At 70.9% G+C, this 112558-nt stretch carries 114 protein-coding genes and 1 pseudogene (2 of these 115 running past the window's edge); 64 read left to right on the top strand and 51 right to left on the bottom strand.

Features of this window, described 5'->3' with window-relative positions:
• Window positions 1–720 carry the 5' portion of an aldo/keto reductase gene (locus EV186_RS35790; protein ID WP_166659487.1) on the bottom strand. It extends 240 nt beyond the left edge of the window, so only the first 720 of its 960 coding nucleotides appear in the window; its start codon is at window positions 718–720; its stop codon lies beyond the left edge, outside the window.
• 137 nt (window positions 721–857) lie between these two features.
• On the opposite strand from EV186_RS35790, the gene EV186_RS35785 reads away from it, so the two are divergent.
• From EV186_RS35785 to EV186_RS39690, 5 genes are all read left to right on the top strand, one after another.
• A complete protein-coding gene (locus EV186_RS35785; protein WP_133853952.1) occupies window positions 858–1697 on the top strand; it encodes an undecaprenyl-diphosphate phosphatase in 840 nt (279 codons plus the stop codon).
• A 15-nt stretch (window positions 1698–1712) separates the two neighbouring features.
• Window positions 1713–2417 carry an MSMEG_4193 family putative phosphomutase gene (locus EV186_RS35780; protein ID WP_133853951.1) on the top strand — a complete coding sequence of 235 codons (705 nt, stop codon included), beginning with the start codon at window positions 1713–1715 and terminating at the stop codon, window positions 2415–2417.
• A gap of 54 nt (window positions 2418–2471) precedes the next feature.
• Entirely contained in the window at window positions 2472–2996 is a 525-nt protein-coding gene (locus EV186_RS35775; RefSeq protein ID WP_133853950.1) for a hypothetical protein, read from the top strand.
• A gap of 61 nt (window positions 2997–3057) precedes the next feature.
• Window positions 3058–3618: a hypothetical protein gene (locus tag EV186_RS35770; RefSeq protein WP_133853949.1), complete on the top strand. Its 561-nt coding sequence runs from the start codon at window positions 3058–3060 to the stop codon at window positions 3616–3618.
• An 89-nt stretch (window positions 3619–3707) separates the two neighbouring features.
• Entirely contained in the window at window positions 3708–4367 is a 660-nt protein-coding gene (locus tag EV186_RS39690) for a hypothetical protein (protein WP_133853948.1), read from the top strand.
• Here EV186_RS39690 and EV186_RS35760 read toward each other — a convergent pair.
• On the bottom strand, window positions 4364–7534 hold the full coding sequence (locus tag EV186_RS35760; protein WP_133853947.1) for a GH92 family glycosyl hydrolase: 3171 nt from the start codon (window positions 7532–7534) through the stop codon (window positions 4364–4366). The genes EV186_RS39690 and EV186_RS35760 overlap by 4 nt on opposite strands.
• Before the next feature lie 50 nt (window positions 7535–7584).
• On the opposite strand from EV186_RS35760, the gene EV186_RS35755 reads away from it, so the two are divergent.
• Both EV186_RS35755 and EV186_RS35750 read left to right on the top strand, forming a co-directional pair.
• The gene (locus tag EV186_RS35755; RefSeq protein WP_166659486.1) at window positions 7585–8661 is read left to right on the top strand and encodes a winged helix DNA-binding domain-containing protein; all 1077 of its coding nucleotides are present in this window, start codon (window positions 7585–7587) and stop codon (window positions 8659–8661) included.
• Between the two features lie 4 nt (window positions 8662–8665).
• On the top strand, window positions 8666–9424 hold the full coding sequence (locus tag EV186_RS35750; RefSeq protein ID WP_133853945.1) for an aminoglycoside phosphotransferase family protein: 759 nt from the start codon (window positions 8666–8668) through the stop codon (window positions 9422–9424).
• 11 nt (window positions 9425–9435) lie between these two features.
• On the opposite strand, the gene EV186_RS35745 is transcribed toward EV186_RS35750, so the two are convergent.
• Window positions 9436–10833 carry an MFS transporter gene (locus EV186_RS35745; RefSeq protein WP_133853944.1) on the bottom strand — a complete coding sequence of 466 codons (1398 nt, stop codon included), beginning with the start codon at window positions 10831–10833 and terminating at the stop codon, window positions 9436–9438.
• Between the two features lie 90 nt (window positions 10834–10923).
• On the opposite strand from EV186_RS35745, the gene EV186_RS35740 reads away from it, so the two are divergent.
• Entirely contained in the window at window positions 10924–11907 is a 984-nt protein-coding gene (locus EV186_RS35740) for an Lrp/AsnC family transcriptional regulator (protein ID WP_243754492.1), read from the top strand.
• 180 nt (window positions 11908–12087) lie between these two features.
• Complete coding sequence (locus EV186_RS35735) at window positions 12088–12540, top strand: ESX secretion-associated protein EspG (protein ID WP_166659485.1); 453 nt, start codon at window positions 12088–12090, stop codon at window positions 12538–12540.
• On the opposite strand, the gene EV186_RS35730 is transcribed toward EV186_RS35735, so the two are convergent.
• The 4 genes from EV186_RS35730 to EV186_RS35715 are packed head-to-tail and all read right to left on the bottom strand — an operon-like array spanning window position 12527 to window position 15761.
• Complete coding sequence (locus tag EV186_RS35730) at window positions 12527–13240, bottom strand: SRPBCC family protein (protein WP_133853942.1); 714 nt, start codon at window positions 13238–13240, stop codon at window positions 12527–12529. The genes EV186_RS35735 and EV186_RS35730 overlap by 14 nt on opposite strands.
• The gene (locus tag EV186_RS35725) at window positions 13237–13557 is read right to left on the bottom strand and encodes an ArsR/SmtB family transcription factor (RefSeq protein WP_133853941.1); all 321 of its coding nucleotides are present in this window, start codon (window positions 13555–13557) and stop codon (window positions 13237–13239) included. Before EV186_RS35725 ends, EV186_RS35730 begins: the two co-directional genes overlap by 4 nt.
• Window positions 13558–13600: 43 nt before the next feature.
• Window positions 13601–14941, bottom strand: a complete 1341-nt coding sequence (locus tag EV186_RS35720; protein ID WP_133853940.1) for a M20/M25/M40 family metallo-hydrolase — start codon at window positions 14939–14941, stop codon at window positions 13601–13603.
• The gene (locus tag EV186_RS35715) at window positions 14934–15761 is read right to left on the bottom strand and encodes a M55 family metallopeptidase (protein WP_208115950.1); all 828 of its coding nucleotides are present in this window, start codon (window positions 15759–15761) and stop codon (window positions 14934–14936) included. Before EV186_RS35715 ends, EV186_RS35720 begins: the two co-directional genes overlap by 8 nt.
• 186 nt (window positions 15762–15947) lie before the next feature.
• Between EV186_RS35715 and EV186_RS35710 the strand changes: the two genes are divergently transcribed.
• Genes EV186_RS35710 through EV186_RS35690 form a run of 5 tightly spaced genes read left to right on the top strand, consistent with a single transcriptional unit; the run spans window position 15948 to window position 21974 of the window.
• Entirely contained in the window at window positions 15948–17702 is a 1755-nt protein-coding gene (locus tag EV186_RS35710; RefSeq protein ID WP_341816050.1) for an ABC transporter substrate-binding protein, read from the top strand.
• 3 nt (window positions 17703–17705) lie between these two features.
• On the top strand, window positions 17706–18731 hold the full coding sequence (locus tag EV186_RS35705) for an ABC transporter permease (RefSeq protein WP_424984025.1): 1026 nt from the start codon (window positions 17706–17708) through the stop codon (window positions 18729–18731).
• A complete protein-coding gene (locus tag EV186_RS35700) occupies window positions 18728–19648 on the top strand; it encodes an ABC transporter permease (RefSeq protein WP_133853939.1) in 921 nt (306 codons plus the stop codon). The genes EV186_RS35705 and EV186_RS35700 overlap by 4 nt, the downstream gene beginning before the upstream one ends.
• Window positions 19645–21309, top strand: coding sequence for a dipeptide ABC transporter ATP-binding protein (locus EV186_RS35695; protein ID WP_243754491.1), 1665 nt, complete (start codon window positions 19645–19647; stop codon window positions 21307–21309). Before EV186_RS35700 ends, EV186_RS35695 begins: the two co-directional genes overlap by 4 nt.
• 29 nt (window positions 21310–21338) lie before the next feature.
• A complete protein-coding gene (locus EV186_RS35690; protein ID WP_243754490.1) occupies window positions 21339–21974 on the top strand; it encodes a nucleoside/nucleotide kinase family protein in 636 nt (211 codons plus the stop codon).
• Here the strand turns inward: EV186_RS35690 and EV186_RS35685 are convergent.
• Window positions 21952–22242 (bottom strand): hypothetical protein, encoded by a 291-nt coding sequence (locus EV186_RS35685; protein WP_133853936.1) that lies wholly within the window; start codon window positions 22240–22242, stop codon window positions 21952–21954. The two genes, EV186_RS35690 and EV186_RS35685, sit on opposite strands and share 23 nt — an antisense overlap.
• A 168-nt stretch (window positions 22243–22410) precedes the next feature.
• Here EV186_RS35685 and mptB point away from each other — a divergent pair, with 168 nt between their 5' ends.
• The 3 genes from mptB (at window position 22411) to nudC (ending at window position 25448) form a co-directional block, all read left to right on the top strand.
• The gene (gene mptB, locus EV186_RS35680) at window positions 22411–24024 is read left to right on the top strand and encodes a polyprenol phosphomannose-dependent alpha 1,6 mannosyltransferase MptB (RefSeq protein WP_166659484.1); all 1614 of its coding nucleotides are present in this window, start codon (window positions 22411–22413) and stop codon (window positions 24022–24024) included.
• Window positions 24025–24087: 63 nt separating this feature from the next.
• Complete coding sequence (locus EV186_RS35675; RefSeq protein WP_133853935.1) at window positions 24088–24546, top strand: Lrp/AsnC family transcriptional regulator; 459 nt, start codon at window positions 24088–24090, stop codon at window positions 24544–24546.
• A complete protein-coding gene (nudC, locus tag EV186_RS35670) occupies window positions 24543–25448 on the top strand; it encodes an NAD(+) diphosphatase (RefSeq protein WP_208115949.1) in 906 nt (301 codons plus the stop codon). The genes EV186_RS35675 and nudC overlap by 4 nt, the downstream gene beginning before the upstream one ends.
• Here the strand turns inward: nudC and EV186_RS35665 are convergent.
• On the bottom strand, window positions 25434–26339 hold the full coding sequence (locus tag EV186_RS35665) for a helix-turn-helix domain-containing protein (protein WP_243754489.1): 906 nt from the start codon (window positions 26337–26339) through the stop codon (window positions 25434–25436). The genes nudC and EV186_RS35665 overlap by 15 nt on opposite strands.
• 77 nt (window positions 26340–26416) lie before the next feature.
• Here EV186_RS35665 and EV186_RS35660 point away from each other — a divergent pair, with 77 nt between their 5' ends.
• From EV186_RS35660 to EV186_RS35650, 3 genes are read left to right on the top strand one after another with little or no spacing between them, the layout of a single operon-like run.
• Entirely contained in the window at window positions 26417–27406 is a 990-nt protein-coding gene (locus EV186_RS35660; protein ID WP_133853934.1) for an ornithine cyclodeaminase family protein, read from the top strand.
• 9 nt (window positions 27407–27415) lie between these two features.
• Window positions 27416–28243, top strand: coding sequence for a pentapeptide repeat-containing protein (locus tag EV186_RS35655; protein ID WP_133853933.1), 828 nt, complete (start codon window positions 27416–27418; stop codon window positions 28241–28243).
• Window positions 28240–28548 carry an NIPSNAP family protein gene (locus tag EV186_RS35650; RefSeq protein WP_133853932.1) on the top strand — a complete coding sequence of 103 codons (309 nt, stop codon included), beginning with the start codon at window positions 28240–28242 and terminating at the stop codon, window positions 28546–28548. The genes EV186_RS35655 and EV186_RS35650 overlap by 4 nt, the downstream gene beginning before the upstream one ends.
• A 31-nt stretch (window positions 28549–28579) precedes the next feature.
• On the opposite strand, the gene EV186_RS35645 is transcribed toward EV186_RS35650, so the two are convergent.
• Window positions 28580–29497 carry a S66 peptidase family protein gene (locus tag EV186_RS35645; protein ID WP_133853931.1) on the bottom strand — a complete coding sequence of 306 codons (918 nt, stop codon included), beginning with the start codon at window positions 29495–29497 and terminating at the stop codon, window positions 28580–28582.
• Window positions 29494–31425, bottom strand: coding sequence for an alpha/beta hydrolase family protein (locus EV186_RS35640; protein ID WP_133853930.1), 1932 nt, complete (start codon window positions 31423–31425; stop codon window positions 29494–29496). Before EV186_RS35640 ends, EV186_RS35645 begins: the two co-directional genes overlap by 4 nt.
• A gap of 75 nt (window positions 31426–31500) precedes the next feature.
• On the opposite strand from EV186_RS35640, the gene EV186_RS35635 reads away from it, so the two are divergent.
• Window positions 31501–32094 carry a DUF3090 domain-containing protein gene (locus EV186_RS35635; RefSeq protein WP_133853929.1) on the top strand — a complete coding sequence of 198 codons (594 nt, stop codon included), beginning with the start codon at window positions 31501–31503 and terminating at the stop codon, window positions 32092–32094.
• 7 nt (window positions 32095–32101) lie between these two features.
• A complete protein-coding gene (locus tag EV186_RS35630; protein ID WP_133853928.1) occupies window positions 32102–32893 on the top strand; it encodes an SCO1664 family protein in 792 nt (263 codons plus the stop codon).
• Between the two features lie 22 nt (window positions 32894–32915).
• Here the strand turns inward: EV186_RS35630 and EV186_RS35625 are convergent, their stop codons facing one another.
• Together EV186_RS35625 and EV186_RS35620 are read right to left on the bottom strand one after the other, a co-directional pair.
• On the bottom strand, window positions 32916–33815 hold the full coding sequence (locus tag EV186_RS35625) for a VOC family protein (protein WP_133853927.1): 900 nt from the start codon (window positions 33813–33815) through the stop codon (window positions 32916–32918).
• Entirely contained in the window at window positions 33812–34336 is a 525-nt protein-coding gene (locus EV186_RS35620) for an RNA polymerase sigma factor (RefSeq protein WP_243754488.1), read from the bottom strand. Before EV186_RS35620 ends, EV186_RS35625 begins: the two co-directional genes overlap by 4 nt.
• An 82-nt stretch (window positions 34337–34418) precedes the next feature.
• Between EV186_RS35620 and EV186_RS35615 the strand changes: the two genes are divergently transcribed.
• The 5 genes from EV186_RS35615 to EV186_RS35595 all read left to right on the top strand — a co-directional run bounded on the left by EV186_RS35615 (window position 34419) and on the right by EV186_RS35595 (window position 39356).
• Window positions 34419–35480, top strand: coding sequence for a winged helix DNA-binding domain-containing protein (locus EV186_RS35615; RefSeq protein ID WP_133853926.1), 1062 nt, complete (start codon window positions 34419–34421; stop codon window positions 35478–35480).
• 71 nt (window positions 35481–35551) lie between these two features.
• Window positions 35552–36361 (top strand): DUF3097 domain-containing protein, encoded by an 810-nt coding sequence (locus EV186_RS35610; protein ID WP_133853925.1) that lies wholly within the window; start codon window positions 35552–35554, stop codon window positions 36359–36361.
• 38 nt (window positions 36362–36399) lie between these two features.
• Complete coding sequence (locus EV186_RS35605) at window positions 36400–36828, top strand: NfeD family protein (RefSeq protein ID WP_133853924.1); 429 nt, start codon at window positions 36400–36402, stop codon at window positions 36826–36828.
• A 34-nt stretch (window positions 36829–36862) separates the two neighbouring features.
• Window positions 36863–38098: an SPFH domain-containing protein gene (locus EV186_RS35600; RefSeq protein WP_133853923.1), complete on the top strand. Its 1236-nt coding sequence runs from the start codon at window positions 36863–36865 to the stop codon at window positions 38096–38098.
• 205 nt (window positions 38099–38303) lie between these two features.
• Complete coding sequence (locus EV186_RS35595; protein ID WP_208115948.1) at window positions 38304–39356, top strand: methyltransferase; 1053 nt, start codon at window positions 38304–38306, stop codon at window positions 39354–39356.
• Between the two features lie 68 nt (window positions 39357–39424).
• Here the strand turns inward: EV186_RS35595 and EV186_RS35590 are convergent, their stop codons facing one another.
• Window positions 39425–40483, bottom strand: a complete 1059-nt coding sequence (locus EV186_RS35590; RefSeq protein WP_208115947.1) for an SDR family oxidoreductase — start codon at window positions 40481–40483, stop codon at window positions 39425–39427.
• Between the two features lie 91 nt (window positions 40484–40574).
• Between EV186_RS35590 and EV186_RS35585 the strand changes: the two genes are divergently transcribed.
• Entirely contained in the window at window positions 40575–40892 is a 318-nt protein-coding gene (locus EV186_RS35585) for an ArsR/SmtB family transcription factor (RefSeq protein WP_133853922.1), read from the top strand.
• Between the two features lie 202 nt (window positions 40893–41094).
• Here the strand turns inward: EV186_RS35585 and EV186_RS35580 are convergent, their stop codons facing one another.
• The 3 genes from EV186_RS35580 to EV186_RS35570 are packed head-to-tail and all read right to left on the bottom strand — an operon-like array spanning window position 41095 to window position 43808.
• Complete coding sequence (locus EV186_RS35580; protein ID WP_133853921.1) at window positions 41095–42045, bottom strand: phosphotransferase family protein; 951 nt, start codon at window positions 42043–42045, stop codon at window positions 41095–41097.
• Window positions 42046–42087: 42 nt separating this feature from the next.
• On the bottom strand, window positions 42088–42879 hold the full coding sequence (locus tag EV186_RS35575) for an ABC transporter permease (protein ID WP_133853920.1): 792 nt from the start codon (window positions 42877–42879) through the stop codon (window positions 42088–42090).
• A complete protein-coding gene (locus EV186_RS35570; RefSeq protein WP_133853919.1) occupies window positions 42876–43808 on the bottom strand; it encodes an ATP-binding cassette domain-containing protein in 933 nt (310 codons plus the stop codon). The genes EV186_RS35575 and EV186_RS35570 overlap by 4 nt, the downstream gene beginning before the upstream one ends.
• 82 nt (window positions 43809–43890) lie before the next feature.
• Between EV186_RS35570 and EV186_RS35565 the strand changes: the two genes are divergently transcribed.
• Window positions 43891–44664: a TetR/AcrR family transcriptional regulator gene (locus EV186_RS35565; RefSeq protein ID WP_166659483.1), complete on the top strand. Its 774-nt coding sequence runs from the start codon at window positions 43891–43893 to the stop codon at window positions 44662–44664.
• On the opposite strand, the gene EV186_RS35560 is transcribed toward EV186_RS35565, so the two are convergent.
• Window positions 44655–45770 carry a winged helix DNA-binding domain-containing protein gene (locus EV186_RS35560; RefSeq protein ID WP_166659482.1) on the bottom strand — a complete coding sequence of 372 codons (1116 nt, stop codon included), beginning with the start codon at window positions 45768–45770 and terminating at the stop codon, window positions 44655–44657. The two genes, EV186_RS35565 and EV186_RS35560, sit on opposite strands and share 10 nt — an antisense overlap.
• 63 nt (window positions 45771–45833) lie before the next feature.
• Here EV186_RS35560 and EV186_RS35555 point away from each other — a divergent pair, with 63 nt between their 5' ends.
• Together EV186_RS35555 and EV186_RS35550 are read left to right on the top strand one after the other, a co-directional pair.
• The gene (locus tag EV186_RS35555) at window positions 45834–46799 is read left to right on the top strand and encodes a helix-turn-helix transcriptional regulator (RefSeq protein WP_133853916.1); all 966 of its coding nucleotides are present in this window, start codon (window positions 45834–45836) and stop codon (window positions 46797–46799) included.
• 11 nt (window positions 46800–46810) lie between these two features.
• Entirely contained in the window at window positions 46811–47599 is a 789-nt protein-coding gene (locus tag EV186_RS35550; protein WP_133853915.1) for an aminotransferase class IV, read from the top strand.
• Here EV186_RS35550 and EV186_RS35545 read toward each other — a convergent pair.
• The 3 genes from EV186_RS35545 to EV186_RS35535 form a co-directional block, all read right to left on the bottom strand.
• Complete coding sequence (locus EV186_RS35545) at window positions 47596–48297, bottom strand: MBL fold metallo-hydrolase (RefSeq protein WP_243754487.1); 702 nt, start codon at window positions 48295–48297, stop codon at window positions 47596–47598. The two genes, EV186_RS35550 and EV186_RS35545, sit on opposite strands and share 4 nt — an antisense overlap.
• Window positions 48298–48334: 37 nt before the next feature.
• The gene (locus tag EV186_RS35540; RefSeq protein ID WP_208115946.1) at window positions 48335–49204 is read right to left on the bottom strand and encodes a sucrase ferredoxin; all 870 of its coding nucleotides are present in this window, start codon (window positions 49202–49204) and stop codon (window positions 48335–48337) included.
• 461 nt (window positions 49205–49665) lie between these two features.
• A complete protein-coding gene (locus EV186_RS35535) occupies window positions 49666–51195 on the bottom strand; it encodes an FAD-dependent monooxygenase (RefSeq protein ID WP_133853914.1) in 1530 nt (509 codons plus the stop codon).
• A gap of 77 nt (window positions 51196–51272) precedes the next feature.
• Between EV186_RS35535 and EV186_RS35530 the strand changes: the two genes are divergently transcribed.
• Window positions 51273–51998 (top strand): TetR/AcrR family transcriptional regulator, encoded by a 726-nt coding sequence (locus tag EV186_RS35530; protein WP_133853913.1) that lies wholly within the window; start codon window positions 51273–51275, stop codon window positions 51996–51998.
• Between the two features lie 302 nt (window positions 51999–52300).
• Here the strand turns inward: EV186_RS35530 and EV186_RS40365 are convergent.
• From EV186_RS40365 to EV186_RS35515, 3 genes and pseudogenes are all read right to left on the bottom strand, one after another.
• A pseudogene (locus tag EV186_RS40365) lies at window positions 52301–52828 on the bottom strand (sugar O-acetyltransferase); the annotation flags it as partial.
• 23 nt (window positions 52829–52851) lie between these two features.
• Window positions 52852–53439 (bottom strand): hypothetical protein, encoded by a 588-nt coding sequence (locus EV186_RS35520; RefSeq protein WP_133853912.1) that lies wholly within the window; start codon window positions 53437–53439, stop codon window positions 52852–52854.
• Between the two features lie 18 nt (window positions 53440–53457).
• Entirely contained in the window at window positions 53458–54495 is a 1038-nt protein-coding gene (locus EV186_RS35515) for a tyrosine-type recombinase/integrase (protein WP_133853911.1), read from the bottom strand.
• A 110-nt stretch (window positions 54496–54605) separates the two neighbouring features.
• Between EV186_RS35515 and EV186_RS35510 the strand changes: the two genes are divergently transcribed.
• Together EV186_RS35510 and EV186_RS35505 are read left to right on the top strand one after the other, a co-directional pair.
• Window positions 54606–55025: a YciI family protein gene (locus EV186_RS35510; protein ID WP_133853910.1), complete on the top strand. Its 420-nt coding sequence runs from the start codon at window positions 54606–54608 to the stop codon at window positions 55023–55025.
• Window positions 55026–55071: 46 nt separating this feature from the next.
• On the top strand, window positions 55072–56340 hold the full coding sequence (locus EV186_RS35505; RefSeq protein ID WP_133853909.1) for an RNA polymerase sigma factor: 1269 nt from the start codon (window positions 55072–55074) through the stop codon (window positions 56338–56340).
• 69 nt (window positions 56341–56409) lie between these two features.
• Here EV186_RS35505 and EV186_RS35500 read toward each other — a convergent pair whose 3' ends face one another.
• Together EV186_RS35500 and EV186_RS35495 are read right to left on the bottom strand one after the other, a co-directional pair.
• The gene (locus tag EV186_RS35500; RefSeq protein ID WP_133853908.1) at window positions 56410–56970 is read right to left on the bottom strand and encodes a snapalysin family zinc-dependent metalloprotease; all 561 of its coding nucleotides are present in this window, start codon (window positions 56968–56970) and stop codon (window positions 56410–56412) included.
• 201 nt (window positions 56971–57171) lie between these two features.
• The gene (locus EV186_RS35495; protein WP_133853907.1) at window positions 57172–57663 is read right to left on the bottom strand and encodes a hypothetical protein; all 492 of its coding nucleotides are present in this window, start codon (window positions 57661–57663) and stop codon (window positions 57172–57174) included.
• Window positions 57664–57857: 194 nt separating this feature from the next.
• On the opposite strand from EV186_RS35495, the gene EV186_RS35490 reads away from it, so the two are divergent.
• Window positions 57858–58919, top strand: coding sequence for a hypothetical protein (locus tag EV186_RS35490; protein ID WP_133853906.1), 1062 nt, complete (start codon window positions 57858–57860; stop codon window positions 58917–58919).
• Here EV186_RS35490 and EV186_RS35485 read toward each other — a convergent pair.
• Entirely contained in the window at window positions 58901–59545 is a 645-nt protein-coding gene (locus tag EV186_RS35485; RefSeq protein WP_133853905.1) for a TetR/AcrR family transcriptional regulator, read from the bottom strand. The genes EV186_RS35490 and EV186_RS35485 overlap by 19 nt on opposite strands.
• A gap of 94 nt (window positions 59546–59639) precedes the next feature.
• Here EV186_RS35485 and EV186_RS35480 point away from each other — a divergent pair, with 94 nt between their 5' ends.
• Window positions 59640–60587 carry a beta-ketoacyl-ACP synthase III gene (locus EV186_RS35480; RefSeq protein ID WP_133853904.1) on the top strand — a complete coding sequence of 316 codons (948 nt, stop codon included), beginning with the start codon at window positions 59640–59642 and terminating at the stop codon, window positions 60585–60587.
• A 3-nt stretch (window positions 60588–60590) separates the two neighbouring features.
• Here the strand turns inward: EV186_RS35480 and EV186_RS35475 are convergent, their stop codons facing one another.
• Entirely contained in the window at window positions 60591–61268 is a 678-nt protein-coding gene (locus EV186_RS35475; RefSeq protein ID WP_133853903.1) for an alpha/beta fold hydrolase, read from the bottom strand.
• 72 nt (window positions 61269–61340) lie between these two features.
• On the opposite strand from EV186_RS35475, the gene EV186_RS35470 reads away from it, so the two are divergent.
• The 6 genes from EV186_RS35470 (at window position 61341) to EV186_RS35445 (ending at window position 71326) form a co-directional block, all read left to right on the top strand.
• Window positions 61341–63065: an ABC transporter ATP-binding protein gene (locus tag EV186_RS35470; protein ID WP_133853902.1), complete on the top strand. Its 1725-nt coding sequence runs from the start codon at window positions 61341–61343 to the stop codon at window positions 63063–63065.
• On the top strand, window positions 63062–64819 hold the full coding sequence (locus EV186_RS35465; RefSeq protein ID WP_243754486.1) for an ABC transporter ATP-binding protein: 1758 nt from the start codon (window positions 63062–63064) through the stop codon (window positions 64817–64819). Before EV186_RS35470 ends, EV186_RS35465 begins: the two co-directional genes overlap by 4 nt.
• 222 nt (window positions 64820–65041) lie before the next feature.
• On the top strand, window positions 65042–66658 hold the full coding sequence (locus EV186_RS35460) for a sugar ABC transporter ATP-binding protein (protein ID WP_133853901.1): 1617 nt from the start codon (window positions 65042–65044) through the stop codon (window positions 66656–66658).
• Between the two features lie 68 nt (window positions 66659–66726).
• Window positions 66727–67689 (top strand): ABC transporter permease, encoded by a 963-nt coding sequence (locus EV186_RS35455; RefSeq protein ID WP_243754500.1) that lies wholly within the window; start codon window positions 66727–66729, stop codon window positions 67687–67689.
• A 20-nt stretch (window positions 67690–67709) separates the two neighbouring features.
• Window positions 67710–68714, top strand: coding sequence for a substrate-binding domain-containing protein (locus tag EV186_RS35450; RefSeq protein WP_133853899.1), 1005 nt, complete (start codon window positions 67710–67712; stop codon window positions 68712–68714).
• A 128-nt stretch (window positions 68715–68842) separates the two neighbouring features.
• Entirely contained in the window at window positions 68843–71326 is a 2484-nt protein-coding gene (locus tag EV186_RS35445; protein ID WP_243754485.1) for a glycoside hydrolase family 172 protein, read from the top strand.
• A gap of 39 nt (window positions 71327–71365) precedes the next feature.
• On the opposite strand, the gene EV186_RS35440 is transcribed toward EV186_RS35445, so the two are convergent.
• Window positions 71366–72367 carry a LacI family DNA-binding transcriptional regulator gene (locus EV186_RS35440; RefSeq protein ID WP_133853898.1) on the bottom strand — a complete coding sequence of 334 codons (1002 nt, stop codon included), beginning with the start codon at window positions 72365–72367 and terminating at the stop codon, window positions 71366–71368.
• 146 nt (window positions 72368–72513) lie between these two features.
• Here EV186_RS35440 and EV186_RS35435 point away from each other — a divergent pair, with 146 nt between their 5' ends.
• The 3 genes from EV186_RS35435 to EV186_RS35425 are packed head-to-tail and all read left to right on the top strand — an operon-like array spanning window position 72514 to window position 76315.
• Entirely contained in the window at window positions 72514–73923 is a 1410-nt protein-coding gene (locus EV186_RS35435; RefSeq protein WP_133853897.1) for an L-fucose/L-arabinose isomerase family protein, read from the top strand.
• A complete protein-coding gene (locus tag EV186_RS35430; protein ID WP_133853896.1) occupies window positions 73920–74834 on the top strand; it encodes a glycoside hydrolase family protein in 915 nt (304 codons plus the stop codon). Before EV186_RS35435 ends, EV186_RS35430 begins: the two co-directional genes overlap by 4 nt.
• Complete coding sequence (locus tag EV186_RS35425) at window positions 74831–76315, top strand: FGGY-family carbohydrate kinase (RefSeq protein ID WP_133853895.1); 1485 nt, start codon at window positions 74831–74833, stop codon at window positions 76313–76315. The genes EV186_RS35430 and EV186_RS35425 overlap by 4 nt, the downstream gene beginning before the upstream one ends.
• Here EV186_RS35425 and EV186_RS35420 read toward each other — a convergent pair.
• Genes EV186_RS35420 through EV186_RS40885 form a run of 3 tightly spaced genes read right to left on the bottom strand, consistent with a single transcriptional unit; the run spans window position 76312 to window position 78311 of the window.
• Window positions 76312–76605 (bottom strand): putative quinol monooxygenase, encoded by a 294-nt coding sequence (locus EV186_RS35420; protein ID WP_133853894.1) that lies wholly within the window; start codon window positions 76603–76605, stop codon window positions 76312–76314. The two genes, EV186_RS35425 and EV186_RS35420, sit on opposite strands and share 4 nt — an antisense overlap.
• Before the next feature lie 2 nt (window positions 76606–76607).
• On the bottom strand, window positions 76608–77372 hold the full coding sequence (locus tag EV186_RS35415) for an alpha/beta fold hydrolase (protein WP_133853893.1): 765 nt from the start codon (window positions 77370–77372) through the stop codon (window positions 76608–76610).
• Window positions 77373–77396: 24 nt separating this feature from the next.
• Entirely contained in the window at window positions 77397–78311 is a 915-nt protein-coding gene (locus tag EV186_RS40885) for a YciI family protein (protein ID WP_424984006.1), read from the bottom strand.
• Between the two features lie 106 nt (window positions 78312–78417).
• Between EV186_RS40885 and EV186_RS35400 the strand changes: the two genes are divergently transcribed.
• From EV186_RS35400 to EV186_RS35385, 4 genes are all read left to right on the top strand, one after another.
• Entirely contained in the window at window positions 78418–79074 is a 657-nt protein-coding gene (locus tag EV186_RS35400; RefSeq protein WP_133853892.1) for a hypothetical protein, read from the top strand.
• 58 nt (window positions 79075–79132) lie between these two features.
• The gene (locus tag EV186_RS35395) at window positions 79133–80311 is read left to right on the top strand and encodes an FAD-dependent monooxygenase (protein ID WP_133853891.1); all 1179 of its coding nucleotides are present in this window, start codon (window positions 79133–79135) and stop codon (window positions 80309–80311) included.
• 28 nt (window positions 80312–80339) lie between these two features.
• Window positions 80340–81203: an LLM class flavin-dependent oxidoreductase gene (locus EV186_RS35390; protein WP_133853890.1), complete on the top strand. Its 864-nt coding sequence runs from the start codon at window positions 80340–80342 to the stop codon at window positions 81201–81203.
• A gap of 127 nt (window positions 81204–81330) precedes the next feature.
• Window positions 81331–81861, top strand: coding sequence for a DUF5666 domain-containing protein (locus EV186_RS35385; RefSeq protein ID WP_133853889.1), 531 nt, complete (start codon window positions 81331–81333; stop codon window positions 81859–81861).
• Here the strand turns inward: EV186_RS35385 and EV186_RS35380 are convergent, their stop codons facing one another.
• From EV186_RS35380 to EV186_RS35355, 6 genes are all read right to left on the bottom strand, one after another.
• Window positions 81862–82242, bottom strand: coding sequence for a TIGR03618 family F420-dependent PPOX class oxidoreductase (locus tag EV186_RS35380; protein ID WP_133853888.1), 381 nt, complete (start codon window positions 82240–82242; stop codon window positions 81862–81864).
• A gap of 74 nt (window positions 82243–82316) precedes the next feature.
• Window positions 82317–82946 (bottom strand): SRPBCC family protein, encoded by a 630-nt coding sequence (locus EV186_RS35375; protein ID WP_243754484.1) that lies wholly within the window; start codon window positions 82944–82946, stop codon window positions 82317–82319.
• 5 nt (window positions 82947–82951) lie between these two features.
• Window positions 82952–83284, bottom strand: a complete 333-nt coding sequence (locus tag EV186_RS35370) for an ArsR/SmtB family transcription factor (RefSeq protein ID WP_133853887.1) — start codon at window positions 83282–83284, stop codon at window positions 82952–82954.
• Between the two features lie 33 nt (window positions 83285–83317).
• On the bottom strand, window positions 83318–83854 hold the full coding sequence (locus tag EV186_RS35365; RefSeq protein WP_133853886.1) for an MOSC domain-containing protein: 537 nt from the start codon (window positions 83852–83854) through the stop codon (window positions 83318–83320).
• Window positions 83855–83859: 5 nt separating this feature from the next.
• Window positions 83860–85557: a putative bifunctional diguanylate cyclase/phosphodiesterase gene (locus EV186_RS35360; RefSeq protein ID WP_243754483.1), complete on the bottom strand. Its 1698-nt coding sequence runs from the start codon at window positions 85555–85557 to the stop codon at window positions 83860–83862.
• Between the two features lie 58 nt (window positions 85558–85615).
• Complete coding sequence (locus EV186_RS35355; protein WP_133853885.1) at window positions 85616–85960, bottom strand: hypothetical protein; 345 nt, start codon at window positions 85958–85960, stop codon at window positions 85616–85618.
• 67 nt (window positions 85961–86027) lie between these two features.
• Between EV186_RS35355 and EV186_RS35350 the strand changes: the two genes are divergently transcribed.
• Window positions 86028–86801, top strand: a complete 774-nt coding sequence (locus EV186_RS35350) for a glycerophosphodiester phosphodiesterase family protein (protein ID WP_243754482.1) — start codon at window positions 86028–86030, stop codon at window positions 86799–86801.
• An 18-nt stretch (window positions 86802–86819) separates the two neighbouring features.
• Here the strand turns inward: EV186_RS35350 and EV186_RS35345 are convergent, their stop codons facing one another.
• Window positions 86820–87473: a transglycosylase family protein gene (locus tag EV186_RS35345; protein ID WP_133853883.1), complete on the bottom strand. Its 654-nt coding sequence runs from the start codon at window positions 87471–87473 to the stop codon at window positions 86820–86822.
• A 223-nt stretch (window positions 87474–87696) separates the two neighbouring features.
• On the opposite strand from EV186_RS35345, the gene EV186_RS35340 reads away from it, so the two are divergent.
• Window positions 87697–89079 (top strand): MFS transporter, encoded by a 1383-nt coding sequence (locus EV186_RS35340; protein ID WP_133853882.1) that lies wholly within the window; start codon window positions 87697–87699, stop codon window positions 89077–89079.
• Window positions 89080–89427: 348 nt separating this feature from the next.
• On the top strand, window positions 89428–89772 hold the full coding sequence (locus EV186_RS35335; protein WP_133853881.1) for an RNA polymerase-binding protein RbpA: 345 nt from the start codon (window positions 89428–89430) through the stop codon (window positions 89770–89772).
• 341 nt (window positions 89773–90113) lie between these two features.
• On the opposite strand, the gene EV186_RS35330 is transcribed toward EV186_RS35335, so the two are convergent.
• Together EV186_RS35330 and lnt are read right to left on the bottom strand one after the other, a co-directional pair.
• On the bottom strand, window positions 90114–90872 hold the full coding sequence (locus EV186_RS35330; protein WP_133853880.1) for a polyprenol monophosphomannose synthase: 759 nt from the start codon (window positions 90870–90872) through the stop codon (window positions 90114–90116).
• Window positions 90873–90932: 60 nt separating this feature from the next.
• A complete protein-coding gene (gene lnt / locus EV186_RS35325) occupies window positions 90933–92516 on the bottom strand; it encodes an apolipoprotein N-acyltransferase (protein WP_243754481.1) in 1584 nt (527 codons plus the stop codon).
• Window positions 92517–92565: 49 nt separating this feature from the next.
• Here lnt and EV186_RS35320 point away from each other — a divergent pair, with 49 nt between their 5' ends.
• Entirely contained in the window at window positions 92566–93018 is a 453-nt protein-coding gene (locus EV186_RS35320) for a MarR family winged helix-turn-helix transcriptional regulator (protein WP_133853879.1), read from the top strand.
• Window positions 93019–93075: 57 nt separating this feature from the next.
• On the opposite strand, the gene EV186_RS35315 is transcribed toward EV186_RS35320, so the two are convergent.
• Entirely contained in the window at window positions 93076–93450 is a 375-nt protein-coding gene (locus tag EV186_RS35315) for a VOC family protein (protein WP_133853878.1), read from the bottom strand.
• Window positions 93451–93523: 73 nt separating this feature from the next.
• On the opposite strand from EV186_RS35315, the gene EV186_RS35310 reads away from it, so the two are divergent.
• The 3 genes from EV186_RS35310 to EV186_RS35300 all read left to right on the top strand — a co-directional run bounded on the left by EV186_RS35310 (window position 93524) and on the right by EV186_RS35300 (window position 95309).
• Window positions 93524–93787 (top strand): hypothetical protein, encoded by a 264-nt coding sequence (locus EV186_RS35310; RefSeq protein ID WP_243754480.1) that lies wholly within the window; start codon window positions 93524–93526, stop codon window positions 93785–93787.
• A 54-nt stretch (window positions 93788–93841) separates the two neighbouring features.
• Window positions 93842–94411 carry a hemerythrin domain-containing protein gene (locus EV186_RS35305; protein WP_133853877.1) on the top strand — a complete coding sequence of 190 codons (570 nt, stop codon included), beginning with the start codon at window positions 93842–93844 and terminating at the stop codon, window positions 94409–94411.
• 79 nt (window positions 94412–94490) lie between these two features.
• Window positions 94491–95309, top strand: a complete 819-nt coding sequence (locus EV186_RS35300; protein ID WP_133853986.1) for a family 1 encapsulin nanocompartment shell protein — start codon at window positions 94491–94493, stop codon at window positions 95307–95309.
• On the opposite strand, the gene EV186_RS35295 is transcribed toward EV186_RS35300, so the two are convergent.
• Window positions 95299–96426 carry a cysteine desulfurase family protein gene (locus tag EV186_RS35295; protein ID WP_133853876.1) on the bottom strand — a complete coding sequence of 376 codons (1128 nt, stop codon included), beginning with the start codon at window positions 96424–96426 and terminating at the stop codon, window positions 95299–95301. The two genes, EV186_RS35300 and EV186_RS35295, sit on opposite strands and share 11 nt — an antisense overlap.
• Window positions 96427–96455: 29 nt before the next feature.
• Here EV186_RS35295 and EV186_RS35290 point away from each other — a divergent pair, with 29 nt between their 5' ends.
• From EV186_RS35290 to dinB, 3 genes are all read left to right on the top strand, one after another.
• On the top strand, window positions 96456–97100 hold the full coding sequence (locus tag EV186_RS35290) for an SDR family NAD(P)-dependent oxidoreductase (RefSeq protein WP_133853875.1): 645 nt from the start codon (window positions 96456–96458) through the stop codon (window positions 97098–97100).
• A gap of 172 nt (window positions 97101–97272) precedes the next feature.
• Window positions 97273–97470, top strand: coding sequence for a hypothetical protein (locus tag EV186_RS35285; protein WP_133853874.1), 198 nt, complete (start codon window positions 97273–97275; stop codon window positions 97468–97470).
• Between the two features lie 37 nt (window positions 97471–97507).
• The gene (gene dinB / locus EV186_RS35280; protein ID WP_133853873.1) at window positions 97508–98698 is read left to right on the top strand and encodes a DNA polymerase IV; all 1191 of its coding nucleotides are present in this window, start codon (window positions 97508–97510) and stop codon (window positions 98696–98698) included.
• A gap of 15 nt (window positions 98699–98713) precedes the next feature.
• Here the strand turns inward: dinB and EV186_RS35275 are convergent, their stop codons facing one another.
• Genes EV186_RS35275 through EV186_RS35260 form a run of 4 tightly spaced genes read right to left on the bottom strand, consistent with a single transcriptional unit; the run spans window position 98714 to window position 102424 of the window.
• Window positions 98714–99244, bottom strand: a complete 531-nt coding sequence (locus tag EV186_RS35275; protein ID WP_133853872.1) for a GNAT family N-acetyltransferase — start codon at window positions 99242–99244, stop codon at window positions 98714–98716.
• A gap of 26 nt (window positions 99245–99270) precedes the next feature.
• Window positions 99271–99780, bottom strand: coding sequence for a GNAT family N-acetyltransferase (locus EV186_RS35270; protein ID WP_208115944.1), 510 nt, complete (start codon window positions 99778–99780; stop codon window positions 99271–99273).
• A gap of 29 nt (window positions 99781–99809) precedes the next feature.
• The gene (locus EV186_RS35265) at window positions 99810–101570 is read right to left on the bottom strand and encodes a choline/carnitine O-acyltransferase (protein ID WP_133853871.1); all 1761 of its coding nucleotides are present in this window, start codon (window positions 101568–101570) and stop codon (window positions 99810–99812) included.
• An 11-nt stretch (window positions 101571–101581) separates the two neighbouring features.
• Complete coding sequence (locus EV186_RS35260) at window positions 101582–102424, bottom strand: HalD/BesD family halogenase (RefSeq protein ID WP_133853870.1); 843 nt, start codon at window positions 102422–102424, stop codon at window positions 101582–101584.
• A 78-nt stretch (window positions 102425–102502) separates the two neighbouring features.
• On the opposite strand from EV186_RS35260, the gene pepN reads away from it, so the two are divergent.
• Entirely contained in the window at window positions 102503–105034 is a 2532-nt protein-coding gene (pepN, locus tag EV186_RS35255) for an aminopeptidase N (protein WP_133853869.1), read from the top strand.
• Window positions 105031–105861: an alpha/beta fold hydrolase gene (locus EV186_RS35250; RefSeq protein ID WP_133853868.1), complete on the top strand. Its 831-nt coding sequence runs from the start codon at window positions 105031–105033 to the stop codon at window positions 105859–105861. Before pepN ends, EV186_RS35250 begins: the two co-directional genes overlap by 4 nt.
• A 7-nt stretch (window positions 105862–105868) precedes the next feature.
• Here the strand turns inward: EV186_RS35250 and EV186_RS35245 are convergent, their stop codons facing one another.
• Genes EV186_RS35245 through xylA form a run of 3 tightly spaced genes read right to left on the bottom strand, consistent with a single transcriptional unit; the run spans window position 105869 to window position 109953 of the window.
• Window positions 105869–107365 (bottom strand): ArnT family glycosyltransferase, encoded by a 1497-nt coding sequence (locus EV186_RS35245; RefSeq protein ID WP_133853867.1) that lies wholly within the window; start codon window positions 107363–107365, stop codon window positions 105869–105871.
• A gap of 39 nt (window positions 107366–107404) precedes the next feature.
• Window positions 107405–108799, bottom strand: coding sequence for a xylulokinase (xylB, locus tag EV186_RS35240; protein WP_133853866.1), 1395 nt, complete (start codon window positions 108797–108799; stop codon window positions 107405–107407).
• Window positions 108796–109953 carry a xylose isomerase gene (gene xylA, locus EV186_RS35235; protein ID WP_133853865.1) on the bottom strand — a complete coding sequence of 386 codons (1158 nt, stop codon included), beginning with the start codon at window positions 109951–109953 and terminating at the stop codon, window positions 108796–108798. The genes xylB and xylA overlap by 4 nt, the downstream gene beginning before the upstream one ends.
• A 73-nt stretch (window positions 109954–110026) precedes the next feature.
• On the opposite strand from xylA, the gene EV186_RS35230 reads away from it, so the two are divergent.
• The gene (locus tag EV186_RS35230; RefSeq protein ID WP_133853864.1) at window positions 110027–111196 is read left to right on the top strand and encodes an ROK family transcriptional regulator; all 1170 of its coding nucleotides are present in this window, start codon (window positions 110027–110029) and stop codon (window positions 111194–111196) included.
• Between the two features lie 34 nt (window positions 111197–111230).
• Here EV186_RS35230 and EV186_RS35225 read toward each other — a convergent pair whose 3' ends face one another.
• Window positions 111231–111407, bottom strand: coding sequence for a YegP family protein (locus EV186_RS35225; RefSeq protein ID WP_133853863.1), 177 nt, complete (start codon window positions 111405–111407; stop codon window positions 111231–111233).
• A gap of 126 nt (window positions 111408–111533) precedes the next feature.
• Between EV186_RS35225 and EV186_RS35220 the strand changes: the two genes are divergently transcribed.
• Window positions 111534–112157 carry a TetR/AcrR family transcriptional regulator gene (locus EV186_RS35220; RefSeq protein ID WP_243754478.1) on the top strand — a complete coding sequence of 208 codons (624 nt, stop codon included), beginning with the start codon at window positions 111534–111536 and terminating at the stop codon, window positions 112155–112157.
• Between the two features lie 17 nt (window positions 112158–112174).
• Window positions 112175–112558 carry the 5' portion of a hypothetical protein gene (locus tag EV186_RS35215; protein ID WP_243754477.1) on the top strand. 153 nt of this gene lie beyond the right edge of the window, so the window shows 384 of its 537 coding nt (coding positions 1–384); it begins with the start codon at window positions 112175–112177; its stop codon lies off the right edge, out of view.

Genomic DNA, 112558 nt, shown 5'->3' with positions numbered 1-112558 from the left:
GGCGGCCCGGTCGGTGCGGTGGTGTTCGACGTACGGCGCATAACGGGCGGACGCGCCCCGCGAGTCGGCCGGCGTGCTCGTCCGGTACTTCCCGGTCAGCACGCCACGGCCGAGCGGCGCCCACGGCAGCAGCCCGATGCCGTGGTGGGCGGCGGCGGGCACGACCTCGCGCTCGATGCCGCGCTCGAGCAGCGAGTACTCCACCTGGTTGCTGACCAGCGACGGCCGCAGCCCGGCCGCGGTGGCCAGCTGCCAGCCCGAGTAGTTCGACACGCCCGCGTACCGCACCTTGCCCGACGCGAGCGCCGAGTCGAGCGCGCCGAGCGTCTCCTCGATCGGCACGTTCGGATCCCACGCGTGCAGCTGCCACAGGTCGATGTGGTCGACGCCGAGCCGCTCGAGGGAACCGTCCAGCGCGGTGAGCAACGCGCCACGGGACGCGCCGCCGCCGAACGGGCCCTCGTCACGGCGGGCGACCGCCTTGGTGGCGAGCACGATGCGGTGGCGTGGCACCACGTCGCCGATCAGCCCGCCGAGGATGCGCTCGGCCTCGCCGTCGGCGTAGACGTCGGCGACGTCGACCAGCGTGCCGCCCGCCTCGGTGAAGACGCGCAGTTGGCTGGCCGCCTCGTCGGCATCGGTGTCCCCGCCCCAGGTCATCGTGCCCAGCGCCATCCGGGACACCCGAAGCCCGGATCGGCCCAGGTGTCGTTGCTCCACGATCGCGAAGCCTAAGTGAGCGCGGCCCGGATCACTCGGCGGCACGCTCGGGACCGGTCACCCCAGGTCCGTGCCCGAATTGTGGATGCTGGAAGATCTCGGGCGATGCCGAACCGGTGCCGGCGGAAAGGCTGCGCGTGAGTACGACGATCAGTGTCCTGGATGCGGCCATCCTGGGGGTCGTGGAAGGGCTGACCGAGTTCCTGCCGGTCTCCTCGACAGGGCACCTCAAGATCGCCGAGGGTTTCCTGAAGATCCCGGTCGACGACCAGGCGGTCGTCGGCTTCAGCGCGGTGATCCAGGTCGGCGCCATCGCGGCGGTGCTCGTCTACTTCATCCGCGACATCCTGCGCATCCTCGGCGCGTGGGGGCGGGGCCTGGTCAACAAGGAGGCCCGCGCGCACCGGGACTACGCGTTCGCCTGGTGGATCATCCTCGCCACGATCCCCATCGTCATCGTCGGGCTCGTCGCGAAGCCGCTGATCCAGGGACCGCTCGCATCGCTGTGGGTGGTGGCCGCCTCGCTGATCGTCGGCAGCGTCGTGATGTGGTACGCCGAGCGCAAGGCCACCCAGTGGCGTGGCGAGCCGAACATCACCTTGGCCGACTCGATGATCGTGGGCGGCTCGCAGATCCTGGCGCTGCTCTTCCCCGGCTTCTCCCGCTCCGGTGCGACGTTGTCGGCGGCCCTCATGCTGGGGCTGAACCGCGTGGCGGCGACCAGGCTCTCGTTCTTCCTGTCCATCCCGGCGCTGACCGGGGCCGGGATCTACGAGCTCAAGGACGCGCTCGGGGCCGGGGTCGGCGCGGCGCCGCTGGTCGTGGGCACCGTGGTGTCGTTCATCGTGGCCTACGCGTCGGTGGCCTGGCTGTTGCGCTTCGTCGCCGGGCACACCATCAACGGCTTCGCGCTCTACCGCGTGGTCGTCGGTGTGGCGCTCTTCGGGCTGCTGGGCGCGGGCGTGTTGCACAGCTGATCTACGCTGGCCGTCGTGGCCACCGTGATCCTGCTGCGGCACGCGCGTTCGAGCGCCAACGGCTCCGGCATCCTCGCCGGGCGGTCCCCGCGCGTGAGTTTGGACGCCACGGGCACCAAACAGGCCCAGGAGCTGGTCGGCCGGCTGGCCCAGGTCCCGTTGGCCGCCGTGGTGACCTCGCCGTTGCTGCGCTGCCGCCAGACCCTCGCCCCGCTGCTCGCCGAGCGCGGCATCACCGCGCGGGCCGACTCCCGTTTGTCCGAAGTGGACTATGGCGAGTGGACCGGGCGCAAGCTGGCCAGCCTCGGCAAGGAGCCGCTGTGGCGGGTCGTGCAGGCGCACCCGTCGGCCGCGGTGTTCCCTGGCGGGGAAGGACTTGCCGCCGTGCAGGCGCGTGCGGTCGCCGCGGTGCGGGCGCACGACGCGGCGGTCACGGCCGCGCACGGCGACCACGCGGTGTGGCTGCTCTGCAGCCACGGTGACGTGATCAAGTCCATCCTCGCCGACGCGCTCGGCCAGCACCTGGACTCGTTCCAGCGGATCGTGGTCGACCCGTGTTCGGTCTCGGCGGTGCGCTACACCGACACCCGGCCGTTCGTCATGCGGGTCAACGACCACGGCTCGGACATGGCCGGTCTCGTGCCACCACCGCCGAAAGCCAAGGGGCGGAAGAAGAAGGTGTCCGGCGACGCGGTGATCGGCGGCTCGACCGGCCGGTGACCGGAACGGGCCACGCCCGGTCACGGCGTGGTTCGGCCCTTTAGCGTCGTTCGCATGATGCCGGACGACCAGTGGCCGATGCGCCCGTTGCCGATGCCGCCGATGCCGGTGCACGAGAGCGGGCGGCCGCGCCGGCCGGGCGCCCTGACCGCCGCGTCGGTGCTCGGCTTCGTGCACGCCGGCCTGTCCATCGTCGGTGGTCTGGTGCTGCTCTTCGCGTTCGCCGTGGTGGACGCCGAGGACCGCGCGAGCGACGCGGGGGCCGTCCTGGTCGCGGTGCTGTTCCAGTTCGCCGTCTGCGGATTCCTCATCCACGCCTCCGTGGTCCTGCTCCGAGGGCGTTCACGGCAGCTGTTCCAGGCCTGCACGGCGTGCATGATCGCGTTGAGCGTGTTCTATTTCTTCATCTACATCGAGCGGCTCAGCCAGGTGCCGGACGACGCCTTGTACGCCGGCGGCAAGGACGAGCTCTCGGGCAGCCTGGTCGTTCCGGTGGTGTTCGCCGCGCTCGCGATCGTCGCGCTGTGCCTGGCGGGTGGGCGGGAAAGCCGGTCGTTCTGCGAGAATTCGGCGTCCTGAGCACCCTTCGCGCGATACCGTCCTCCGATACCGTTCTTGGCGGTTTCTTGGGGGTGGGGGCATGACGGAGCTCGACGGCCCGGTCAGCTATCCGGTCTACCCGCCGGTAACGCCTGCACCTGGTCGCCCGGGGATCACGACGGCGGCCGTCGTGCTCGGGTTCGTGCAGGCCGGTCTGGCGATGCTGGGTGGTCTGGTCACGTTGTTCGGCGCCCTCGGGGCGAGCGCCGAGGAACGGGACGTCCGCTATGGCCCGGATCCCTTCCGTGCCGAGGTGGCCGCCCACCTCGGGCTGGCGACCGCCCTGGCCGTGGTCGTCATGCTCGGCAGCGGTTTGCTCATCGCCGGCGCGGTCACCTTGACCAGTGGTCGTGAGCGGGTGCTTTACCTCGCAGGCATGGGATTGCAGCTGGCGTTCTGCATCGCCTATTTCGCGTTGAGCGCCGTCGCGATCCACGACGCGAACGAGGTCCGCGCGCAAACCGCGGAGAGTCCTGGCTTCGGCTTCATGGTGGCGGCGGTGTGTTTCGCCGTGCTGCCGGTGCTCGGTCTGGTCTTCGCGTCGGTCGCGTCGACGACCAAGTTCTTGCAGGTGAAAGGCCTCGAATCGAATCGGCGGTAACGATTCGGGTGTTTGTAGCGCTTCATGCACAGCGTCGGTGGACAGTACGGGACACTGCGTTGCCGCCTCCGCAAACCAAGGAGTTCTTGATGACCAACCCCTACGGCCAGCCCGGCCAGGACCCACAGCAAGCGGGTGGGTACCAGCAGTCCGGGGGCTACCCGCAGTCCGGCGGGTTCCAGCAGCCCGGTACGCCGCCTGGCGGCTACCAGCAGCCGGGAACGCCGCCCGGCGGCTACGCACAGCCCGCGTACCCGTCCGCCCCGTCGTACCCGAGCTCGGGTCAGAACCCGAACCAGCTCCTCAACACCCGGCCCGGCTCGGCCACCGCGGCCGCGGTGCTCGGGTTCGTCCAGGCGGGCATCACGCTGATCACCACGATCCTGATGCTGATCGGCCTGGCCGGCGTGGGCTCCGGTGGCGAAGGCGGTGAGCTGGCGCTCGCTTGGATCGTGACGCTGGCCCAGGCCCTCGGCGCCGCACTGCTGATCTACGGCGGCGTGCAGCTGGTCAGCGGCACCGGCCGGACGATCTTCCTCGCCGGCGTCGGCGTCGAGCTGGCGATCTGCCTCTACTACCTGATCCGGATCCTGTCGCTGGACACCTCGGGCGAGCTGCCGGGTGCCTCCGAGCTCAAGTCGAGCGCGGCGATGATCCCGATCCTGTTCGCGGTGATGCCGGTCATCGCGCTCTGCCTGGCGCTCACCGGCAACGTCGCGACCTGGGCGCAGTCCAAGCGGGCTCGCTAGCCGGTCGCCAGCAGCTCGACCTGGGCGAGCGTGCTGGGACCGCCGGTGAACCGGAGGCGGTAGTACGCGTAGCGACCCGGCCGTTCCACCGCGAACGGCCGGGTCTGCCTGCGCCAGGGGAACGTCTGGCCGGTCCGCCGGTCGAGTTCGTGCCACGTCCGCAGGTCCGTCGACCCCTCGAGCACCCACGCCGACGGGTCCTCGCCGTCGCGCCGGCCGGACGTGAGGGTGTAGCACGACACGGTTTCCGGGCGGGCCAGCGCGAATCGGATCCACGGGTCGCGGGTGCGCAGCCGGGCTTCGGTCAGTGACGTGTCGTCGGTCAACGCGGCCGGCCTGCTCGCCTCGCTGTGCGTCACCGACGCCTCCGCCGTGACGTCGCGCGGTGGCATCGGCATGCCGGAGCTGAGGGACGGGGGAGCGGCGTCCGGGCCGGAACCCCAGTCGGACGGGTGCGGCCCCATCGCGAACTCCAGCGTGGCGCCCGCGGCGATGACCTCGTGCGACAGGTACGTACGGTCGTGCGGTTCGCCGTTGACCTTCAGGCCCTGCACGTAGACGTTGGTGGCGCTGTTCTCCGGCGCCAGCACGGTGAGTGTGTTGCCGGTACCCAGCCGAACCTCCGCGCGGCGGAAGAGCGGCGACCCGATCACGTAGTACGGGCTCCCCACCTGCAACGGGTAGAAGCCGAGCGCGCTGAACAAGTACCACGCCGACATCTCGCCGTTGTCCTCGTCGCCGGGGTAGCCCTGGCCGAAGTCGCTGCCGATGTACAGGCGGGCGAGCACTTCCCGCACCTTCGCCTGGGTCTTCCACGGCTGCCCGGTGAACGCGTACATGTACAGGATGTGGTGCGAGGGCTGGTTGCTGTGCGCGTACTGGCCCATCCGCAGGTCCCGCGCCTCGCGCATCTCGTGCACGGCGCCGGCGTAGGCACCCAGCGCCCGGCCGGTTTCCGGGATGGTGAACATCGCGTCCACTTTGGCCGCCAGGGCCTCGCGGCCGCCGTGCAACGCGGCGAGCCCGGCGCCGTCGTGCGGGACGTTGAACGCGGTGTTCCACGCGTCGGTCTCCACGTAGTCGTCGCCCCACGCCAACGGGTCGTGCTCCTCGGGCGTGCGCCGCCACTCGCCGCTCTCGCGCCTGCCTTGGAAGAAGCCGATCCGGGCGTCGAAGCTGTGCGCGTAGTGCAGTGCGCGACCGCGGAAGTAGACCTCGTTGTCCTTGTCGCCCAGCGCCTTCGCCATGTTCGCGATGCCGAAGTCGTTGATGCAGCCCTCGAGCGTCCACGACAGACCCTGGTGGGTGGTCGCGGGTGTGTACCCGAGGAAGATCGAGTGGTGCAGGCCCTTGCGGCCGACCCGGGTGTTGCGCCCGGGCACGGTGGCGTTGCGCAGGGCGGCCCGGTAGGCGGACTCGACGTCGAAGTCCTTGATGCCCTTGAGGAAGACGTCGGCGAAGGCGACGTCGGAGCTGGTGCCGGTCATCAGGTTGGCGTAGCCGGGGGAGGACCACCGCGACATCCAGCCGCCGTCGCGGAAGTGCTGGACGAACCCGTCGACCAGCTCACCGGCGCGGTCGGGCGCGAACAAGGCGTAGGCGGGCCAGGCCGTGCGGTAGGTGTCCCAGAAGCCGTTGTTGACGTAGATCTTCCCGGGCGTGACGCGTTTGCTGCCGAACGGGCTCATGTAGTGCGGGCCCTCTCCCGTGTCCTCGAAACCCGAGTTCGGGTACAGGCACAGCCGGTAGAGCGAGCCGTAGACGGTGGCCAGCTGGTCATCGGTGGCGGCCGTGACGTCGAACCGGCCGAGCAGTTCGTCCCACGCCGCGTGCGCCCGCTCGCTCACCGACTCGACCGTGTCGTCCTCGGCCAGCTCCAGCGCGAGGTTGCGCCGGGCCTGCGTCATGCTGATCAAGGAGGTGGCGATCCGCATCGTGACCACGGTATCGCCGCCGGGATCGGGCTCGAACCGCGCGTACGCGGGTTGCGCCCGCCACGGCACCCGGGGGATGGGCCCGCCGTCGACCGGCTCGCGGTCGAACGTGGCGTAGAAGAACATCCGGCCGGCGCCCGCGGAGTGGCCGCTACGCACGTCGGTGTAACCGGCGAGCACCTTGCCCAAGAGCCGGACCTTCCCGCGCCGGTCGAGGTTGCTGAAGATCAGCGCGGCGTTCGGGCCGGGCATGGTGAACCGCAGCAGGGCCGCGTGGTCGGTCGGCGCGATCTCCGCGACGACGCCGTTGGCGCAGCGCACCTTGTAGTAGTAGGGGCGGGCGATCTCGTCGGCGTGGCGGAACGGGTAGCCGCGTTCCTCGGGCATCGGGTCGGGGACGCCCGGGGCCAGCGACGGCATGACGTGGAAGGTGTGCCGGTCGCCCATCCACGGGCTCGGCGCGTGGCTCAGGCCGATGGCCTGCAGCTGGGGCCGGTGGTAGGCGTAGGGGAAACCGCCGTTGCGGGCGTCGGTGACCGGGATCCAGAAGTTGAAGCCGTTCGGCACGGCGGTCGCCGGGATGTTGTTGCCCCGGGAGTAGGCGCCGCTGGTATGGGTGCCGCGGTTGGTCAGCACGTGGTCGGCCGGGCTGGTGACCTCCGGGTGGACCACCGGTCCGATGTGGAGGTCGTCGAGCCAGCCGGTGAACCGGCCCGGGCCTTCGGGGTGGTCGTAGCGGAGCAGGATCCTGGTGATCGTGCGGCCGGCCAGGTGACCCAGGCGGCACGCCTTGCGGTTCCACTGGTCGGGGTAGAGCGTGTTCGACGCGCCCTGGGCCGCGGCCGTGAGCGCGAAGCCGTGCTGGTCGAGGGGCGCGTGGTCGCTCAGGTGCGCGCCGTCGTCGAACTCGAGGTCCAGCGCGACGTGGGTCGCGCGGTACCCGGCGGTCTCCCACCCGGGCAGTTCCGGGAAGACCACATAGGACAGTTCGGTGTCCGGCTCCACCGGGACCGACACGGCGAACAGCGCCAGCACCGCACTCGCGCGGCCCTCGGCGGTGTGCACGCCGGTGTACTGCAGCGCGTGCTCGCCGGTCCAGCCGGTGCCGGTGGTCGCGCAGTAGGCGCGTTCCGGGCCGGTGCCCAGGGCGGTGCGCAGCGTCGCGCCGTCGCCGGTGGACGCGGCCGTGGGCGGCAGCGGGTCTCCGGCCTCGAACGAGGTGAAGAAGGTCACGAACCGTTCATACCGGAGTTTTGTCGGTGCCGTGCGGCACCATGCTGGGCATGGCACCGATCACCCGCCGTGGGCTCAACCGGGCGCTGCTGCACCGCCAGGGCCTGCTGACGCCCTGGACCTGCTCGCCGGCCACCGCGATCGACCGGCTGATCGGGTTGCAGGCGCAGTCGCCCAGCGCACCGTACTTCGGGTTGTGGTCGCGGCTGGAATCGTTCGAGCCCGCGCAGCTGGCGCGGCTGCTGGAGACCCGCAAGGCCGTGCGCGCCACCATGATGCGCGGCACCCTGCACCTGTTCACCGCCGCCGACTACCTGCGGGTGCGGCCGGTGCTGCAGCCGATGCTCACCGGGTTCGTGCGCGGGCTGCGCTACGGCAAGGACATCGAGCGCCTCGACCAGGACAAGCTGCTCGACGCCGGTCGGCGCTTGCTGACCGAGCAGCCGCTGTCCGCGGCCGATCTCGGCGCGGCGCTCGCTTCGTACTTCCCGGGCACCGCGTCGGATTCGCTGGCCATGGCCGTGCGGATGATGGTGCCCGCCGTGCAGCCGACGCCGCGGGGTGTGTGGGGCCGCGGCGGCAAGGCCACGTTCACGACCGCGGCCGCGTGGCTGGGTACCGACCCGGGTGCGGCCGGCTCGCCGGACGAACTCGTGCGCCGGTACCTCAAGGCGTTCGGCCCGGCGACGGTGGCCGACGTGCAGAACTGGTCGGGGCTGCGCGGCCTGCGCGAGGTGGTCGACAGGATGCGCCCGTCCCTGCGTTCGCTGCGCGACGAGGACGGCCGCGAGCTGGTCGACGTGCCCAGGGGGCCGTTGCCCGACCCCGACACCCCGGCGCCGGTCCGGCTGATCGCCGAGTACGACAACCTCACCCTGTCCCACGCCGACCGCTCCCGGGTGATCGCCGACGAACACCGCGCGGCCACGGCCACGGCGAACGGCGTGATCCCGGGCATGGTGCTGGTGGACGGCATGGTGGCCGGGACGTGGAAGCTGACCAAGACCACGGTGACGTTGCGCGAGTTGAGCCCGTGGACGCCGGCGCAGCGCGCGGAGGTGGAGGCGCTGGCGCATCGCGCGCTCGAGTTCGCCGCGCCGGGCGAACACCACCACGTGGTTGGCTGAGGCCATGGGGGAGCAGCCGCTGGCGGGCGGCGTCGACAACGTGGGCGCGGTGTTGCGCATCGGTGACACGGTGCGCAAGCCGTCCGCGAGCCCGGCGGTGCGGGCGTTCCTGACCCACCTCGCCGACGCCGGTTTCGCCGGTGCGCCGCGGTGGCTGGGCGTGGACGACCGCGGCCGGGACGTCCTCGACTTCATCCCCGGCGACGTGGCGATCCCGCCCTATCCCGCCTGGGCGGCACGGGAAGAGCTGCTGGTGAGCGTGGCGCGGTTGCAGCGCTCGTTGCACGTGGCGTCGGCCGGGTTCCGGCTGCCCGCGGGACTGACGTGGCCGGAACACCGGAACCCGGCGGGCGAGTTGGTCTGCCACACGGACCTGTGCTTGGAGAACGTGGTGGTCCGCGAGGGTCGCGCGGTTGCCTTCGTGGACTTCGACATGGCGCACCCTGTCGACCCGCTCTTCGACATCGCGATCGCCGCCCGGCACTGGGTTCCGCTGCGCGACCCGGCCGACGGGCATTGGCCGGGCGTGGACCACGTGCGGCGCTTCGCCGTGTTCGCCGAGGCGCACGAGCTGCCGGGCGCGGAACGCGATCGCCTGGTGGGCATGCTGCTGCGGTTCCTCGACCAGGCCTTGGCGAACATGCGCGCCAAGGCCGAGTCGGGTCACCCCGGCTTCGCGGCGCTGTGGGCCGATGGCTACGAGGACATGAACCGGCGCTCCCACAAGTGGTTGCAGGAGCACCGGTCCGAGTTGGCTGGTTAAGGCCCTCGCCGTCAGGCGGCCGCGCTGACGCGTTCCGGTTCGGTCGCCTCATGCGGCTTGCGGACCATCGCGGCCACCACGACGGCGCCGAGCGCGGCGACGATCCCGGTCACGAGGTAGATCCGGCCGAGCGCGCCGGTGAACGCCACCTGCGGTCCGGCCGCCGCCAACGCCGTGAGCCGGTCGCTGAACAGCGTGCCCAGCGCGGCCACGCCGAGGGCGAACCCGAGCTGGCGGAACGTGTTGGCCGTGGCTCCGGCGACCCCGGCCTGCCGCGGCGTGGCCACTGCCAGCGGCGCCGACGCCAGCACCGGCATGGCGATGCCGACGCCCAACCCGGATACCAGCAGACCCGGCAGCAGCACCGGCCAGCTCGAGCTCGCACCGATCACCGACTGCAAGGTCACGCCGAGGCCGACCAACAGCAGGCCCACGGTCACCGGGAGCTGCGGGGCCACGCCGTGCAGGTGCCGGCCGACCAGACCGGAGGTCAGGAACGCGACCACGCTCAGCGGCATGCTGCCCGCCAGCCCCGCCGCGACCGGGCCGAGGTGCAGCACGTGCTGCAGCCACAGCGAGGTGAACACCAGGTGCGAGAACGCGGCTCCCTGCAACACCAGCCCACCGGCCATCAGCCCGGCGAACGAGCGGTTCCGCAGCAGCGCCAACGGCAGCATCGGGTCGGGTCGCCGGGCCTGGAGCACGCCGAACGCCGCCAGGGCGAGCACCGCCACCACGAGCAGGCCGAGCGTGACCTGGTCGGTCCAGCCGCCGCGGATCAGCGCCCACGTCAGCGCGGCGACGCCGACCGTGAAGGTGAGCCCGCCCGCCCAGTCGACCCGACCGCCGCGGTTGCCGTGCGACTCGGTGATCAGGCGCGTCACCATCGCGTAGCCGACGACCGCGATGGGCACGTTGACCAGGAAGATCCACCGCCACGACACCGACTCGGTGATCACGCCGCCCAGCAGCGGGCCCAGCGCGGCCGCGCCGCCGTTGACCGCGCCCCACACGCCGAACGCGACGCCGCGGTCGCGGCCGTGGAACGCGTGGGTGAGCAGGGCCGCCGACGTCGCGAACATCGCGGCGCCGCCGACGCCCTGCACCACTCGCCCGGCGATCAGCAGGCCGGTCGTCGGCGCGCAGCCGCAGGCCACGGACGCGAGGGTGAACAGAACCAGGCCGGACAGGTACAGCCGGCGCCGGCCGTGCAGGTCGGCCAATGAACCGGCGGTCAGCAGCAGGGCGGCCAGCGCGACCGCGTAGCCGTCGAGCACCCATTGGACGGTGCCCAGATCGGCGTGCAACGTGTCCGCGATCCGCGGCAGCGCCACGTTCACGATCGTCACGTCGATCAGCAGGATGAAGTTGCCGAGGCAGATCGCCACCAGCGGCCACCACTTGCGCATCGCACTCTCTCCGTTCTCGAATGTCGACGCAACGATCACCTTTGCCGGTCACTGACCCCAGTCGGCGACGAAAAGTCGGTGGATGTCGACATGAGCTACCGTTTCGCGGTGGATTCCGACTACGACGACCTCGACCGGCAGCTCGTGCACGCGCTGCACGTGGCCGCGCGGGCGCCGTTCAGCCGGATCGCCGAGGTGCTCGGCGTGTCCGACCAGACGGTGGCCCGCCGCTACACCCGGCTGCGCTCCACCGGCGCGCTGCGCGTGCTGGGCGCGCCCGACCCGCGGTCGCTGGGGGAGGTGGCGTGGTTCGTGCGGCTGCACTGCACGCCGGACGCCGCCGAACCGCTGGCCGCGGCGCTGGCCAAACGCCCGGACACCAGCTGGGTGCGGCTCACCTCCGGCGGCACCGAGCTGGTGTGCGTGACCCGCGCGCCGCTGCGTGCCGACGGCGGGGAGTTGCTGCTGCGCACGCTTCCGCGCACCGCGCGGGTGGTGACCATGTCGGCGCACTGCTTGCTGCACGTGTTCTTCGGCGGCCGGCGCAGCCCGATCGACAAGGTGCCCGCGCTGTCGCAGGAGCAGGTCGCCGCGCTCGCGGAACCCGAATCGCGGCCGGAGCCGGTCACGCTGACCGTCGGCGATCGTCGGCTGCTGGCCGAGCTGGCCAAGGACGCCCGGACCCCCGTCCCGGTGCTGGCCGAGGCGACCGGCTGGTCGGCGACGACCGTGCGCCGCCGGATGGCCGAGCTGCATGCGCGCGGCGCGTTCTTCTACGACGTCGAGTTCGACCGGGACATGTTCGCCATGAACGTCTCGGCGATGTTGTGGCTCTCGGTGCACCCGGCTGAGCTGGACCGCGCGGGCCGTGAGCTGGCCGAGCACCCGGAGGTGGCCTTCGCCGCGGCGACGACCGGGCCGACGAACCTCTACGCGAGCCTGGCCACCAGCGGGGTCGAGGAGCTCTACCGGTACCTCACCGAGCGGGTCTCGGTGCTGCCCGGCGTCACCGCCGTGGAGAGCGCGCCGGTGATGCGGTCGGTCAAGGGCTCCGGTCCGTTGCCGACCGGGTGAGCTGTCGGTTGCGCTAGCGTCGGGTCATGGGCGCCGAGCTGTACCCGCCCGCCGCGATCGGGAGGGCGTGGCTGGCCGCCGGATCCGATGAGGCCGCCTTTCCCCTGGACCTCCCGCCGGGTGCGGGACGGGACCTGCCGGACGAGATCGCCGCGCTGGTGGCCGTGCTCGCGCCCGCGGGTGCGGGTCGATGCCGTGCACCAGCAGCCGGACCTGCGCGTGTTGGCCGGGTCCTCGGCGGGCGTGGCCGCGCTGGCCAGCCAGAACGGCGACGGGGTACGGGTGCGGGCCGTGCAGCCGGAGAGCATCGCGTCCGCGGTCGTCGAGACGCTGCCGCCGGTCGCGCGGGGCACGCTCGCGTCGGTGGTCGTGCCGACCGACGAGCTCGGCCCCGCCGCCACCCTCGACCAGGAGCCCCTGCGTGGCGGCACGGTGTCCGCCGCCGTGCGCACGGCGGCCGGGACGCTGCACCGGTCGCCTGAGCTCGCGTGGTTCGACCTGGACTCCGGGCGTTACCTGCGCCGCACCCGCCGGGACCACGATGGTCGCGAGTGGACGGTCATCGGCCCGGCCGACGCGGCGACGCTGCGCCAGCACCTCGCCGCGCTGATCGGTGGGCTCACCGCGCACTGAGCGCGGCCGCCACGTCGGCGAGCCGCCGGCCCCACTGCTCGAGCACCGCGTCGGGATCGTCCGGATCCTTGACCAGCAACCTGATCCGGCTGCCGCCCGGAACGTCCTCTGTGGACCAGTTGATCTCACCCTCAACTGGACCTTGAGCCCGCAGGGCGTCGGTGACGGCTTCCCTCGGCCATGGGTAGACCCGGTCGAACACCACGTTCGTGCCCTCGAGCCAACCCCGGCCCAGGCTGAACCGCTCCACATAGGACTCGTGCCGGGGCGGGTACGGCGCCGCCTCGGTGACCGCGACGCCGTCGAGCACCTGGTCGAGCGCGTCGAAGCAGCCGTCCCAGCCGGCCGCGAAGCTCGCCGCGCGGGGCCGGTCGTCGAAGACGTGGGTGAACACCAGGACGGTGGCGTCCGGGCCGTCGGCGCGCAGCTCCCAGCGCAGCGAGTCCTCACCCCAGTCGAAGCCGAACACCGTCGGCGGGTCGAACTCCGTGATCGTCCCGTTCGTCTCCGCCGGCTGCCCGGGGAAGGTGAACGTCATCCGGGCGCCCACCGCGAGCTCGGTCTCGACGCGCGCGGGGAACCAGCCGGAGAGCTCCGACGGGTCGGTGATGGCGCGCCACACCTTGCGCACGGGGTGCGGGTAGCGGCGTTCGATGCGCAGCCGGTGGCGGGCGCCGTCCGGCGTGAGGCTGTGGGTCATCGGTCGTCCAGCTCCTCCATCTGGTCCAGGTGGTGACCGAGCAGGTCGTGCGCGTCCGACCAGAGCTGCCGGTAGGGGGCGAGCCAGGCGTCCAGCTCGGCCAGTGGTGCCGGGTCCAGCTCGTACACCCGCCGCTGCGCCTGCTTGCGCACGCGGACGAGCCCGGCGTCGCGCAGCACGCGGAGGTGCTTGGACGTGCCGGGCTGGCTGAACCCGAGCCGCTCGGTCAGCTCGCCGACCGGGCGCGGCCGCTCTCGCAACAGGTCGAGGATGCGGCGGCGCGCCGGTTCGGCGAGCACGTCGAATACGGTGGACACACCTCGAACATACCGACTGAGGTATATAACCGCAAGGGTATGTTCAGCAGGTCGACAGGAACCGGTCCAGGACGTTGGTGCCGAACGCCAGAGCCGCGACCGGAACCCGCTCGTCGATGCCGTGCGCCGCCGAGCGGTAGTCGAACTCCGGCGGGATCCACAGCGGGTTGAACCCGTAGCAGGCCATGCCGAGCCGGCTGAACGCCTTGGCGTCGGTGCCCCCGCCGAGGCAGTACGGCACGACGACGGCCTCGGGGTCCTCGGCGACCAGCGCGCCGGCCATCGCGTCGAACCACTCGGTGTCCAGGGGAGCCTGCACAGCGGGCTGGTTCGCGACGAACGTGCGGTTGATCGACGGGCCGAGCAGCCGGTCCAGCTCGTCGAGCAACTGGGCCTCGGTGCCCGGCAGCACCCGGATGTCAACCTGAGCTCGAGCTGTACCGGGGATGATGTTGACCTTGAGGCCGGCGTCCAACATGGTCGGGGTCGTGCTGTTGCGGATGGTGTTCTCGACCAGCTTCGACGCCGCGCCGAACGCGGCCACCGTGGCGTCCACGGCGTCGTCGCTGGACAGGTCCACGGGCACGCCGAGCGCCGCGCCCGTGCGGACGATGCAGCGTTCCACGGTCGGGCTGAGCGTGACCGGCCACTTGTGGTCGGCAATGCGGACCAGGGCCCGCGCGAGCCGCACCACCGCGTTGTCGTCGTTGCGCCGGGAGCCGTGGCCCGCGCGGCCGGTCGCGGTCAGCAGGACGTGCGCGGTGCCGCGTTCGGCCGTGCCGATCGAGTAGATCCGCACCGGCCGGCCGTCGGCCGCTGTCGCGTGCGTGGTGTACGCGCCGGACTCGCTGATCGACGCGGCGCAGCCGGCGAACAGGTCGGCGTGGTTGTCCACGAGCCAGTGCGCGCCGTAGGTACCGGTGGTCTCCTCGTCGGCGACGAAGGCGAACACGATGTCGCGTCGCGGGGCCCGGCCCTGCTCGGCCCAGCGGTGCAGGACGCCGAGCGCCATCGCGACGAAGTCCTTCATGTCCGTCGCGCCGCGGCCGTGCACGTAGCCGTCCCGGATCTCGCCGGAGAACGGCGGGAACGTCCACTCGGCCGGGTTGGCCGGCACGACGTCGAGGTGGCCCTGCACCAGCAACGCGGGCAGCGAGGGGTCGGTCCCGGTCATCCGCGCGACCACGTTGGCCCGGCGGGGCGCGGACTCGAGCATGGTCGGGACGAGACCCGCCTTCTCCAGTTCGGCCGCCACGTACTCGGCGGCTTCACGCTCGCCGTTGGCGTCGCCCTCGCCGCGGTTGGTCGTGTCGAACCTGATCAGGTCGGCGCACAGCGCCGCGACCCGGTCGGTGTCGATCCTGCTTTCCTCCTGCTCAGCCATAGATTCCCTCCACGGCGCCCGCCGCGATGGCGGTCACCACCTTGAACGCCTTCATCGCCTCGGTCATGGACACCGCGTCGAAGCCGACCCGGCGGGTGCCCACGAGCTCCACCGTGGGCACGACCGCGGCGGCGTGCGCGAGGTGGGTCGCGTCGAACTCCACCTCGATCCGGTGCGGCGCCACGGCACCGTCCACCCGGCCCGCCTTGCCCATCCCCGCCTTGGCCGCCTGCTTGATCTCGGCCACCGTGCGCGCCGGCGGCGTGCAGATCGCCGCGTAGCGGCTCACGCACTCCTTCACGGCCACCTTGCCGGCATCCGGCGCGTAGTCGTCGGCGTCGGCACAGGTCAGGTCGTCGCCGGTGACCAGCAGGACGGGCACGCCGTGCTCCGCGGCCACGGCGGCGTTGAGCCTGCCCTCGCTGGCGTGCACGCCGTCGAGCCACACGCCGGTGATCGAGTTCTCCAGGTATGTGTGGGCCAGCACGCCGTCGACCCCGGCACCGGTGTGGTAGCCGAGGAACACCACGCCGTCCACACCGGAGTCGATGCCCTGCATCATGGACAGCGGCTTGTGTCTGCCGGTGAGCATCTTCGCCCGGTCGTCGAGGTCCTCGAGCAGCAGGTTGCGTTGCGAGGAGTGGGCCTCGTTGACCAGGACGTCGGTCGCGCCGCCCGCGACGAGACCCGCGATGGCCGCGTTGACGTCCCCGGTGAAGAGCCTCCGGAACCGTTGCCACTGCTCGGTACCCGGTATCACATCCTGGGTGTAGGTGACGCCGGTGGCGCCTTCCATGTCCGCCGAAATCATGATCCGCACGGGTCAACGTTACGTCTTGGACGAACCTTGCGGTAATCGTTGACATACAGGGTTGACCAGTGGTTACTTCTTGCCACACATCAGCGGAAGTAGGTGGTAGTCGTGCAGCCCAGGAGATGGGGAATCGGCCTCGCAGCGGGAGTGAGTGCTCTCGCGCTGGCCCTTGCCCCGGCAATGGTGCCACAGGTGGCGCCGACCGCACAGGCCCAGAACGCGCCGGCCAAGAAGGTGCTGCGGATCGGTGTGACCCAAGAGGTGGACTCGCTCAACCCGTACATCGCGATCTACCTGCTCAGCACCAACATCCTGCGCACCAACTACGACTACCTCACGGTGTTCGGCCAGAAGAACATGGCGCCGGAGGGTGCGCTGGCGGAGAGCTGGGAGACCTCGCCGGACAAGCTCACGTGGACGTTCCACATGCGCCACGGCGTGAAGTGGTCCGACGGCCAGGAGCTGACCGCGAAGGACCCGGCCTTCACGTTCAACACCATGCTCACCAACGAGACCGCCCGCACGGCCAACGGCAGCTACGTGGCGAACTTCGAGTCGGTCACCGCGACCGACCCGTACACGCTCGTCATCAAGACCAAGAAGCCGCAGGCGACGATGCTGGGCCTGGACGTGCCGATCGTCCCGGAGCACGTCTACTCGAAGATGAAGGACATCGGCGGCGAGCCCCCGATGCCCCTGGTGGGCAGCGGGCCGTTCACGGTCACCGAGTTCAAGGCCGACCAGTTCGTGAAGATGGTGGCCAACAAGTCGTACTGGCGTGGTGCGCCGAAGGTCGACGAAGTCGACTTCATCTACTACAAGAACTCCGACGCTTCGGTGCAGGCCCTGCGCAACGGCGAGGTCGACCTGGTCAACAAGCTGAGCGCGACGCAGTTCGACGTGTTGAAGAACGAACCGAACGTCACGTTGAACAACGCCAAGGACCGGCGGTTCAACGAGCTGGTGATCAACCCGGGCGCGACCACGAGCAGCGGCGAGGCCATCGGCAACGGCAACCCGGCGCTCAAGGACGTGGCCCTGCGCCGTGCGATCGCTCAGGCCATCGACACCAAGACGCTGACCCAGAAGGTCTACGGCGAGTACGCGTTGCCGGGTGACGGCAGCTACGTGCCGCCCGTGTTCAGCGACTTCCACTGGACGCCGGCGCCGGCCCAGAGCCACCAGTTCAACCCGACCGCGGCCAACGCGGCGCTCGACGCGGCCGGCTACAAGCGCGGTTCGGACGGCATCCGGCTCGACCACAGCGGCAAGCCGCTGAACCTGCGGTTGCTGACCCACAGCGAGAAGCCGCAGGAGCAGCAGGGCGCGCCCTACATCCGTGGCTGGCTGCACGACATCGGCATCAACGTCACCATCCAGCCGCTGTCCGACAACAAGATCAACGAGGCCACCACGGCCGGTCAGTTCGACCTGACCTACAGCGGGTGGAGCTCCAGCCCGGACCCGGACAACATCCTCAGCCTGCAGACGTGCTCGGCCCGTCCCAACGCCCAGGGCAAGGGCGGCACGCCGGACACGTTCATGTGCGACAAGGCCTACGACGACCTGTACGCACAGCAGCTGGCCGAGTTCGACCGGGCCAAGCGCATCGACATCGTCAAGCAGATGCAGTCGCGGCTCTACGACAACGCCGTGAACGTGATGCTCTACTACGACGACTCGCTCGAGGCCTACCGCAAGGACAAGTTCGCGAGCTTCGCCACGCAGCCCGACCCGGGCGGCACGATCACCTACCAGCAGGGTTACTGGGGCTACTACGGTGCCGTGCCCGCGGGTGAGGGTGGCGCGTCGAACGCGTCCTCGCAGGACAGCGGCTCCAACACCGGGTTGATCCTCGGCGTGATCGGCGGTGTCGTGGTGATCGCGGCGGTCGCGGGTGTCGTCGTGGCCCGGCGGCGCAAGAGCACCGCGGACGAGCGCGAGTAACGCGTGACAGATCTACTGGCTCCCGCAAGCGAGGCAGTCGCGGAGGTGCCGTCACCACGTCGTGGTGGCGGCACCGCCCGTTACCTGCTCACCAAGCTGGGCGGCGCGGTCATCAGCCTGTTCATGGTGGTCGTGCTCGGCTTCATCCTGTTCCGGGTGATGCCGGGCGACCCTGTCAAGACCATGACGCGGGGGCACCCGGTCACCAACGAGCAGCTGGCGATCCTCGAGCACCGCTACGGCCTGGACAAGCCCAAGATCGCGCAGTTCTGGGACTACCTGGTCAAGCTGCTGCACGGCGACTTCGGCGACTCCTACCAGTACTCGCGCCCGGTCGGCGACATGATCCTGGAGAAGCTGTGGCCGACGGTGCTGCTGGTCGGCACCGGCACGATCCTCGCGGTGGCGCTGGGGCTGTGGCTGGGCACCCGCGCCGCGTGGCAGCGCAACAGCGTGTTCGACAAGGCGTCCACGGGGATCGCCCTGGCGTTCTGGTCGATGCCGACGTTCTGGCTCGGCATGATCCTGCTGACCGCGGCGGGCGGGCTGTTCCCGTCCGGCGGCATGGTCTACCCGGACACGCCACCGGACTTCCTGTCGCAGGCGCTGGACATCCTGCACCACTTGGTGTTGCCAGTGATCACGTTGGTCGCGGTCGTCTACGCCCAGTACCAGCTGGTGATGCGGTCGTCGCTGCTGGAGGAGATGGACGCCGACTACCTGACCACCGCGCGGGCCAAGGGTCTGCGTGACGACCTGGTCCGGCGCCGGCACGCGGTGCCCAACGCGTTGCTGCCGACCGTGACCCTGGTGTTCCTGCACCTCGGCATGGTGGTGGCCGGCGCGATCACCGTGGAAGCGGTGTTCTCGTGGCCCGGTCTCGGCCAGATGACCTACAACGCGATCGGCGTGCCCGACCTGCCCGTGCTGCAGGGGACGTTCATCGTGCTCGCGGCCGCGGTGCTGGTGATGAACCTGATCGCGGACGTGCTGTACCGGTTCCTCGACCCCAGGGTGCGTGCCGTATGAGTGATGAGGGGGTTAGCCTCAAAACGCTGAGTCCCCGGGCGTTGGCTTGGCAGCGGCGCGGCCGGGCCGCTGCGGCCGCGTGGCGCGAGTTCTCGTCGAGCAAGTCGGGTCTCGTCGGGCTCGGCGTGCTGGTGCTCGCCGTCCTGCTCGCGTTGCTGGCGCCGGTGCTGTCCAATGAGGACGGTCTGGACGTCACGAAGGCGACCGGCGGGCGGATGCGGCCGCCGGACGGCAACTTCTGGCTCGGCACCGACGTCGACGGCCGGTCGATCCTGCTGCTGACGTGGTGGGGCACCCGGGTGTCGCTGCTGATCGGGATCTCGGCGGCCCTGCTGTCGGTGGTGATCGGCACGGTCATCGGCATCATCGCCGCGCACTACGGCCGCTGGGTGTCGGCGGTGCTGCTGCGGATCGTGGACTTCTTCCTGGTGCTGCCGTCGCTGGTGCTCGCCATCGCGCTGTCGACCGTGCTCGAACCAGGAATTGGCACCATCATCGTCGCGATCGGGTTGACGTCGTGGCCCTCCGCCGCGCGGCTCGTGCGCGCGCAGACCCTGACGGTGGAGGCACGGCCCTACATCGAGCGCTCGCGTGCGCTCGGCGGCGGCAACCTGCACATCATCGTCAAGCACGTGCTGCCCGCCGTGCTGCCGCTGGTGTTCGTCAACGCGACGCTGGCGGTCGGGAACGCGATCGTGGCCGAGTCGACGCTGGCGTTCCTCGGCCTCGGCGACCCGTTCCAGACCTCGTGGGGCGGGATCCTGCACAACGCCACGGTCGACAGTGCCGCGCTGGCCGGCGCATGGTGGTATCTGCTGCCGCCTGGCGTCGCGATCGGCGTCGTCGTGCTCGCGTTCACGCTGTGCGGTCGCGCGCTGGAGACCGTGCTCAACCCCCGACTCCGGGAGCCTCGTTGACATCCACGTCCTCGACCACAACCCCGTTGCTGGAGCTGCGCGGCCTGACCGTGCGGTACGGCGGCCGGTCGGGCCTGCTCGCGGTCGACGGGGTCGACCTGTCGTTGCGGGCGGGGGAGACCCTCGGCCTCGCGGGCGAGTCGGGCTGCGGGAAGTCGACGCTGGCCATGTCCGTGCTGCGGTTGCTGCCCAAGAGCGCGCAGATCGAGGGCGAGATCCTGCTCGACGGCGAGGACATCACGCAGATGTCCTTCGGCCGGCTGCGCACGGTGCGCTGGGCGTCGGCGTCGGTGGTGTTCCAGGGCGCCATGCACGCGCTGAACCCGGTCAAGCGCATCGGCGAGCAGATCGCCGAGCCGATCCGGCTGCACGGCACCGTCCCGGCCGGGCATGTGAAGAGCCGGGTGCGCGAACTGCTGGAGCAGGTCGAGCTCCCGGTGGCACGGGCCGACGCCTACCCGCACGAGCTCTCCGGTGGGCAGAAGCAGCGCGTCATGATCGCGATGGCGCTGGCGTGCGAGCCGCGTCTGGTGATCGCCGACGAGCCGACCACCGCGCTGGACGTGATCGTGCAGGCGCAGGTGCTCGCGCTGCTGTCGCGGCTGGTGGCCGACCACGGGATCGGGCTGATCATGATCAGCCACGACCTGTCCGTGCTCGGCGCCACCTGCGCGCGGCTCGCGGTGATGTACGCGGGCAAGCTCGTCGAGGAAGGCCCGTCGCGCCAGGTGATCGGCGAGCCGAAGCACGAGCACACCAAGGCGCTCGCGGCGGCGTTCCCGACCATCGGCGATCCGTCGTCGCGTTATGCGCCGGCGACGTCGAGTGAGCTCGGCCTGCCCGGCGCGCCGGAGCCGGTGGCCGAGGGCGTGGAACCGTTGCTGCGTACCGACAATCTCCGGGTGACGTTCACCGGCCGCGGCCAGACCACCGAGGCGGTGAAGGGCGTCGACCTCGAGGTGTACCCGGGCGAGATCGTCGCCTTGGTGGGCCAGTCCGGCTCGGGCAAGACGACGCTCGCCCGGACGATCCTGGGGCTGCAGAAGCCGACCAGCGGCCAGGTGCTGTTCGAGGGCAAGGCGTTGCCACATTCGGCCCGTGCGCTGCGGGCCTACCGGCGCAAGGTCCAGCTTGTGCTGCAGGACCCGACGAGCGCCCTCAACCCGCGGCACACGGTCTACGAGGCCATCGCCGAGGGGCTGCGGATCCACAAGCTGCCCGGCGACGAGCGCGAGCTGGTGGCGCAGGCGCTCGAGGCGGCGGAGCTGCGGCCGCCGGAGCGGTTCATGACGGTGCTGCCGCACGAACTCTCGGGTGGGCAGCGCCAGCGCGTGGTGATCGCGGGTGCGCTGGCCTTGGCGCCGACCCTGCTCGTGGCCGACGAGCCGGTGGCGTCCCTGGACGCGTCGGTGCGGGGCGAGATCCTGGCCCTGCTGCTGCGCTTGCGTGCCTCGCTCGGCTTGGCCGCTCTGGTCATCACCCACGACCTGGGGCTGGCGTGGAACATCGCCGACCGGGTCGCCGTGATGTACAAGGGCGAACTGGTCGAGGTCGGCACGGTGGCCGAGGTCCTGCGCGACCCGAAGCACGAGTACACAAAGCAGTTGCTGGCCGCGCTGCCCGACGGAACGGCGTTGCCCGCGGGCGAGGTGACCGCGTAACCGCGGGTCGGGACAGCTTGCTCGGCGCGGTGGCCGAGCGGGTCCCGGCCGCCAGGGGAGTGGACTGCGTGCTCGTCGCCGTCGACGGGGTGGACGGTGCGGGCAAGACGGTCTTCGCCGACGAACTCGCCGCGCGGCTGCGGTCCTCCGGTCGCGCGGCGATCCGCGTCTCGGTCGACGACTTCCACCACCCGAGGGCGATCCGGCACCGGCGCGGGCGGGACTCGCTGGAGGGGTTCTGGCTGGACACCTACGACTACCCGGCCCTGCGTGAGCGTGTGCTGATCCCGTTGGGGCGTGGTGGTTCGCCCCGGTTCCGCCGAGCGTCGCACGACCTGGTGACCGACGAGTACGTGCGGCCGCCGGTGGAGCAGGCGCCACCGGCGGCGGTCGTCGTGGTCGACGGGCTCTTCCTGCACCGCGACGAGCTGATCGGGTGCTGGGACCTGTCGATCTTCCTGCGGGTCCCGTTCCCCGTTTCGGTGGCCCGGATGGCGGTGCGCGACGGTACCGCGCCGGACCCGGGTCATCCGAGCGTGCGGCGTTACGTCGAAGGGCAGCAGCTCTACTTCGCCGCGTGCGTGCCGTGGGAGCGCGCGGACCTCGTGGTCGACAACACCGATCTCGCCGCGCCTGAGCTGGTCAGATCTGGTTCGGGCCGATGACCCTCGCGGCGGCCACGATGATGCTCCACAGCGGACTGCTGGTGCGCTCGTAGTACACGCGTCGGCTGCCGGTCTCGCGGTGCTCGGTGAGCATGCCGAGGTGCACGAAGCGGCGCAGCTCGGTGCCGGCCGCGCTCTGGGGGATCACCTCGTCCGGCGGTTCGGACTGGTAGAAGCGCTGGTTGCCGCGGCCGTGGATCCACAGCGCGACGCGCAACCGGCAGGGCCGGCCGAACAGCAACCGCCCGATCTCGCCGACGTCTTCCACGGTCCCAGCCTCCACGTTTAAAAATCAGCTAATTCCTATATTGATGTCCGATACTATCGCACAAGCGGCCGCTGGTCCAGCGCCGCGGTGGGAAAGCCAGGACAGGGGAGAGGTCAGGCAACCAGCCAGAAGGTCGGCCTCCGCACCCTGTGTAACCTCGATCCCGCCATGGCGACACCCACTGACCTGCCCGCACAAGCCGACGCGCAGCCCGGCGGCTCCGACGCACCGAGCACGGAGCTCCCGCCGGACGAGGTCCTGCGCGATCCGCCGGAATCCGACGCGGCGGCCGAAGCCGAGCGACGCGCGCCGTTGCCGTGGCGCACGATCGCGCTGGGCACGGCGGGCACGGTGCTGCTGATGCTGTCCGCGGTCGGCGCGGGCGGCACGCTCATCCACGACCCGCTGATCGGCACCGGGCCGCTCTCGGCGATCCGCTACGGGCACGGCAAGATGCTTGCCACCGCGACCCTCTACATCGGCTTCGCGCTGGTGGTGTGGGCGTGGGTGCGGCTGGGCCGTCACGTGCTCGCCGGCCGGGTCGCGGCGCGGCCGGTGCTGCTGGCCGCGGTCTGCTGGGCGATCCCGATGCTGTTCTCGCCGCCGGTCTTCACCCGTGACGTCTTCTCCTACCTCGCGCAGGGCGCGCAGGCGTTGCACGGTTTCGACCCGTACGCGGCGGGTCCGGTCGTGCTGAACGACTACCCGGACCTGGTGCAGAACGTGCACCCGTTCTGGCAGAACACCCCCGCGCCGTACGGGCCGCTCTTCCTGTTGATCGCCAAGGGCGTCGCGGCGGTCGTCGGCCAGCACATGATCATCGGCGTCATCCTGATGCGCCTGGTGCTGGTGCCCGGTCTCGTGCTGACCGTGTGGGCGCTGCGCGGGCTGGTGCACGAGCTCGGCGGCAAGATGTCGGTGACCATGTGGCTGGCCTTCGCGAGCCCCATGACCGTCGTGCACCTGATCGGCGGGCCGCACAACGACATGTTGATGCTGGGGTTCCTGACCAGCGGCACGCTGCTGACGTTGCGGCGCAAACACTGGGCCGGCATCGCGCTCGCGACCCTGGCGATGGCGATCAAGCCGACGGCGGCGATGGCGTTGCCGTTCCTGGTGCTGGTCTGGGCGGCGCACCTGCCCGACGAGAAGTGGGGGCGCCGTTTCCTCAAGGCGCTGGCGCCGTCGCTGGGCATCTTCGTCGGGCTCTTCGCCGCCCTCACCTGGGTCGCGCAACTGAACCTGGGCTGGATCGTGGCGTTGCGCGCGCCCGCGATGGTGGAGAACTGGCTGTCCGCGCCGACCGCGCTCGGCGAGATCGTCCACTCGCTCGTCCGGATCTTCGTGGACACCCCGATCGGCTTCTACACGATCCCGGCGCGCGTGCTGGGCGGTCTGGTCCTGGCTTACGTGGGCGTCAAGCAGTGGTTGCGTTCGCGCGACGGCGGCCCCGACGCGGTGAAGCGGATGGCGTTGATCCTCTTCCTCACCGCCGCCCTCTCGCCGGTGACGATGCCGTGGTACCTCATGTGGGGCTTCGTCATCGCGACCGCGATGGCCTGGCAACGCCGTCACCTGGCGATCATCGGGGCGCTCTCGGTGTTCCTCGTGCTGACCTACACACCCGGCGGCGAGGACCTGCTCTACGACTGGTGGTTCATGGCGTGCGCTGCCGCGCTCTCGGTGCTGGCCGGTGTTTCGCTGCTTCGCCCGGACCCGCTCGGCCTGTTCACGACGCACCACGAGGATCCGGAGGCGGACAAACCAGTTGCGACCCGTTGACGGGTAAGGTGGCACAGGTTCACACCAATGCTATGAACGTCATTCGGCCAACTGGGGGAACAGGTGGACGACATTGACCGGTCATTGCTGACGCTATTGCAAGCCGACGCAAGCCAGTCCTACGCAACGCTCGGCCAATCGGTCGGGCTCTCAACCGGCGCCGCGCACGAGCGCGTTCGCAAGCTGCGCGAACGCGGCGTCATCCGGCGCACCACCATCGAGGTCGACCACGACGCGGTCGGGCGCGGGATGCTCGCCTTCGTCCTCGTCGAGGCGAGTACCTGGATGGGCAGTGACGAAACCCGGGACGCGCTGATGGCCTTGCCTGATGTGCAAGAAGCGCACATAGTCGCGGGTTCGGCATCGCTGTTGTTGAAGATCCGCACGGCGACCACCGAGGACCTGCAAGTGGTGCTGCGCCGGATCTACGAATTGGATCAAGTGCTCACCGCGCGCAGCGTGGTGGTCTTGGAGACATTTTTCGAACGACCGCTGGAACCGGTGCAACACTCGGGTTCGTGATCGAATCGGCACTGCCTTACAGCAAGCTGGACCTGGACCGGGCGAGCGCGCGTCGTTCGGACGCCGCGTGGCTCGCCGCGCAATTGCGTGACACGGCGGCCACCGTCGTGCCGATGTGGCGTGATCAATGCCTGGTCCGGGACGGCAAGCCGGTGACGGTGCCGATGCCCGCGGCGGCCGAGCTCCTGGGCCGCGCGGGCGATCCCGTGTTGCTCGGCGTGCAGCCGGAGGGCCCGGTCTTCGCCGCGGACCTGTCCGGGCTCAGCGAGCCGGAGGCGGTGGACGTCGCCACCGCGGAGTCCGTGATGGACGTGCGCGGGCTCTTCGGTGGACTGTCCGATGCGGACGCCGCGTTGCTGGCGTGTGCCCGGGGTCTGCTGCACTGGCACCGCAACCAGCGGTTCTGCGGTGCGTGTGGCGGTACGACGGAGCCGCGCGACGGCGGGCACCACCGCGCGTGCACGGCGTGCGCGAAGCTGCTGTTCGCGCGGATCGAGCCGGCGGTCATCGTGCTGATCTCGTCACCGGACGGGGAGCGTGCCCTGCTGGCCCGCCACCAGGGCGCCGCCCCCGACCAGTTCAGCACGCTCGCCGGGTTCGTCGAGATCGGCGAGAGCCTCGAGGAGGCGGTGCGCCGCGAGGTGGCCGAGGAGTCCGGGGTCCGGCTCGCTTCCGTGCGCTACCAGGGCTCGCAGGCCTGGCCGTTCCCGGCCGGGTTGATGGTCGGGTTCCGCGCGGTCGCCGCGTCCGAGGAGATCGCGGTCGACCACGCGGAACTGCTGGAGGCGCGCTGGTTCACCCCGGAGGAGGTCGCCGAGCGGGTGGCCAACCCGCGACGGCGGGACTCGATCGGCCGCTACCTCATGCGTGCCTGGCTGGACGAGGTGTCAGCCCGCGCGTAGCGCCTGCGACATCCACTCGAAGGCGGGCACCATGCGGGGGAACGGCGGCCGGTTGTTCAGCACGCCGACCAGCTCCCAGTAGCGCTCGACCCGGGCGTCGGTGAACAGGTCGATCTGGTCGGCCAGCCGGATCCGGTCCGCCCGGCTCCTCGACGGGTCGACCAACCGGCCCAGGATTTCCTGCCCCTGCGGCGAATCCGGTGCGATACCGCGCTTCACGGCGTCGCTGCAGAGCTCCGCCATCAGCTGCCGGTCCGCGTCGGACGGCGCCTCCGTGGCCGGGTCGGCGCCGGTCACCGCCATCCGCCGGGCGCTTTCCCGGAAGGACGGGTCGGCCACCAGAGCCGCCAGTTCCAGCCACGCATCGACCTGCTCGTCGGTGGGTTCGTCCGGCAGTTCGGCGGGCATGGTCCGCATCGCCTGGGCGATCCACGCCCCCGGCGCGTCGTCCGGGATGCCGGCGAACGTCGCGTCGGCGAACTCGTCGATGATCTGCTGTCGCTGCTCGGCGGACAGCCGTGCCATGTCGTTCATGAGCCTCATCTCCTCTGTGGTGCTTCCCCGGCGCGCGATCGACCGCAGCACGGCGCGGCGCAGGCGCAGCGTCCGGATCTCGGCGTCGATGGCCTGCACATGCGTCCCGGCGACCTCGGCCACCGTGGTGGCCCGGCTGAGCACCTGGTGCACGGTGTCGAGGTCGATCCCCAGTTCCCGCAGCGTCCGGACCAGTTCGAGCCGGCCGAGCGCGGCCGCGTCGTAGAGCCGGTAGTTGCCCGCGGACCGGGTGGTCGGCGGGATCAGCTCGCTGTCGGACCAGAACCGGATCGTGCGCACCGGCAGGCCGGTGCGCCGCGACAGCTGGCCGATGGTGAACAGCTCCTGGTCGATCACGGGAATCACCTTGAACCTTCCAGCGGGTGGAGACTCAACTCGAATTATCTGTCGGTGCCCCTCGCTACGCTGCGGCCGTGCTGATCATCACTGAGGACGAGGTGGAAAACCTGCTGGCCGAGGGCGCGATGGTCGACGCCTTGATCGACGCTGTGGCGGCCGCGATGGCCGACCTCAGCGCAGGCCGGGTGTCGCTGCCACCGCGCTCGGCCGCGTTGATCGACCCGGTGACCGTGACCGGGTTGCTGGACATGCCCGCGTACGTGCCGTCGGCGAAGGCGCTGACCAGCAAGCTGGTCTCGGTGTTCCCCACCAACGCCGGAACGGCGGTGCCGGTGCGGCAGGCGGTGATCGTCGTGTTCGACCCCGAGGACGGCCGGCCCGCGGCGTTGGTCGAGAGCACGCACCTCACGGCGATGCGGACAGGCGCGTGCTCGGCGCTCTCGGCGCGGTTGCTGGCGCGGCCGGACGCGTCGACGCTCGCCGTGCTCGGCACCGGCGTGCAGGCCCGCGCGCACGCGCTGACCGTGTCGCGGGTGCGGGCGTTCCGTGAGCTGCGCCTGGCCGGGCGGTCCCAGGAGAAGGCTTCGGCGCTGGCTCGTGAGCTGGAGGGCCAGGTGCCGATGCCGATCCGGGTGTGCGGGTCGTTCGAGCAGGCGCAGGACGGCGCTGACGTGGTGGCGGCCGCGACGTACGCGACCGAGCCGGTGGTGCGCCGGGAGTGGCTGGCGCCGGGTACGCACGTCAGCTCGGTGGGCTACCACCCGCGGGGCCGCGAGCTCGACGACGCGACCGTGGCCGACGCGCTGCTGGTGGTGGAGTCGCGCGCCGCGGCGCTGAACGCTGTGCCGCCGAACCGGGACTTGGCCGATCCGCTGGCTTCCGGCGTGATCACCGAGGACCACGTGCACGCGGAGATCGGTGAGCTGGTGGCGGGCACGGCGACCGGGCGCACCGCCGCCGACCAGCTGACGCTCTACAAGTCGGTGGGCGTGGCCGTGCAGGACGCCGCCGCGGCGGCCCTCGTACTGCGGCGTGTCGGAGGTCACGTGCGGGCCGGGTCGTAGGCTCGGGCGATGCCGTTCGATCGCCGGAACCTGCTCGCCGACTGCTCGAACTGCTTCGCGTTGTGCTGTGTCGCGTTGCCGTTCGCCGCGTCGGCGGACTTCGCCGTCAGCAAGGCGGCGGGGGAGCCCTGCGGCAACCTGGCCGACGACTTCCGCTGCGGCATCCACGATTCGTTGCGGGACCGGGGCTTCCCGGGCTGCACCGTGTTCGACTGCTTCGGCGCCGGGCAGAAGGTGTCGCAGCAGACGTTCGGCGGCCGCGACTGGCGCTCGGCGCCGGGCACCGCGAAGCAGATGTTCGCGGCGTTGCCGATCATGCGCCAGCTGCACGAGCTGCTGTGGTACCTGAGCGAGGCGTTGGCGTTGCCGAAGGCCAAGTCGCTGTGGTCGCGGTTGCGTGCCTCGCTGAAGGAGACCGAGCAGCTGACCGAGCGCGGACCGGACGAGTTGATCGAGGTCAACGTCGGGGCGCACCGCGAGCGGATCGCCGAGTTGTTGCGCGAGGTGAGCGACCTCGTGCGTGCCGAGCACCACGGCGCCGATCACCGGGGCGCGGACCTGATGGGCGCGAACCTCGCCGGTGCGGACCTGCGCGGCGCCACCTTCCGCGGTGCCTACTTGATCGCCGCGAACCTGCGCGGGGCCGACCTGCGGGAGGCGGACATGATCGGCGCCGACCTGCGCGACGCCGACCTCGGCGGTGCCGACCTGACCGGCGCGATCTTCCTGACCCAGTCCCAGCTGACCGCCGCCCGCGGCGACGCGGCAACCGTGCTGCCCGAGGGCTTCCACCGTCCGACCCACTGGCCGGCCGGCGTGGTGCGGGTGGACACGTGATCACGTGTGTCGTCGAGTACGTCATCGACCCGGCCAAGACCGAGGCGTTCGAGCGCTTCGCCAAGACGTGGATGACCCTGGTCGACCGCCACGGCGGGACCCACCACGGGTACTTCCTGCCGGGTGAAGGTGCGAGCGACAAAGCGCTGGCGTTGTTCAGCTTTCCGAGCCTTGCCGCGTACGAGGAATACCGCACCCTGTTCGGCAAGGACCCCGACTTCGTTGCGGCGGACCGCATACGCGACGAGTCCGGCTGCGTCCTGCGCTACGAGCGCACCTTCATGCGCCCACTCCTGCCCGAATAGCGCAACCTCGCCCAGCGCCAGAAGGCCCGGTTCAGCTGAACGGCGACTCCAGCAGGGTCACGGTGCCGTTGGCGGCGTCCAGTTCCGCTTCGACCCCCAACGGCATCGTGAGCTGGCCGTCGCAGTGGCCGAAGCCCAGCTCCCACACCGTCGGCACGCCGAGGTTGCCCACCAGGTCGTCCAGGACGGCACGCACGTCCGCCGGTGGTCCGCAGTTGGTCCACGACCCCAGCAGGATGCCGTTCACCCCGGTGAACCAGCCCGCCCGCAACAACTGCGTCAGGATCCCGTCCAGCCGGTACGGGTCCTCCGTGATGTCCTCCAGCAGCACCAGGCAACCATCCGGCGGCGGCACCGCATCCTCCGCACCGAGCACCGCGGCCAGCAGGCTTGCGTTGCCACCACGCAGAACCCCGCGCGCGACACCGTCCACGACGGGCACCGTGGCCGGGCCGGTCAGCGAGCGCACCGACTCCGGTTCCAGCAGCGACCGGCGCAGGTGCTCGGCCGCGACCGGGTCCGACACGAAGCCGTCGGTGGCGACCATCGGGCCGAAGAACGTGGGGACCCGCAGTCGCGCGGCGATTTCCTCGTGCAGCACCGTGATGTCGCTCGAGCCTACGAACACAGGTGGCGTCGAGCGGGACGCCATCGCGTCCCAGTCCACCAGGTCCACCATGCGCAACGAACCGTAACCGCCTCGCGCGCACAGCACCGCGTCCACCGACGGGTCGCACCACGCCCGGGTCAGCTCGGCGGCCCGCACGGCGTCCTGCCCGGCCAGGTAGCCCAGCCGGGGGTGGCGGTCGGTGACGTGCTCACCGACGCGCACCTCGAGGTCCCACGACCGCAGGATCGCCACGCCCTTGTCCAGCAGGTCCTCCGGCACCGGGCCGGCGGGCGCGACGACCTCGACGGTGCTGCCCGGGCGCAACCGAGCAGGCTTCACGTCCGCAGGTCCAAGCGCGGCGTCTCCGATGGCTCGAACCCGAAAACCTGGCCGTAGAAGGACAACTCGGCGTGCAGCGCGGTCTCCATCGTCTCCGCCTTGCGGAAGCCGTGCTGCTCGCCCTCGAAGGTCAGGTACGCGTGCGGCACACCCGAACCGTCCAGGGTGGCCACGAAGCGGTTCGCCTGCACGGGCGGGCACACCTCGTCCTCCAGGCCCTGCAACAGCAGCACCGGCCCGGCCAGCTGGTCGACCTTGTTGACCGGCGACCGCTCGGCGTACCGGTCCGCGTGCTCGGGCAGCGTGCCGACCAGGCCTTCCACGTACCGGGACTCGAAGTCGTGCGTCTCGCCGCCGCCGGAGGTCCACGCGGTCAGGTCCAGGATCGGGAACATGATCGTGCCGCAGGCGAACGTCTTGACCGACGTCATCGCCGCGGCCGCCGTCCAGCCACCCGCGCTGCCGCCCCGCACCGCGAGCCGCGCGCCGTCCGCGCTGCCTTCGTCGGCCAGCGCCTGGGCCACCGCGGCGCAGTCCACCACGTCGACGATGCCCCACTGCTCCTTGAGCACCTCGCGGAACGCGCGCCCGTAGCCGACCGACCCGCCGTAGTTCACGGCGACGACGCCGATGCCGCGGCTGGTGAAGTACGCGAAGTCCAGGTTGAGCATGGAGCTGGTGCTGCCGGTCGGCCCCCCGTGCACGTGCACCATGTACGGCGGCCGCTCGCCGTCGGGACCGGCGAAGTCCGGGTTGGTCGGCGCGAATACGTAGGCCGGGATCTCGCGGCCGTCCGGCCCGCGGAACGTCCGCTTCTCCGGTTTCGGCAGGTAAGCCGGGTCGGGCAGCGGACCCTGTTCGGTGAGCTCGGTCAACTCACCGGTGGCGAGGTCGAGCTTCGCCACGGCGGGCTTGCGGTCGGTGTAGTGCGTGCTGCCGTACACGACGCCGTCGCGCACGCTCAGGCTCGACGCCCACACCGGCGCGTCGGTCTCCACATCGGTGACCGTGCCGCTGCGTTCGTCGAGGATGGCCAGCGCGCCCGCGGCCAGCACCACGTGCTTGCCGCCACCGAGCGGGGCGAACCACTGCATGCCCAGCTTCCACATGGCGCCGCCGAGTTCGCGCTCGCACGGCGCGAGGTTCACCGCGATGCCGTCCAGGCCGACGCGGTGCAGGTTCCACCAGCCGGTCGGGTCCATGAGGGCGAGCAGCGTCTCGGGGGTCTCCCACTCGACCTGGCAGATCGAGACGCCCGGACCACCGGCGAGCACCCGGTGCGGGCCGAACGTGCCGTCGTCGGCGATGTCCGCGACGCAGAGTTCGGTGCTGTCCCATGGCATGTCGGGGTGGTTCCAGCCCAGCCACGCCGCGCGCTTGCCGTCCGGGCTGAGCCGCGGCGAGGCCATGAAGTGGTGCGAGGCGGCGAGCTCGGTCACGGTCCCGTCGACCGACACCGCGACCAGGTGGCGCTCGATGTCGGTGGGCAGCTCACCGGTGACGGTCTCCCGCACGCACCAGACACCGTCGCCGACCGCGACCAGGTCGCTGTAGCGCAGCCCGTGGTGTCGGTCCGGCTCCGGGCTGATCGGTTCCGGGGTGCCACCCGGCGTGTACACGTAGAGGCGCTGATCGGCCCAGCTCGTGAACACGACCCGCCCGTCATCCAGGACGGCGTAGGCCCGGCCGCCGTACTCGTGCACGCGGTTGCGCACGTTGAACTCGGCGGGCAGCACCTCCTCGGTGCGTTCACCCGTGCGCCGCAGAAGGGCGTTGCGGCCGCCCTCGGCGGGTCTCGTCTCGATCCACCACACGTCGTCCCCGCCGGTCCGGCCGATGCTCACCCAGCCGGCGGCGCCGTCCGCGGCGGCCGCGTCGGCGGCGGAGATGGGGGACTGCCATGCCCCGTAGGGCGCGATCTTCACCACGAGCCGACCCTACCGGGCCGAACCAGGGGGTATCGGCTGCTGAGCGAGCACCGGTGGCCTAGGGTCGTAAGTGCCATGGCTCGTGTCATACATGTGTTCCGTCAGCCCGACCGGTTCATCGCCGGGACCGTCGGGCAACCGGGCGACCGCACCTTCTACCTGCAGGCCTCCGAGAACGCGCGCACGGTGAGCGTCGCGCTGGAGAAGCAGCAGGTCTCGGTGCTCGCCGAGCGGATCGGCTCGTTGCTGGACGAGATCAACCGGCGATTCGGTGCCGACGTGCCGGAGACGGTCACCGACGGCGAGGTCGACACCGACCCGTTGGACGTCCCCGTCGAGGAGGAGTTCCGCGTCGGCACGATGGGGCTGGGCTGGGACGCCGAGAGCCGGGCGGTCGTGATCGAACTGCTCGCCGTCACCGAGACCGAGGTCGACGAGGCCGTCGTGCTCGACGACACCGAGGAAGGTCCGGACGCGGTCCGGGTGTTCCTCACGCCGTCGGAGGCGCGGGCGTTCGCCGAGCGGGCCGACCGAGTCGTCAACGCCGGGCGCAAGCCGTGCCCGCTGTGCGGCGAGCCGCTCGACCCGGCCGGTCACGTGTGCCCGAGGCAGAACGGCTACCGGCGCACCGACGAGGACGGCCCCGCCGCCGCGGCCGACGACGTGTGAGCAGTTGATGCTGCCGACGGATCCCACCGCGAAGGACTTGTTGCTGGGTGGGGAGATCGGGATCGAGGGCCGGCTGGTCGACGCGTCGAACGCGACCCTCTACTGCTCCATCGAGCTCGACGGCGAGCAGGCCCACTGCGTCTACAAGCCGATCGCGGGGGAGCGGCCGCTCTGGGACTTCCCGGACGGGACGCTGGCCGGCCGCGAGGTCGCCGCGTTCCTGGTCGCCGAGGCGTCCGGGCACCAGCTGATCCCGCCGACGGTGTTGCGCGACGGGCCGTTGGGTCCCGGGATGGTGCAGCTGTGGGTCGACACCAAGGAGAACGACGACCTCGTCGACGTCCTCCCGCCCGACGAGGTGCCGGGCGGCTGGCGCCGGGTGCTGCGCGCGCACGACCGCTTTGGTGAACCCGCCGTGCTCGCCCACTCCGACCACGAGGGGGTCCGGATGCTGGCGGCGTTGGACGTCGTGCTGAACAACGCCGATCGCAAGGGCGGCCATGTCCTGCACGGCACCGACGGCAACGTCTACGGCGTCGACCACGGCATCTGCCTGCACGCGGAGAACAAGCTGCGCACCGTGCTGTGGGGCTGGTCGGGCGAACCGCTGTCGGCGGACGCGATCGCCATGCTCGAACGCCTCGACGACGCCCACCGCGGCGACCTCGGCGCGGCCCTGGACGAACACCTCACCCGTCGTGAGGTGCGGGCCGTGGGGCAGCGCATCGACCGGTTCCTGTCGACCGGCGTCTACCCGGAGCCGGTGACCGAACGCCCGATCCCCTGGCCCGCGTTCTGAGCCAGGGGATCGACGCCGCCGCTCAGTTCAGCTGCATCAGCGCGAACGGGACGCCCTGGTTGTCCACGCACTCGGCCAGCAGCCCGTAGTCCTGCCGTTGCGCCGGTCCAGCCTGGCCGCCCGCGGCACGCACGGCGGCCAGCGCGGTGTCCATGTTGGACACCCGGAAGAACGGCCGCGCACCGGGCAAGGCGTCCGGGTCGCCGGAGAGGCCGGTCATCGGCTGCATGCCCGGGATGTGCCAGTGGTTCTCGTCGCGGCCGGGGACGAAGTGCCAGCCGAGCACCGCGCCGTAGAACTCGCGGGCCATGGCGGCGTCCGGCGTGACCATGGTCAGATAACCGACGTCGCCGTCGTGGCGCATGCGGGCGTGCACGGGCGGCTGGTTGAGCACCCAACGGTGCCCGTACGGGTCCAGCAGCGCGGCGACCCGGCCGTAGCCCTGGTCGTCCGGCCGGCGCTGGATCGTGGCGCCCGCCGCCTCCGCCCGTCGCACCGTGGCGTCCACATCGGACACCTGCAGGTGCAGCGAGTGGCTCGGCAACTGCTCGCCCGGTGGTGCGACAGGAGTGTCGCCGGTGCCCTCGGCCAGCATCAGCACCGCGTCGCCGATGGCCAGCTCGGCGTGCCCGATGCTGCCGTCCTCCATGACGTAGGGCTCGCCGCGGCGCTTGGCGTCGAAGACGCGGACGTACCAGTCCAGCGCGCCCCGGCCGTCCGCGACGATCAGGTACGGCGTCAGCGATGGACCCCAGCGAAGGTCCTGCGTGGTCTCGTTCTCGGTGGTCGTCATGGTTCCTCCCGTGTCGGTCAGCAGCGCGCGCCGCAGCCGCTCCCGCAGCGCCGCCGCGAAACGTGGGTCGGGGTTCACCGGCTCGGCGATGTCCCGGCCGGTGCGGAGGGCGTCCAACGGATCAGTCATGACCGGCCCTCCTCCCGTGTGTATTCCTTGCGGAACGCGGTGCGCGCACGCACCAGCAACGCCTCCGTGGCGTGCACCGTCCGCTCCAGGTGGGCGGCGACCTCGGGCACCGGCAGCCCGTCGAGGTAGCGCAAGGTCAGCGCGAGGCGGTGGTGCGCGCCGAGCGAGGCGAGCACGTCACGAGCGACCATCACGTCCAGTTCGACGTCCCACGGGTCGACGCTCGGCTCGTGGTCGGTCTCCAGCCGGCGCTGCCTGCGTTGCTGCCGTTCCTCGCGTCGCCAGTGATCGGCCAGCTTGTGCCGCGCGACGCCGATCAGCCAGGACACCGACAGCGGCGGCGCGTCCGGTTTGCGTGCCGCGTCCACCGCGGCGAGGAACGTCTCCGCGGTGAGGTCCTCGGCGACCGCTCGGTCGGCGCATCTGGCCAGCAGGTACCCGTAGACGTGCGGCAAGGCCTCGTCGTAGAGCTCCAGCAGCCCGAACGCCGGATCAGGCCGCACGCCTGGTTGCGTGCTCACATCCGAATAGTCGTCCGGGCGCAGGCGACTCCGACGCCCCGATCGGGGATTTTCTGTCGGTGTCACCCGGTAGAACACCACTGTGGATCGAAGAGCGCTCAACCGCGCGACCCTGGCTCGCCAGTTCCTGCTGGCCCGGGCCGACCTTTCGGTGCCCACGACCGTCGAGCACCTGGTGGGGTTGCAGGGGCAGGCGCCCGACGCGCCCTACGTCGGTTTGTGGAGCCGGCTCGACGGCTTCACGCCGGACCAGCTGGCCGGTCCGTTGCAGGCGCGCGAGCTGGTGCGCACCTCGGCCATGCGCGCCACCGTGCACCTGATGACCGCGCGCGACGCCCTGCGGGTGCGTCCGCTGGTGGAGCCGGTGCTGGAGCGTGCGCTGCGCAGCGGCAGCCCGTTCGGCAAGCGGCTCGTCGCCGACGGCGTCGACCTCGCCGAGCTGGCCGAGGCGGGGGAGCGGCTGCTCGCGTCGCGGCCCCACAGCCGCCGTGAGCTCGCCGACGCGCTGGTGCGCACCTGGCCCGATGCCGATCGCGACTCGCTGAGCTACGGCGTGAGCTACCTGGTGCCGTCGGTGCAGGTGCCGCCGCGCGGTGTCTGGGGGCAAAGCGGCCCGCCGGCGTTGGTGTCATTGCGGTCCTGGCTGGGGGCACCCACACCGGGGACGGTCGACGACCTGGTGCTGCGCTACCTCGGCGCGTTCGGACCGGCCACCGTCGCCGACATCCGCACGTGGTCGGGCCTGACCGGGCTCGGCGAGGTCGTCGACCGGCTGCGCCCCAAGCTGTGGCACGACGGCACCCTGCTCGATCTGCCCGACGCGCCGCGTCCCGGTCGGGACACCCCGGCGCCGGTGCGGTTCCTGCCCGAGTACGACAACGTGCTGCTCTCGCACGCCGACCGCTCCCGGGTGAACCCGGACGGCCGGAGGGTGCCGCTGCCGCCGGGCAACGGCGCACGGCGCGGCACGGTCTTCGTCGACGGCGACTACCGCGCCGACTGGCGCATCGACAGCGGCGGCGTGCTCAGCGTCGAACCGTTCGCTCCGCTCAGCCGGGCCGAGCGCGACGACGTGACAGCCGAGGGTCTCGACCTGCTCACCTTCGTCTCGCCCGAGGCGCACCACGACGTGGTGATCGCCTGAAGCGCGGGCCACGCGCCGACGATGCCGGAGATCCGACGCCGTGAGGACCGGTTTCGCTACGGTGCTCGACCGTGCGATCCCACGAGTACGGCCGCGACATCCTCTCCGCGCGGCGAGGAAGTCGGACCATCCCTGAACTGCCGGCCGAGCCGGGGCTCGTGGTCGAGGATCCGGCCAGCGGGTTCTGCGGCGCGGTCGTGCGCATCGAGCAGGGCGCGGTGGTCCTGGAGGACAGGCACGGCAAGCACCGCGTCTTCCCGATGACGCCGGCCGGGTTCCTCGTCGACGGCAAACCGGTCACCTTGGTCAAACCGGCTCCGGCGGCGCCGAAACGGACGATGTCCGCGTCTGGATCGGTGCGGGTCCAAGGTCTCAAAGCACGCACCGCACGCGACAGCCGCCTGTGGGTGGAGGGCATCCACGATGCCGAGCTGGTGGAGCGCGTCTGGGGCCACGACTTGCGCGTCGAGGGCGTCGTCGTCGAGCCGCTGCACGGCGTGGACGAGCTGAACGACCGGATCGCCGAGTTCGGCACCGGACCGGGCCGACGCCTGGGCGTGCTGGTCGACCACCTGGTGAAGGGCAGCAAGGAATCACGCATCGTCGACGCGGTGCGCGACGAGAACGTGCTGGTCACGGGCCATCCCTTCGTCGACATCTGGCAGGCCGTGAAGCCGTCGTCGCTGGGGATCGAGGCCTGGCCGGTGGTGCCTCGCGGTCTGCCGTGGAAGGAAGGAATCTGCGCCGCGCTTGGCTGGGGCGAGCCCGCCGACGGCTGGCGCCGGGTGCTGGCCGGGGTGCGCGGGTTCCGCGACCTCGAGACGCCGTTGATCGGTGCGGTCGAGCGGCTTATCGATTTCGTGACCTCCGAAGGGGCTTAGTCCGCCCGCGGTCGCCGCGGAACTGGGAGGATGGGGGAGTGCCAGCGTGGATTTGGCTGCTCGCCGGGGTGGTGCTGATCGGAGCGGAAGTCCTCTCCGGTGACTTCGTGCTGCTGATGCTGGGCATCGGCGCGCTCGCCGCCGGTGGCGTGGCCGCGTTGAGCGGGCTGATCGTCCTGCAGGTGCTCGGGTTCATCCTGGTCGCCACCGGGCTGGTCACGCTGGCCCGCCCGCCGCTTCGCCACCGTCTGCAGGGCACGACGACGATCCGCACCAACACCGCGGCGCTGCTCGGCTCGCGCGCCACTGTTGTGGCCACTGTGGACAAAACGGGCGGCGGTCGCGTGCGGATCGGCGGCGAGATCTGGTCGGCGCGCTCGATGGACGACCGGGTGCTCGAACCCGGCACGGACGTGACCGTGGTGGAGATCTCCGGCGCGACGGCCGTCGTGCTGGAGCAAGGGTGACCGGCCGCGTCGCGGTCCGGAGTGGAGGAATCAGGTGACTACTGCTGTCATCATCATTGTGGTCGTGGCCTTCATCGTGGTCGCGACCATCATCGCCAAGGCGGTGCTGGTCGTGCCCCAGGCACAGACCGCGGTGATCGAACGGCTCGGCCGGTTCAAGCACGTGGCGGAGCCGGGGCTGAACTACCTGGTGCCGTTCATCGACCGGGTCCGGGCCAAGATCGACCTGCGTGAGCAGGTCGTCTCGTTCCCGCCGCAGCCGGTGATCACCGAGGACAACCTGACGGTCTCCATCGACACGGTGATCTACTTCCAGGTGACCGACTCGCGCGCCGCGGTCTACGAGATCGCCAACTACATCGACGCGGTCGAACAGCTGACGGTCACGACGCTGCGCAACGTCGTCGGTGGCATGAGCCTCGAGCAGACCCTGACCTCGCGCGACGAGATCAACAACCAGCTGCGTGGCGTGCTCGACCAGGAGACCGGCCGGTGGGGGATCCGGGTCGCCCGCGTGGAGCTCAAGGCGATCGACCCGCCGCCGTCCATTCAGGACTCCATGGAGAAGCAGATGCGCGCGGACCGCGAGAAGCGCGCGATCATCCTGAACGCGGAGGGCCAGCGCGAGGCGGCCATCAAGACCGCGGAAGGCCAGAAGCAGAGCCAGATCCTGTCCGCGGAGGGCGCCAAGCAGGCGACCATCATGGCCGCCGAGGCCGAGCGGCAGTCGCGGATCCTGCGGGCCCAGGGTGAGCGGGCCGCCCGCTACCTGCAGGCGCAGGGCCAGGCCAAGGCCATCGAGAAGGTGTTCGCCGCGATCAAGGCGGGCCGGCCGACGCCGGAAGTCCTTGCCTACCAGTACTTGCAGACGTTGCCGCAGCTGGCGCAGGGCGACGCGAACAAGGTGTGGATGGTGCCGAGCGACTACGGCAAGGCGCTGGAGGGCTTCGCCAGGATGCTCGGCGCCCCCGGCGACGACGGGGTGTTCCGCTACGAGCCTCCGGCCGCCGAGCCGGCCGCGTCGAACCCCGAAGAGGACGACCCGGCTGTCGCCTCGTGGTTCGACACCAGCACCGACCCGCGGATCGCCGAGGCTGTGCGTGCGGCGGAAGCCGTTGCGCGCCAGGAGGTGCCGAGCCCGCTCGACGACGCGCGGAAGGCACCGCGGGGGAGCGCGCCGGACGTCCCGCCACCGGCCGCGGTGCCCCCGGTGGCCGCTCCGACGGAGATCGAGGCCGGCACGACCGACCCCGACGAGCCGCTGACCTGAGTTCGATCAAGGCCTGACCGAAGAGGCCCAGCCGCGGCTGGGCCTCTTCTACTCCCCTAACTACACGAATTAATTAGTCACTATATAGATGTCCGATATTTTCGCCGGAGGCGGCCGCGCGGCTTCCGCCGCTCACCAAAAGACGGCAACGACGAGAGGGGCCGCCGTGTGGACCTGACTGCCTTGGGGGAGTTGGATGCCTTGCATGACGGCGACAGCAGACGACGCGGCCCGCGACCGGTCGCCGTGGGCGATCATGGCTCCGGTGATCGACTTGGTCACGCCGTTGACCGTGCGGGCAGCCGCTTCGCTGCGCGTGGCCGACCACCTGACCGACGGGCCGGTGGCGCTCGACGAGCTGGCCCGGCGCTGCGACGCCGATGCGGACGCACTGGCTCGCATGTTGCGTCACCTGATCTGCCACGGCGTGTTCGCGGAGCCGGACCACGGGATGTTCGCGTTGAACGACAAGGCGGAGTTCCTCCACTCGGATCACCCGTCGGGCATGCGGGTGTCGCTGGATCTCGACGGCTTCGGCGGCCAGATGGACCTGGCGTTCACCGGGTTGCTGCACACCGTGCACACGGGTGAGCCGGCGTGGCAGAAGGTGTTCGGGCTGCCGTTCTGGGAGTACCTGGCCGCGAACCCGAAGATGGGTGCCTCGTTCGACGCGATGATGAGCTCCGCGACGGAGTTCGTGATGGACGCCGTGTCCGCGCACGACTGGTCGACCGCGCGGCACGTGGTGGACGTCGGTGGTGGCCGGGGCGTGCTGCTGGCGGCGATCCTCGGCACGAATCCCTCGTTGCGCGGCACGCTGATCGATCTGCCCGACACGGTGGATCGCGGGCGGCAGTACCTCGCCGAGCACGGTGTCGGCGAGCGCGCCGAGGTCGTCGGGCAGAGTTTCTTCGACCCGCTGCCGACCGGTGGTGACGTCTACGTGGTGAGCAGCGTCCTGCACGACTGGAACGACGAGGCGTCGATCGCGATCCTGCACCGGTGTGCCGAGGCGGCGGGTGCAGGCGGGCGCGTGCTGGTGCTGGAGCAGCACAGCAGCGAGGGTGACCGGTCGGCGTTCGCGGAGATGGACCTGCGGATGCTCGTGCTGGCCGGTGGCCGCGAGCGCAGCGTCGAGGAGTACACCGCGCTGGTGACGGCGGCGGGCCTGACGGTGACCGGCGTGCACACAACGCCGATGGGTCAGGTCGCGATCGAGTGTTCGGTCGGGTCAGTGCCAGCCAGTGCGGACGCGTAGCCAGTCGTGGCCAGGCGGTGCGGGCCGGTACCCCTGCAGGAGCAATGGCCCGCGCTCCCGGCCGGCAATCAGCGTGGTGGGATGATCTTGCGTGCCCGCATCTCGTCGAAGATGCGCGGGAACATCTCGGTCGTGTCGACGTGGTGGTGGAAGCCGTGCCTGCGGGCCTTGGATCCGTCAGCGATGAGGTCGTAGTCCCAGGAGAACACGGCGTCACCGAACGGCCAGGAGGACACGTCCTGGTACGGAGTGGGCGCCAGGTCGTGCTTGGCGACGATCTCCCGCCACGCCGGTTCCTTGTCGGCCATGACGGTGGTGAGGCTGATCGGCAGGCCGGGCGCGATCGGGAGGTCGAAGTAGTCGGCGATCTTGGGCCACATCTCCTCCCAGCGGAACAGATCGCCGTTGTTGATGTTGTAAGCCTGGTTGGCGGCAGCCGGGTCGGTCGCCGCCCACACCATGGCTTGCGCGAGCAGTCCGGCGTCCGTCATCTCGATCAACGAGTGGTAGGCACCGGGTTTGCCAGGAAAGCGCAGCGGAACGCCGAGGTGTTTGGAGATGGTGGCGTAGACGGCGATGACCATCGCCAGGTTCATCGGGATGCCGAGCGCGAAGCCGCACACCACCGACGGCCGCAGCGCTGACCAGCTCCAGTCCTTGCCCTGCTGCAGCTGCTCGACGAACGCCTGCTGCTCGATGTTGAACTCAGGCGGCATGTGCGGCGGGTCATCCTCACGTGCCGGGGTCTTGAACGGCCCCAGGTGCGCCCCGTAGACCTTGTAGCCCTGCATCAACTGCACATGCCGTAACCCCGCGGCCGCTGGCTCGATCGCCTCCAGCACGTTGACGAGCATCCGCTGGTTCGGCTCAACCAGACCCGCGAACGTCGGAGCATCCTGGTAGGCGGCGTAGAACACATGGGTTACGTCCGCCAAGCCGGCGAGCTTCGTTCGTGTGTCGGCGGCGTCGAGGAGATCAACGCTGACATGTCTCACCCGCTCTGACGGCTCGCCTCCACGCCGGGACAGGCCGATCACCTGCCAGTCGCCCAGCTCCTTCAGATGGTGGACAAGGTTTCCGCCGATCACTCCACGGGCTCCCACAACCAACGCCACGTTGTCCGACAAGACCGATCTCCAATCGCTATATCGGAATGTTCCGATGCCTCAAGCTAGCACGGTCCATCGAGGAATGCCGATATCCCTATACACTAGGGCCATGAGCAACGCTGAGTTGCACGATCTGCTGGAGGTGTGCAAAGCGCTGGCCAACCCCACGCGCTTGCAGATCATGGGCTGGCTGCGCGACCCATCCGACCACTTCGCACCGCAAGCCGACCCGATGGAGGAGGTCGGGGTGTGCGTGAAGCAGATCCAGGAGAAGGCCGGGATCTCCCAGTCCACCGCATCGCAGTTCATGTCCGTGCTTCAGCGCGCCGGACTGGTCGAGAGCACTCGTATCGGGCAGTGGACCTACTACCGCCGCAACCAAGAACGCATCGCCGCGCTGCCCGGACTCCTCAGCGCCAGCCTCTGAGCGAGCAGGAGCCGGAGGAGAAGCCGCCGGGTTGGGTGGTGGCCTCGACGACGGGTGCCGCGCCACCGGATTGGTGGTTCGGCCGTTGGTAGCGGCGGACGGCCAGCGGGAAGAAGACTGCCAGCAGGACCAGTGACCACACCCCGTGAGCAGTGTCCTGCCCGACTGGAACGACGAGGTCGGGATCGAGTGCTTGGTCGGGTCAGCGCCAGCCAGTGCGGACGCGTAGCCAGTCGAGGGCGACCCGCCCCTGGGCGAGCTGGAACTCGCGGATCATGGGCAGGCCCGGGGGTGGCGGCAGGATGCCGTTGCCGATGAAGAACCCGGCAGCCGCGGCGAGCACTGCCGTGACGGCTTCTGGTGGTGCGGCGGCACTGAGTGGATGCGTGCCGAACACCGTCTCCGGGTCGGGTCCGCCGTGCATGGCGACGCTGGGCAGCATGCCCAGCAGGTCCAGCCAGGGCGCGCCGGTGCACGCCCACGGCCAGTCGACGAACACGACGCGGTCGTCGGTGAGCAGGATGTTGTCGGCGCGCAGGTCGGCGTGCAGCAGGGTGGTGCCCGCGGACAGGGGTTCCCAGGTGGCTTCCAACTCGGCGAGCGTGTCGAGGTGGCGGCGGGACCAGTCGTCGATGCGGTCGGCGAGCGCACCGTCGGCGACGATCGTGCGCCAGCCGGTGAACGCGGCCGCGTGCCGGTCGGCGTACGTCGGCACGTCCACAGTGGACGGCGTGAGCGACTCGGCGAGGTCGGTCATCGCGGCGAGCACGAGGTCGAGTTCGTGGGCCCGCCACGGCTGGGCAGGCAAGTGGCCGTCGATGTCCTCGAAGGTCAGGGCCACCCAGCCGTCGACGCCGTAGCTGGCGAGCAGACGCGGCACCGGAGCATCCGCGGGTAGCAGCCTGGCGATGCGTGCTTCGCTGCGGTGGAGGTCCGGCGAGTCCGGATTCGGGGTCGGGCCAACGGCTTTGACGAACGCGCGGCGGCCGTCGGCGAGCAGGAGCCGGGCGGCCACGCCGGGGGAGAAGCCGCCGGGTTGGGTGACCGCCTCGGCGACGGGTGCGCCGAGGTCGGCCTCGATCCGCCGGCGCAACCCGCCCGGTATCTCGGTCCAGTGCCGGCGTACGCCGCCGATCATGGGCGCGTCGGTCATGACCGTGATGATCGCGATACCGGGCGGGTCGTGCCAACCGGTTTAGCGGTTCAGCCGCTGGTAGCGGCGCACGGCCAGCGGGAAGAAAATCGCCAGCAGCACCAGCGGCCACACCACGGCCAGCAGCGTGGCGTTCTCGGCGAACCACGAGGTGCCGGGCCAGCCGGGGTTGCCGCAGAGTTCGCGCACGGCGGCGACGGTGGCCGACACCGGGTTCGCGTCGGCGATGGTGCCGAGCCAGCCGGGCATCGTGGCCGGTGAGGTGAACACGTTGGACAGGAAACCGAAGGGCCACACCAGGATCTGCATGGCGACCACCGCCTGCGGGTCGGCGGCGAGCAGGCCGAGGAAGATCCCGACGGCGAGCAACGCGATCCGCAGCAGGATCAGCATGGCGAGTGCGCCGAGCGCGGGGCCGAGGCCGTTGTGCCAGCGCCAGCCGACGAGCAGCCCGGCGCCGATCAGCACCGCGATGGTGGCCAGGGATTGCAGCAGATCGGCGCCCGCGCGACCGAGCACCACGGCCGAGGGGGACATGGGCAGCGAGCGGAACCGGTCGGTGATGCCGCGGGTGGCGTCGGTGGCCACGCTGGTGAACGTGGTCTCCAGCCCGAAGAGCATGACCATGGCGGCCATCCCGGGGACGAGGAACTCGCGGTAGTCGCCGCCGTCGGGCACGGCCATCCCGCCACCGAGCAGGTAGCTGAACATGAGCAGCAGGAGGACCGGGAAGAGCAGGGTGATCACGGCGATGCTGGGTGCGCGCCGCCAGTGCAGCAGGTCGCGGCGGGTGATGGTCCAGCCGTCGGTGACGGCGAAGCGCAGCGCGGTCATGCGGGGACCTCCGTGGCGGTCAGGTGCAGGAACACCTCGTCGAGGGTGGGCCGGCGGATGGCGATGTCCTGGGCGGGGATGGCGGCGTCGGCCAGCGTGCGGATGACGCCGCTGAGGGTGTCGACGCGGTCGGTGGCCGGGATGCTGACCTTGGCGGCGTCGCGGTCGACCTCGAGACCGGGCACGGCGAGCAGGTGCGCGGCTTCGTCCACATCGGACTGGTCGACGAGCAGGACCTCGACGCGGTCGCCGCCGAGCACGGCCTTGAGTTCGTCCGAGGTGCCTTCGGCGGCGAGGCGGCCGTGGTCGAGCAGGGCGATCCGGTCGGCGAGCTGGTCGGCTTCTTCGAGGTATTGGGTGGTGAGCAGGACCGTGGTGCCGCGGCGCACGAGGTCGCGCACGGCGGACCAGATCTCCGCGCGGCTGCGTGGGTCGAGCCCGGTGGTGGGTTCGTCGAGGAAGAGCACGCGGGGTTCGGTGATCAGCCCGGCAGCGAGGTCGAGGCGTCTGCGCATGCCGCCGGAGTAGTGGCGGACGGATTTCGTGGCGGCGTCGGTGAGCCCGAACGCCGCGAGCAGTTCGTCGGCGCGGCGGGTGGCGGTGCGGGCGCCGAGGTGGTGGAGCCGGCCGAAGAGTTGCAGGTTCTCCCGGCCCGACAGCACCTCGTCGACCGCGGCGTGCTGGCCGACCAGGCCGAGTGCGGCTTTGGCCTTGGCCGGGTCCTTGACCACGTCGATGCCGGCGACGGTGGCGTGCCCAGCGTCGGGTCGCAGCAGGGTGGTCAGGATGCGGACGGCGGTGGTCTTGCCTGCGCCGTTCGGGCCGAGCAGGCCGCAGACGGTGCCTTCGGGCACGGCCAGGTCCAGGCCGGCCAGCGCGGTGTCGGCGCCATAGCGCTTCACAAGGCCGGTGGCCTCGATCGCGGGCATGACAGCTCCTCACTGGGTAGCATGTACGCAATTTGATTCCGCGTACACCATACCCGATTTCGCGCCCTACGATGAACGCACGATGAGCAGCGACGACACGTATGCCGGAGCAGGCAACCTGCAGGCGACCCTCGACCTGTTGTGGGGCACCCAGGAACCACCGAGCCGCGGCCCGAAGCCGAGCCTGAGCGTGGAGCAGGTGGTGCGCACCGCGATCGCGCTCGCCGATGCCGACGGGCTCGACGGGCTGTCCATGCGCCGGGTCGCCGAGGAGCTGTCCGTCGGCACGATGTCGCTCTATCGCTACGTGCCGGGCAAGTCGGAGCTGGTCGACCTGATGCTGGACGCGGTGCAGGCCGAGCTGCCGACCGGCACGTCGCCCGGGTCGCCCGACACCTGGCGAGCCGGGCTCACCGAGGTCGCGCACGGCGAGTACGCCCTCTACCGGCGGCACCCGTGGGTGCTGCGCGTCTCGCAGGCGCGTCCGTTGTTCGGGCCCAACTCGATGGCCGCCTACGACGCGGCCCTGCGCACGGTCGAGGGCCTCGGGTTGTCGGCGCACGAGATGGCGTCGATGGCCGCGGCCGTGAGCTGCTACGTGCAGGGCACGGCCCGGATCACCGTCGAGTTCGACACCGCGGCCCGGCGCAGCGGCATCAGCGACGAGCAGTGGTGGGGCACGCAGCTGCCGTTCATGACCGCGGCGTTCGCCGAGGGCCGCTACCCGACGCTGGCGAAGGTGTACCAGGGCGGCGCCTACGACCCGGACGACGACTTCTTCTCGTTCGGGTTCGGCCTGGAACGCGTCCTGGACGGCATCGAGTCCTACGTGCGGACCCGCAAAGCTCAGCCGTAGCTGACGTCGGCGCCCTCGATCCCGCGGGCGACGGCGACCCGGTCGGCTTCTTGCTCGATCTTCTTCTTCACCGTGCGGGGCAGTGGGACGAACTCCTCGACGGTGACCGCGAGCCGTTTGCGGGCGAGCTTCGCCTTCCACGCGCCGAGCACGTCGCCGTCGACGACGATCGCGCCGGGGTTCCCGATCATCCGCCACAGGTTCTTGCGCTGCGCTTCGTCGGGGACGATCAGTTCGCGTTCGCGGGGTTGCAGCAGCGGGTCGAAGGGCGGGAGCAGCCGGACGAGGTCGGGCTCCGGAGGCTTGCGCACGGCGTCCACATCGGACTCGAGGACGTAGGCCTTGCGGCCGTCGGCGCGGACCTCGACGGCGTCGTCGGGCAGCATCGTGCGGGCGAGCTTCTGGGTGGTGCCGAGGAACGCGGCGATCTCGTTCATGGTGGCCGGTCCGAGTACGTGCAGGTAGGGGCGCACTGCGCGGTCTGGCCGGTCCGGTCCCTTGGGCACGGCCCAGCGTTTGGGCACGGGAGCCAGCGTGGTGGGGCTGCCGGAGCGCACCTGCACGCCGGCGCCGAGGGCGACGGCCTGGAAGAGGCTGCCGTAGATGTGCGTGGCTTTGCAGGACCGGCAGGCGTAGCCGTAGCCGTCGGGCAGCGCCTTGGTGATCGCGGTGCTGACGTCACCCTTCACCATCTCGTTCTTGACGATCTTGCGCATGGCGGTGGCCGCGGTGCGCCAGGCGTCCAGGCCAGCGATGCCGGTCTTGCGGAACATGATCCCGGCGCCGGCGAGCCGGGCGATGGCGTCGTCTTCGCTGACCGGCCAGAGGTCGCGGGCCAGCGCCGGCAGGTCGGCGGTGCGCATGAGGTGCGCGGCGCCCCGGTAGGTCCACGCGACGGTGAAGTCCGGGTCGTCGTTGGCGGCGACCGCGTCCGTGGCGGCCGGCAGCCGGGCGGCGAGCGAGGTCGCGACGGAGCCGGGGACGGTCTGTTGCACGCCGATGTCGAGTACGGCCAGGTCGGCCGCCTTGCCCTGGTCGCGGTGCAGGCCGGTGGCCGCGATCCGGTAGGCCATGACCTGGGCGCGGTCGACGTCGAGGGTGCTCATGGGTCTCATCTTGCCTCGGATCACTGACATCTTGTGTCAGGGTCTTGCGGCACACTCGGGGTCATGCGTGCCGGTCGACTGCTCTCGTTGCTGCTGCTCCTGCAGAGCCGCGGCCGGATGTCGGCGCCCGAGCTCGCCGCCGAGCTGGAGGTCTCGGTGCGCACGGTCTACCGCGACATCGAGTCGCTGAGCGCGTCCGGCGTTCCGGTGTACGCCGATCGCGGGCCGTCCGGCGGCTACCAGCTGATGGAGGGGTACCGGACCCGGTTGACCGGGCTCACCCAGGCCGAGGCCGGGTCGCTGGCGCTGGCGGGGTTGCCGCAGCAGGCGGCCGAGCTGGGTCTCGGGTCGATCCTCGCGGCGGCGGAGTTGAAGCTGATGGCCGCGATGCCCGACCCGTTGCGTGCGGAGGCGGCCCGGATGCGGGAGCGGTTCCACCTGGACGCGCCCGGCTGGTTCGCCGAGGGCGAGGACCTGCCGTTCCTGGCGGAGCTGGCCGCGGCGGTCTGGTCGCAGCAGGTGGTGGCCGTGCGCTACCTGCGCTGGGGTCCGTCCGAAGTGGAGCGGACGCTGCGCCCGCTCGGCCTGGTGTTGAAGGCGGGCACCTGGTACCTGGTCGCGGCGGGGCTCGACGACGACAAGCCGCGGACCTACCGGGTGTCGCGGATGCGGGCGGTGGTCGTGACCGACGATCCGTTCACCCGGCCCGCCGGGTTCGACCTCGCCGGGTTCTGGGCGGGCACGGCCGCGCACCTGAAGGAACGGCTGTACCACCGCAGCGCGGTGGTGCGGTTGTCACCGAGCGGGCGGAAGCTGTTGTTCCTGCTCGGTCCGGTGGTGCGCCGCGACGCCGAGGAGCTGGCGACCGATGCCGAGGGCTGGTGCACGATGCGCATCCCGATGGAGACGCTGCAGCACGGGGTGCACGCGATCCTGCAGCTCGGCGCGGAGGCGGAGGTGCTCGAGCCGCCGGAGCTGCGTGCCAAGATCGCGACGGAGGTCAGGAAGCTGGCCGCGCGGTACGAGTGACTGGGGGATCGATGCGGTACCTGGAGCTGAACGGCGAGGCGCTGCCGGACGACGCGTCGCGGCTGATCCCGTTGACGTACGGGCATTTCACGGCGATGCAGGTGCGTGGCGGTGCGGTCGCCGGGTGGCCGTTGCACCTGGCGCGGCTGGCCGCATCGTCGCGGGAGATGTTCGGGGCCGCGGTGCCCGACGAGCAGGTGCACGCCTTGGCGGCGCGGGCGTTGGCGGCGTCCGGGCTGGCGGACGCGTCGATGCGGATCATGATGGTGCCGCCCGCCGGCGGGTTGTCCGCCGACGCGGTCCCGCCGGACGTCGTGGTGGTGGTCGCGGACCCGGTCGACGAGGCACCGGGACCGGCGCTGCGGGTGTGCTCGCAGGTTTACGAGCGCGAGCTGCCGCACGTGAAGCACCTCGCCACCATGGGACTCACGCGTGCGCACCGGCTCGCCGTCGCCGCCGGCTTCGACGACGCGCTGTTCGTCGACCGGGACGGCCTGGTGCTCGAAGGTTCGATCTACAACGTCGCGTTCTGGGACGGCGAGGCCGTGGTGTGGCCGCAGGCGCCGATGCTCACCGGGATCATGATGCAGCTCGTGCAGGGCGCGTTGACGTCACTCGGGGTGCCGCAGCGGACCACGCCGATTCGGTTGGCGGACGTGTCGTCGTTCCGGGCGGCGTTCTTCACCAACTCCCAGTGCGCGCGGCAGCCGATCGCCTCCCTCGACGACGTCGTGTTCCCCGGCGACGACCGGCTGTGGTCGCTGCTGGCCTCGATGACGTTCGCGTCGACGCGTCTCTAGAACGGGTCGCGTTCGGCGTCCCTGATGCGGGCCGCCGTGTTCTCAAGGGCCGGGTCGCCGTGCCCGAAGCACGCGATCCGCGGCTCCAGGGCGGCGATGCGTTGCACCGACTGGTAGGTCTGCTCGTCGTCGAGGTTGAACGGGCCGACCACGAGCCGGTTCGGGCCCGCGCCGACGGTGTCGCCGGTGAACACGACGCCCGCGTCCGGCAGGTGCACGGCGATGCTGCCGTCGGTGTGACCGGGCACGGACAGCACCTGAGCGCCGCCGCCGAAGTCGAGCACCTCGCCGCCGGTGAGTTCGGTGTCGACGCGGGCCGGTGGCGGCGGGGGAATGGGCGGCAAGGTCTGCATGAACGCGAGCTGGCTCTTGGTGAGGTTCGGCCTCGGCCCGGGTGTGCCGCGGACGAACGGTGCGTCGGCGCGGTGCGCGAGGACCTCGATGCCGGTGCCCTCGGTGAGTTCGGCGAGCGCGCCGACGTGGTCCTCGTGGAAGTGGGTGATCACGATGCGCCGCAGGTCGCGCGGGTTCTGGCCGAGTTCGGTGATGGCACCGGTGATGGCGCCGCCGAACCCGGCCATCCCGGTGTCGATCAGCGTCAGCTCGCCGGGATCACGCCACAGGTAGGCCTGCCCGACCGGGAACCGCAGCAAGTGCAGGTTCGGCAGGATCTCGATGATGTCGATCTTCGGTGCCATGCCGCCGACGCTATGTCGCACCGCGCCCCGGAGCGAGCTACTTCGCCGTTGGCATAACGGATTCCGCGATCAGCGATACCTGCGGCTTCGGTGCCGCGCCACAGCTCGCCGGCCGCGCGGGCCCGATGCGTTCGCCGATCGTGACGTCCCACGCCCGCCCGTCCCGGTGGGTCACGCGGGTGCCGGTGACGGTGAGCGAGTCCGGGTCGCTGTCACCGAGCCGCGCACGGACGGCGAGTTCGGCGACCTGACCTTCGGCGTCCCAGGTGGAGCGCCCGCGACAGCGTTCGACCCGTACCGCCGTGCTGCGTAACAGGTCCGCGCCGAACGCGACGTCGATGCGGCCGTAGCTGTACCCGGTGGGCAGTTGCACGGCGGTCGGCGCGAACCGGTGCCCGCCGAGGTGGCTCGACTCCCACACCTGCGTTCCGTGGTCCGCGGCCAGCTCGGCGGCGATCGGACGCCCTTCCAGCGCGCAGCACAAGTCGCGCCGGCCGTTGGTGCACACGAGCAACACCGGGTCGCTGGTCACCTCACCGAACCCTGGACGTTGCCCCCGGCCGAGGGCGGCGAGGTCGAGATCGAGCAGCTGCTTGGGTTCGTCGCACACCGTGTGCTCGAGCCACGACTGCCCCGGGGCGGTGTGGGCCAGCAGGATGGTGTGCGGTGCGGGCACGTGCCGATCGGCGTGCCGCCCCGGCCGCCGGATCATCGCGATCCGAACGCCCGTCCCCTTGACCCGCTCGGCGAGCGCGGCCCCGACCTCGGCATCGAAGTGGCTGTCTGACAGGGCATCGCGACCCCACGGCCCCGACTGCTCGATGCACAGCCACGACACCGCGACCGCCGCGGTTCCCGCCGTGGGCTCGGCGGCCGCCGCGGACAACACCGAACAACGGTCTGCCACCCGATCACCTCACCCCGCGGTCATGCTCGGCGTCAGCCTCTCATGCCCACCTCCACCCTGCGTTGCCGATCTCGGTTCTCACGTTCCTGATCCACAAGTCGACCTGACGACCGCCCACCCCGCGCCCGTTGTTCGAGCCGGACGCGCGGACGCGCCGAAGGCAGAACCCCCTTTGCCGAGCAACGGCGACAACCACGACCGGCGGCTGCGCAATGCCTCCCTCCATTTGCCAGCGACGGCCATACGCGCGTCGCTGCCGCCGGATGCGTTCCGCCATCGCCGGGTGAGCGGCCGCAAACCCAATCCCACCAACGTGTGCGGGTGGCTCTACATCGGCGATCTTGGTGAGTTGTCTGGCACGGGCATCGAACCGTCCCTTGAGCGGCGCACGGCCCAGCAACGATCAGTCGCCCACCGTCGACGATGTCTTGTCGGGCAACGGCAGCCGCTCGCGGCGCGGCTCAGGTGGCTGCGACAGGTAAGCGACCGGCGGTAGGTCGACCCAGCCACGTTGGCCACTGCTCGGGAGCCGATTCCGGGTGCTCGCTCGCCCAGCAGACGATGCCGTCGGGGCGGATGAGCAGGGACGTGCCGTCTGGCGACTGGGGGACGGTGGTGATGCGGTTCGGCCATTGGGCGGCCAAGTCGGTGAGGATCGGGTCGTTGGTGGCCAGGACGAAGCGGCCGTCGGTGGCGGCGTCGTCGGTGGCCAGGCGGGAGGGAACCAGTTTGCCGGTGAGCGGGTGGCCGCCAGGGAGGCCGTACCGCAAGGCCACGCCCGCGATCTTCTTCAGGACGTACGTGGTGCCCGCTTTGGTGTCTAGCAGGTCGGTCAGCACGGCGCGGAGCGCCTTGGTGCGTGGGTCGCGGCGGGTGATGGCGGCCTGCGCCTTGGTCCAGTCCTGCACCCACGCGCCGATCGGGTGGCGTTCTTCGGTGTAGGTGTCCAGCAGCGACTCCTCCGCCTCGCCCTTGATCACGGCGGCCAGTTTCCAGCCGAGGTTCATGGCGTCGCTGATGCCCAGGTTCAGGCCCTGGCCACCGGCAGGGGAGTGCACGTGCGCGGCGTCGCCGGCCAGCAGCACTCGGCCGGAGCGGTACGTCGCGGCCTGACGGGTGGTGTCGGCGTAGCGGGTCGCGGCGTGGATGGCGGTGATCTCCGTGTCGATCCCGCACACCCGGCGGATGCTGTCCTGCAACTCCTGTGCGGTCATCGGCGCGTCCCGGTCGCCGTCGATGCCGGTGCCCGGTTCGATCGTGGTGATCCGCGTCGGGCGCAGGCGCATCTCCCAGCCGCCGAGCAGGTAGTAGCCGCCCTCGCATTCGTGCATGCCACCGGGCAGCAACTTCTCCGGCTCGGTCATGTCCACCAAGGCGAGCCGGAACACCGACTCCGCGTCCTCGCCCGGGAACGCGATGCCGGACTGCTTGCGTACGACGCTGCGCCCGCCGTCGCAACCGACCAGCCAGCGCGCCGACACCGGCCCGTCCTCGGTCACCGCGGTCACGGCGTCGGCGGTCTGCCGGACGTCGGTGACCGTGACACCGGTGCGGATGGTGACGCCGAGCTCGCGTGCCCGGTCACCGAGGATGCGTTCGAGATCGGCCTGGGCGATCACGCCCGCGCCGTCCTCGTGACCGGCCAGGTCCGGGTCCTCGAAATCGATGCGGTCGGCACGCAACATGATCCCGGCGAAGTGCCCGGCAAAGGGCGGTGGCTCGTCGTCGGAGGGCGGTGCGGTGGGCCGGTCGTTCGGGTCCCACCACATCAGCGCCGCGTTCCGGACGTTCGGCAGCAACCCCCGGCGACGCAACGCGTGCACGGAAGGCGCGTTCAGCGAACGGGCGCCCATCTCGCCTTGCTTGATCGGCTCGGCGGCCAGGTCCGAGCGGCGTTCCAGGACCAGCACCCGCGCGCCCCCGAGCGCGAGTTCGCTTGCCAGCAGCAGGCCGACCGGGCCCGCGCCCACGACAAGGACGTCCGCATCCATGAGATCCCCCAGATAGAAACTGTGAACGGTGTCTGCGATATGCGCGACTGTACCCCACCGTGTACGGTGTTCGCAATATGACCGAGATCAGGGCGGATTTCGTGTGGTCGCGGCCCGCGCGTGGCGCGCGTGGACCGAAGCCGACCCACACCCGGGACGAGTTCGCGCAGGTCAGCGTCCAGATCGCCGACAGCGAGGGGATCGACGCCGTGTCGATCCGGCGGGTGGCCCAGGAGGTCGGCGTGGCGCCGGCCGCGCTCTACCGCTACGTGCGGCGCAAGGACGAGCTGCACGACCTGATGGTCGACCTGGTCTTCGCCGAGCAGGCGCCGCCGGAGCTGTCCGGGCACTGGCGCACGGACCTGCGCGTGGTCGCCTACGAGGCCCGGCACCGCGCGCTTCGGCACCCGTGGCTGACGACGTTGTCGACCCAGCGCATCGCGCTCGGTCCTGGCAGCCTGGCCTGGATGGAGTTCGCGTTCGGCGCCTTCGACGGCCACGAGCTGACCGCGGACGAGATCATGACCAACGTCCAGACGCTGATCGCGTTCGTGACCGGGCACGTCCTCGGCCAGATCGGCGAGGAGCAAGCGAGCGCCCGTTCCGGCATGAACCACGACGAGTGGCTGCAGGCCATGAGCGTCCACGGCGAGGAGATCATCGGCAGCGGGCGCTACCCGCGGGTGGCGCGCCTCATGGTCGAGGCGGCCGGTCCGCACGACCCGGACCACGCCGACCACTCGTTCGACCTCGGGGTCGAGCGGATCCTGGACGGCATGTCGGCCATGGTCGGGGCGCGTTAGACCTTCGGGAGCAGGCGGCGGGCCGTGTCCCGCGCGGCAACCCACACCGGGTGCGTGTCCAAGGATGCCTCGTTCCACAACGGGTCACCGGGTGGCGCCGTGAAGGCGTCGTTGAGCACCCGCAGCTCACGCAGTACACCGGGATCGAGGCCGCCGCCCTCGGGCAGGAGCTCCACGGCCGCGCTGAGGTCGAGCGCGAGCTCGTCGGTGATCACCGAACCGGCCAGGGCCTCGCGTTGCGCGTCCGCGTCCATGGCGAGCTGGGCCAGGGCATCACGCAACAAGCGCACCCAACCGGTGGAGCGGATCACCCGGCACGGGTTGCCGGCGGCGAACACGCCCGCCGGCAGGTCACGGGTGACCACGCTGCCCGCGCCGACCACGGTGTTCGCCCCCACCGTCACGCCCGGGCACACGATGACGCCGCCGCCGAACCACACGTTGTCGCCGATGGTGATCGGTTTGGCGGTTTCCCAGCGCTCTCGCCGCGCGCGGTGGTCGTCGATCGGGTGCAGCGCGGTGAGCAGTTGCGCGCGTGGACCGATGGACACGTCGTCGCCGATCACGATCGGCGCGCAGTCCATGAGGATCGCGTCGTAGTTGAGGAAGCTGTTGGCGCCCAGGGTGATCAGGGAGCCGTAGTCGCACTGGAACCGGGGCATGATCCACGAGCCTGCGCCGATGCCGCCGAGCAGCTCGCCGAGGATCTGCCCGCGCAGGTCGTCCTCGTCGGCGGTCGTGGCGTTGAACCGGTCGAGCAGCCGCTGGCAGGCTTTGCGCTCGGCGACCAGCTGCGGGTCGTTGTCCCGGTAGGGCTCGCCGGCGAGCATCCGGCGCTTCTGCTCGGACGAGGTCACGGGGCAGAGGCCAACCAGTGCTTCAGCCGCCGGGCCGCGGGCCGGTCGCCGGACTCGGCGAGCACCCGGACCTGGTCGACCCGCCCGTGCGCGAGCAGCAGGTTCAACCGCTCGGAGTGGGCGAAGTGACCGTGCTCCGGATCGGACTCCAGCAGTTCGAGTTCGACGAGCGCGGCGTCGACGTCGCCGCGGCGGACCAGGGTGTGGGCCAGCCACGCGCGGGCCGAGGCGAACACCGGCACTTCGGCACGCAGCTGCTCGACCCGGTCCTCGCGGACGAGCAGCTCCATCAACGTGGCGAACGCGCGGCCGTCGCCGTCGAGGGCCAGGGTGCGCAGGTCGGTGATGCGGTCGGCGTCGACCATCATCTCGACCAGCCGGACGAACGCGCAGGCGTTGCTGTCGTCGTAGGCGAGCTTGCGCAGGGTGCGTTCGTCGCGGGCGGCCTCGAGGCGGTCCATCAGCCGGTCGCAGGCCGCGGTCGCCTCGGGCGTGTCGTGCACGTCGTACCGATGCGCCGCGCCGTAGTACGACCAGCCCGACCACTGGTCCGCCGGCTGATCGGTGCGGTGTCGCCGGTTCAAGTCCCCTCCCTGGGCCAGTCAATCCCCTCTCGGGTAACGGTACTGGTCACGCGCCGTGTCCAGTACCGAAGCGAGCCGGGCGTGTCCCGCCGCCGACCGGTTCCGGGCGTCGTAATTGCGCCTGGTTGTCCGGGGATCGGCGTGATCGGCCAAATCCTGGGCCTCCGCGAGCATGCCGAGATCAAGCAGGGTGGTGACCGCCGTGGCGCGCAGCACGTGCGGGGTGATCCGGGTGGTGATCCCGGCCCGCTCGGCGCTCGCCCGGATCGTGTTCCACACATCCCTTCGGGTGAGCCGGACACCACCCGTTGTCACGAACAGTGCGCCCGTTGGCGGCGCGCCCTCCCGCTCGGACCGACGCCTCAGGTAGTGCCGGACCAGCTCGACCGCTTGCGGGGTGAGGTCCTTCTCACCGGACTTGCCGCCCTTGGCCGAGTAGCGCAGGCCGCTGTCGCGCAGGTCCTCGACGTCGGCGCCGAGCACGCTGGACACCCGCAACGCCGTCTCCAGCATCACCGTGATCACCGCGGCCGCCCGCCACGCCGGCTCGCTGTCCAGCTCCTGGGCGCGCCGGTGCGCGGTGGCCAGCAACGCGCCGCACTCCTGCGTGCTCAACGCGGTCGGCACGGGATCCGGTGGACGTGGCCGGCCCGCGAGCTTGGCCGGGTTGCGGTCGGTCAGGTCGTTGCCCGCGAGGTAGTCGTACCAACTGGACACCGCCGAGACCCGCAGCCGCACCGTTGAACGCCCCGGCGCCGCGCCCGTGGTGGTGGCGGTGTTCTTCCACGCGTCGACGTCCACCCGCCGGGCGGCCAGCGGGTCGAGGTCGCGCGCGGCGCACCACGCCAGCCAGCCTTGCAACGCCCCGAAGTAAGCGACTCGAGTAGCGTCGGTTTTGTCCGTCTCGAGCCAGGCGGCGGTGACCAGACGCAGGTCATAACGGTCGGCGGGGTTCAGCTCCGGTAACCCGGGCAGCATCACGACGGCACCGAGGAGGCGGTGCCGCCGGTCCTGGACGGCGTCGGTGTGCCCGGGAACGAGCTGGGTGTCGACCACGGCAGCACGGTAGCGAGCGGGCACGACAAAATTCGGCGAGGAGCCGTGTCGATCCACGGTCGGCTCGTTCGACGCACCGATGACAGACCCGAAGACCACAGGAGAGTCAGATGCGGTTCATGGTGATCGTGAAGGCCACGCCCGAGCAGGAAGCCAGCGGCGGTGCGATGCCCTCCGCCGAGGATCTCGAGCTCATGGGCAAGTTCAACGAGGAGCTGGTCCGGGCCGGTGTCATGCTCGCCGGCGAGGGCCTGCTGCCCAGCGCGAAGGGCGCGAAGGTGTCCTTCGACCACGGCAAGACGACGGTCACCGACGGCCCGTTCACCGAGGCCAAGGAGCTCATCGCCGGGTTCTGGCTGCTGCAGACCCGGTCGATGGAGGAGACCGTCGAGTGGGCCAAGCGGATCCCGTTCCAGGAGGGCGAGGTCGAGATCCGCCAGATCAGCGAGCTCGAGGACTTCGAGCCCGTGATGACCCCGGAGATCGCCGAGCGCGAGCAGCGGCTGCGCGACCAGCTCAGCGGCAACTGAGCCACCCGGTTGCCGTCACGGGCCTGCACCTGGTTGATTGGGGCCCGTGACGGGGACCGACACGCTCAAAGCCAGGAACGCGATCGAGGCCGTCTGGCGGATCGAGTCGGCGCGGGTGATCGCCGGGGTGGCGCGCATGGTGCGTGACCTCGGCCAAGCCGAGGAGCTGGCCCAGGACGCGCTGGTCGCCGCCCTGGAGCAGTGGCCGCAATCGGGCGTGCCGTCGAACCCGGGCGCCTGGCTGATGTCGACGGCCAAGCGGCGCGCGATCGACATGCTGCGCCGCAAGGAGAACCTCGACCGCAAGCACCAGGAGCTCGGGCACACCCAGTCGACCGAGACCGACGCCGCCGACGCGGGCCTCGCTCCCGACGAGGTGCGCGACGACATGCTGCGGCTGATCTTCACCACCTGCCACCCCGTGCTCTCCGCCGAGTCCAGGGTCGCGTTGACGTTGAAGCTGGTCGGCGGCCTGTCCACCGCGGAGATCGCGCGCGCCTACCTGGTGGGTGAGTCCACGCTCGCGCAGCGGATCGTGCGCGCGAAGAAGACGTTGAGCACGAGCAACGTCCCGTTCGAGGTGCCCGCGGGCGCGGAGCTGGCCGAACGGCTCGGCTCGGTGCTCGAGGTCATCTACCTGATCTTCAACGAGGGCTACTCGGCGACCGCGGGCGACGACTGGGTGCGCCCCGCGTTGTGCGAGGACGCGCTGCGCCTCGGCCGGATCATGGCGGCGCTCGCGCCGGACTTCGCCGAGGTGCACGGGCTCACCGCGTTGATGGAGATCCAGGCCTCGCGCATCCGTGCCCGCGTCGGGCCGGACGGCGCGCCGGTGCTGCTGCTCGACCAGGACCGCGGCCGCTGGGACCAGCTGCTGATCCGCCGCGGTCTCACCGAGCTCGCCATCGCCGAACGGCTCGGCCCGCGTGGCCCGTACACGTTGCAGGCGGCGCTGGCCGCGTGTCACGCGCGTGCCCGCACGCCGGAGGAGACCGACTGGGAACGCATCGCCGAGCTCTACGCCGAGCTGGCCGCGCTGACGCCGTCGCCGGTGATCGAGCTGAACCGCGCCGTCGCGCTGGGTATGGCGCGCGGACCTGCCGCCGGGCTCGAACTGGTGGACAAGCTGCTGACCGAACCCGCGTTGAAGAACTACCACCTGCTGCCCAGCGTGCGTGCCGACCTGCTGATGAAGCTCGGCCGCGGCGAGGAGGCGCGGGCGGAGTTCCTGCGGGCGGCGCAGCTGACCGCCAACGAACGCGAGCGCGCGCTGCTGCTCGAACGCGCCGAATCCTGTCTCGCGGTCCGCGCATGAGTGGAGCCCGAACGGCCTGAGGGTGAGCAGGCCGTCCGGGCTCCGGACCTTCTTCGCCGGTGCGCGGCGTCAGTGCTGGGTTTCGTAGATGCGCTGCATCGGGTGGCCGGACGGTGCGAGGCCGCCTGCCCACATCGAGTTGACCTCGGCGATCTCGTTGCTGTCCGGGTAGGAGTTCGTGCACGACGGGCCAGGGCCGCCGCCGGACATCAGTTCCGAGCAGGGACCGCTGTAGTCATCGGGCAGGCCGAGCACGTGCCCCGACTCGTGCGCGGTGATGCGCACCTGGTCGTACTCCTGGGCCTGCGTGTAGTCGATGAAGATCGTCCCGTTGCCGTGCCCGTCGGTCTGGGCGTAGGAGCCCGCCGGGTCGTTGCCCTCGGTGTAGTAGAGGGTGGCGTTGCCCGGGCTCTCCACGAACTGGACGTTCGACACCGACGCGTTCCAGTGCGACACACCCGCCAGGATCTGGTTGTAGAAGGTGGGCGCGCCGGATGCGTCGAAGTACACGGTCGCGACCTTCAGCGAAGGCGCGGCCGCGCTGTGGTTGGCCGGTGCGGCGGACGCCGGCCCGGCGACCAGCGCCAGCGCGGCGATGCCGGCGGCACCGACGGCGAATAATCTCTTCATCCCCGACTCCCAAGTGATCGGCGACCACGGCGTGATCGCTGAGCGAACATGGTTGACCACTCGAAGTTAGGTGCGGCCATTCCGGGGATGGCACCCGCCGATGGTCGCGGGACGCAGTGGGAATTTACCGATCGCCGCTTCACCTTGTGAGCGCTTGACGGCCCGATTACCCTGCTCGCCTCCGTTTCCGGGCTGGGCCGGTCAGACGCTTTCGCAGATGAGGAACGCGGCGTACTGCGCCATCACGTCGGCGGCCGGGGAGTTCGCCTGGCGCAGCTCCCGGGCCAGGTTCAACGCGCGAAGGCCACGCGTGCTGTCGCCACCGAGGTTGTCGGCGAGCGTCTGGAGCGCTTCGTCCGGGTTCGAGTAGAGATCGATGGCGTCCTTCGTGTGGCAGGCCACCGTGGCGATCTCCTTGACGTCGCTGTCGCCGGCCGCGGGTTCCAGCAGGGTTCGCACCTCGGCGTCGACGCCGGCCGAGGTGGTCGAACCGGGCAGCACATAGGTGTGGGTCGACGTGGCGATCTCGATGGCCCCGTCGGCGGACTTCGGGGCACCGCGCAGCACATCCGCCGTGTCATGGGTGGCGACTCGCGCTATGTCGCTCAGGTCGTGTCCCACCGCCGCCGGGTTGCACGCGGTCAACCCCAGCAGGCCGATGGCCGCCATTGTCACGCCGTGATGCAGCCGCATGGCCGCCTCCTCGTCTCACTGGGTGAGTCGCGGCGGGGTGCGGTGGTGTTCTGGGGCCGTTGGACCGAAACCTCTCGCCGATCTCGCCGCCCTGGCGCCTCTAAACCGTCATAACTGCGATTATGGTGGCCGATCTGTGATCGATCAGTAGAGGTTTCCGCTTACTGAAACCAGGTATCGGTTATAGTCGGCGGATGAGCGATGAGGCCTTGTGCGCGTTCCGTGGCTGTACACGGGCGGTGGCGCCGCCGGTGATCGATCCGGAAACCGGCAAGAAGAAGGGCGGCCGGCCCAGCAAGTACTGCGGTCCGGAGCACGCGCAGGCGGCCAAGCAGCAGCGCGCGGCGCTGCAGAACGCGGGTGTGACGGAGGCGGTCGGTGAACTCCGCGCGCTCGCCGACGACGCCCGTCCGGTGTTCGACGGGTTCCGCGAGACGCTGCGGGAGTTCCTCGCCCGGATGGATCGCCTCGACGAGGGCGCCGTCGCCGACGCGGCCGCGGCCCGTGCCGAGGTGGCCGAAGCCGAACTCGCCCGCGAGGAGGCCGAGGACGCGGCAGCCGCGGCGCGACGAGCGGCGGCGCAGGCCCAGCAGCAGGCCCAGCAGGACCGCGACCAACGACTGGAAGCCGAACGTGTCCTGCGCGATGGGCTACGAGACGCCGAACGCGTGCGCGCCGAAGCCGAGCAGCGCGTCGCGGCCGCGGAACGGGCCCGCGGTCAGGCCGAGAACGCGCACCAGGTCGCCGAGGCGGCGCGGGCGCGGCTGGAGCAGGAGCTGGCCCGGGTGGTCGACCGGCTGACCGAGGTGGAGGCGGACCGCGCGCAGCTGGCGGCGGAGTTGGTGGGGGAGCGGGACCGGGCGCAGCGCGCCGACGCCGACGCGCAGCTGGCCCGCACCCAGGCTGCCGCCGCGACAGAGCAGGCACGCATCCAGTCCGAGGCCGCCGCGGAGGCGCGCCGCCGGGCCGACGAGCTCAAGGACGCGGTGCGCGCCGCCCATGAGGAACGCGACCAGGCACGGCGGGAGCTCGCCGAGGAACGGCGGCTCCGCGCCGTCGCCGACACCCGGGCGGTCGAAGCGGCGGCCTCGACGCAGGCGATGACGGTACGGGTCGAGCACCTGCAGCAGCAGCTGACCCAAGCTCACCAGCGGATCGACCAGCAGGAAGCCCGGTTCGACCGCCTCGTCCTGGCCGGCGCACCAGCGGCCAAGGCCGACAGTCCCTCAGACCACGGTCAGGGACCGTCGGCGTAGCGGGTGGGTGAGGTCAAGTCGGCTGGTGTGCCGCCGAGGAGCCGGTGCAAGGCCCGCCGGGCCCGGGTCGGCGCGGACCGGTCGCGGTGCAACTGCATGAAGTGGTTGAGCGCCAGCATGGTCCCGACCAGCTCGTAGATCAGCTGGTCGACGTCGGTGTCCGGCGGCAGGTCCCCGTCGCTGATGGCTCGCCGGAGGTGGATGCGCAAGTCGCGTTGCCACAAGGCGTTCAGCCCGGCGATCGCGTCATGCACGGGCCCGCCGCGCCCGTCGAACTCGGCCGCCGCCGCGGTGAAGAAGCAGCCGCCGGGCAGCACGTCGCGTTCCAGGTAGGACACCCATGCCTCAGCCGCCGCGCGAAGCCACGGCATACCGGAGGGCACCGTCCGGACCCGGCCGGGTACCTCCTGGGTGAACAACTCGGCCGCCGCGTCGACCACGGCGAGTTGCAGGGCCTGCTTGGTGCCGAAGTGCCCGAGCAGACCGGCCTTGCTGATGCCGAGGTCGTTGGCGAGCCGTCCGATGGTCAGCCCTTCGAGCCCGTCCACCGACGCGATGCGCAGGCTGTGGTCGAGGATGCGCCGGCGGGTGTGGCGGGTTTCGACGACGGACTTGCGCGGGCTCATGCGGGCCAGCATAACGTCTTAGCTTCCGACCGATCGGTTGCTATAGTTCCGGCGGGCAGGTGCTGCCCCTTGTCGCCCGACCGAGGAGACGCCGTTGTCCGGATCCCGCATCGCGGCCCTGGGACACCACCAGCCCGCCCGCGTGCTGACCAACGCCGACCTCGAGCGCATGGTGGACACCAACGACACGTGGATCCGGCAACGCACGGGGATCGCCACCCGCCGGATCGCCGGCCCGGACGAATCGGTGACCGACATGGTGGCCGCAGCGGCGGCGAAGGCGCTGGCCGGGTCCGGTCTGCAGCCCGGCGAGCTCGGCATGGTCGTCGTGGCCACGTGCAGCGCGATCGACCGGTGCCCCTCGATCGCCGCCCAGGTCGCCGCGCGCCTCGGGGTGCCGGACGCGGTCTGCTTCGACCTGAACAACGGCTGCGCCGGATTCTGCACCGCGCTGGCCACCGCCGATCACACGATCCAGGCCGGGGCGGCGCGGCACGCCCTGGTCATCGGCGCCGAGAAGATGTCCGACGTCACCGACTGGACCGATCGCAGCACCTGCGTGCTGCTCGGTGACGGCGCGGGCGCCGCCGTGCTCAGCACGACCGAGGCGAGCGGCGAGATCGGTCCGGTGGTCTGGGGATCCGACCCGGCCCGCAAGGACGTCGTCCGCCTCACCGACGCCTGGCAACCCCGCTTCAGCCAGGAAGGCCAAGCGGTCTTCCGGTGGGCCACCAGCGAACTGCCCGAGGCCGTCGAACTCGCCTGTCACCGCGCTGGCCTCACCACCGCGGACCTGGCCGGCGTCGTCACCCACCAAGCGAACCTGCGGATCATCGAGTCACTGACCCGCCGGCTCGACCTGCGCGCGGACGTGGTGATCGCCCGGGACGTCGTCGACTCCGGCAACACCTCCGCCGCGTCCGTCCCGATCGCACTGTCCAAACTGGTCGAACGCCACGAGCTGCCCTCCGGCGGACCGGTGCTGCTCTTCTCCTTCGGTGGCGGGCTTTCCTGGGCGGGCCAGGTCGTCACCTGTCCCTGAGGATCAGGGCGCCAGGATCGCGTCGGCGAGGTCGCCGGGACGCGACAGGAACGGGTGGTGACCGCAAGCGAGCTCCACCACCTCGGCCGCCCGTTCGGCGAACCAGCGCTGGCGCTGCGGCGGAGTCGCCCGGTCTTCGCTGCACACCACATACCGCGACGGCACGGTGCGCCACGCGGCGCTCGGCGCGGGTTGGGTCAGAGCCAGCGGGTTCTGGCGGGCCAGGCGTTCGATCGCGGCGGCGGCGAACTCCGGTGCGCAATCGGCCAGGAAGTGGTGGCGGATCTGGTCCTCGGTCAGGTCCGGGCGCATGGCCAGCAGACCGTCCGCGTCCGGCTGCACCCAGCCCGGACCGGGACCGGCCAGGCCGGCCAGTGACTCACCGGCGTCCGGGAGCATGGAGCTCACGTAGACCAATCGCGTGACCGACGGGTGCTCACCGGCCGCGGTGATCACCACGCCGCCGTACGAGTGTCCAACCAGGACGGTCGGCTCCCCAGGGTCCGCGTCGAGGACGGCACGGACCGCCCGGACGTCGGCGGCAAGATCACCCAGCGGCGCCGACGTCCCGCAGCTCGGGAGTTCCACGGCCACGGTCGGCACACCCAAGGGCGCCACCATCCGGTGCCACCACCAGGCCGCGTCCCGGACGCAAGCACCGTGCACGAAGACGACTCTCACCCGGCAAGACCACCACACCGCGAACGCCAAGGGTCGGAATTTCGCTTGGGGCGGACCAGTATCGTCGAGATCATGGGGGTCACGTCGCTGGTGTTCACCGATCCGGGAACACCCGACACCCGTGGCCCGCTGCGATATCTCTACTGGCTCGGCCGCCGCCAGCCCCGCCGCGTGCTCACCGGCACCACGCTGAGCACCGTCTGGATGGTGCTGCTCATGGTGCCGCCCTACCTGGTGTCGCGCGCCATCGACGACGGGGTCCGCGCGCGGGACACCGGCGCCCTGCTCGGGTGGGCGGGCGCGGTGCTCGGCGCGGGCGTGACGCTCGCCGTGCTCGGGACGCTGCGCCACCGCACCATGACGATGGTGCGCACCGACGGGCTCTACCGGACGGTGCGGGTGCTGACCCGCCGCGTCGTCGAGCTCGGGCCGGCGTTGCCGCGGCAGGTCGCCGCGGGTGAAGTGGTGGCGATCGGCAGCGCCGACATCATGACCATCTCGCACGTGCTCACCGTGTTCGGGCCAGGTGTCGGCGCGGTGTTCGGCTACACGGCGGTTGCCGTCGCACTGCTGGGGATCTCGCCGTTGCTGGCCGCCGTCGTGTTGCTGGGTGTGCCGCTGCTGGTGGTGTCGATCGGGCCCTTGCTGCGCCGGCTGCAACAGGCCGACGCCCGCTACCGCGGGTTGCAAGGCGAGCTGACCGCGCGTGCCGGTGACATCGTCGCCGGGCTGCGCGTGCTGTGCGGGATCGGCGGCAAGGACCTCTTCGCCGGGCGCTACCGCGACCGCTCGCGAGTGCTGCGGGCCGAGGGCTACCGGGTCGGCGCGGTGACCAGCTGGATCCAGGCACTGGCGGTCGGGATGCCGTTGGTGTTCCTCGCCGTGGTGACCTGGCTCGCCGCGCGGATGGCGGCCGCCCACACGATCACCGTCGGTGAGCTGGTCGCGGTCTACGGGTACGTCGCCGTGCTGATCACGCCGGTCTCGTTCCTGATCGAGAGCGCCGACGACCTCGGCCGCGCGCTCGTCTCGACGCGCCGAGTGCTGCGGGTGCTGACCCTGACCGAGGACATCCCCGACCACGGCACCCGGCCGGGGCCGCGCGGCCAGGCCGACCTGCACGATCCGGTCTCCGGGGTGCGGGTGCCCGCCGGGTCGATGGTGGCGCTGGTAGCCACCCGGCCCGGGGACGCGGTGGCCGTGCTCGACCGGCTGGGCCGGTTCACCGACTCCGCCGCCACCTGGGGTGGCACGCCCCTGACCGAGATCGCCCTCGACGAGGTCCGCCGCCGCATCCTCGTGGCGGACAACGACGCCTACCTCTTCGCCGGCCCGGTCCGCGCCGTGATCGGTGGCGGCGACGTGCGGCCCGCCCTGCGTATCGCCGCCGCCGAAGACGTCGTCGAGGCCCTGCCCGACGGCCTGGATTCGGTGCTCGACGACCAGGCCCGCACGGTGTCCGGCGGCCAGCGGCAACGCCTGCGCCTGGCCCGCGCCGTGCACGCGCGGCCGGACGTGCTGCTGCTGGTCGAGCCGACCTCAGCCGTGGACGCGCACACCGAATCGTTGATCGCGACCCGCCTGCACGCCGACCGCCAGGGCCGGACAACAGTGGTGGCGGCGACCTCGCCGCAACTCCTCGCGCGCGCCGACCACGTGATCTTCCTGAGCGACGGGACGGTGGCGGCGACCGGCAGCCACGCCGAACTGGTGCGCACGCAGCCCCGCTACCGCGGGCTGGTCCTGCGTGGCGACGAGGACGTCGACCAGCACCACGTGGTCGGTGATCTGAGGTGAGGTTGCCGGAGGCGGACCGCGCCGCGGTGCGGGCGGCGTCGATGCGCCTGGTGCGGGAGGATCGCGGGGCCGCGCTCGTCGTCCTGCTGCTCTACGGGCTGGCGGCCGCCGCGGGGCTGGGCCTGCCGTGGCTGGTGGGTGTGCTGGTCAACCGGGTGGAGTCCGGCGCGGGAGTGTCCGCAGTGGACAGGCTGGTGCCGGCCATGGCCGGGTTCGCGGTCGCCCAGCTGATCCTCGAACGGAGCGCGCGCTACGCCGGGCACCGGTTCGGGGAACGGGCCCTGGCGCGGTTGCGGGAGCGGTTCGTCGACCGGGTGCTCGCGTTGCCGACCGCGGTGGTCGAGCACGCGGGAACCGGCGACCTCATGACCCGCACCACCAACGACGTCGCCACCGTGGGTGTGGCGATGCGCGACGCCATCCCGGAGATCCTCATCTCGTCGGTACGGGCGTTGCTGGTGGCGGGCGCCGCCGTGCTTCTCGACCCGGTGCTCGGCCTGTGCGTCCTGTCTGGCACGCCGTTGATCGTGCTGACCGGGCGCTGGTACCTGCGACGTGCACGCACGGCTTATCTGGCCGAGGGCGCTGCCTCCTCCGAGCTGTCCGAAGGGCTGGCGGCCACGGCAACCGGGGCCCGCACGGTGTCGGCGCTGCGCCTGGGCGAGCAGCGGGTCGCGATCGGCGATCAGGCCGCGGTCACCGGCTACCACACCCGCGTGCGCACCCTGTGGCTGCGCACCGTCCTGTTCACCATGACCGACGTCGGGCGCTACCTGCCGGTCGCCGTCACCCTGGTCGTCGGTGGGCTGCGCTACCACGCCGACGCGATCCCGCTCGGCGTCGTAGTGACGGCCGCGCTCTACGCCAACCAGCTCGCCGATCCACTCGACACCGTGCTGGAACGCATGGAACGCCTGCAAACCGCGGGCGCGGCCATGTCCCGGCTCACCGGCGTGCACGGTCTGCCGCTGCCACCCGCACCCGACCCGCGCGTGCCCGAGTCGGACGTGCTGGAGGTGCGCGCGGCCCGGTTCGCCTACCGCCCCGGCCACAACGTGTTGTCCGATGTGGACCTGACGGTGCGGCCGGGGGAGCGGCTCGCGGTGGTCGGCCCGTCCGGTGCGGGCAAGACAACCTTGGCGCGGCTGCTCGCGGGAATCGACGCGCCCGACTCCGGGCAGGTCACCGTCGGCGGGGTGCCGGTCGCGACGCTGCCCGCCGAGGAGTTGCGCAGCCGGATCGTGCTCGTCACCCAGGAACACCACGTCTTCCTCGGTACGCTGCGCGACAACCTGGCCATCGCCGCGCCGGGCCCCGACGACAGGCACGGCGACAGGCACGACGACGACGCGTTCAGAAAGGCGCTGGCCACCGTGGACGCCGTCTGGGTCGCCGAGCTGCCCGACGGGCTGGACACGGTGCTCGGCGCCGGCGGGATCGCGCTCGACGCCGCGCAGGAACAACAGCTCGCGCTGGCCCGTGTCGTGCTGCTGGACCCGCACACGGTGATCCTCGACGAGGCGACCGCCCTGCTGGACCCGGCCACGGCCAGGCACGCCGAACGCGCGCTCGGCGCCGCTCTGCACGGGCGCACGGTCATCGCCATCGCCCACCGGCTGCGCACCGCACGCGACGCCGATCGGATCGTTGTCATGCGTGACGGGCGGATCACCGAGGTCGGCACGCACCCGGAACTGGTCGCCGCCAATGGCGCGTACGCCGAGCTGTGGCGGGCCCAGACCGGTACCGCGTGACCACTCACGCGAAGTAATCGTTTTCTGTGAGCGCCTCCAAGCGTGGAAGTCACCTGAAGTAGCTCTAGTTCGCCAGTTGTCGACCAAGACGCCGAGCGGCACTAATGATGACCGCCTCCGGTCGCAGCCTTGACACCGTCCGCGCGAGCGCCCTAGCGTTCGGGTAATCGATTTCTCGGGTTGGTTCTGAGGCGCTGGCGGAGCCCCGAGTCGAGGGGTGGCATGGACATCGCTGTCGACGACGCTGTCGCTGCGCTGGTCGAGATGACCGGCGTCCGCAAGTCCTATGGCGGCGCACTCGCCTGCCGGGACATCGACTTCACCTTGCGCGCGGGCGAAGTGCACGCGCTGCTCGGCGAGAACGGCGCGGGCAAGTCGACGCTGATGAAGATCCTCGCCGGCGAGATCACCGACCACGAGGGCATGGTCGCCATCGACGGAACCCCGGTCCGGTTCACCTCACCGGTCGACGCCCAGCACGCCGGCATAGCGATGATCCACCAGGAACTCGACCTCGTACCCGGCCTGTCGGTGGCGGAGAACATCTTCCTGGGCCGCGAGCCACGCACCCGCCTCGGCACCGTCGACGTGCGGCGCATGTACCGCGAGACCCGCGAGCTGCTGGCGGCCACCGGCGTCGCGCTCGACCCGCGCCGTCCGGTCGGCGAGCTGCGCACTGGCGAGCAGCAACTGGTCACCATCGCCAAGGCGCTCGGGCTCGACGCCCGCGTGCTGATCATGGATGAACCGTCCTCGGCGCTCTCGCAGGCCGAGGTGGAGCAGCTGTTCGTCGTGGTGGAGGAGCTGCGCAAGGCCGGCACCGGCATCGTCTACATCTCCCACCGCATGGAGGAGATCGGCCGGATCGCCGACCGCGCCACCGTGCTGCGCAACGGCCAGGTCGTCGCCGAGTTCGACGCCCGTGCCATGACCGCGGCGCAGGCCGCCGAGGCGATGGTCGGCCGGTCGGTGCAGACGCTGTTCCACACCGAGGGCGGCGAACCCGGCGAGATCGTGCTCGAGATCGACGACCTCGTCGTGCACGCCGGCCGGGTCCGGCCCGGGCGGCGCGAGCCCAACGGCATCACCCTCACGGTGCGCGCCGGGGAGATCGTCGGGCTGACCGGCCTGCTCGGCGCGGGGCGCACCGAACTGCTGGAGACGCTGTTCGGCGCGGGCAGCCGGGGCCGCTGGAGCGGACGGATCCTCCTCGACGGCAAGCCCATCCACCCCCGCAAGCCGCGCACGGCCCTCAAGCTGGGCATGGCCATGGTGCCCGAGGACCGGCGGATCGCCGGCCTGGCCCTCGAGCACTCCGTGCACGCCAACACCGTGCTGTCCATCGTGGACCGCCTCGCGGTCGCCGGGGTCGCCGTGCGGGCCAAGGAGACCGGCGCCGTGCGGGAGATGGTCGAGCGTCTGAAGATCAAACTGCGGTCCATCCGCGACGCCGTGGGCACGCTCTCGGGCGGCAACCAGCAGAAGGTCGTGTTCGGCCGGGCACTGCTCACCGAGCCCAAGCTGCTGCTGCTCGACGAGCCGACCCGCGGCGTGGACATCGGCGCCAAGGCCGAGATCTACCAGCTGCTCGGCACCGCGGCCGAGCAGGGCATCGCCGTGCTGCTGGCCTCCTCGGAGCTGGCCGAGCTGGTCGGCGTGTGCGACCGCGTGATCGTGCTGCGCGACGGCCGCAGCGTCGCCGAACTGGACACCCGCCAGGCCGGCGAGGCCGACCTGCTCGCCGCGTCGATGGGCGTGGCCGAGCCGGGAACGGACTCGACCATCGCCGCGGACATGGTCGAGCTGGCCGAGTCACCGGCCGGGGAAGGGACCTCATGACCGACCTGCAGACCGAGCCGAACGAACGGCTGGAGACAAAGACGAGCACCGCCACGTCGATCGTGTCGATGCTGTTCCGGTTCCAGAGCCTGTTCGGGCTGGTCGCCGTGTTCATCGTGGCGGTGCTGCTGTCCCCGGTGCGCGACGGCGCGAACATCTTCGTCAGCAGCGACAACCTGTTCAACGTCGTCCGCGCGGTCTCCGAGATCGGGATCATCGCGGTCGGGATGACCTTCGTGATCCTGATCGGCGGCATCGACCTCTCCGTCGGCGCGGTCCTCGGCCTCGCCGCCGTCGGCTCCGCGGTCCTCATGGTCAACGACGACTTCGGCATGTGGCCGGCGATCCTCATCGTGCTCGCCGCCGGGCTCGTCTTCGGGTTGCTGCAAGGCATCGCGTCCGCGGTGTTCGGCATCCAGGCGTTCATCGTCACCCTCGCCGGCCTGCAGATCGCCCGCGGCATCGCGCGCATCTGGTCCGGTGGCCAAGGCGTCGCCATCGCCTACGGCGACGGGCCCGGTGAAGCGCCGGTGTCGTTCTCGCTGCTGGGGGAGCGGACCTTCAACGGGCTCGTGCCGATCCCCGCGATCATCTTCGTGGTGATCGCGGTCCTGGCGATCCTGTTCCTGCGCACCAGCGCGTTCGCCCGCCACGTGTTCGCCATCGGCGGCAACGAGAAGGCCGCGCGCCTGTCCGGGGTGCCGGTGACCCGGGTGAAGGTCATCGTGTTCGGCCTGTGCGGATTGCTCTCCGCGCTGGCCGGGGTCATCCACGCCGGTCAGCTCAACCAGGGCGGCCCCAACGACGGCTCGGGCTACGAGCTGGACGCGATCGCCGCCGTCGTCATCGGCGGCACCTCCCTCTCGGGCGGGCGCGGCTCGGTGGTCGGCACCGTCGCGGGCGCGCTGCTGCTCGGCGTGCTCAACAACATCCTCGCGTTGCGCAACGTGGATCCCAACGTGCAGTTGCTGGTCAAGGGACTCGTGATCGTCGCCGCCGCCGGCCTGCAACGGCTGCGCCCGGCATCCTGATGCACAAGGAAGGAAGCACCATGCCCCGTCGCCTCCCCATCGCGGTCGCTCTCGCCGCGACCGCCGCGCTGGCCTTGTCGGCCTGCGGCACGACGCACGAGAACTCGGGCCAGGGCGGTTCGTCCGCGGGCCAGGCGCCCGCGAACTGCAAGGGCCCCAGCGGGCACTACCTGATCGGCATGAGCCAGGCCAACAACGCCGAGCCCTACCGCGAGCAGATGAACAAGGACATCCAGAATGCGGCCAAGGCGATCCCGCAGTTCGAGGTGAAGATCTCCGACGCCGCCGCGGACGACAGCAAGCAGGTCTCCGACGTGGAGAACTTCCTCACCCAGCAGATCGACCTGCTGATCATCAGCCCCAACGAGGCCACGCCGCTGACCGCGGTGGTGAAGAAGGCCTACGACAAGGGCATCCCCGTGCTGGTGCTCGACCGCAAGGTCGACGGCGACGCCTACACCGAGTTCATCGGCGGGGACAACGTCGACATCGGCCGCCAGGCCGGCGAGCACATGAAGAAGCTGTTCCCGAACGGCGCCAAGATCGCCGAGATCCGCGGCCTGGCCGGGTCCACCCCGGCCAAGGAACGCCAGGATGGGTTCGCCAAGGGCATCGAGGGCGGCAACATCGACATCGTCGCCACCGTCGACGGTGACTGGCTGCGCGACAAAGGCCAGGCCCAAGCCGAGGCCGTGATCCAGGCGCACCCGGAGATCCAGGCCATCTACTCCCAGAACGACCCGATGGGCGAAGGCGCGTACCTGGCGCTCAAGGCCGCGGGCAAGGAGAAGACGGTCAAGGTCACCGGCATCGACGGCCTGCCGATCCCCTCCGGTGGCATCAAGTCCGTCGAACAGGGCCGGCTCGCGGCCACGTTCGTGTACCCGACCGGCGGCAAGGAAGCCATCGCCGCGGCCAAGACGCTGCTGATCGACTGCAAGACCGTGCCGAAGACGCAGACCCTGCCGACCCAGCTGGTGACCAAGGACAACGCCGCCGACGTGTACGCCAAGGCCAACAGCTAAAGCCGCCCGCCCCACCAGAGAAGGACCCGGCGGCCGCACGGCGCCACCCACAGGTGATCCCCCGCACCTGGCGCCGTGCGGCCGGCGGTCGTGCGAGGTCCCCGCCCCACTCGAGAGGGAGATGCGCCGTGTCCCGAAGTACCCGACTGTCCCTTGTGGCCAGTGCGGCGGTGGCCGTGGCCGCCGCGGTGGTCCTGCCCCCGACCGCCGCGGCCGCACCACCGCCCAAGAACGTGTTCGCCGGTGCGCACGGCCCGGTCGGCTGGGACGTCTACCGCCAGCTCGACGGTATGTCGGCGCTGCGCCCGGGCGCCCAGGTCCGCCAGTTCTCCAGCTTCGACCGCGCCGGCGGCAACGACGACGGGTTCAACGGCACCTACTCGTGCCTGCGCACCACGTCGGCCGGCTGTGTGATCGCCGAGGCGGCGGGCGCCGGTGAGCTCGAGTCGATGTGGTTCACCCGCGACTACGGCGACATGACCGCCAACGGCAGGATCACCGTCGAACTGGACGGCACGACCGTGTTGTCCGCGCGGCTGGTCGACGTGGTGAACGGCAAGGTCGGCGCGCCGTTCGTGTGGCCGCTGGTCGGCAACGGCGACGACACCGCGGGCGGGTCGGTGATCAAGGTGCCGATGCCCTACCGGCAGTCGATGCGGGTGACCGTCGAGCACAACCCGCTCTTCTACCACGTGGACTACCGCTCCTTCGCCTCCGCCGAAGGCGTGAGCACGTTCAACCCCGGTGATCCCGCGCAGGACGTGATCGCCCGGCTGCGCGGCTTCGGCGTCTACGACCCCAAGCCGGCCGCGCCCGGCGCCACCACCAGTTCGGCCACCCACAACCTCGCCGCCGGGGCGAGCGCGCAGTTCGCGTCGCTGACCGGAGCCGGGCGGATCACCCAGCTGCGGGTGAAGGTGCCGCAGGTGGTCGCCGCGCCACGGGTCATCGACGACGGCCGCGCGTACACCGGCGGCAGCTCGTTCACCGTGAAGGTCGACCCCGCGAACCAGGGTGTGCGGCTGATCAGGCGGCTGGACGGGTTCATCGGCAACCAGCGCGCGAAGGTCACCGTCGACGGGGTGGCCGCGGGCGAATGGTCGTCCGGTCCGCCGACCCCGGCGAACACCTGGACTGACCAAACCCTCGACCTGCCGTCGAGCTTGACCTCGGGTAAAGCTCAACTGAAGGTGCAGAACACGTTCGTGGGCTCGGACCTCGACGTCAACGAGTTCCGCTACGACGTGGAGAGCAACGTCGGCGGCGTGTGGACCCGCACCGATGTGCTCGACGTCGGCCCCGGGCATCCAGGGGAGGAGCAGGCGCACGGGTACGCCATCACCGGGCAGAACTGGTCGGGCTTCCGCACCTTCCGCTACCCGACCCCGGCCGCCGACGTCACCGCCTCGGACGCCGTGCTCACCGGCGCCCACCTGAAGATCACCTTCGACGGTGAGACCACAGTGGACGCACCGCTCGGCGAGTTCTTCGGCGCGGGCCTCGGTGAGTACGACACCCGCACGCTGTTCAGCTCGATCGACTCGCACGCCGACGGCTGGTACACCGCGTGGTGGCCGATGCCGTACGCCGCCGGCGCCAAGGTGGAACTGGTCAACGGCAGCAACCAGGCGATCAGCGGCGCGGTCGTCGAGGTCACCTCGGCGCCCGATCCCGCACTGCACGGGCTGATCCGGGCCGCGCAGGTCGGCCACTTCCACGCCACGCACCACGCGGGCGACACCGTGAACGGCGCCGACTGGTCCATTCTGGACACCCAGGGCCAGGGCGTGTTCTACGGCGAGACGCAGACGATGCAAGGGCAGATCGCCGCGGGCAACCGGCGTGAATACCTCGAGGGCGACGAACGCGTCTACGTCGACGGGGTGGCGAGCCCCGCGTGGCACGGCACCGGCACCGAGGACTTCTTCGAGTCCGGCTGGTACTTCCGCGACGGCACCACCTATGCGATGCCGCTGGCCGGCAACCCGGCGTACGAGACCGACGGCGACGGCTGCCAGTACGACTGCACCGGCGCGGTCCGGTTGATGGCCGGCGACGCGGTCCCGTTCGCGTCGGAGCTGACCTTCGGCATCGAACACGGCCCCGGCGATGACAAACCGGCGCACTACAGCACGACCGCCTACTGGTACGGCTCGGCGCAGCCGGGCATGACGGAGACCGACGTGGTCGACGTCGCCGACCAGGCAAGCCGCGCCGCGCACCAGTACACCGCCACCGGGGAGACCACGGCGACGCTGACCTCGACCTTCGAGGGCGTGCACAACACCCAGCAGGTCAGCCACGGCGTCGCCGCAACGACCGCTCCGGTCACCTTCACGGTGGCGGTCGCCGGCGACAACACGGGCGTGCGGTTGGTGCGCATGTCCGACCAGGGCGTGGGTTACCAGCAGGCGGCGGTGTTCGTGGACGGCCAGCAGGTGGGCACCTGGCTGCAGCCGCTGGCCAACACGCACTCGCGGTGGCTGGAGGACCGGTTCGATCTGCCGCCGTCGGCCACTGCAGGCAAGACGTCGGTGACGATCAAGCTGGTCCCTGTCGATGGTGGGCCTGCTTGGTCGGCGGCCCGCTACCGGGTCGAGTCACTGGGCTGAACCGAGGGCTGGGGTGACGCCGCGCGTCACCCCAGCCCTTCAGCCGACGGGACCCGCTGAACTTCCGCGGGCGATCAGCCGTGCTCCCAGCACGGTCGTCGTCGGCGCCCGATCGGTGTCCTCGATGCGGGACAACAACAACCGGGCCGCCGCCTGGCCAACCTCGTACGCGGGCTGCGCCACCACCGACAACGGCGGATCGACCAGCGCCGCCCACGGGGTCTCGTCGAACGCCACCACGCCGACGTCCGCGCCCGGGCGCAGACCCAGTTCCTTCAACGCCGCCAGCACACCGACGGCCATCGCGCTGTTGGCGACCAGCACGGCGTCCGGCGGCTCGGCCTGGTCGAACAGATCCAGCATGGCGCGGCGGGCACCGGCCTCGCGGTACTCGGTCCGGCGCACCAGCCGGGCCGAGGACGGGTGCTTGGCCGCACGCAGTGCCTCCCGGTAGCCGGCGAGGCGGTCGTCGGCCGTGCGCACGCCGCTCGGGCCGGTGATGCAGCCGATCCGGCGGTAGCCGTGGGCCATCAGGTGCGCGGTCGCCTCGCGCGCGGATTCCAAGGTGGCGACGAGGACCGTGTCGCTGGTGCGGTCGGTCAGCGGGCGGTCCACGGTCACCATCGGGGTGCCCCGGGCCAGCAACGGATCCACCGTCGTCGACTCGCCGGTGGGGGAGAGGATCACGCCCGCGACCCGCTCCTGGATCGCCACGTCGATGTAGCGGCGCTCCTTCTCGGCATTCTCATCCGAGTTGCACAGCACCACCGAGTAGCCGACCTCGTGCGCCACATCCTCGACACCACGGGCGATCGACGTGAAGAACGGGTTCTCCACATCGGAGATGATCAGCGCGAGCACCGCCGCCTCCTGCCTGCGCAGGTTGCGGGCCGGCCCGTTGGGCTGGTAGCTCAGCTGGCGGGCCGCGGTCATCACCCGCGCGGCCAGCTCGGGATCCACTGTGGACTTCCCGTTGAGCGCCCGCGACGCCGTCGCGGTGGAGACGCCGGCCATCCGGGCCACGTCGCTGATGGTTGCCACGGGTGCCTCGCGCCTCGACGGGGCCGGCCGCACGGCCGGCCTATTGACAGCTGTACCGACCCAACAATAGCGTCTGAGAAAACGATTACTCGACAGGTGACGCCCACGCGTACCCGATGGGTGTTGTCGTTTCCGGGGAGGCCCGAGTGGCGCGTATCGGTGTGATCAACATTTCGGACGGCCGGGACTACGTCCACGACGGCATCGCCCAGTTCATCCTCGACAACGAGGACAAGCTGGTCGCGGCGCTGACGGTGGCCGGGCACGAGGTGGTCCGCGGTCGCGCACCGGTGTCCACGAACACGCTGGCCACGTCCGTGGCCCGCGAGGTCGCCGCCCAGGACGTCGACCTGACGATCCTGCACTACTGCGTGTGGGCGTTCCCGCACTTCACCATGCTCGCCGCCGGTGCGACCACGAGCCCGCTCGTGCTGCTGGCCAACACCGACCCCGTGCAGCCCGGCATGGTCGGCATGCTCGCCGGTGGCGGCGCCCTCGACCAGATCGGGCGGCGGCACAACCGGCTCTGGGGCGACCCGGACAGCGCCGAGGTCATCGCGCAGATCGGCACCCTGGCCAAGGCGGCCGGAGCGGTCAGCGCGTTGCGCGGCTCGACGTTCGGCCGGATCGGCGGGCGGCCCATGGGCATGAACACCGCGGTGGCCAACACCGACCAGTGGCAGCGGATCTTCGGCGTCGACGTCGAGGAGATCGACCAGTGGGAGATCGTGCGCCGCGCCGAGCTCGCCGACGCGGGGGAGAAGGCCAAGGGCCGCGAGTGGTTCGAGCGGCACGCCACCGTCCACTACGACGGCAAGAATCTCACCCCGGAGAAGCTCGAGCTGCAGATCGGCTCGTACCTGGCGATGCGTGAGCTGATCGACGAGTGGAACCTCGACTTCACCGGCATCAAGGGCCAGCCCGAGCTGACCCAGTACTTCGCCACCATGGACATCGCCGAGGCGCTGCTCAACGACCCGTACGACTGGAACGGCCCCAAGGAACCGATGGTCTGCGCCACCGAGGCCGACATGGACGGCGCGCTGACCATGCAGATCATGAAGCACCTGTCCGGCACGCCGGTGCTCTTCGCCGACGTCCGCCACTACCACGGCGACCGCGACATCTGGGACCTGTGCAACTCCGGCCAGCACGCCACCTGGTACGCCGCCCGCAGCGACGACCCGGCCGAGAACCTGGCCAAGGTCAACCTCTACCCGGAGGTGTTCTTCTTCCCGGCCGGCGGCGCGTCCGTGCAGCACATCGCCGCGCCCGGGCAGATGACCCTGGGCCGGCTGACCCGCAACGACGGCAAGTACCGGCTGCAGCTGATGCTCGGCGAGTTCGAGACCTACGACGACGAGACCACCCAGGCGCTGATGAAGATGTCCACCCCGGAGTGGCCGCACGCCTGGGCTCGCCTCGACGCACCGGGTGAGCTGTTCCTGTCGAAGTTCGGCGCCAACCACATCCACGCCATCCCCGGCGATCACCGCGCGGAACTGCGGGCGGTGTGCGAACTGCTGGACATCACCCTCGACGAGTTCGCCCGATGAAGCGCCTCGTCCTGCTGGTGGTCCTCGCGCTGGTGGCGCTGGCGTCGCCCGCCGACGCGGTCAAGGCCGACGATGTGTGGGCGGGCGAGTTCGTCCGCATCTACGACCCCAGCGTCGGTGAAGCCGAGGCCTGGTACCTCAACGACCACACCTTCGTACAAGGCCCGCACGGCACCTGGCACATGTTCGGCATCACCCACGCCGAACCCGCCGACCCCGTCAACGAGGTCGTGTTCGCCCACGCCACCGCGCCCAGCCTGCACGGGCCGTGGACCAAGCAGCCGTTCGCGCTCACGGTCGACCCCGCCTACGGCGAGACGCACCTGTGGGCCCCGCACGTCGTCGAGCAGGACGGCGTCTACTACATGTTCTACTGCGGTGGCGCACTCGACCTGACCCAGTACGAGATCAACGTGGCCACCTCGACCGACCTGTTCCACTGGACCCGCAGCCCGCACGGTCCGCTCTTCCGCGACGGCTACGAGGCCCGCGACCCGTACGTCACCCGCATCGACGACCAGTGGGTCATGTACTACACGGCCACGAGCACACCGGCCGGCGGCAACCACACGATCATGTACCGCACCAGCCAGGACCTGCTGCACTGGAGCGAGCGGCGCACCGTGTTCACCGACCCGGAGGTCGGCACCGGCGGTGGCGGCACCGAGTCGCCGTTCGTCGTGCGGCACAACGGGTTCTGGTACCTGTTCACCGGTCCGCGCGGCGGCTACGTCGGCACCGACGTGTTCCGCAGCGACAACCCCTACAACTTCGACAACAAGGTCCTCGTCGGGCACATCGCCTCGCACGCCGCCGAGGTGATCGATGACGGTGGTGAGTGGTGGGTCTCGCACGCCGGCTGGGGCCAGGGCGGGCTCTACCTCGCGCCGCTGACCTGGGCGAACCCGTGACGGGACTGCTGCTGGGCATCGACATCGGCACGTCGTCGTCCAAAGGGGTGCTGACCGACGCGTCCGGGCACGTCCTGGCGACGGCGACCCGGCCCCACGAGACGTCCACGCCGCACCCCGGCTGGTTCGAACACGACGCCGACACCGTGTGGTGGGCCGACTTCCTGGCCATCGCCCGCGAACTCGTCGACGCCGCCGACGGCCGCGCACTCGCCGGGCTCGCGGTCAGCGGCATCGGCCCGGTCCTGCTCCCTGCCGACGCGACCGGGAAGCCGCTGCGGCCGGGGATCCTCTACGGCATCGACACCCGCTCCGGCCCGCAGATCACCTCGATCACGTCAGAACTCGGCGCCGAGGCCATCCTCGAACGCGGCGGCACACCGCTGTCCAGCCAGGCCGTCGGCCCCAAGATCCGCTGGCTCGCCGAGAACGACCCCGGCGTCTACGAGCGCACCGAGTTCCTGTTCATGGCCAGCTCGTACCTGGTGCACCACCTCACCGGCCGCTACGTGCTCGACCACCACTCGGCCAGCCAATGCGACCCGCTCTACGACCTGCGTGAAGCCGACTGGGCCCACGACTGGGCGGCACGAGTGGCGCCCGGGTGGACGCTGCCGGAGCTGGCCTGGCCGACCGAGGTCATCGGCACCGTGACCGCCGCTGCCGCCGCCGAAACCGGCCTGCCGCAAGGACTTCCCGTCACCGCGGGCACGGTCGACGCGTGGGCCGAGGCCACCAGCGTCGGTGTCACCGGGCCCGGTGACACCATGGTCATGTACGGCACCACGATGTTCCTCATCCAGGTGCTCGCCGACCCCAAGCCCCACCCGGGCCTGTGGACGACCCGCGGCGCGTTCCCCGGCACCTACAACCTGGCCGCCGGCATGGCGACCTCCGGGGCGATCACCGACTGGCTGCGCAAGCTCGTCGGCGGCGACTTCGCGACCCTCGTCGGCGAGGCCGCGCAAGTGCCCGCCGGGAGCCGGGGCCTGCTGCTGCTGCCGTACTTCGCGGGGGAGCGGACCCCGATCTTCGACGCCGACGCCCGCGGCGTGATCGCCGGGCTGACACTGGGCCACGGCCGTGGGGAGCTGTACCGGGCCGCGCTGGAAGGCGTGGCGTACGGCGTGCGGCACAACTTGGAGGTCATGCGCGAGTCCGGCGGTGCTGCCCGGCGGCTGGTGGCCGTTGGCGGCGGCACCCAGGGCGACCTGTGGACCCAGATCGCCACCGACGTCACCGGCACGGCCCAGCAGGTGCCCACCCACACCGTCGGCGCCGCTCTCGGCGACGCGGTCCTCGCCGCCACCGCGATCGGGCTGGACGTCGACATGTCGGCCTGGAACCCGCCGAGCCACGAGGTCACCGTCGACGACGAGGCCGCCGCCCGCTACGACCAGTTCTACCGCCACTACCGCGACCTCTACCCGGCCACCATGGACACCGCCCACTTCCTGGCCGAGCAGCAGCGCAACGCCTAACGGGCGAACACCGGCCGTTCCTCGGCGATGACGTACAACCGCACGTCGCCGTCCTTGATCCGGGGGACCAAGCGTGGCGCGTGCGCGACCTTGCGCCACGCGTCCAGGTCGGCCTGCGACTCCCAGCGCTCCACGTTGTTGACCCGCGCCGGGTCCACGGGGTCGGCGCTGATCGCGAGGTCCAGGCAACCCGGCGCCGCCCGCGCCCGCTGGACCAGCTCGGTGTGCGCGGCGACGTAGGCGTCCCGCTCGGCCGGGTCGACCGTGACGCGCCCGGTGATGATCAGCATGGTCAGACCGCCCCGAAGAACTCGCGCAGCCGCGGGACGATCACGTCCGGGACGATGTCGTGGGTCTGGCCGTCGAGCACCTGCACGGTCGCGTCCGGGATGGCGTTGCTCAGCCGTGCCGCCGCGTCGGTCATGATCGGGCCGGAACCGGCCCCGGCCATCAGCAGCGTCGGCACGGTGATCGCCGGTGCGTCCTTGGTCAGCACTTCGGGGTCGGCGGTGATCGACGTTTCGTAGACCAGCGTGTGCGCCATGGCCTCCAGGCCGGGCCGGAACGGCGCGTTCCGCAGCTGCGCCACCACCTCTTCCGGAATCCCGATCGACAACTGGAACAGCTCCACGGCGCCACCACGGTCGCCCCGCTCAATCAGCTCGGCCAGCCGCTTCGGCAACTCCTGGTCCGGCTGCTCGGTCAGCGGCGTGTCGTAGAGGGCAAGACGGCCGATCCGCAGCGCGGCGGCCGCTTTCAGCGCGAGCACCGCACCGGAGGAGTACCCGAACAGCAGGGGCTCGCCACCGGCGTGCTCGGCCAGCGCCGCGATGTCCTCGACCTCCCGCTCCACCGACCACGGCAGCGTGTCGCCGCTCTCGCCGCGCCCGCGCCGGTCGTAGTGGTACACCGTGAAGTGCTCGGCGAGCGCCTGCGCGAACTCCATGTGCGAGGCACGCGAGTTGAACGCGCCCAGCACCACGATCAGCGGTGGGCCCGCACCGAGCCGGTCGAACGCGATCTTCGTGCCGTCGGCCGAGGTCAAGCTCTGCATCATGTCCTCCTGTGGTTGGTTGTCGCCCTACCGACGAACAAGACCAGCCTCGTTCGACGTGTTGCCGGTCCACAGCGGACGGATCTCGATCTGCCCGGCCTTCGCGAACGGGTGCTTGGCGGCGACCTCGACCGCCTCGTCCAGATCCGCGCACTCGATCACGGCGATCCCGCCGATCAGGTCCTTCGTCTCCGCGAACGGGCCGTCCCCCAGCACCACCTGGCCTTCACGGACCCGCACGGTGTTGCCTTTGGCCTCGGGGTCCAGTCCCAGCGCGCCGCGCCAGATCCCGGCCGCCTGCATGTCCTCCGACCAGGTGCCGCAGCCGGTGTTCATGTCGGAATCACCGTCGCTGAACAAGATCAAGGCGTAGAGGCGCTTGCCCGGACGAGGTTCCGGCGTGCCCGCGCGTTCGGCCACGACGCGTATGGCGTCGAGCAGGTCCTTGCCGGACGGCATGCTGTCCGGGTCGGCCGCCGCGAGTGCGGCGAGACCGACCAGCATCGCCTGGTAGAGCACACCCGCCTGCGCGAACCCCGCCGAACCGAACAGTTCGAGCAACCCACGCCGAGCGGCCTCGTTGGTGTCGCCGAACGTCTTGCGCAGCTCCGGATCGCGGCGCAGCAGCGCCATCAGCTCGAACTGCACCGCCCACAACGGCCCGCTCTCGGCGAACGACTCGATGAGCGAGTCCCAGGTGGATGTGAACTGCTCGGCCACCGGTCGGTGCTCGTCGGACTTGGGGTGCTCCTGCTCGCCCCACGCCTTGATCTCACGCTGCAACGCCTCGGTGAGCAGCGCTTCCTTGCTGCCGAAGTGGTAGCCGATCGCGGCCAAGCTCACCCCGGCGGCGCCGGCGATGTCCCGGGCGGTCGTGCGGGCGTAGCCCTTCTCGTAGAGGCAGTCGCGCGCGGCGGCGATGAGGTCCTCACGGTTGCTCATCGCCGAAGTGTCTCATACAAACGTCTCACACGGCCGTATCAAGGTGATGCGCCCGGAACTTCTGCCAACCAAATCCCGGCGGCGCGCATCCTAACCATTGAAAGCCGTGCGCGACCGCGCACGAAACAACAGGGGGAGCCTCATGTACGAGCGCATGCTGACAGTCATCGGTCTCACGGTGCTGGCCATCGGGTCGGTCACGGCCTGCAGCCCGGCCATCAGAAGCGTGCCCAACCCCGCCAGTCCGATGACACCGCCGGTTACTTCCACCAACGGCACTGCAACCACCAATGCCACGACCACCGGTGCCACGAGCGGAAATGCCCTGAACACGGGCTATGTCACCTACCGCAACGAGCGGTTCGGATTCTCCGTAGCTGTGCCGTCCTCTTTCGCCGCAGGCACGCCACCGCAGAACGGGGACGGCATGTCCTTCTCGCCGAAGGACCGCCGGGTCACCCTCAGCGTGTACGGCTCGAACAACGTTCTCGGCGACACGCCTGCGAGTGCCGCGGCGTCGTACGTGGCACAGCAGAAGAGCAAGGGCAGCCGCGTGACGTTGAACAGCGTCCACGGTGACCACTTCACCGCGTCCGGCTACGACTCGACCGGCACCACCATCTGGTACGAGCACAAGATCGTGTTCTCCAACGTCGAGTACGGGATCGACTGGGAGTACCCGGCGTCGCTGGCATCGCAGATCGATCCTCAGGTGACGGCGACCGTCCGCAGCTACGTTCCCGGGCCGAATCGGGCCGGCTGACCGAGGACTTACACAAACGTATTGCACAAGCGTCTGACACGTACGTACTATCAGCGCCATGACGAAGACAGTGCTCATCTCCGGTGCCGGCATCGCGGGCCTCACCACCGCCTACTGGCTGCACCGCCACGGCTTCACGCCCACCGTCGTCGAGCGCGCCGCGGACGTGCGCGACGGCGGCTACAAGATCGACATCAGGGGAGCGGCACTGACCGTGCTCGAGCGCATGGGCGTGCTCGACGCGATCCGCGCCCGCAAGACCGACATCCGCTCCGGCTCCGTGGTCGACGCGCGGGGGAGACGTGTGGCGGCCATGGATGGCGACACCTTCGGCGGCCGCGTCCACGGCGACGCCGAGATCCTGCGCGGCGACCTCGCCCGCATCCTCTACGACCTGACCAAGGACGAGGTCGAGTACCGCTTCGAGGACTCGATCGCCGACCTGACCGACGCCGACGACGGCGTCAAGGTCACCTTCGCCGGCGGCGCGGTGCAGAGCTTCGACCTCGTGATCGGCGCCGACGGCCTCCACTCGGCCACGCGCACCCTGACCTTCGGCCCCGGATTCGAACACGACCTCGGGTACCGCGTCGCCGTCTACAGCACACCCAACACGCTGGACCTGGACCGCGAGGAACTCACTTACGTCGGCCCTGGCCGCACCGCGCTGACCTACAACACCACCGGCGACGACGAGGCCAAGGCGATGTTCCTGTTCGCCTCCACCGCCGACACCCGTGATCCCGGTGCGGCACAACGAGTTCTCGCCGAAGCCTACGCAGGGGAGGGCTGGGCGGTACCGCAGCTGCTCGCGGCCATGCCCGAAGCGCCGGACTTCTACTGCGACTCACTCAGCCAGGTCCACCTGGACACGTGGTCACGCGGGCGCGTGTGCCTGGTCGGCGATGCGGCCCACGCGGCGTCGGCGGCGTCCGGGCAGGGCACGAGCCTCGCACTGGTCGGCGCCTACGTGCTCGCAGGCGAACTGGCCACGGCGAACGGTGACGTGTCGGGATTCCATGCCTACGAACACGAACTGCGGGAGTTCGTCGCCCAGAACCAGAAGCTGGGACCAGCCAACGTCAAGCGCATGGTGCTGCGCAGCCAAGCCCAGGTCCGGATGTCGATGGCCATGCTCGGGCTGCTGAACCGCTTGCCGGGCAAGGACAAGCTCATGGCGAAGGTCGTGGAATCCATCCACCGCGCCGCCACGGCCATCGACCTGAAGACCTACTGAACCACGTTCGACCTGGCAGGATGTGCGGGTGCGCTTCTCCATCAACATCCCCAACTTCGGGGACTTCGCCGACGCCAGGACCGTGGCCGCCGTGGCCGAAGCCGCCGAACAGGCGGGGTGGGACGCGCTGTTCGTCTGGGACCACGTGGTGCACGACAAGCACACACGCCAGGGCACACCCTTCGGCGACCCGTGGATGCTGTTGACCGCGGCCGCGCTGGCGACCTCCCGTCTCCGCCTAGGCACCCTGGTCACCCCGGTGGCCCGGCGACGGCCGGAACAACTCGCCCGCCAGGTCGCCACGCTGGACTCGCTCAGTGGCGGACGCGTCATCTTCGGCACTGGTCTCGGTGGGCCTATCGAGGACGAGTACGGCAGCTTCGGCGAACCGACCGACCCGGTCGTGCTGGCCCAACGCCTCGACGAGGGCTTGGAGTTGCTGAATCGCTACTGGTCGGGAGAGCCGGTGACCCACAACGGGCGGCACTACCGGGTCGACGACGTCACCCTGCTGCCCGCTTCGGTACAACGACCGCGGCCGCCGGTGTGGGTCGGCGGGTTCTGGCCGAAGCGGCGTCCGATGCGCCGGGCGGCGCGCTGGGATGGAGTCGTACCTCTGTTCGAGAACGCCCGGCACGGTGTCGTGCCGGCGCTCGAGGATGTGCGGGAGCTGGTGGCGTTCGTGCGTTCGGAACGGCAGTCCAGTGAACCGTTCGAGATCGTCCTCGGCGGCGTCACGCCGGACGACCCGGCCAAGGCACGTGACGTGATCGGCCCACTGGCCGACGCAGGAGCGACTTGGTGGGACGAACGACAACTGCAGCGAGGGCCGAACCTCGACCGTCTCGAACCAGTGCTGCGCCGGATAGAGGCGGGGCCACCGACGCTATAGAACGTCTACTTGACATAATGTAGATTATCGGCGTTATTGAGACCTGGGGTTATCGTCCAGCCACCCTCGGTCCTAACGTCACGGTGACGAAAGCATCCTTACCTGACTCGTACGTTCACCTGATCCGATGCTGACCGACGTCGCCCACCATGGCCTCATGACCGAACCGCCGTTTCAGTACCCGCACGACGAAGGCCAGTTGCCGCCGGAGACGCACCAGCAAGAGACGGCTCAGTTCGCGGTGCCGTCGCCGCAGCCGTCGTTCTGGCAACGCTATAAAGCGGCGCTTCTCGCCGGTGCCCTCGTGCTCGTCCTGGTCATCGCCGGCGCGGTGTGGGCGGTGGCGGCGTCCTCCACTTCGGAAGCCACGCCGTCGGCCTCATCGAGCCCTGCGCCAACCAGTGGTGCCGCCAAGGACAAGGGCAAGGACCGGCCTGTCATACGGGGCACGGTCACCGCCGAGGACGGCGACACCTGGACGGTGAAGACCGACAAGGGCGACACCGTCCAGGTGACCATCAGCGACGCGACCAAGTTCGGCACCGCCAAGGCACCCGCCGACAAGACCAAGATCACCGTGAACAGCAAGGTGATCGTCACCGGCAAGAACACCGACGGCAAGGTCGAGGCCCGCCGGATCCGGCTCCCCCAAAGTTGATCAACGAACGCCGACGGTCTGGTGGTCCAGTTCGACGACGGCGACGATCCGCTCCGCGTCCCGCCCGTACGGCTTCCCGGTGTACTTGATCTGGATCGGGTCGATGATCCCCCAGGCGTCATCGCCCTCGATCCAGTCGATGACGCGGCCGCGGACGACCACGGGCGAGAACGGGTTGTCCACGGGCGTGATCGAGATGGCGACCCGCGGGTCGTTGCGCAGGTTGCGGGCCTTGCGGGTGTTCGGGCCGGTGAAGAAGACGAGCTGGTCGCCGCGGGTGCCGACGAACACCGGGGTGCTGTGCGGTGCTCCGTCCGGGCCGACGGTGGCGAGGTGGGCGATCGAGGTGCCGTCGAGGACCTGGCGGACGTCGTTGTTCATGGTGTTCTCCCCAGTCGAAGTTCGTCGTTGTGGGAGAACCGTAGCACGTAGAGTTCCTTAAGGGAACTCCAGACTCACCCTCCGGTGTAGGCCGCGACGGTGCGCTCGGCCATGCTCCGGGCCGTGTCGCTGCTCTCACCAGCGGCGATGTGGGCCTCACCCCACAGGTCGGCGGCCAGCCGGAAGAACTCCTTGCCCTGCTCGGAGGCCATCCAGGCCATCCCAGCCTGCGGGTCCTGGGCCTCCCCCGTCGCGATGTGCAGGCCCAGCGCCATGAGCCCGGCCTCCCAGCCCAGCCCGACCGCGCCGGGGCCGAACTGGCGCCAGTGGTCGTCCTCGACACCGGTGATGTGGGTGAGCTCGAACCGGGTGCCACCGTCCACTTCGGTCAGGCGGAGCTCGATCCAGCTCATCCCACCGGCGAACTCCCAGGTGGCGTCGAAGCCATGCGGCGGGTCGCAGCGCTCGATCGTGCCGCCGGCGTTGCCTTCCAGTTGGTAGTGGCCGCCGACCTCGAGGTCGCCGGTGACGGGCAGGAACCAGCGTGGGATGCGTTCGGGGTTGGTGCAGGCGTCCCAGAGGTCGGCGAGGTCGGTGTCGTAGACGCGGGTGAGGACCACGGTGTTGGCCTCCCCCGCGTCGAGGGTGCGCGAGCCGACCGCGCGGGTGGTGCTGTTGATCTCGTGCTTGACATCCACGTCCACTGTGGTCAGTCCTCCTTGCGGCGGCGTTTGCCGCGAGCGATCTCGGTGGCCAGCGCGTCCAGCGGCTGGGTCCAGAAGTGGCGGTACCGGTCGAGCCAATCGTCGATGTCCTGCAGCGGGGTCGGGTCGACCGAGTAGAGGCGTCGGGTGCCATCGGCGCGCACGGTGGTGAAACCGTTGTCCCGCAACACCTTCAGGTGCTGCGAGACGGCCGGCTGGGAGATGCCGAACTCGGCGCGCACGATCGCCGTGACGTCGCCGGCGGCCCGCTCCCCCTCGGCGAGGAGGTCGAGGATCCGCCGGCGTACGGGGTCTCCGAGAACATCGAACGCGTGCACGACGCAGAAGCTATCAGCGGTGCCTTATATAAGTCAAACCTTCTCAAGTGGGCGGTGCTCGCCATCGGGTAACTCGACCTCGATAGGATCGCCGGGCCGGACCACCCCGCCGGTCAGCACCACGCCCATGACACCGGCCTTGCGGATCAGAGACCCGTCTGGGGCCCGGTCGAGGACGGCCTTCATCAGGCCCTTCTGGAAGTGGTCGAGCTGCAGGCACGGGTTGCGCAGCCCGGTGATCCGCACGCTCGCCGACTCCCCCAGCCGCAGCACGGCACCGGTCGGCAGGGCGAGCAGGTCCACTCCCCTGGTCGAGACGTTCTCGCCGATCGAGCCCGGCACGACGCGGAAACCACGGGCCTGCAACTCATCCAGTAGTTCGTGGTGGACGAGGTGCACTTGCCGGAGGTTGGGCTGGGTGGGATCGCGGCGCACGCGTGAGCGGTGTTTCACCGTCGTGCCGCAGTGGGCGTCACCCTCGACGCCCAGCCCGGCGAGCAGGGTGATCGAGTCGGTGGGCGGTTTGGTGAAGGTGTGCGTGGTGGCGCGGGCGACCGCAGCGACGTTCATGACGTTCACGCCGTCTCCGACGGCTGGCTCTCGCCGTCGATCTCCTCCATCAGCTGCGGACGCCGGGAGAACTGGCCCATCGGGCGGGACAGCAGTTCGGTCAGCGGCGCCGGGCGTCCTAAGTGGAATCCCTGGGCCACGCGAACACCGAGGCGGGACAAGGCGTCGACCTGAGTGGGCCGCTCGACCCATTCGGCCACGACCGACAGGCCGAGACCGCGGGCGATGTCGACCAGGCCCTGCACGAGCACGGTGTCGCGGCTGCCGTAGTCGATGCCCTTGACGAACTCGCCATCGATCTTCAGGCCGGTGATCGGCAGCTGCTTGAGGTGCACGAACGAGCCGAAGCCGGAGCCGAAGTCGTCCAACGTGATGCGGCAGCCGTTCGCACGCAGCTTCTGCGAGAGGCTGCGGGCGGCGTCGAGGTTGGTGACGGCCGCGGTCTCGGTGATCTCGAAACCGAGCCGGCCCGGGGCGACCCCGGCCGCGGCGAGCCGGTCCAGCACGAAGTCGCCGAAGTCCTCGTCCTCCAGCGTCCGGCCGGAGACGTTGACGTTGAACCGCAGCCCCGGGTACGGGTGCTGCACCAGCGCGTCGATGGCGGTGCCCGCGACCCAGCGGTCGATGTCGAACACCAGATCGCTGCGCTCGACGGCGGGCAGGAACTCGCCAGGCCCGAGGTAGGGCTTGCGGCCGTCCTCGAGGCGCAGCAGCAGTTCGTGGCCGACGACGCGGCCGCCGATAAGCTTGACCATCGGCATGGCGTGCAGGGCCAGGTGCCCGTCGACGAGGGCGGCGCGCACGCGGTCGAGCACGGTGACGCGCATGGCCGTGTTCATGTAGTGGCCGCGCTCGTACACGGTGACGCGGTTGCGTCCGGCCGACTTGGACGCGTAGAGCGCGAGGTCGGCGTTGGCGAGCACCGCCTGCCAGCTCTCGCCCGACTGGAAGCACGCGACGCCCGCGCTGATCGTCGTGCGGGTCGCGCCGTAGCCGCCGACCAACGGGACCGCGGCCACGGCGGTGCGCAGCCGGTCGGCGACGGCGACGGCGTCCTGTTCGTTGGAGCCGCCGAGCACCACGGCGAACTCGTCGCCGCCGAGGCGCCCGATGGTGCTGCCGCCGCCGAGGCGGTCGCGCAGCAGGCGGGCCAGCGTGCACATGACCCGGTCGCCGGTCGGGTGGCCGTGCAGGTCGTTGATGTCCTTGAAGTTGTCGAGGTCGAGCAGCAGCAGGGCGCCGCCCTTGCCGGTGGCGAGCTGGTGTTCGAGCGCGCGGGTCAGCGCGCGGCGGTTGGGCAGGCCGGTGAGCGGGTCCTCCTCGACCATGCGCAGCAGGTCTTCCTTGCGGATGCCGAGGTTGGCCGCGGAGAGTTCGCGGTCGCGCCAGCGGGTCACGTCGGTGATCCGGTAGAGCAGGTGGTCGGGGTCGAGCTCGGTGCAGCGCACGTCGAGCCAGAGGTGCTGGCCGCCGGACGCGTCGGGGCAGTAGACGACGACGCTGTCCTGCGGGCCTTCGGGCGCGCCGGGGAGCAGCGCGGTGAGCGAACGGCCGACGGCCTGCTCGGCGTCGAGGTCGAGCAGTGTGCCCGCCGCCGGGTTGATCCAGGTCAGCGCGTTGCGCGCGTCGGTGATCGCGTACGCGATGTCGCTCATCGCGAGCACGCCCTCGGCGTCCGCACCGCCTCCCGCGGGCTCGCTCACGTGATCCCCTTGCCCCGTCACATGGTTTGTCCGGCCCAGCCTAGCTGGCTACGGAAGGTCAACGCAGGCGTTCCAGGCCTTGTGCGGTGTCCGCCAGTTGCCGGGCGAGGGTGCGCAGTTCGGCCAGGTCGGCGCCGTCGTCGGCCGCGGTGGCCACGTCCTCGGCCGCGCACCGCAGCTGGAACAGGCGATCTTGCAGGTCAGCGAGTTCGGCGTTGGACAGGACGACGGCGTCCTCGGGCAGACCCCCGCGTTGCACGGCGGTGCGGCGCTCGTAGGCGCGCTGGCGGCAGGCCTGCCCGCAGTAGCGGCGTGGCCTGCCCACTTTCCCGTCCTCGGGCAGCGTGCGGCCGCACCACCCGCAGTGTCGGGTCTGTTGCCTGCTGAGTGTTCCGACCGGCATGGTGGCAGAACCTATCCGGTCACCCACCGTGCACCGGACAGCCACGCCGCTGGGGCACACTCACCCCGTGGCTTCGCACCCGTACCTGGACGGTCCGTACCCGCGTGCGTTCGCGCACCGCGGCTGGCACGCGGACGAGCTGACCGGCATGGAGAACTCGATGGCGGCGTTCCGGCGCGCGGTCGCCGAGGGCTACCGGTACCTGGAGACCGACGTGCACGCCACGAGCGACGGCGTGGTCGTGATCCACCACGACGCGGTGCTGGACCGCACGACCGACGGGATCGGGGCGCTGGCCACGCAGCCGTGGTCGGTGGTCGGCAAGGCGCTGGTCGGCGGGCGTGAGCCGGTGTGCCGGTTGACCGATGTGCTGGAGGAACTGCCGGACGCGTTGTTCAACATCGACGTGAAGGCGGCCTCGGCGGTGGCGCCGCTGGTGCGGACGCTGCAGCGGGCGAACGCGCTGGACCGGGTGTGCGTCGCGTCGTTCTCCCACGCGCGGCTGGTCCGGGTGCGCAAGCTCGGCGGGCCGCGGCTGCTGACGTCGATGGCACCGCCGGCCGTGGGTGCGTTGTGGGCGGCGAGCCGGCTGCCGGTGCTGCCGCTGGGATGGGCGATCCAGGGTGTGGCGGCGCAGATCCCGGTGCGGCAGGGGCGGATGACGCTGGTGACGCCCGCGGTGCTGCGCCTGGCGCACCGGCGTGGCGCGGAGGTGCACGTGTGGACCGTGGACGAGGAGGCCGAGATGCACCGGCTGCTCGACCTCGGCGTCGACGGCCTGGTGACCGATCAGCCCGCTCTGCTGCGGGACGTGCTGAAGGAGCGCGGCGTGTGGGTCTGAGCGCGCACCAGGTAGCGATCAGCGCCGGGGCGCCTTGCCCTTCCACGCGGCTGTCCACGTCTTCGGGCCCAGGCGCCCGGAGGCCTTGATGCCGTTGGCGCGCTGCAGGTCCACCACCGCCTCGCGAGTCTTGGCGTAGTAGCAGCCGGTGCCGTCGAAGCCGTAGCCGTAGGCGTTCATGCGCAACTGGAACTCGCGCAACGCGGGTGCGCAGTCGCCGTAGGCGTAGACCACGCCGGGCCACTTCGGCATGGCGCCGGGTTTGGGTTTGCCGCCGATGTAGGACGAGTCGGCGTAGGTGGGTTTCTGCTTGCTGCGGGCGTCGGAGTCGTTGCGCAGGCCGAGCTTGCCCGCGCACTCCCAGGGCTGCCAGCCGCGCATCCGGTACAGGTACAGCGCCCGGTAGTCCTGCTCGCCGGGCGGGACCAGGTGCGGCATGCTCGTGCCGCCCACGCTGCGCCACGTCGGCAGGTCGAACTGGTAGGCGCCGTAGTAGCCGTTGCCGGTGTTGGTCGTGTAGCGGTTGCTCGACTCGCAGCCGCGCAGCCTCGACCAGTCACCCGCCGAGGGATCCGCGCTCGCCGTGCCCGCGCCGAACAGTTGCACCGTCGCGGCCGCCACCAACGTCAGCAGCAGCGTCGCGATCCCGCGAAACACCCGTCTACCAGCCATGACAACGGACGGTAAGCCAAAGTCACAGCGACCACAAGTGCAACAAGGAACCCATCAGCCTCACACATCACCCGCCCGGGTGGGTGGACCGACACGCCGGGAGTTCCGGCCGACATGAATGTTCGGCATCGACCTGCGATTGCCGTCCCAGCAGGCCACCGGTGACCAGTAATCTCCCCTCGCCCGGCGCGAAAACCGCCGAGGACGTCGCGAGAGGCCCTAGATGAACCCCGATGTTGCACCGGACCGCGACCAGGCCCGGCTGAAAACCCAGCGGACCGGCTGGTACGGCTACGGCTGGGCGAGCCACACGTTCGAGGCGACGGTCGTCGCCGTGTTCGCCGGCCGGTACCTGAGCGCGGTGGCCGACAACGCCGCGGGCACCGACGACGGGACGGGCCGGCTGCACGTGCTGGGCCTGCCGATCGCGTCGGGGTCGCTCTACAGCTACACGATCGGGCTCGGCAGCCTGCTGCTGTTCGTGCTGCTGCCCATCGTCGGGGCGATCGCCGACCGCACCGGGCGCAAGCGCGAGATGCTGCTCGGCTTCGGTTACACCTCCGCGGTGCTGTGCGCGTTGATGATCTTCATCGGCGAGACCAGCTGGGTGCTCGGCGCGCTGCTGCTCCTCGGCGCGTACCTGACCTACAGCGCGGCGAAGATCGTCTACAACTCGATCCTGCCGGACATCGCCGGGCCCGACGAACGGGACAAGGTGTCGTCGGTCGGCTGGGCCATCGGGTACATGGGCGGCGGTGTGCTGCTCGCCATCAACTTCGTGTGGTCGTTCTTCATCGACGACAAGGCGTTGCTCGCGCGGCTGTCGCTGTCGAGCGCGGGTGTCTGGTGGATGCTCTTCGCGATCATCGCCGTGGTGAAGCTGCGGCACCTGCCCAAGCCGGCCGAGTCGCTCACCCCGGTCACCGGCAGCGTGTTCACCGCCGGGTTCCGCGAGCTGCGCAAGACCCTGCGCGAGGCCCGGGGGTACCCGCTGACGCTGATGTTCCTGATCGCGTACCTGATCTACTTCGACGGCATCTCCACGGTCACCTCCATGGCCGCCGTGTACGCGGACAAGGAACTGCACCTGGAGGAGACGTTCCTGCTGACCACGATCCTCGTGGTGCAGTTCGTCGCGTTCGGCGGCGCGCTGCTGCTGGGCCGGCTCGCCGAACGCTGGGGCGCCAAGCGGACGATCATGGGCGGTCTGATCATCTGGATCGCCGTCGTCGTGATCGCCTACTTCGTGCAGGAGCACGCGCAGTGGCAGTTCTTCTCGCTGGCCATCGTGCTCGCGCTGGTGCTCGGCGGCACGCAGGCGCTGTCCCGGTCGGCGTTCTCGGGCATGATCCCGAAGGGCAAGGAAGCCGAGTACTTCAGCCTCTACGAGGTCTCGAGCTCCGGCACCAGCTTCCTCGGCCCGGTGCTCTTCGGCCTCACGCTGCAGTTCACCGACAGCTACCGGTACGCGATCCTGGCCATGATCTTGTTCTTCGTGGTCGGCCTGGCCGTGCTGAGCCGGATCAACGTCCGCAAGGCGATCGTCGACGCGGGCAACACCCCACCGGCGAGCCTGAAAGAGTCGTCACACAAAGTGACCGTGTAGGTGAATTCGGTACGACTACGTATCGTGACGGCCGGGTGAACCCTGGGCACGCGCAGCTCCGGGTTCTCCGGCTGGAACCAGCCGCGATAGGTCAACTCAGGCCGCCATGACCGGCGCCGACGCGCCAAGATCCCCCAACAGGGTGATATCGCCGGGTCGATCCGACGTTTACGCGTCACAATTCAGCGCCGGGGGCATCTTCCTAGAGGAAGCTGTTGTTGACGGGTGAAACATGTCACGGTGCGCGACGACCATCAGGGCAAAGGGAATGTTCCGGCTAGGCCATTCGTTGCACACCGTGAGCGCCACCCAGGCTCCGCCTTGTGAGCCGAGCGAAAGGACACCGCCATGGCCGACCGAGTTCTGCGGGGTAGCCGGCTAGGGGCCGTCAGCTACGAAACCGATCGCAACCACGATCTTGCCCCACGCCGGACGGTCCGATACGCGTGCCCGAAGGACCACGACTTCGAGGTGCCCTTCTCCGATGACGCCGAGGTCCCGCCGATCTGGGAATGCCGCCTCCACGGCCTCGAATCCAAGATGATCGACGGCTCGGACCCCGAGCCGAAGAAGAGCAAGCCACCGCGCACCCACTGGGACATGCTGCTCGAGCGCCGCACGATCCCCGAACTGGAAGATCTCCTCACCGAACGGCTGGCCGAGCTCCGTGGCCGCCGCAGCCGCAGCGCCTGAGACACCCCCAAGACCGAGAACCCCCTGGCCAACCCCCAGCCAGGGGGTTCTTGCTGTGTATATGGCGCTCTCTTCGTTCGCGCGCATGGCCGCCCTTCAAGGGCTTGCCTCGCTCCGGCGCCGGGGCGAGTCCACGAGACAAGCCCGGTCAGCCATGGTCGTGGTCGCCAGAAAGAGCCTCCGGGCACACAGCCCGACAACCCCATGCATTTGGGGTTCCATGGCAGACCAAGCCCACCCCGAAGCCAGACCTCCCCCTCAACCTCGTCCGCCCGGACGAGGTTGAGCATCCGGGCCCTGAACTGGCCAGGCGCCGAAGGTTGGGATGGTGGCCAGAAGCGTCAGCGACGAACGAGGTTGCGCAGCTGAGTCCCCCGCCGCCGCAACCCCCACTTCGTCACTCGCAGCAGCGCCTCGCGCACGATCGACCCGCTCATCTTCGAGTCGCCGACCTGCCGCTCGGTGAACGTGATCGGCACCTCGACCACGGTGAACCCGGCCTCGATCGTCCGCCAGGCCAGGTCGATCTGGAAGCAGTACCCGGCCGAAGCCACGTTCCCGAGGTTGATCTTCTCCAGGACCTGCCGCCGGTAGGCCCGGAACCCGGCCGTGATGTCCTTGACCTTCGCGCCCAGCGCCATCCGCGAGTAGAAGTTCCCGCCCCAGGAGATGAGCTTGCGACTGGCCGGCCAGTTCACCGTGTGCCCGCCAGGCACGTAGCGCGAGCCGATCACGAGATCGGCGTCCTCGAGCGCCGCCAGCATCCGCGGCAGGTCCTCCGGGGCGTGCGAGCCGTCGGCGTCCATCTCCACGATCACCGCGTAGTCGCGTTCCAGCGCCCAGTCGAAGCCGGCGACGTAGGCCGCGCCCAGGCCGGCCTTCGACGTGCGGTGCATGACGTGCACCAGCTCGTCCTTCGCGGCCAGCTCGTCGGCCAGCTCACCCGTGCCGTCGGGGCTGCCGTCGTCCACCACGAGCACATGCGCCTTCGGCAGTGCGTCGCGCAAACGCCGTGTGATCGGTCCCAGGTTCTCCCGCTCGTTGTACGTCGGGATCACCACCAGCACCGGTTCCACTGCGGTGCTCGGCTGCTCTGCCATGCGTAGGTCTCTCCTCCTCACCGGCGCCTGCCCGCGCCGGCCCCCGACCAAGGGGATCGTTCACTCCTGCGGTGAGGCGCTCCTGCGGCGCCCCAACGCGACCGCGGCGGCGAGCGCGAGGAGCCCGGCGGCATCCATCACCCACTCCGGCGTCGCACCGAGTCGATCCGACAGCGTAGTCGCCGTCCGTAGCGGCAGCCGCTCGACCAGCGCTGCCGGGGTGAACAGCTCCGTCTGCTCGATCACCGAACCGTCCGGGCGCACCAACGCGGACACGCCGCTGGTGGCCGCGACGACCACGGCGCGCCCGTGCTCGACCGCACGCACGCGGTCCATCGCGAGCTGCTGGTATGTCATCTCCGTGCGGCCGAAGGTGGCGTTGTTCGTGGGCACGGCGAGGATGGTCGAGCCCGCGATGGAATCGCGCACCACGCCGTCGAAGGCCACCTCGTAACACGTGTCCAACGCCACCCGGGCGTTGCCCATGGTGAACACCACGGGCTTGTCGCCGGCCACGAAGTTGCCCGCCCGGTCCACCGCCGAGGTGAACAGGCGGAAGAACGAGCGCATCGGCATCGTCTCGCCGAAGGGCTGCAGCTGGCGCTTGGTGTACCGGTCGACCGGGCCCTTGCCCGGCTCCCACAGCAGCACCGTGTTGCGCGGGTTGCCGTCGTCACCGACCAGCACGGCCCCGACCGCGATGGGCGCGCCGACGTCGATCGCGGCCTGGTTGATCTCGCTGTAGGCGTCGGGGTTGCGCAGCGGGTCGATGTCGGAGGAGTTCTCCGGCCAGATCACGATGTCGGGCTTGGGCACCCGCCCGGCCTTCACGTCCGCGGCCAGCTGCTCGGTGCGGCGCACGTGGTTGTCCAGCACGGCCCGGCGCTGGGCGTTGAAGTCGAGACCCGCGCGCGGCACGTTGCCCTGCACCGCGGCCACGGTCACCGTGCCGGCCTGGGCGTCGGTGCCGACCAGCGGCGCCGAGGCGAACGCGGCGGCGACCGGGATCATCACGGCCAGCGCCCGGGCCACCAGCATGCCCACGGTCCGTTCACCGTCGGCGAGACCGCGCACGAACGCGGCCAGCCCGAACCCGGTCAGCGTCACCGCGAACGCGATCAACGGCGTGCCGCCGACCGCGGCCAGCGGCAGGTAGATCCCCTCGGGCTGCCCGAACGCCAGCTTCGGCCACGGGAACCCGCCGAACGGGAACACCGCGCGGAACGTCTCCCCCGCCACCCACAGCAACGCCGCCCACAGCGGCCACGCCGGCAGCTTGCTCACCACCGAGATCGCCGCGCACGCCAGGGCCAGCAACAACGCACACACCGCGGAGAGCGGCAGCCACGCCACCGGTCCGACGAACACACCGGTCCACGCCAGCAGCGGCACCAGGTAGCCGAGCCCGAACAGGAAGCCGTAGCCGAACCCGGCCTTCGCGCGCCGCCCGCGCAACACCCAGCCGAGCAACGCCAGGCCGATCGGCGCGAGCCACCAGACGGTGCGTGGCGGTTCGGCCAGGTAGGCCAGCACGCCACCGAGCACCGAGAGCAGTGCCGGGACCAGCATCGGGCGCAGCCGGTCTCGCCTGCGTGGCGCGGGAACGTCCGCCGGTTCGGCGTCCGCTTCGGTGGGGGCGATCACGTCAGCAGCGTAGCCGGGCGCTGTGTGCGCACGGTTAGCATCTCGGGTCATGGAGACGGCCGCGTTCCTGCTGTCCCAGCTCGGCGCGCACGCCAGCTCGCAGTTCCTCGCCCGCGCCGCTGAACTGGACCTCACCGGCCCGCACGTCGGCGTGCTGCGGGCGATCGCGGACGACCCCGGCACCAGCCAGCAGGCCCTCGCGCAGCGGCTGGACATCCTGCCGAGCCGGGTGGTCGCCTTCGTCGACGACCTCGAGGACCGCGGCCTGGTCCGCCGCGAGCGCCACCCCAGTGACCGGCGCTCGCACGCGCTGCGGCTGACGCCGACCGGCGAGCAGGTCCGCGAGCAGCTGCGTGTGCTGGGCGCCGAGCACAACGACCGGCTGCTGGCCCCGCTGAGCGAGCGGGAACGCGTGACGTTGACGGAGCTGCTGGCCAAGGTCGCGGCCGCGCAGGGACTGCGCCCAGGCGTTCACCCGGGGTTCCGCCACCTGGGCCGCTAGGCACTGTCCTGCGGATCCGTGGTCGCGGTCTTCGCGCCGAGATCCACAGGACAGCGCCTAGTCCAGGCGGGTGCGCAGCAGGCAGAACTCGTTGCCTTCTGGGTCGGCGAGGCAGTGCCAGGACTCCTCGCCGGTCTGGCCGACGTCGGCCGGGCGCGCCCCGAGCGCCAGCAGCCGCCTCAGTTCGGCCTCCTGGTCGCGGTCGGTGGCGTTGACGTCGATGTGCAGCGGCAGCTTGCCTGCCTTGGGGTCGGCCGTCGGGCTCAGGACCAGCGTCGGCTGCAGGCCGCCGGCCCCTTCGGGCGGCCCGATCTCGATCGAGCCGTCGTCCTCGGTGCCGAGCACGACGAACCCCAGCACCTCGCACCAGAACTCCGCGAGCCGCTGCGGGTCCCGGCAGTCGAGCACCAGCTCGGAAATGCGGCAGGCCATGATCACGACCCTACGGCCCGGCCGCGACGTGCGCCCGGGGGTTTCGTCTCGGGCCGGGCGTTAGGCTCGGTTCGTGCCCGACGACCGCGACAACGACGACAGCACCGACCCGGAACGCGACGAACTCGACGAGCTGGGTGGCCTCGACGACGACGAGACCGAGGTCGAGGTGCCCGAGGAGATCCACACCGTCTGTCACCTGTGCGGGGGCGCCGGGATGGTCGCCGACCCCAAGTTCGCCGTGGTGGGCGGGGTGGCGCGCACCGTCGACAACGGCAGGCAGTGCCCGGAGTGCGAGAGCGTCGGGCACTTCCCGGGCATCGTGCCGCCGCTGTAGGACCGGTCGGCCCCGCGGCTGCGCCGGGCCGGGCGAGGCCTTAGCGTTCGTGCCATGCCGGACATCACCAAGCTCATCCTCGACGACCACGAGTGGTTCCGGCGCCAGTTCGCCGCGATGGACGACACGACCGATCCCGCCGAGCTGGCCCGGATCTGGGCGCCGCTCGCCGCGTTGCTCGACGTCCACGCCGTGGCCGAGGAAGAGATCTTCTACCCGGCGCTGATCCGCCGCGGTGATGACGCCGAGGCCGAGACGCTCGATGCCATCGGCGATCACAACGACATCCGCGATGGCGTGCACGAGGCGGCGCTGCACCCGGTGGGCAGCACCGCGTGGCACGCCGCCGTGCGCAAGACCAGGGTCGCCAACAGCGAGCACATGGCCGAGGAGGAGGACGACGGGCTCGCGGACTTCCGCAGGCACGCCGACCCCGGCCTGCGTGACGAGCTGGGCGAGCGGTTCCTGGCGTTCAAGCGGGACCACGAAGGGGCGCGTGATCTCGACGTGTCGGACAAGGATCCGCAAGAGTACGTCGACGAAGTCGAAGCAGAGGCCGGCGTGGCGCCCGAGCGTGGCCCGGACCCGTCACTGGGCATCGGCAGCCTGAAGGAGCAGCAGTGAGCGAGCTTGCGAGCGAACCATGGACACAGCGAGCCGGCTCACGCCGGCCCGGAGCGTCAGCGAGGGGGTGGGCGTGAGCATGAACCACCTGATGCGCGAGCTCGCCCCGATCACCGGGGCGGCCTGGGAGCAGATCGACGACGAGGCCCGGTCCCGGCTCGCGCCCAACCTCGCTGCCCGCCGGCTCGTGGACGTCTCCGGTCCGCACGGCTGGGACTTCTCGTCGGTGAACCTCGGCCGGGTGCGCCCGCTCGACCAGACCACCGCGGGTGAGACCGGTGAGGGCGTGCGGCTGCGGTTGCGGCACGTGCTGGCGCTGGCCGAGGTCCGGGTGCCGTTCACGGTGTCCCGGGTCGAGCTGGAGAACGCCGAGCGCGGCGCGGACGACCTCGACCTCGACGACCTCGGCCGGGCCGCCCGTGAGCTGGCGCTGCTGGAGAACCGCGCGGTCTTCCACGGGTGGGCGGGGGCCGACATCACCGGCCTCGTCGACAGCTCCACCCACCGGGGCCTGCCGCTGGGCGCGGACCCGACGGAGTACCCGCAGGTGGCGGCCAAGGCCGTCGACACGCTGCGCAACGCGGGCATCGGTGGCCCGTACGCGCTGGCCATCGGGCCCGCCGGGTACGAGCGGATCGTGGAGAGCACCGAGCACGGCGGGCTGCTGGTGCTCGACCACCTGCGCCGCATCCTCGGCGGCGGCAAGGTCGTGCGCTCCCCCGGGCTGACCGGCGCGCTCGTGGTGAGCCTCGACGAGGGGCACTTCCAGCTGCACCTGGGCCAGGACATCTCCGTGGGCTACAGCCACTGCGACGCCGACACCGCGCACCTCTACCTCGAGGAGAGCTTCACCTTCCGGGTCGTCGAGCCCGACGCCGTCGTCGCGCTCACCGAGTAGCGGACCTGAGCAACGCCACGGCGGCCGCGTCCACGTCGGCCGCCGTGGTGGTCCGGCCCACGGTCAGCCGCAGCGCCGCCTTCGCCCGCTCGACCGGCAACCCCATCGCGGCCAGCACAGGTGAAGGCTCGTCCACGCCTTCGTGGCACGCCGACCCGGTGGCCGCGGCGACCTCGGGGGCGCCGGCGAGGACGTCGGCGCCGACCGTGCCCGTCAAGCTGACGTTGAGGGTGTTGGGCAGTCGCTCGATGGGGTGACCGTTGAGCTCCGCGGGAACGGCCTCGCTCAGCCGTGTCCAGAGCCGGTCCCGCAGGGCGCGCAGCCGCTCGGTTTCCCTCGGCAGGGCCGCCGCGCACAACCGCGCCGCTTCGCCGAGTCCGGCGATCAGCGCCACGTTCTCCGTGCCGCCACGCAGGCCGCGTTCCTGCCCGCCGCCGTGCACGAGCGGTTCGAGCGTGACTCCCGAGCGCACGTAGAGCGCGCCGACCCCTTTGGGTGCGTAGGCCTTGTGCCCGGCGACGGTCAGCAGGTCGACGTCGAGGTCAGCGACGTCCACGACGATCTTGCCGATGCTCTGCGCGGCGTCGGTGTGGAACAGCGCGCCACGGGCGTGGGCCAGCGCGGCGAGGCGGCGGATGGGCTGGATGGTCCCGGTCTCGTTGTTCGCGTGCATGATCGTGACCAGCGCCGTGCGGTCGGAGATGGCCGCCTCCGCCTCGGTCGGGTCGACCAGACCGTGCTCGTCCACGGGCAGCACGGTGATCTCGAAACCGTGCAGGCGGCGCAGGGCGTCGCACGCGGCGAGCACCGCCGGGTGTTCGGTCGCCTGCGTGATCACCTGCCGACGGCCATCGCCCCGGCCGAGCGCCGCGCCGCGGATGGCGAGGACGTCGCTTTCCGAGCCGCCCGAGGTGAACACGACCTCGTCGTCGCCGCAGCCGAGCAGCGCGGCGACCTGCTCGCGAGCCCGGGCCACGGCGGTGCGGGCCGGTTCGCCGTAGGCGTGGGTGCTCGACGGGTTGCCGAAGTGTCCGGTCAGGAACGGCAAGATCGCTTCGGCCACCCGGGCATCGACCGGCGTCGTCGCGTTGTTGTCGAGGTAGATCGGGCCGCTCATGCGGTGAACGTAGCGGGAACGGAGCAGGGATGTCCGGGGCTGTGGTCGTCGGGGCGGGACCAGGGATCGGGCGGGCGGTGGCCGCGCGCTTCGCCCGCGAGGGGTTGCCGGTCGCGGTGATCGCGCGACGCGCGCGGACCGTGCGGGACACGGCGGCCACGCTGCGGGAGTTCGCCGTGCCGGTGGTGGAACTCGTCGCGGACAGCACGGACGAGGCCGGGCTGCGGGCCGCGCTCGACAAGGCCGCCGCCGAACTCGGCCCGCCGGACGTGCTGGTCTACAACGCGGCGGTCATCCAGGCCGACGGTGTCGGTGACCTGACCGCCCGAGGCCACCTGGACGCCTACGCGGTCAACGTCGTCGGCGCGCACACCGCGGCCGCGCACGTCGCGCCGTGGATGGCCGAGCGCGGGCACGGCACGATCATCGTCACCGGCGGGATGCCCGCGCCGGTGCCCGGCTACGTGAGCCTCTCGATCGGCAAGGCCGCCGTGCGGACCCTGCTTCGCTTGGTGGCTGAGCAGTTCGGGCCGTCCGGCGTGCACGTCGCGACCGTCACCGTCCGCGGCGCGGTCGCGCCCGGCACCGACTACGACCCCGACGACATCGCCGAGCACTACTGGCGCCTGCACGCCCAGCCGGCCGGCGCGTGGGAATTCGAGGTCGTGCACTGAAGTATCGATGCAGCCACCGGATGCGCGGGCCCGCCGGCGCCTCCCGGGGCAAGGTGCACTAGGCCAGTTGCCGGGGACCGGCGGGCCAGGCGGCTCACTCTTCCTGATGAACATGATCGTTCCGACACGCCGCGGATAGGTGTTGTCCGTGCCCATTGGTAGCGTCACCTACATGAACGCACCGGCAGGCACGACACGGCATGAGTTGCCGCGGGCCAGATCCGCCGACGCCGCCGACTCCGCTCAGCCCGAACCGATCGATCCGAAGATGGCCGAGGCCGCCGAACTGCTCGCCTCGACCGAGCGTGCCACCGCATACGCGACCGCGGCCGCGACCCTGCTCGCGAAGGCCGAACGCGCCGCTCGCTGAGCCCTCTTTTGTCACCCCGGTATGCGAACATGTGTTCGTGTACGCGGAGGGTCCGATCCTGCACGCCGACCTCGACTCGTTCTACGCGTCGGTCGAGCAGCGTGACGACCCCACCCTGCGCTCCCGCCCGGTGATCGTCGGCGGCGGTGTGGTCCTCGCGGCGAGCTACGAGGCCAAGGCCTGTGGCGTGCGCACGGCCATGGGCGGGCGGCAGGCGCTGCGGCTGTGCCCGGGCGCGATCGTCGTGCCGCCGCGGATGAAGGCGTACAGCGAAGCGAGCAAGGCCGTCTTCAAGGTGTTCGAGCAGACCACGCCGTTGGTCGAAGGCTTGTCCATCGACGAGGCGTTCCTCGACGTGGGCGGCCTGGCGAAGATCGCCGGATCGCCGTCGACGATCGCGGCGCGGCTGCGGGCGCAGGTCGCACGCGAGGTCGGGTTGCCCATCACCGTCGGCGTGGCGCGCACCAAGTTCCTCGCGAAGGTGGCCAGCCGGGTCGCCAAACCCGACGGCCTGCTGGTCGTGCCGCACGACGGTGAACTGGAGTTCCTGCACCCGTTGCCGGTCGGGCACCTGTGGGGCGTCGGCAAGGTCACCGAGGAGAAACTGCGCGAACGCGGGATCACCACCGTGCGGCAGGTGGCCGAACTCGGCGAGTCCTACCTGGTCTCGGTGCTGGGCCGCGGTGTGGGCCGGCACCTGTTCGCGCTCGCGCACAACCGCGACCCGCGCCCGGTCCAGGTAGGCAGGCGACGCCGGTCGATGGGAGCGCAGCGCGCGCTGGGCAGCCGACCCCGCCAGCCGGCCGAACTGGACGACATCCTGACCGGGCTGATCGACAAGCTGGCCCGCCGCCTGCGCGGCGCCAACCGCGTGTGCCGCACGGTGACGCTGCGGCTGCGCTTCCACGACTTCACCCGGGCCACCCGCTCGCACACCATGCCCGCCCCGACGGCCGGTACGGCGATGATCCTGCCGGTGGCACGCCTGCTGCTGGCCGCGGCACTGCCGATGATCGCCGAGCGGGGCATCACGCTGATCGGCGCGTCGTTGTCGAACCTGGACAACGCCGAACCCCTGCAACTCGTGCTGCCCTTCGACGACATGTCGCCGCCCGTGCTCGATACCACCCTGGACGCCGTCCGCGACAAGTTCGGCGGCGCGTCGATCACCCGGGCCGGGCTGCTCGGCCAGGACCCGGGCATCGAGATGCCCATGCTCCCGGATTAGGCAGCAGGCCCGGCTTCACCCGGCGACGCTGATCCAGTAGCGGAACTTGCCTTCGCGCTCGCCCTCGAACACACCGCCGTTGGCTTCGATGACCCGCTGTGAGCCGACGTTGTCCGGGTCGCACGTCAACAGCAGTTCGTCGATGCCCCGCTCGCGTGCGTGCGGCAGCACCGCCGCCAGCATCGCCGTCGCGTGGCCTTGCCTGCGGGCGCTCGGCCGGACGTCGTAGCCGATGTGCCCGCCGACGGTGCGCAGCTGCTCGGTCAGCTCGTGCCGCAACGCGATCCGGCCGAGGTAGGTCGAGCCCTCGCACCACCACCAGGTCGTGCACGTCACCCAGCCCGCCCGCGGTGGCCGCACCTCGTCCTCGTGCAGCATCGCGACGAACTCCGCGAAGCCCTCGGCGCTGCGCCACCGCCCGTCGCGCAGCTCGGCACCGACCATGGTGTCGTCGTCGGGCGCGCCGCGGCCCTCGGCGAGGAACTCCGCCATGGCGGCGACGAAGGAGGCGTGGCTGTCGAGGGAAGGCAGGCGCAGGCGCGGCATGCGACCGAGTACAGCAGGCGCCCGGCTCACCCACACCTGGATTTCAGCGTGATCCAGTAGCGGCACCGGTTGCCGCGCTCGGCCTCCAGTTCGCCGCCGTTGGCCTCGATCACCCGGCGCGAGGCCAGGTTGCCGGCGTTGCAGGTGAGCAGCACCGCATCGATGCCCATCGCGCGCGCATGCGGCAGCACCGCCGCCACCATCGCGGTCGCGTCACCCCGGCAGCGAGCCGAGGGCCGCACGTCGTAGCCGATGTGGCCGCCCTCGGTCCGCAGTGCTTCGGTCAGCCCGTGCCGCAGGTCGATGCGGCCGAGGTAGGTCGAGCCCGCGCACCACCACCAGGTCGTTTGCGTCATCCACCCGGCCTGCCGTGGCCGCACCGCATCGGCCCGCACCGACGCGACGTAGTCGGCGAACCCCTCAGGTGTCCGCCACCGGTCGTCGACCAGCTCGTTGCCGACCATCGTGGTGCGCTCGGGGTCGCCGCCGCACTCGGCGAGGAACTCCGCCATCGCTTCCACGAACGACGCGTGCACGTCGACCGAGGGCAGGCGCAACGAAGGCGCTACGACAGCAGCTCCCGCAACTGGGCGACCGCGACCCGCAGCTGCTCGGCGAACTCCGTCATCTGGTCGGCCACCGAGCGGGGCGTGGCCAGGTACAGGTGGAACCGCTCCGGCAGCAGCACGTACGCCACCCCGATGCACTTCGCGCTGGTCGAGCCGAACCCGAAGTACTGGATGTGCTGCGACGGCGCCGAACTCGTGCTCAGGTAGTCGTCGCGCATGATCGTCCAGCCGGGCGAGGAGTACAGCGCGGGCTCCTGCGAACCCCGGCGCCGCGCGATCAGCTGCAGCTCCCACAGGTGCTGCTCCGGCGCGGCACCGATCTGGCACTCCTTGGCCCGCGCGACGTGCTTCGCCGCCGCGGCAAGGAAAGCGGCCTTGCGTTCGTCGGCGGACGCATCGGAGGTCATCGCGTCGACGAAGGCCACGACCTCCGGCGTCACCACGCGCATCGCCTCGGTGCGGCCGTTCTGGTACTGCCGGGTCGCGATCGACTCGTACGTCGCGCCCGTGATGCCCTTGGCCCGCCGGTGCGCGAGCTGGTACGCCAGTTGCACGAACGCGTCCGGCGACACCTTCAGGCCCTTCGCCGTGTTCGCGCCGAAGTCGTCGAAGGAGACGATCATCGTCGCGTTGTCCTCGGCGTACTGGGTGAACGCGGTGCCGGCGGCCTCGATGTCCTTCACCAGCTCGTCGTCGAGTACGAAGTCCACCGGCGCGAAGGACGGCGTGCCTTGCGCGACCGCACCCGACGCGGCGGACTGCTGCTCGGCGGGGGTCTCCAGCAGCGCGTCCACGAACGCGAGGATGGTCGTGCCGTCCAGCAGGCAGTGCTCGACGTTGATGCCCGCGCGCCCGTCCGGGAACACGATCAACGACACCGCCTTGTCGAACCAGCGGTTCGCGCTGTCGCCGTGCAGCATCCGGTCGCAGGCCTGCTGGACGTCGGCGGCGGGTTCGTCCTCCAGGCACACGCAGAACAGGGCACGCTCCACGGTGTCGAGAGCACCCTCGTTGGCGCCGTTGGTGAGCAGCAAGGCGTCCCGGCTGGCCGCCCACTCGGCACGCGCCTTCGTGGTGAGCCGGCCGACGCCACTGCCCTCGCCCTCGGTCGCGATGATCGCGCGCAGTGCGTCCGCGAGCTCGGGCAGCGTGTGCGGCTTGCCCTCGGGGCCGAGGACGTCGAGGCGGAAGATGCGGCCGCGGTGCAGCACCGCGATGTGGCGTTCCCGCGACGGGCCCGGCCACTTCTCGGTGTAGGGCGTGCGGGCGGTGTCGATCTCGGCGCCCGGGATGCGGGTCGCGGAGAACAGGTACTTGTGCTGCAGCATCGACTGCGGCACGCCACGCAGCTCGACGGCCGGGATCGACTCCTCGTCCAGCTGCCGCTTGTAGTTCAGCGCCGACGCGATCAGCCCGGCCGCGCGCGTGACCTGGTCGGCCTCGGCGTCCTGGAACAAGAAGAAGAAGTTGGCGTTGAGCGCGATCCGGTCCCGGCGGCCCAGGTAGCGGTAGGGCCAGAACGTGTCGAGCCAGCTCCGCACGCCCGGGGTGTCGTTGTAGGCCGCGAGCGCCGCCTGCAGTTCGTGGGCCGGGCTGCCCTCGGCGAGGAAGTCCCGCACGGCCGCCTCGGTCGCGGCCAGCTCGTCCGCGTCCAGCAGCGGGGTGCACCACTCCAGGAACCGCGCGCAGCTCTCCTCGAGGCTCGGCAACGGCACCTTGGGCAGCAGGTCTTCTCCTGCGAACGTGCTCACGCTCACCCTTTCGAAAGTCAGTCCAACAGCTCGTCGACCCGCACCCGTCGTGCGGCCTCTTCGTGGGCCGGGGTGACCCGGCCGAACAGCTGCCGGGTGCGGGCCACGCTGCCGATCACGCCGGGCCGCTCGCTGAACGCGAAGATCGCCGAGTGCCGAGGAGTATCCCCGAGCACGGTGGTGACCCGGTGGAGGGCATACCGGCCACGGAAGAGTTGCAGGTCGCCCGGTCGCAGCCGAAGCCGCCGCACCAGGTGCTCGCCGCGGCCGTCGAGCACCGCGCGCACTTCGTCGAAGTTCTCCGCGCCGGCCGAGCGGATGTTCGGGCAGTACTCGAAGACGCCGCCGTCGTCCGGTGCCTGGGTGAGCATGCTGACCGCGAACTCGTTGGTGTCGAAGTGCCACGGGTGCGAGCGCCCGGGCGTGACGACGTTGAGCGTGAGCCCGGCGAGCGGGTCCGCGAGCTCGTGCACCTCGGGCAGCCTGAAGCAGTGCCCGACGAACCGGCGGAACGGCGCGCTCGTGTAGAGCTGGTGGATGATCAGGTCGGTGCCGATCCGGTCGCGCGGCACGAAGGCGTTGCCGCGCTCCATGGTCAGCCGGGCCGGGTGGTCGGCGGGGAGGCTGTCGTCGGGCTCGGTGTTGTAGACGTTGACGGTCTCGACGTCGTAGTAGGCCTGTGGCGCGATCTGGCCGCCCTGGGCACGCAACGCCTCGACGAGCTCGGGGCGGACGAAGTCCCGCAGGACCGTGCACCCGTCACCGGCGAGGTCCTGGCGAGCGGCATCGACCACCTGGCGCCACAACGGGCCGCCGGGGTCGTCGAGCGGATACCGCTCGGTGTCCACGATCTGCTGCATGTTCACCGATCGAACACGCGGCGGCAGATCCTGAGCAAGTGGAGATTTCCCACATCGGCCTTCCGTAGGGTGTGCCGGGTGGCAGGCAACCTGACGCGCGACGAGGCGCGAGCACGCAGCCGATCGATCACCGTGGACACCGTGTCGGTCACCCTCGACCTCACTACTGGCCCGACCAGGTTCGCCAGCACCACGGAGTTGCGGTTCCGTTGCACCGAGCCGGGAACCGGCACGTTCGTCGATCTGGCCGGCGCGGTGGTGCACGAGGTGACGCTGAACGGCGTCACCCTCGACCCGGGTGCGTACGACCAAGCGCGCGGGCGCTTTGCGCTGTCCGGGCTAGCGGCCGAGAACGAGCTGCGGGTCGTCGCCGACTGCGCGTACTCGCGCACCGGCCAAGGGCTGCACCGGTTCGTCGACCCGGAGGACGGCAAGGTCTACCTCCACACCCAGATGGCCACCGCCGACGCGCACCGCGTGTTCGCCTGCTTCGACCAGCCCGACCTCAAGTCCCCCTTCGAGTTCACCGTCACCGCGCCCGCCGACTGGATCGTGGTCTCCAACAGCGCAGAGGATTCCTGCGTGCCGGTCGGCGACGCCCGGCGCTGGCACTTCCCGCCGACACCGCCGATCTCCACCTACCTCACCGCTGCCGTGGCCGGGCACTACCACGCCGCCCTCGACGAGTACCGCGGCAAGGACGGTCAGGTCATCCCGCTGGGCGTGTTCTGCCGGGCCTCGCTGGCCGAGCACCTCGACGCCGAGGAGATCTTCGACGTCACCAAGCGCGGCTTCGACTTCTTCCAGCAGGCCTTCGGCAGCGACTACCCCTTCGGCAAGTACGACCAGCCCTTCGTGCCGGAGTTCAACCTGGGCGCGATGGAGAACCCGGGCTGCGTGACGTTCAAGGACGAGTACGTCTTCCGGTCGCGGGTCACCGACGCCGATCACCAGCGCCGGGCCAGCACGATCCTGCACGAGATGGCGCACATGTGGTTCGGCGACCTGGTGACCATGCGGTGGTGGGACGACCTGTGGCTCAACGAGTCCTTCGCCACCTACGCGGCCGGCCTCGCGCAGACCTCCTGCACCCGGTGGACCGGTGCGTGGGCCGACTTCGCCCACGCGTCCAAGGCGCGGGCCGCCCGCCAGGACCAGCTGCCCACCACGCACCCGATCGCCGCGGACATCCCGGACATCCGGTCGATGGAGGTCAACTTCGACGCGATCACCTACAGCAAGGGCGCTTCGGTGCTCAAGCAGCTGGTCGCCGCGATCGGACTCGAGGAGTTCCTCGCCGGGCTGCGCCGCTACTTCGCCAAGCACGCGTGGGGCAACACGACCCTCGACGACCTGCTCACCGCGCTGGCCGAGGAGACCGGCCGGGACCTGCGGTCGTGGTCGGACCAGTGGCTGCGCACGTCCGGGCCCAACACCCTGCGGGCGGAGTTCGCGGTCGACGACGCCGGGCGGTTCAGTTCGTTCGCCGTCGTGCAGACCGCGCCTGAGGACCACCCGACGTTACGGACGCACCGCATCGCGATCGGCCTCTACGACGAGTCCATGTCCAGGGTGCGCCGCGTGGAGCTGGACGTCGCCGGGCCGCGCACTGAGGTGGCGGAGCTGATCGGTGCCCAGCGTCCGGCACTGGTCCTGCTCAACGACGACGACCTGACCTACGCGAAGATCCGGCTGGACCCGGAGTCGTTGCGTGCCATGCGCGCGGGCATCGCACGGTTCACCGATCCGGTGGCGCAGGCCGTGTGCTGGATGATCGCGTGGGACCTGACCCGAGACGGCGAACTGCCCGCCCGGGACTACGCGGCGCTGGTGCTTGCCGGCGTCGAGTCCGTGTCCAGCCTGCTGATCGTCCGGACCCTGCTGGCGCAGGCGTGCACGGCGGTGCAGGAGTACACCTCCCCCGCCGAACGCGAGGAAGCCGCGAAGGAACTGGGCAGCGGATTGTCCGCGCTGCTCGCGGCCGCGCCGGCGGGCAGTGACACGCAACTCGCGTACGCCCAGGCGCTGGCGGCGGCCGCCCAGGCCCCGCAGCACCTGGACCAGCTGGCCGCCATCCTCGACGGCACCGACGTGCCCGACGGGCTCGTGGTCGACGCCGCGCTGCGCTGGTCGCTGCTGCGGCGCCTGGCCGTGCACGGCCGCGCCGGGGCGGCGGACATCGAGGCCGAGCTGACCCGTGACGCCACCGCCTCGGGTGGGCGCAGCGCCGTGGCCGCGCACGCGGCGATCGGCACGCCCGAGGCGAAAACCCAGGCGTGGCAACGGATGGCGTCCGGTGAGCTGACCAACGCGGAGCTGCGGTCGGCGCTCGAAGGCTTCACCGAACCGGCCCACGCACCGCTGCGCACGCCATTCACCGAACCGTACTTCCGCACCCTGGCCTCCGTCGTGGACATCTGGCCCACCGAGCTGACCCAGACCTTCGCCGCGGGCGCCTACCCGAACACCACCGACCACGAGGACACCCTGGCCCACACCGAGCGCTACCTCGCCGAGGCGGACCCGCCGGCCTGGTTGCGCCGCCTCGTGCTGGAGGGCCAGGACGAACTGCGCCGCGCGGCGCGGGCCCAGCAGGCGAGCCGGGCATGAGCATCGGGTACGACGTCACCGGCACCGGCCCGCCCGTGTTGTTGCTGCACGGTTTCCCGGAGACCCGGCTGATGTGGCGTGAGCTCGTGCCGGTGCTGGCCGATCACCACACGGTGGTCACGGCGGACCTGCCCGGCTACGGCGAGAGCACCGTCGCGCCGGGCCGCTCGTCCAAGCGCGCGATGGCGGCCGAGCTCGCCGACCTGATGGCCGGGCTCGGGTTCAGCGAGTTCGCGGTGGCCGGGCACGACCGCGGTGCCCGGGTCGCCTACCGGATGGCGCTGGACCTGCCGGACCGGGTCCGGGCGCTCGCGGTGCTCGATGTCGTGCCCGCCGCCGCGGCCTGGCAGCGGGCGGATGCCCGCCTGGCGTTGTCGTTCTGGCCGTGGTCGCTGCTGGCCCAGCCCGCGCCGCTACCCGAGGCGATGTTGGCCGGCGCGGCCGACGCCGTCGTGGCGGATGCCTTGTCGCAGTGGGGTTCGCCCGCCTCGGTGTTCCCCGACGACGTGCGCGCCGCCTACGCCGAGCAGTTGCGGGCCAACCCGGCGGGCATCTGCGAGGAGTACCGGGCCGGCGCCGGGGTCGACCGCGAGCACGACGAGGCCGACCTGGCCGCGGGCAGGCGCATCGTCTGTCCGGTGCTGGTGTTGTGGAGCAAGGGAAGCGGCCTGGACACCTGGTACGCCGACGACGGCGGCCCGATCGGGATCTGGCGTGCGTGGTGCGACTCGGTCGAGGGGGAAGCGGTGGCCGGTGGGCACTTCTTCCCGGAGGTGCACCCCGAGGAGACCGCGCGCCGCCTCCTCGCGTTCTTCCCCACTCGGTAGAACCGGCTCAGTAGAACCGGCGCAGCCCCGGCCAGATCTGCGACCAGGGCGCGGTCGTGCCCGTGCACAACCTGATCGGCATGCCTTGCTCGTCGTTGTCGATGCCCAGGCCGTTGTCGTTCGCGGTCACCTCGCGGCAGCCGACGAACTGGCTCGGCACCCCGACGCCGATCAGCAGCACCGGTCCGTTGCTGGTGTCCGGCGGCGGTCCCCAGTCCGCGTAGGACATGTGGCCGCTGTAGGGCTGCGGCAGGCCGCGCTCGGGACCGTAGTACTCGATGGCGCCGGCCTCGCCGTAGTTGGCGGTGAGGATCACCGCGCGGCCGCGGTCGGCTTCCGGGATCTGCCGCCACACCGCGGCGACGGTGTCCACGAACGTCGGCCAACCCATCTGCTCGCCGACCTCCGCGTTGAGCGCGAGCGCCGGACCGGCCGCGCGCTCGGGCAGCAGGGGCAACCCGACCACGCACGACACGACCAGTGAGATCGCCGCGCCGACCGCGGTGATCGCCCGCCAGGTGCGGCTCGCCGACCGCAGCCAGCGCACGAACGGCTCCGCGCCGATCGCCGTCAGCACCAGCAGCAACGACGCCGCGTAGTACGGCTTGCCGCCGCTGATCAGCAGGACCACGCACACGACCGGGTAGCTCATCGCCACCGCACGGGCCCAGCGCAGCTCACGCCACGTGCGCAGCATCCCGTTGAACCACACCGGGACCAGCACCGGCAGCGAGTACACCAATTCCATCGGCACGAACATGACGCGGTTCTCGACGCCGTCGTCGGCGCTGATCCCGCCGGCCACCGTGAGCAGCGGGAAGTCGTGCCGGGCCTGCCAGATCAGCACCGGCGTGAGCAAGGCCAGCGCGAGCACCACACCCGCGGCCAGCCACCAGGAGCGCAACACCGAGCGCGGCCCGAACGCCAGCACGCCGATGGCCAGCGCGAGCAGGAACAGCGGGACGAGCCACTTGTTGGCCATGCCGACGCCGACCACGGCGCCGATGGCCAGCCACCAGCGGGTGTCGCCTGTGCGCAGCAACCGCAACGCGAACAACGCCAGCGTCGTCCACACCAGAGTGTCCACTGTGGTGGTGGAGAGCATGTGGGTGGACACGAGCACGTAGGTCGACAACGCCGTCGCCGCGGCGGTCAGCCACTGCGCGGTGCGACCGCCACCGCACTCACGCGCGATCAACGCCGTGACCAGCACGGTCGCGACGCCGAGCAGAGTCGCCGACACCCGCAGGCCGACGACCGTGTCGCCGAAGACCTCGGTGAACAGCCGCGCGAGCACCGGCGTGATCGGCGGCTGGTCGACGTAACCCCACGCGAGGCGCTTGCCCGCGGCCAGGTAGTAGAACTCGTCGCGGTGCCAGCCGTACCGGCCCGACAGCGCCGTCAGCACCGCGGCCTGGACCACCACGACGGCAAGGACCGGCTTTGCCGCGAAGCTCGGCAATGCCGCTTGCTGCGTGTCTTCACGCGGTGCGACGACCGCCATGGCGCCTCCCCCAGTTGGCGCGGATGCTATCGGCAGCCGTCAGCGGCGGTCCAGCAACCGTTGCCGTGCCAGCGCGTACCGCTCACGCACCGCGGGCACCGGGTCGGCCTCGTGCACGGTGGATCCCGCGCCGGCCCACCGCGGTGGCTCGTCCCCGCCGAGCTGCACCCACGCCGCCTGTCGCGCCGCGCCACCCGCGACGTACTCGTCGGGTTCGGGCACCACGACCGGGCGACCGAACACCGTCGGTGCGATGGCCCGCACGGCCGCGGACCGCGCGCCCCCGCCGATCAGCAGCACCCGCCGGCACCGCGCGCCGTGGGCCAGGATCGCGTCGACCGCGTCGGCGAGCCCGCACAACACACCTTCCACCGCGGCCCGCGCCAGGTGCGCGGGGCTCGCGGTGCGCATCGTCATGCCGTGCAACGCGCCGGTCGCCTTGGGCAGGTCGGGCGTGCGTTCGCCGTCGAGGTACGGCACCAGCACCAGGCCGTCGCAGCCGGACGGCGCGCTCAGGGCGAGTTCGCTGAACCGCTCGTGCGACACGCCGAGCATCGCCGCGGTCGCGTCGAACACCCGGGCCGCGTTCAGCGTGCACACCAGCGGCAGGAACCGCCCGGTCGCGTCCGCGAACCCGGCCACCGACCCCGACGCGTCGGCCGTGGGCCGTGCCGCCACCGCGAAGGCCGTGCCGGAGGTGCCGATCGACACCACGACGTCGTCCGGCTGCGCACCGACGCCGAGCGCGGCCGCGGCGTTGTCGCCCGCACCAGGCCCGAGCACCGTCTTGCCGGTCTTCCCGGCCGGCTCGTGCGGGGCGAGGACGGTGGGCAGCACGGCGTCGTGGCCGAGCGCGCGCACGAACAGGTCGCGCCGGTACTCGCCCTCGGCCGCGGAGAAGTAGCCGGTCCCGCTGGCGTCGCTGCGATCGGTGGTCAGCTGGTCAATCGAGCGGCCACCGGCCAACCGCCAGGTCAGCCAGTCGTGCGGCAGGGCGACGGCCGCGGTGCGCGCGGCGTTGCGCGGTTCGTGGTTGGCCAGCCAGCGCAGCTTGGTCACGGTGAACGACGCCACCGGCACGCTGCCCACCGCCCGCACCCACGCGGCCGGCCCGTCCTCGACGACCAGTTCCGCCGCGGCCCCCGCCGAGCGGGTGTCGTTCCACAGCAACGCATCCCGCACGACGGCGCCGGACTCGTCCAGGCACACCATGCCGTGCTGCTGCGCGGCGATCGACAGCGCGGCGACGTCGTCGAGCCCGCCGACGTCGGCGATCACCGCGGTCATCGCCGACCACCAGGCCTCGGGGTCGACCTCCGTGCCGTCCGGGTGGGGCCGGGTCGCCGAACGCACCACGACGCCGCTGTGCGCGTCGCGCACCACCAGCTTGCAGGACTGGGTCGACGAGTCGATCCCGGCGACGAGCGTGCTCATCCCCGGCTGCCCAGCAGGTGCTCCAGGGCCAGCTGGGACAACACGACGAACCCGGCGCCGCGCTCGGCGGCCTTGTCCGGGTCGAACTCTTCGAAGGCCGTGCGGTCCTGCTTGAGGTCGGCGAGGGTCTCGCCGTCGCCCAGCGTCGGCTTGGCCAGTTCGTCGAGGCGGGCCACGCGCAACGCTTCCTGGACCTCCGGGTCGGCCCGGAACGCCGCCGCCCGCTCACGCAGGATCCGGTACGTGCGCATGTTCGCCGCGGCGCTGGCCCACACGCCGTCCTCGTCCTCGGTGCGCAGCGGCTTGTAGTCGAAGTGCCGCGGGCCGTCGTAGCCGCCGTTCTCCAGCAGGTCGACCAGGAAGAACGCCGACAGCAGGTCCCCGTGGCCGAAGATCAGGTCCTGGTCGTAGCGCGGGCCGCGCTGGCCGTTGAGGTCGATGTGGAAGAGCTTGCCCGACCACAGCGCCTGCCCGATGCCGTGCACGAAGTTCAGCCCGGCCATCTGCTCGTGCCCGACCTCGGGGTTCAGCCCGACGAGGTCGCGGTGCTCGAGTTCGGCGATGAACCCGAGCGCGTGCCCGATGGTGGGCAGCAGGATGTCACCGCGCGGCTCGTTGGGCTTGGGCTCCAACGCGATCCGCAGGTCGTAGCCCGAGTCCACGATGTACTGGGCGAGCAGGTCGACGCCCTCGCGGTAGCGGTCGAGCGCGGCCTTGACGTCCTTGGCCGCGTCGGTCTCCGAGCCCTCGCGCCCGCCCCACATGACGTAGGTCCTCGCGCCCAGCGACGCCGCGAGGTCCATGTTGCGCATGACCTTGCGCAGCGCGAACCGCCGCACCGAGCGGTCGTTGCTGGTCAGCCCGCCGTCCTTGAAAACGGGATGGGTGAACAGGTTCGTGGTCGCCATCGGCACCACAAGGCCGGTCTCGGCGAGGGCCTTGCGGAACCGCTCGATGTGCTTGTCGCGAGCGGTGTCGTCGCTGCCGAACGGGATCAGGTCGTCGTCGTGGAAGCTCACCCCCCACGCGCCCAGTTCGGCGAGGCGGTGCACGGCGTGCACCGGGTCCATCGGCGGGCGGGTCGCCGTGCCGAACGGGTCCACGGCCTGCCAGCCGACAGTCCAGAGCCCGAAGCTGAAATGGTCTTGAGTCACGGCGCGCCTCCACTTATTAGTTCAGTGCCTGAACGTAATGACGGGAGCTGGGCTGGTCAATAGACTCGCCCGCATGTCCGTCGAACCGGCAGGCCAGCACACCGTGCGGCGGCTCAACGCCGCCCTGGTGCTCGGCGAGATCGCGGCGACGCCCGGCGTCTCGCGGGCCGCCCTGGCCGCACGCACGGGTTTGGCGAAGGCCACGGTCTCGACGGTCGTGGACCGGCTGGTGGCGGCGCGGATCGTCGCCGAGGGCGAGCCGATGCGCCGCGCCGGGCCGGGACGGCGGGCCAGCGGGCTGGCGTTGTCACCGCTAGGCCCGCACGGTCTCGGCGTCGAGATCGGCGTGGACTACCTGGCCTGCCAGCTGGTGGACCTCGCGGGCGCCGTGCGGTTCCAGCGGATCACCGCCGGGGACAACCGCAACCGCAAGCCGTCGGTGGTGCTCACGGCGGTGGCGCGGTTGATCAAGGCGGCGACCCGGGCGGCGGCCGACGCGGGCGTGCGGGTCGGCGGCATCGGAGTGGCGGTGCCCGGCCTCGTCGAGCAGGACACCGGGTTGTTGCGCGTCGCGCCCAACCTGGGCTGGCAGGAAGTCGACATCGCGCGCGAGGTGGCCGAGCGGACCGGCCTGGAGCGCGTCGAGGTGGGCAACGAGGCGGACCTGGCCGCGGTCGCCGAGTGGCGGCGGACCGGGCTGGCCGACTTCGTGCGGGTCTCCGGCGAGATCGGCATCGGCGCGGGGATCGTGCTGGACAACGCGTTGTTCCGCGGTGTGCGGGGGTTCGCGGGCGAACTCGGGCACGTGTCGGTGGTGCCGGTGGGTGGTGACCGGTGCCGCTGCGGGGCCGACGGCTGCCTGGAAACGGTGGCGGGCCAGGAGGCGATCCTGCGGGCGGCCGGCGTGGCGTCCATCGAGGACCTGACCACCCGGCTGTCCACATCGGACGGTCCGGCGGTCGCCGCGGTGGCCGGGGCCGGGCGCGTGCTAGGCACGGCGCTGGCCGGGCTGATCAACGTGATGGACGTGCCGGCGGTGGTGCTCGGCGGTACCTACGCAGTGCTGGAACCGTGGCTGCGCGAGCCGGTGCTCGCCGCACTGGGCGAGCGGGTGGCCGAGCCCGTCGAGGTGCTGCGCTCGGCGTGGGACACCGATGCCGCCGCGCACGGGGCCGCGACCGCGGCCGTGCAGGCGATCATGGCCGACCCGGACGCGTTCGCCGAACGGGTGGCCGATCAGTGAGCACGACCACCCGTTGCGACGTGGTGGATCCGGCCTAGACCTCGTGGACCTCGGCCTCGGCGGCAGCGCGCTTGACCGCCTCGGCCCCCTTGACGGCGCCGGCCTTGCTCTCGTACGCCTCGCCCTGGGCCACGACCTCGCCGTTGCCGGCCTTCAACCGGAACCGGAACTTCCCGGCCTTGTCCTCGTAGACCTCGAACTTCGCCGCCACGATCCACTCCTTCTGAATGGGGACCGGTTCACACGTTCGGGTGAACCTCACTGCGCCGGGGAGCCTAAAGGATCAAGACATCGACCGGAAGGAATACCCGCGGCCCCGGCGGGTCACAATGGAGCCGTGCCTGACCAGCAGGAGACCCGCACCCGAACCCGCAACCGCTGGGGTGAGGGCGATCGGCTGCGGGGGGAGATCCTCGACGCGGCCAGCACGGTGCTCTCCGAACTCGGCGGCGAGGACGGGCTGACCATCCGCGGGGTCGCCCGTGCCGTCGGGATCGCGCCCGCCAGCATCTACCAGCACTTCACCGACCGGGCCGCGCTGGTCAGCGGCCTGCTGGAGCACGAGTTCGCCCGGCTGCGCACGCTGATGAACGCCGCCGCCGAGGAGACCGCCCCGGACGACCCGACCGGCGGCGTGCGGGCCCAGCTGCGTGCCTACTGCGCGTTCGCGCTGGCCAACCCCGGCATCTACCGGCTGATGCTGAGCAAGGGCTCGCACCGGCCCGCACCCGACGCCCGGCCGGTCGGCCCGATGATGGACGTCATCGGCCAGCTCGCCGAGGGTTTCCAGCAGTGCGTGGACAGCGGTCGCGCACTGCGGCTGCCGCCGGACCGGGCGGCCACCGTCGTGTTCGTCGGCGTGCACGGCCGGGTCGCGCTGATCCAGGGCGGGCGGTCCAACACGCCGATGGAGCTGGTGCACACGTTCATCGACGAACTGCTGTCGCTGGTGTTCGCCTGAACGCCCGGCGCATCGACGTGGCCGCCCTCCCCCGGGAGGTCGCGGCCCTCATCGACGCGATGGAGCCCGGCGAAGAACTGGTCATCACCCGCGACGGCGAGCCGATCGCCACCATCGAGACCCCACCCACGGTGGCCGGCCCGCGCCTGGGCGACGAAGGCGTGACGGTCGTGGCCACCGCGATGAAGCTGTCGGCTTCGGCGCGCCGGTCGTTGTCCGACGAGCTCGGCGCCGACTACATCGTGCTGGACATGTACTCGGCACCCGCGACGGCCGACGTGCTGCTGGTACCGCCGGTCAGCCCGCAGCTGATCGGCAGCCTGCGCGCGATGTTCCCGAACGCACGGGTCATCGTCGCCGAGTTCGAGGACGCCGAGCTGGGCATCAGCTACGAGGGGCCG

It is taken from the genome of Labedaea rhizosphaerae (genome assembly GCF_004362825.1).
In the GTDB taxonomy this organism is placed as follows: domain Bacteria; phylum Actinomycetota; class Actinomycetes; order Mycobacteriales; family Pseudonocardiaceae; genus Labedaea; species Labedaea rhizosphaerae.
Note: the sequence above shows the minus strand (reverse complement) of the source record. Positions and strands in the feature narration are given on the sequence as shown.

What these genes read in the sequence shown, in the direction of transcription:
- EV186_RS35775 (WP_133853950.1), top strand. Translation starts at nt 2,472, where the DNA reads ATGATGCCGGACGACCAGTGGCCGATGCGCCCGTTGCCGATGCCGCCG.
- EV186_RS35770 (WP_133853949.1), top strand. Translation starts at nt 3,058, where the DNA reads ATGACGGAGCTCGACGGCCCGGTCAGCTATCCGGTCTACCCGCCGGTA.
- EV186_RS39690 (WP_133853948.1), top strand. Translation starts at nt 3,708, where the DNA reads ATGACCAACCCCTACGGCCAGCCCGGCCAGGACCCACAGCAAGCGGGT.
- EV186_RS35755 (WP_166659486.1), top strand. Translation starts at nt 7,585, where the DNA reads ATGGCACCGATCACCCGCCGTGGGCTCAACCGGGCGCTGCTGCACCGC.
- EV186_RS35750 (WP_133853945.1), top strand. Translation starts at nt 8,666, where the DNA reads ATGGGGGAGCAGCCGCTGGCGGGCGGCGTCGACAACGTGGGCGCGGTG.
- EV186_RS35745 (WP_133853944.1), bottom strand. Translation starts at nt 10,833, where the DNA reads ATGCGCAAGTGGTGGCCGCTGGTGGCGATCTGCCTCGGCAACTTCATC.
- EV186_RS35740 (WP_243754492.1), top strand. Translation starts at nt 10,924, where the DNA reads ATGAGCTACCGTTTCGCGGTGGATTCCGACTACGACGACCTCGACCGG.
- EV186_RS35730 (WP_133853942.1), bottom strand. Translation starts at nt 13,240, where the DNA reads ATGACCCACAGCCTCACGCCGGACGGCGCCCGCCACCGGCTGCGCATC.
- EV186_RS35720 (WP_133853940.1), bottom strand. Translation starts at nt 14,941, where the DNA reads ATGGCTGAGCAGGAGGAAAGCAGGATCGACACCGACCGGGTCGCGGCG.
- EV186_RS35700 (WP_133853939.1), top strand. Translation starts at nt 18,728, where the DNA reads ATGAGTGATGAGGGGGTTAGCCTCAAAACGCTGAGTCCCCGGGCGTTG.
- mptB (WP_166659484.1), top strand. Translation starts at nt 22,411, where the DNA reads ATGGCGACACCCACTGACCTGCCCGCACAAGCCGACGCGCAGCCCGGC.
- EV186_RS35655 (WP_133853933.1), top strand. Translation starts at nt 27,416, where the DNA reads ATGCCGTTCGATCGCCGGAACCTGCTCGCCGACTGCTCGAACTGCTTC.
- EV186_RS35635 (WP_133853929.1), top strand. Translation starts at nt 31,501, where the DNA reads ATGGCTCGTGTCATACATGTGTTCCGTCAGCCCGACCGGTTCATCGCC.
- EV186_RS35630 (WP_133853928.1), top strand. Translation starts at nt 32,102, where the DNA reads ATGCTGCCGACGGATCCCACCGCGAAGGACTTGTTGCTGGGTGGGGAG.
- EV186_RS35625 (WP_133853927.1), bottom strand. Translation starts at nt 33,815, where the DNA reads ATGACTGATCCGTTGGACGCCCTCCGCACCGGCCGGGACATCGCCGAG.
- EV186_RS35595 (WP_208115948.1), top strand. Translation starts at nt 38,304, where the DNA reads ATGACGGCGACAGCAGACGACGCGGCCCGCGACCGGTCGCCGTGGGCG.
- EV186_RS35585 (WP_133853922.1), top strand. Translation starts at nt 40,575, where the DNA reads ATGAGCAACGCTGAGTTGCACGATCTGCTGGAGGTGTGCAAAGCGCTG.
- EV186_RS35580 (WP_133853921.1), bottom strand. Translation starts at nt 42,045, where the DNA reads ATGACCGACGCGCCCATGATCGGCGGCGTACGCCGGCACTGGACCGAG.
- EV186_RS35575 (WP_133853920.1), bottom strand. Translation starts at nt 42,879, where the DNA reads ATGACCGCGCTGCGCTTCGCCGTCACCGACGGCTGGACCATCACCCGC.
- EV186_RS35570 (WP_133853919.1), bottom strand. Translation starts at nt 43,808, where the DNA reads ATGCCCGCGATCGAGGCCACCGGCCTTGTGAAGCGCTATGGCGCCGAC.
- EV186_RS35565 (WP_166659483.1), top strand. Translation starts at nt 43,891, where the DNA reads ATGAGCAGCGACGACACGTATGCCGGAGCAGGCAACCTGCAGGCGACC.
- EV186_RS35560 (WP_166659482.1), bottom strand. Translation starts at nt 45,770, where the DNA reads ATGAGCACCCTCGACGTCGACCGCGCCCAGGTCATGGCCTACCGGATC.
- EV186_RS35555 (WP_133853916.1), top strand. Translation starts at nt 45,834, where the DNA reads ATGCGTGCCGGTCGACTGCTCTCGTTGCTGCTGCTCCTGCAGAGCCGC.
- EV186_RS35550 (WP_133853915.1), top strand. Translation starts at nt 46,811, where the DNA reads ATGCGGTACCTGGAGCTGAACGGCGAGGCGCTGCCGGACGACGCGTCG.
- EV186_RS35545 (WP_243754487.1), bottom strand. Translation starts at nt 48,297, where the DNA reads ATGGCACCGAAGATCGACATCATCGAGATCCTGCCGAACCTGCACTTG.
- EV186_RS35535 (WP_133853914.1), bottom strand. Translation starts at nt 51,195, where the DNA reads ATGGATGCGGACGTCCTTGTCGTGGGCGCGGGCCCGGTCGGCCTGCTG.
- EV186_RS35530 (WP_133853913.1), top strand. Translation starts at nt 51,273, where the DNA reads ATGACCGAGATCAGGGCGGATTTCGTGTGGTCGCGGCCCGCGCGTGGC.
- EV186_RS35510 (WP_133853910.1), top strand. Translation starts at nt 54,606, where the DNA reads ATGCGGTTCATGGTGATCGTGAAGGCCACGCCCGAGCAGGAAGCCAGC.
- EV186_RS35500 (WP_133853908.1), bottom strand. Translation starts at nt 56,970, where the DNA reads ATGAAGAGATTATTCGCCGTCGGTGCCGCCGGCATCGCCGCGCTGGCG.
- EV186_RS35495 (WP_133853907.1), bottom strand. Translation starts at nt 57,663, where the DNA reads ATGCGGCTGCATCACGGCGTGACAATGGCGGCCATCGGCCTGCTGGGG.
- EV186_RS35490 (WP_133853906.1), top strand. Translation starts at nt 57,858, where the DNA reads ATGAGCGATGAGGCCTTGTGCGCGTTCCGTGGCTGTACACGGGCGGTG.
- EV186_RS35485 (WP_133853905.1), bottom strand. Translation starts at nt 59,545, where the DNA reads ATGAGCCCGCGCAAGTCCGTCGTCGAAACCCGCCACACCCGCCGGCGC.
- EV186_RS35470 (WP_133853902.1), top strand. Translation starts at nt 61,341, where the DNA reads ATGGGGGTCACGTCGCTGGTGTTCACCGATCCGGGAACACCCGACACC.
- EV186_RS35460 (WP_133853901.1), top strand. Translation starts at nt 65,042, where the DNA reads ATGGACATCGCTGTCGACGACGCTGTCGCTGCGCTGGTCGAGATGACC.
- EV186_RS35455 (WP_243754500.1), top strand. Translation starts at nt 66,727, where the DNA reads ATGCTGTTCCGGTTCCAGAGCCTGTTCGGGCTGGTCGCCGTGTTCATC.
- EV186_RS35450 (WP_133853899.1), top strand. Translation starts at nt 67,710, where the DNA reads ATGCCCCGTCGCCTCCCCATCGCGGTCGCTCTCGCCGCGACCGCCGCG.
- EV186_RS35430 (WP_133853896.1), top strand. Translation starts at nt 73,920, where the DNA reads ATGAAGCGCCTCGTCCTGCTGGTGGTCCTCGCGCTGGTGGCGCTGGCG.
- EV186_RS35420 (WP_133853894.1), bottom strand. Translation starts at nt 76,605, where the DNA reads ATGCTGATCATCACCGGGCGCGTCACGGTCGACCCGGCCGAGCGGGAC.
- EV186_RS35415 (WP_133853893.1), bottom strand. Translation starts at nt 77,372, where the DNA reads ATGATGCAGAGCTTGACCTCGGCCGACGGCACGAAGATCGCGTTCGAC.
- EV186_RS40885 (WP_424984006.1), bottom strand. Translation starts at nt 78,311, where the DNA reads ATGAGCAACCGTGAGGACCTCATCGCCGCCGCGCGCGACTGCCTCTAC.
- EV186_RS35395 (WP_133853891.1), top strand. Translation starts at nt 79,133, where the DNA reads ATGACGAAGACAGTGCTCATCTCCGGTGCCGGCATCGCGGGCCTCACC.
- EV186_RS35385 (WP_133853889.1), top strand. Translation starts at nt 81,331, where the DNA reads ATGCTGACCGACGTCGCCCACCATGGCCTCATGACCGAACCGCCGTTT.
- EV186_RS35380 (WP_133853888.1), bottom strand. Translation starts at nt 82,242, where the DNA reads ATGAACAACGACGTCCGCCAGGTCCTCGACGGCACCTCGATCGCCCAC.
- EV186_RS35365 (WP_133853886.1), bottom strand. Translation starts at nt 83,854, where the DNA reads ATGAACGTCGCTGCGGTCGCCCGCGCCACCACGCACACCTTCACCAAA.
- EV186_RS35355 (WP_133853885.1), bottom strand. Translation starts at nt 85,960, where the DNA reads ATGCCGGTCGGAACACTCAGCAGGCAACAGACCCGACACTGCGGGTGG.
- EV186_RS35345 (WP_133853883.1), bottom strand. Translation starts at nt 87,473, where the DNA reads ATGGCTGGTAGACGGGTGTTTCGCGGGATCGCGACGCTGCTGCTGACG.
- EV186_RS35340 (WP_133853882.1), top strand. Translation starts at nt 87,697, where the DNA reads ATGAACCCCGATGTTGCACCGGACCGCGACCAGGCCCGGCTGAAAACC.
- EV186_RS35335 (WP_133853881.1), top strand. Translation starts at nt 89,428, where the DNA reads ATGGCCGACCGAGTTCTGCGGGGTAGCCGGCTAGGGGCCGTCAGCTAC.
- EV186_RS35330 (WP_133853880.1), bottom strand. Translation starts at nt 90,872, where the DNA reads ATGGCAGAGCAGCCGAGCACCGCAGTGGAACCGGTGCTGGTGGTGATC.
- EV186_RS35320 (WP_133853879.1), top strand. Translation starts at nt 92,566, where the DNA reads ATGGAGACGGCCGCGTTCCTGCTGTCCCAGCTCGGCGCGCACGCCAGC.
- EV186_RS35315 (WP_133853878.1), bottom strand. Translation starts at nt 93,450, where the DNA reads ATGGCCTGCCGCATTTCCGAGCTGGTGCTCGACTGCCGGGACCCGCAG.
- EV186_RS35305 (WP_133853877.1), top strand. Translation starts at nt 93,842, where the DNA reads ATGCCGGACATCACCAAGCTCATCCTCGACGACCACGAGTGGTTCCGG.
- EV186_RS35300 (WP_133853986.1), top strand. Translation starts at nt 94,491, where the DNA reads ATGAACCACCTGATGCGCGAGCTCGCCCCGATCACCGGGGCGGCCTGG.
- EV186_RS35295 (WP_133853876.1), bottom strand. Translation starts at nt 96,426, where the DNA reads ATGAGCGGCCCGATCTACCTCGACAACAACGCGACGACGCCGGTCGAT.
- EV186_RS35290 (WP_133853875.1), top strand. Translation starts at nt 96,456, where the DNA reads ATGTCCGGGGCTGTGGTCGTCGGGGCGGGACCAGGGATCGGGCGGGCG.
- EV186_RS35285 (WP_133853874.1), top strand. Translation starts at nt 97,273, where the DNA reads ATGAACGCACCGGCAGGCACGACACGGCATGAGTTGCCGCGGGCCAGA.
- EV186_RS35275 (WP_133853872.1), bottom strand. Translation starts at nt 99,244, where the DNA reads ATGCCGCGCCTGCGCCTGCCTTCCCTCGACAGCCACGCCTCCTTCGTC.
- EV186_RS35260 (WP_133853870.1), bottom strand. Translation starts at nt 102,424, where the DNA reads ATGCAGCAGATCGTGGACACCGAGCGGTATCCGCTCGACGACCCCGGC.
- EV186_RS35250 (WP_133853868.1), top strand. Translation starts at nt 105,031, where the DNA reads ATGAGCATCGGGTACGACGTCACCGGCACCGGCCCGCCCGTGTTGTTG.
- EV186_RS35245 (WP_133853867.1), bottom strand. Translation starts at nt 107,365, where the DNA reads ATGGCGGTCGTCGCACCGCGTGAAGACACGCAGCAAGCGGCATTGCCG.
- xylB (WP_133853866.1), bottom strand. Translation starts at nt 108,799, where the DNA reads ATGAGCACGCTCGTCGCCGGGATCGACTCGTCGACCCAGTCCTGCAAG.
- EV186_RS35230 (WP_133853864.1), top strand. Translation starts at nt 110,027, where the DNA reads ATGTCCGTCGAACCGGCAGGCCAGCACACCGTGCGGCGGCTCAACGCC.